Origin of the sequence: Ruminiclostridium hungatei, from assembly GCF_002051585.1 — a bacterium.
Taxonomy (GTDB): Bacteria; Bacillota; Clostridia; order Acetivibrionales; family DSM-1351; genus Ruminiclostridium; species Ruminiclostridium hungatei.
Window position 1 is genome coordinate 57,672 of record NZ_MZGX01000003.1, and the last position, 115,343, is coordinate 173,014.

Sequence of the window (115,343 nt, forward strand, 5' to 3'; positions counted from 1 at the left end):
TTTATCAAAAGTTCATCCGCTGCTGTGGTTTTTCCTGAACCTTGCTCCCCGATAATAGCAACATTTCGCCTTCCTTTTCCTGCAAGGAGTTCAATAATCCTGGCAATCCTGTCTTCAACAAATTTGCTCCGGTATTTTAGCAACTGTGCCTTGGAAGCAAACAACCTTATATTTACTACGTAGTATTTTGAAAGTGGCGGCCTGAGAGCAGTCACTCTGGCCCCGTTCTTCAGCATGGCATTTACCAGAGGATACCCTGCATTTATTTCTTCCTTTGCGGTTGATGTAAGCCTGTTCTCAATTATCTTCCTGTAGCTTTCCTCACTTTTAAATATAAATTTTCTGTTTGGAATATGCCTTTTAATCCCATTATATTGAATCCATATATAATCACTTCTGGTGCAGGCAACTTCATTCAATTTTGGATCAAAGATAAGTTCGTCCAATATTCCATAGCCATATATCTCCTGATATATAATCTGAGCCAGCTTTTGAAGCTTGATATCAAACTCATCCTCCCGGCTTATGGAGTATTTGCCCAAATATGTGCCTATTTCCATATCTACTGGTTTGCACGCCTTTTGTTCAGTCTCACCTGTATATATGTTGTCATAATAGTTTATATGATACTCCCCCAGGAGTTGATCAATATTATCCTGGCTGACCATGTCGGTCTTCTCTATAAGCATAAAATATATGCTATTTATTATGAATTCTCTGGCCTGAGTACTGCCATCAATTGCAAGCTGCTTTTGCGCCTGTCGGATTTCCTCCAGATATCCGGACCTTCCCCGGTGTATCTCTTTTATATTTGGAAGCTCATTTATTCTTAGCTCCTCTTCAATATAATTCATAAGTTCACCCAGGCATATTTTTTGTAATAATATCATATTTGTCTCCTTCCTTTTAATGGTATACATAACAACGACTTTTATAGCTCAGCCAGTATTCTCCTGCCAACCAGAACCTACTTCAGTAACCTGGAAAACCTTTTAATCCTCCCAATGAAACTATTATGAGTATCTTTCTCACAAGTTTCTATTTCAAGAGCGTTCCTAAGATGCCTGGAAATCTTCTCAATTGATTTGTTAAACCCTGTCTCCATCTGTGTATATTTGTATAAGCTTCCCCGGTTGATCATTTCCTGAAGTATTGCACAGTACTCAATGGTAAAGAGTTTGTCCAGTCCCAATCTTCGCCTCAAATCTATAGCTTTTGGGTAAATGTTGCGGTATTGAGATATTAAATTGACCGTTTGCTGATAAGCTGGTGACAAATTTCCCCTGCCCCGCTGTAAAGCCATAATATTTTCAATATCCTGGCAGTAAAGCCTTATGACTATGTCGGCGGTTCCAAGTATAAGCCTGGAAAGCACATTTTCGTTTTCAGAGGCTGCATCAACAAGAATCAAGTCAAATGAATCTTTTAATCTTCCAAATAAGTCAGCATATTGTAAAATGTTTTTTGAAGCATAACTGTTTGTCATCTTATAGCTGCCAAGGAAAAACAGGTCCTCTGAAAATGGTATAATTTCAGGAAAAAACTCATCCGTAATATTTGCTGAAATCCCACAATTTACAAGTTCCTCCAAACCTGTTGCAGAAGCTTCAACATCAAGCATCCGGTATAGTGAACTGCATTTATAATTAAGACAGCAGACCAAAACCCTTAGCTTTCCGTTACCTGCCATATTCCTTGCCAGCATATAAGCAATAATTGATTTTCCTGCTCTCCTGGTGTGAGACCAAACTGCCAGTACCTTACCCATAACATCCCCCATAATATTCACTAATCCTGCTAATCCTGATTTTCGTCGCAATACAGCTCATAAATCAATTTTCCTTCTGTCAAAGATGTATATATTTTTTGTCTTTCCGCTTCTCCCAGGATAAGCTTTAAGTAGGCCGTTCTTGAATTTACGCCAGCTTTCGCATCAATTGGATTTCCGTTTTCGTCCAGAACATCCTCAACCCTTACTTTCTTTAGCGCTGTCTCAACCATCTGACTGGATTCTCTTTTTATACGAATGTCAATGTATGAGCCTCTCTTAATCAAATTTGCAAGCCGTTCTTCAATATTTACCGGAACTGTGATTATTCTTGCGTCACTGCTGTACCAATCGTCCCTTTCTATCAGGTCCGGCTTTCTTAAGTAGTCATTTCTGCCGATAGCCCTTGACACTTTCTTACCTATAACCATATTTGCATCTTTCTCCATGGATTGATTAAAAGCAGAATACTGGATGAGTTTGGTCCTTATGTGTTTAGGCTCGATGACTGTCCCCGGCTGGATATCACTTGCTGCAATAATGGCCGGTATGTATTCCTCCAGATCAAGGGGGTATTTTTTAAAGGTGTATGTCAAAATCAAGGTATCAAGTATCAGAAATATTCCTATACAAATCAGCATTGTTTTTATTATTATTCTTTTTTTCATATCTCCCGGACCCCACTCCTGTAATTTTTTTGAGACCATGCCAGGGCTGTGATTTGGGAGGTTGAATGGTCTTGTCAACAATATGGGCAACTGCCATACCAAACCTGTCTCTGAATTTGCCCCCAAATCTAAGTGGTTCTCCAAAGCCGCTGTACATCCATTTAAGGTATATCCATTGATCATACGGAACCTCAAAAAGGTTTGAAAGAGGAATAAGTTTTCTCAGAAACTCATCAGTACTATTATTTGAAATAGTACACTGCAGAATATCATAGGAACTTAATTCTCCTTTGTAGAATTTGTTGATTATAAATGATGTGCCCGAAGAATAGGTTGAAGCCAGCTCTTTCACTTCAATCCGTTTCCCTAATCCCGCTATGTAATATGGGTTCATATCGCATACCAGGAAAATATGACTTACGATGTGCTCAATCATCTTGAGGATTGACAGATCAGCATCAATTAAAATAAATGAGAATTGATCCTGAAGCTGAGAGAATTGCTTATAGATTATTAAAGGATCAGTATGATCAATAGGATACTCTTTTAGGTCTGATTCACTCTCAGGGTCTAGACTGGTAAAGTTTTTATAGTTTATGTAAAATAATTTTGCATTAAGTTTCACGGGTTTTGATGTCTTAATGTTTTTTTCAATTGCCAGGCATTTGGCCAAAGTACCTGTATAACTTAAATCCACAATGCAAACTGTTGTCTTGCTTGTCGTTGCCAGATACTCCGCAACCGCCGCCGTTATTGTAGAAACACCTGTACCTCTCACTCCTGAAAATGCAAATATTCTTGTCAGATTATTTATCCCTATTTTTGCCCCCGGGGGTCTGCTCACATTGTACAATGCAATTCTCCCAATGTCCTTACGCAACCGGGACACACTGCTGTATCTCATTGAAGGATTCGGTTGAATACATTTATGTAATATCCCAAATAGCTCTGAGGACATACACTCCTTGTATTCAGTATCGCTGTAAAAATCTGCACATTGAAGAGGATGCAGCCCTGTAAGCAATTGTATCAATGTAATTCCAAGAGAATAAATATCAGTACTTACTGCCGATCCTTTTCCCAAATATTGTTCAGGTGCGGCGTAGCCCCTTGTACCAATAAAGCCGGTTTTGGAAGCTTCAGTTCCAATTGCTCTGCTTCCTGTGGCCTTTTCATTGGTTGAATACATGGACACGCCGAAGTCAATAAGCTTAATGCAGCCCTCCTGGGTAAGAATTATATTATGCGGCTTCATATCGCCATAAATAACAGCATCTGGCTTTTGTCCATGCAGATATTCAAGGACACTGCACAACTGCATAGCCCAATCTATAACCGCTTGTTCCTCACATGGCCCATTATGCTCCAATACTTGCAATAAACTTTTTCCATCAATGTAATCTTCAATTATGTATATTTTATTTTCATCTTCGTGGATATCCACAATTCTGGGTAGCGCCGGATGGTTCAAGCGCCTGAGTATGACAGGTTCCAGATAGCCGCTGATAGAGGTGGTTCTGTTTTTATTTATCTCCTTTATAGCCCAGTAATTTTTAAGGGCTATGTTTTCGGCAAGAAACACTTCGGCGCAACCTCCATGTCCCAGGGATTTTATATACCTATATTTTTGAAAAATTATATTGTCCTGCATATAATTCTTCCTCCATGAATAGTAAGAATGTAAACCGGATGAATATCAATGAAATATTTTGTATTTCTATTGTATTCAAAAAAGAATTGAATTTACGGATTTATAAAATAGTGCATTTACAAGCACATAATAAATCAGGTTGGGAAATCAAGATATATTGTAAACCACTGAAAACTTAAAAGAAATTAAAATTCAAGAATTTAATAGATTTGTACCAAGTCAGATTAAGAAACTCATATTTTCTATAAACATAGAATTGTGTGTAAATTATTTCTATTAATGTAAATTATAATTTAAAAAATTCCAGAATGCAACAATTATTTTAAAAAAATTCAAAAATTTTTATATATTGCCAATATGCGTTATGCCCTTAAACTCCTTCAAGATTAAAATCCGGTATATATTGAGTGTCTGCAGATTGCCGCTCCTGTACATAGCCTTCTTCAAGTCCAAGCTTGTAAAGCTGTTCCACTACTCTTTGATATTCCTTTCTGGTAATTGGTCTGTTGATTTCAGGATACTTCTCCGCATCATAAAAGGGTGTGTATTGACTCATTAATGAAACATACACACTTTTGGGAAGACTTTCACTTATCCAATTAAGTACGCTTATACTCTCCTTCGTATGCCCCGGAAGAATCAGGTGCCTTATAACCAGGCCTTTGTGTATAATTCCAGAGTCATCAAGCACAGGGCTTCCGACCTGCCGGTACATCTCAAGAACAGCCTTTTGACTTACGTGAGGATAGTCTTTTGCTTTTGAATATTTCAATGAGGTTTCACAGGTTGAATATTTCATGTCAGGCAAATATATATCTATCAAGCCTTCTATAGCCTTTAATGCTTCAATGCTCTCATAGCCGTTGGAGTTATATACAACAGGAACTGTCAGCTTGCCTTCAGCCTTTAATGCACGCAGTACCCGCGCTATCGCATGCACATAGTGGGACGGATTCACCAGGTTTATATTATGTGCTCCTTTATGAACAAGTTCTTCCACTATTTCCTCAAGCCTTCCTTCGGTTATCTCCCTGCCGAAATTCTTCTGGCTGATACTGAAATTTTGGCAATATACACATTTCAAGTTGCAGCCTGAAAAGAAAATAGTGCCAGACCCCCTTGTACCACTTATGCAGGGCTCTTCCCACATATGCAAAAATGCCCTTGCAACTTTTGGCTGTTCAGTAACGCCACAATATCCTGTTTCAACTTTTCTGTTTTTGTTGCAGTTTCTCGGACAGCTATTACAAAGGTCAGTCATCTTTAATCTCCATAAGAACAAATTACCAGGCAAAGCAATATCCGCTTAATCTAAGGAGTCTGGAGCTCTCGCCTGTCTCACCCTGATATAATGTATTTACATTACCGGTAAATAAAAATATAATAAAACTTGAGTACCCATTAGTCAATAGTAATTTCCGGAGGATTTTACCCGATGCAGCTTAAGACCGTTGCTTTTGCAGAAAGAAAAAGTGTTTTGCCAAAGAACATTTTTCTTGCAATTATATATATATTAGTTTTGATTTGTTTGGCTATCGGTGCTGTTTCCTTTATTGCAGCCTGGAAAATTACTCACCCTGCCAAGCTATCAACACCACAAATTTCATCAAATATTGCGCCTGATTACAGAAATGTAAGCTTTTACTGCAGTGAGTCCAAGGAAAAAATAAACGGCTGGTTTTTTCCCTCTTTAGGTTCTAAGACTACTGTGCTGATGATTCACAGCTACGGAAGGAACAGGCTGCAGTTTGATGAGGATACCTTCAGGCTGATATCCCGCCTGAACAATGAAAAGTTAAATGTACTTACAATTGATTTGCGCGGTTCGGGCAACTCGGCAGGTTCCATATCCACTTTCGGGAAAAATGAAACTACCGATGTCTTAACTGCCATAAAATACCTGAAGCAGCAGGAAACGGAGAATATCATACTGATGGGTTTTTCCACCGGTGCCTCCTCCTGTCTTTCTGCAATTTCAAAGTCCCCCTACCGGGACAGTATACTCGGAGTAATAGCTGACAGCCCTTATGCAAAAGCGGATAACTTTATTGACTTTGCAATCGAAGAGGATAACTGGCTTCCGGCATATCCGTTCAAATATCCCATAGACTTTATTGCTAAAAGGCTTGCAAAGGTCAATGACGAAATGGATATTATTCCGCAAGTGTCTGCAATAGTTCCTACTCCTCTATTGTTGATTGACGGAGCACAGCCCAGGCCCAGTGCCTCCGACAATACCAAACTGCTATACGAAATGTATTTCAGAAAAAGTCCGGTGCCGGTTCATTACTGGAACTCCGGTGCAAAGGAGTACGGACAGAGCTTTACCGCTGACCCTGATAAATATATGGAAACCGTTGTGGAATTTATCAGGGAGTGTGTGGAGGACTTTGAGAAGTAGCTTTCTTGTATTCTCTTTCCCTCGGCATTCATTAAGCTGCTGAAATGTTTTCATATTAGCATAAATTGGATTTATGGCTCTTTTTTTGCATGAACAAAATAACACTCGAATTCCACAAACCAGGGTGTTGTGGAAATGGATTTGAAAGACTTATATCAGCCTTACTGGCAAATCATGAAATATTGAATTGATTATACAGAAGATCTCTTATATACTTGGATTCAGCGGAAATAAATCCCTGAGTTCCAGAAATTGTAACATATTTGTTAAATGAAACATCTGATGCTTCTCTGCTTGAAAACCGGCTATTCAGTATGTGATGCTTCATTTTATCAATTTCACGGCTCCCAATGATATTTTCAATATCATATCCTGCCGCACCCTTTAGTAATTCCCAAATATCCCTTTGCTGCTGCGGATTCATTAAATAGAGTTCATACTCAATATTGAACGATTCCTGATGATAAATGCTTCCCATACCTTTTTCGAGAGCATCTTTATTCTCGGCTAGAAACGGCGTCCAAATTTTGATATTATTTTGCAAATCGGTTATTATATGAGAGCAGTAACCATATATAAAATCTTTTTTTTCACCAAAGTTATTAAGTTTTAAAAAAGTAAGAATATGTGATAGCCATTCCTGATTGTTTGTTATGTTACCCCATTTTTCATCTCCAATGCAGAGATGGCTTTTCTTTTTTAAATCACTATTATAGTTGTCCAAAAAATGAACAGCATCTGGCGCGATTGCTCCCAGCATAAAGTCACACGGCCTATTTATTTCAGGTGTACTTTTTAATATATTATATGCAATATATAAATGTGTCATCGCAAAAGGCATAATGCTTCCCCTTATTAAGTCTGTGACCCGATTAATAATTTTTTACAGTTAATTTATTCTGTCAATATAATTGATAAATTCACTATCAATATCACTGTCACAGTTTTCCAATATATCATTAAGTTGATTGATTGACGAACAGCTAACCAATGCTATGCCATCAATTTCATTACTCGTAATATAACCATTCACTACTGCTGTTGGTGATAAACTGTTCTCTTCACAATATTCTTTAATATAGTTAAGCCTTCTTACATTTACTTCTGTTGCTATTCTATGCTTAAGAAAGTTGTCCAGATTCTCCAGCCCCTCAGCTATTGCTTTTTGGAAAAAACCTTTTGCCTGTGATGTATATGCCATACAAACAAGATTATTTTTCAGTATGTAATCATAAGTGTCTTTATCCATATGCGTAGTAGTGCTGTCATTCCACATTGTCTCTGTGTACGCGGCAATTGACCACCATGTTTGAATTAGTGTCAACGGTCTGTATCCATGCTTATTTGCGTAAAGATTTGCAGAGACGATTCTTTCGGGCGACCAGTTGCATACTCCCAGCCCTCTGACATTTCCCTGTTCACATATAATTTGAAGTGTTTCCATGATTTCGCCCACAGGCCTTTGAGGCTCGTCCCTGTGCAACAGGTAAAAATCTATTGTTTTACTCATGAGTGCATCCTGGCTTTCCTTGAACTCATCCACCAGGTTACTTTTTTCAAGATTGATAATAAAATTTTTCCCTTGATTCCTAACTCCACCTTTTGTAGATATATATACTTTATTTCTGATTTTACGCGACGCAATCCACTTGCCTATGGTTTTCTCGCTAACCCCCCGTCCATTTTCTACCCACTCATAATAATTCCGGGCAGTATCCAGTAGATTACCTCCTCCAGCAATAAACAGGTCAAGCATTTCAAAAGATTTTTCCTCATCTATGCGTGTTCCGAATCTTCCTGTCCCTAATCCTATTTTTGATATATTGACATCATACTTGTTAATATATTTCATCTTGTGCTCCCATAAAAATAGTATTTTTTCCAAAGTATTAACCAATTACTTCTGATACAGTATCCTTCTATTTTCTGGAACTGCATAAAGTATCGTTTCATTAATGTTCATATAACTTCTTAGATATAAAGAATAAAAGGGATATCTCTCTTTAATAAAAATTGGGATTTCCCAAAAATCTCTCTCTGTATGATATATTGCAACCGCTAGAACCGGTCTGCAATTCCTTATTGTAAAATCCGCCCCGGCTAGAACGCGCTGTTCAAAACCCTCCACATCAATTTTAATAAATGTAGGACAAGAAGTAGAAAAAAGACCATCCAGGGTATTGCAATCTACTACTGCTTCTTCATCAGAACATATCACAGAATTTTCATTCCCATAATTTCGTATGCCAACATTATCCGATAAATTACTCAAGGCACAATGTACGATACTTATTCTATCATCGTTATATTTATTTTTCTTTTGTTCTAAAACTTTGATATATTCGGGGTCCGGCTCAATGGCGTAATAATTTGAAAAGCAGAAATCATTATTTTTGAGAAAAATATCCATCACATCACCCTTAAAGGCCCCGCAATCTATAAAAACCTCATTGCCATTCTTACAATAGGTATCATATGCAAAATACTGTTGCTGCAGAGGTAACGCAGGTATGGCAGTATTGATATTATCCGCCAGGCACTCCATTATTCTCAGATATGTTTCTTTTGAAACATTATCTGCCAAGGAGTCATAAACTTTCCCTATATTTTCTGCATTATCCTTTATAAATTGTACATCCGGTGAAATTAAAAGCTTCTGCCTGGAAAATAATTTTTTATTATTTCTCAGATCAGTTATATGTATAACTTTTAAATATCCCAGACCCAAAATATAGTTTTTTATCTCATCATACAGACTCCCTTTTTGAAGCATGCAAACAACAACCAGATATTTGCCGGCATTCTCTAACGCCTCAGGTTGTTGAACCGGCACCCCCATTATAACAGTTCCGTGTTTTAGCTTGTTTTTATCAAAAAAACATACGGGCGCCAAGCCATTATCCTGCATCAGTTCACAAACCATAGCCCCACAATAACCTGCTCCGTAAATTATTACAGGCTCATTAATATTTAAATCATTATAACAGCAATCGTAATAATGCTCTGTTGAATTTCTATTTAATATAGTTCTAAGCTCTTCCATATTATTTCTCCAAAAACGGATACATATCATCAAATTCTGCTGCCTTTAACGAGCCGTCCGGCATAACTCTTGAAGCTATGCGAGGTGCTATGTCATAAAACTCACTGAGGACTACTTCACATATTACAGGTGTATCCTTCTTCATTATCTCTCCAAGCGCAGCTTCAATATCGTCACCTTCATTAATTCTGGCGCTCTCGAGGCCGTATGCTTCAGCAACAGAACAAAAATCCGGCATACATAAGCCGCTGTCCGGGCCTACCCCTAAAAACCTATCGTTCATATAATTATGCTGATTATGCCTAATCAAAACATATCCATTATTTTTAAATATAAACATCTTTATTGGCAATTTATTATATTTTATGGTCGCCAGTTCCTGTATATTCATTTGAGCACTTCCATCGCCGGTTAATACCACGGTATGCTTATTGGTGGTTGCCGCACCTATGGCTCCGGCCCAAAAGCCCATACAAGAGAACCCACCCGATATCAGGTATCTCTGTGTTCCTTTTAGCTTAATTGCCTGTGAAACTATATTGCACACACTTCCTGTATCAGTAAGTATAACTGAATCATCATATAAGTGTTCTGATAACTGTTCGACAAAATAATAAGGATTAAGGGGCTTTTCCTTTCTATATGACTCAAGTACAACCGGGTATTTATCCACCAGCTCCTTGCATTGATTTAACCAACTGATATTCTGGTGGGTTTCTTTATAGCTTGAAAGAATAGCCTCAATAAAAAGCCTGATATCTCCATTTATTTTAATATCAACCGGTACATCTGACTTTGCCAGTTCCAACCTGTCAATATCCACCATTATCTTTTGGGCATTCCCTCCAAAATCTTTTGGATAGTATCCTATTGTGGATACTGACAGCCTGCTGCCCAGGATAATAAGCAAATCACATTGCTGAATTATAAAGTGAGAAGCCCTTGTTCCATAGGCTCCAGGCCTGCCCATAAAATAAGGATTATCAGAATTAATTGCATCAATACCTCCTCTGGAGGTAACAACAGGTATCTGCAAGGTTTTGCTTAACTCATCCAATGCTTCGACGGCATTTGCACTCCTCACTCCATACCCAGCCAGTATCAGAGGCTTTTTTGAAGAAGAAATCATTTGAACAACAGTTTGAACTTGTTCTTCAGATATATCCAGGCATTGGCTGGTTTCATACTTTTTACTTGAGGCTTTTTCAAATGCGCTGTCCGGAATTTGTCTATTTTGAATATCAACAGGTACATCCAACCAAACCGGGCCTTTTCTGCCGCTCATTGCGAGCTCATATGCCCTCTCCATATGCTCAACAATATCCGCTTCGTTCATAACGGCTGCAAAATATTTGGTTATAGATGATACTATAGGCTCCAGGTTCAAGCTTTGAGTGCCATGCTGGCGGATTCCCGTATCAATTTCATATTGCAGCAATTTTGAAGACGCCTGGCCTGATAATATAAAAACCGGTGATGAATCCAAATAAGCCTGTGCAACACCTGTTATGGCATTGGTGGCTCCGGGTCCAATGGTGACTAAACAAACACCCGGTACTTGTCCCAAACGTCCGCACATGTCAGCAGACATTGCTGCGGCCTGTTCATGATGATTACATATGACTTTTAATTTCTCATTCCGCTTCAAGGCATCCGTCAAAAACATGGCGGAGCTTCCTGACACCATAAATACAGTTTCACAGCCTTTTTTTTGTAGAAAATCAAATATATATTCCGAAACATTCATGGACAAAATTCTACCATCCTTATTCTAATATAAATTTTTATAAAGCTATTATTCTCACTAGAGCAATTACCCTATACTATAAATTATAGAGTACGCCTTGTGCTTAATTTTTAACTCTGATCTATATTATAGAGTCGCATATAGTACCGTCTCATACTCACATGAACTATAATGCCTTAAATACAATTTGTACTCCGGCACAAGCCGCTTTATATAATTGGTTATTACCCAGGGGTCTTCTACTTTATGATATACGCAGATAGCAAGTTTGGGCTTATTTTTAACTATCGTTTGTTCTGCACCCTGCAATGCTGATAATTCAGAACCTTCCAGATCCATTTTTATAAAAGTTACCGCATCATTAGTGCATATATCATCTATTCGAACTAAATCACTCGATAATCTTATCATATCTATCCCATGTATATTATTTATTTTTGAGGATGTTCCCATTGGGTAATAATAAATAGTTCTGTTGGAATCGCTGATACCTTTATTATAAACAACTACTTTTTCAGCGATATCCTCTGGTAATTTAGCTATATTATTAATTTGCAGGTTGTAGCTATCTTGATTCATTTCAAATGAAATAACTTTTTTAAATTTGTTGTTTACAAAATTAAAAAAAGCTTTTATAGTATCTCCATCATATGATCCTCCGTCAAGAAAAACCTCATTTTCTGTAACTTTAATAATATCAGTATCAAAGTACTGATTCTGTTCTTCATACTTAGAAAAATCTACGTCTGTTGTGATCCAATGTAACAACCTTGCCAAAAATATTTCTTTTGATAATTCATCTTCAAATAAATTATATGCTTTTATGCATTCATCTCTTATGGATTTTACATCCAATGATTTGATTGCATTTAAAAGTATAAGTTTATATCCCAAATTTTTAAAATATAGAATATTTTCTTTCGATAATTGTGTTTCAATTTCCTTAAATAAGCTAGTAGAAATAAACACAACTGTATCATCTTTATTTTCTTTCAGATATTCAAAAGACTGGCATTTTACACCGAAGTATTCCTGACCCACTTTTTGAGGGTCATTATCACAAAAAAAGTCAATATTAACACCCATTTCATTAAAAATACTGTAAATAAATTTTGATGCTGCTCCAAACGCAAATATACAAACCTTTTTTGTTTTTGCTAACTCTAAAAAACTATCAAGCTCTTCTGTTCTATTAATTGTCTCATACATGTTTAATACTTTTTCGATTGTCATATCTATTTCCCCTTACCAATTATCCGTAATCTGCAAAGTTTTTACCACTGTAAACTAATCAGACATGCACCCTTTATTCTTATGTAATAATAAAATCTATTAATTACCTGCTATCTAGGATTTTTTACTTTTTTTATAAGCTTCATAAATTAACTTTTGAACTCTTAGTGCATCTTTAAAATCAGGCAATATATTTGATTTGTTTCCTGACCATACCTGATTTGCAAAAGTAGTCAGTGCCGCTGTGTGAGCAGATTGAAAATAGCCTAACGAGTCTTTAGCTTTTGAGAAAAATAATGGCTTAGTAATGTCTTCAGCTGCAAAATACGTAACAGAATTACCCGAGTTATAGTCATAATGAACTACCTTGTAGGGATTCTGCATGTATAATTTCAAACTCCCTTTTTCACCGAAAATTTCAACACAATTTCTCTGAGTTTCTTCTGCACTTATTCTTGACACTTCGATATTTCCCCACAGCCCCTTCTCAGTAACAACATTGCAATAAGCATATTCATCTACTTCACTGCGATCAGAAAAATGAATTTTCAGTTCTGCATTTATATCAACTATCATACCATAGGTATCTCTGAATATAAAGTTTGCCAGATCAATCAAATGCGACCCGGAATCTAATAACGCCCCTCCCCCGGATTGAATGGAATTTTTCCAGCCCTCTCTTTTAATATTCAAGTAAGATCCATGATACATTGAAAATTTGAAATTTATCAGATTCCCAATCAGTTCCTCTTCCAGCTTTGTTTTTATAATGTGTACAGCAGGTATGAATCTTAATATAAAAGCAACCCCGTTAGAAACATTGTTTTCCTCAACTGATTCTACCATTTTACGTGCTGTAGCTATGCTGTCCGATAATGGTTTTTCACAATATATTGGCACTTTTCTTTCAGAAAAATACTTTACATACTCAAAGTGGATATCATTAGGTGTACATATGTCAACGAAATCTATATGCTCATTTATAAATAATTCATCTGAATCAGTATAATTCTTGATACCATGTAAATTAATTTGTTGTGCCTTCCTTGTCAGCGCTGCTACAGGCTGAATTATATAATTCAAGTTATTACGTATATTAGCGTCAAAAGCAGCCAGAAGGTGTGTTTTTGAAATCTCTCCCAGTCCCACTATTGCAAACTTTACTTCATTCATTTTTGCTCTCTTCCCTCCGGTATAAAATAATATACGAATGAAATATGATTCATATAGCTTCTTAAATAAACTTTATAACCACTAAACATTGTCTTGACCAACAAAGGTATCTCCCATAAGTCCCAGGTTTTATGATACGCTGCTACTGCCAGTATTGGCTTGTATTTCTTTATCGTTTCAGAACATCCCTTTATTGCTTCCAGCTCAGAGCCTTCAATATTCATCTTTATATAGGTCGCTTTATTTCCGTTAAGTGCATTATCAATATCAATTGTTTTCACCGGTTCCTTGCCCAAACTGCTCATAAAGCTACCGGGACCCTCCAGCTTGTAAAGAGTATCTACACCGGCCCTGTGTTCAACAGCGCATTCGAATAACTCAATTTTATTTCTTGTTTCCTCTGTAAGAGTAGAAACATATTGTGACAGAGCTTTAAAGTTTGTACTGTCAGGCTCAAATGCATAATATCTGCTAAATGCCTTGTTTAAGCTTAAAAAGGTTCTTAATGATATGCCGTTAAATGCTCCACAATCCACAAATGTCTCATTTTGAATCGGTTTGTACAGTTCCGGCTCAAAATACTGATAGTCCTGCTTTAAAGTTGGAATTTCAATACTGTCATCCAGCATTCTGAATTTAACAATCTTGTAGTATGTTTCCTTCGAGAAATCATCAGTTAACATCTCAAATACTTCTTTGAGATTATCCTTTTTTTCTTTCATAAGATAGACATCTGAGCAAGAAGGCAGATTATATTCGTCTCCTAAAAAAAGCTCATAGCAGTTTCTGAAAAATGTATAATCAACAATATTTCTAATACCTAGCTCCTTAAGCCTTTTATGGACTCCTGTATGTCCACCAATCCTCAAAGCCTCGTCAAAGCTTTTACAATACCGTTTTCCATCAGTATTGATTGTTACAATTACCAGAATATTTTCCCCGAATGTTTTAATAATACTTTCAGGTGACAGTACATCAATACCTTCGCATTTCGTACCCCATTTTTTTTGATCTCCGTCAATAAAAGCAGAAGGGGTAATGTCATATTTTCTTAAATAATGCAGAAATGCAATCCCTGCACTTCCTGCTCCATATAATAAAATATTTGAAAAAACACTCAGATTTTTTTTAAGGCTTTCAATACTTACTTTACTTTTATCAAATGCTGTATTAAATTCTTCGAACAAAGCTTCTAGCAATTTACCACCTCTTTTATACTATCTGTGATACTTTGCGGATCAAGTCCATTAAGCTTCAGCAGATATTCCCTGTTTCCGGTGACAGGCGCAAATTCATCTCTTACTGCAAATGCCTTAAATTTTACAGAAGAATTCATAGACTCTTTCAAATATGCTGCTGCTTTTGAACCAAGCCCGCCTACAACGCTGTGCTCTTCAATTGTAAATAAAGCGTTATACTTATCGGCGCATTCGGAAATCGTATCATAATCCAGAGGTTTGATAGTATGCATGCTGTATAGGCTTGCGGATATACCCTCAGCTTCCAGCAAATCACATACTGATAGCGCATCCTTTACCATAGTTCCCGCGGCAAATATTGCTATGTCCTTACCTGACCTTATCTCAACTGCTTTACCTATTTTAAAGTCTATTTTTCTCTTATGAACCACAGGATCAATACTTCTTCCAATCCTTATATACATTGGAACCTTCGTTTGGGATGCGCATATGACTGCTTCTTCCATCTCTGCCGGATCACATGGGCAGATTACCTGTAAATTAGGAATAGCACACATCATCGCAACATCCGACAGTGAATGATGTGTGGGTCCCGCAGGGCCATAAGCAAACCCTCCCCCTACACCTACCATTACAACTGGATTTTCCTGATAACAGACATCAAGAAATATCTGCTCCATAGATCGCATGGTCATAAAACTTACAACATTATATGCAAACGGTTTATACCCCATTGCGGCCAGTCCGGCAGAAAAGGAAATAAAATTCTGCTCTGCAATTCCCACATTTACAAACCTTTCTCCAAACTCCCTCTCAAAGGATTCAAAAACGCTGAAGCCTGTATCACCGATAACCAGCATTATTTTATTATCCTGCCTCGCTAATTTTGTAAGCGTATCTACAAATGTTTTCCTCATGCATTAAGCTCCTCCATAATGATTTTTAGCTGCTCGTCATTAGGAGACTTGAAATGCCACTCCAGGCGATTTTCCATAAAAGATACACCTTTTCCCTTTATCGTGTGCGCAATTATAACAGCAGGTTTGTCAAAATCTGATTCAGAAGCCTTTATCAAAGTATCATATATTTCATCATAATCATGTCCATCAATATCAAATGTTCTGCAGCCAAAAGCCCTGAATTTTTCACCGAGGTCTCCCATATTCATGACCTGTTCATCACTTCCATAGCTTTGAAGCCTGTTCCTGTCCACTATGGTTACTATATTACCCAAGCTAAAGCGGGATGCAAACATGGCACTTTCCCATATAGACCCTTCGTTGCACTCACCATCTCCCAGCAATACATAAACTTTACCGGTATTTTTATTAAGCCGTTTTGCATATGCCATACCCAGACCCACTCCCATCCCATGTCCCAGGGAGCCGGCAGAGGCTTCAATCCCCGGAACTACAAATTTACGGGTGTGCCCGGCGTAATTCTCGCCGTTTGCAGTGTGCAAATCTAGGTGTTCCATTGGAATAATACCTTTCTGTGCTAAAACCGCAAACATTGTAGCTGCAATGTGCCCCTTACTTAAGATAAAAACATCTCTGTTCGGGTCGTTTAAATTATCCTTTGATATATTTAAAATACGGGTATATAATACCGCTAAAATGTCAACACAGGAATAGCCTCCCCCAATATGAGAATCGTTGGTATGGTTAAGTATTTTTGCTGCATTCTCACGGACAGCTTTTGCAAAGTCTTGTGGCTTCATTAAGTCCTCCTATAATAAATCATATATGTAAGAACCTATATTACTGCATAGCACACGGTTTCTATGCCAAGGTCTGAATGATGCCTGATAAATAATTTATAATCAGGAACGTATTTTTTTATTAAAAATGGAATTTCCCATAAGTGATATGGCTCGTGATACACACATATAGCCAATTTAGGCTTATGTACCCTTATAATTTCTTCGGCTCCTTCTAAAGCTTTAATTTCAGCTCCCTCAATATCCATTTTTATAAAAGTTATCGGTTTTTTTGTATGTTCATCTAATCTCACGACCTGTCCAATGTCATCGGCAAATAGATTAATATTAGATGAAGATATATTTGAGCTGTACTTAATCTTTTCAGTTTTATTATAAAGTCCTAAGTTGTATGGGAGTATTTTACTTTTAACTTCGTCGTCCAATTCAGCAATATTATGGCACAATATGTCATAATTATTTTTGTTTAATTCATAGGCTATAACTCCATCAAATCTATAATTTACTTTTTCTAAAAAATATCTGACTGTATCTCCATCATAGGCACCAGCATCCACAAATATTTCATTTTCAGTAAGTGCAACTATTTCTTCTGTAAAATATTGATTATCAGATTTTATATTTTGGTGATTGTTGGTATTATACTCCAAAATTGAAGTAAACCATTTTTTAACGATTTCAACAACAATTTCTTTGGACTTGTCATCTTCCAAAAGCTCCAATAAAGAACACACATTATTCTTAAGCAATTCATTTGTTGTGGTCCCTAGATATAGCCTTGTTTTTAAAATAATATTGGCCATAACGATTGAATAAAAGCTCATTAAATCTAGCTGTTTTTTTATTTCTGAATATCGGCTTCCAGTAATCAATATAAAAACATCTTCCTTGTATAATTTTAACTCATCTAATGAAATGCATTTAATTCCATTGTAAACTTCTTTATCCCACAGACTTTTATTATTGTCACAGAAAAAGTCTATTTTGATATTTATTGATTTAAGATAGTCTGCTAATTCTCTGCCAACTCCACCAGCACCAAAGATACAAATGTATTTAGCCGCTTTCACCTTATTTATAAGCTCATTAATACCCCCTTGAATATTTCCCCAATTATCATCAATAAATTTACGAATTTCTAATTCATAGTCAACCATCTCTATCTTCCTCTCATGTATTTATTAATATAAAAGTCACATACAGCATCTGCGTCTTTTCCTGCATATATTTCCTTATGAAATTCCGCCGTCTGCTGTACGGTGTCTTCCAATGATAATAGCGGAAACCAGCCAAGCATATGCTTAGCTCTTGTACTATCCAGTTTTAAAATATTTGCCTCAGCAAAATGTTTTATTGGTATAGAAACATATGTGGCATTTTCAAAGTAACCTGATAACATTTCAACAATTGCGCCCACCGATATAAATGAAGCCTCATGCGGGCCAAAATTGAAAGGTAAGCAATATTTATTGTCATTATTCAGCTTTTCTCCCAGTAGCAAATAACCATACAACACGTCCAGTATATTCTGCCAGGGCCTGACTGCACTTATATTCCTCAGCTCCGGTTGTTTTTTGCCAAGAAAGCAGTCTATAACATATGGCAATAATCTTTTTGTATTAAAATCTCCTCCACCTATTACATTGCTTGCTCTGGCGGTAGCCAGTCCTATTTCCAGCTTGCTGAGATATGTTTTATAATAGCTTTGAGCAACCAACTCCTGGCAGGCCTTGCTTGTGGAATACGGATCTGCTGCACCGAGAGAATCCTCCTCCCTGTAAACAGTACCATCACCATTGTTTTCATAGCATTTGTCACTGGTTACTACAACTACCGACCGTATTGTATTCGATGCCCTTACACATTCCAGGATATTGGCTAATCCCACAACATTTGTCTGGTAAGTTTTTAGAGGATTGTTAATTGACACATCAACATACGCCTGTGCAGCTAAATGAAAAACTATCTCCGGCTTAATTTGCCTTATATACTCTTTTGTTTTGTCAAAATCAGCTATATCAGTAAAGTATGTTTCTATCCGGGCTTTTGTAAGCCTTTCATATAATGAATTTTCTTCATAACCGATAGAAATGCCAGAAACCTCAGCTCCTAAAGACAGGAGCATTTTTGTTAACCAAGCCCCTTTATATCCTGTATTACCAGTTATTAAAACTTTTTTCCCTTTGTAAAAGTCCATAAGCCACCATCAATCCCATTTTGGAGAGAACACTTCTGTTCTCTGATCAAATGCATGTTTCTTGTTCCAGTTTGCGAAAGAAGATTGGTAGCATGCTTTACATGGATCAAACATTTCGTCTGTATTAACCCTCTTTCTCCACTCCATTATTTCAGAACCATTCCACGCGCTTTCAAAGTCGTTATATTTATCAATATGAAATAATTTTATAGAGTTAGACATACAGGCCCGCACATACCCATCTGAACCCAGGAAGAAATCTCTGTAAGTTGTAAAGCAATCCTTATGAGCTTTATCTCCTGCAACATCACAACCTTTTATATAAGGCAATTTTATGAGAATATTACGTTCTTGTGCTATTTTAGTAGCTTCTTCAAAAACCGATTTTACTTTATCCATCTCGTCAATCAAAATTTCCTTTGCCATCTCCTCCTCAAAAGCTGTTAAGTAAACAACCTTTACTTCCTCTATTCCAATATCGGAAGCCAAACGGACAAGGTCAGGTATCTCATGCAGATTTCTCTTCATTGCGGTAAATACAAAATTAATATAAGGAAAACGTAAATTAGTATCTTTCCTGATTTTAACAATTTGTTTCAAAGAGGATACAATCCGATTAAAATCAGAGCCACTGCGGATTTCTGAATTCGTCTTTTCATTTGCGCCATCTAAGCTAACAGCAAAAACATCAACTTCACAATCAAAAATATGTTTTGTCAACTTGTCAAGTTTCATTCCATTTGTACAAAAGTATATTCTGACTCCCTTGGAATGTAAAAACTCAAGCATCTTAGGGAATTGGGGGTGAATGGTTGGCTCTCCCCACCCCATTAATGTAACCTCTTCTATTTCATCAAAAATGTTCTGGAATTTGCTGAACCATTTTATATCAAAAAAGGAGGGTTTAAATTCAGCGGCATTTCTTCCGCACATTATGCAATTTAAGTTACAACTGCTGGTAAGCTCAAAAACAAGACGTCTTGGTTTTGATTTTAACAGGATAGTACCATTTCTCATCTCCTGCATATTCAGCTCACTGTTTTCCTGTCTTTTCTCCGTAAGTGGTCTGGTAGCTATCAAATTAGTTGTTTTTGCTCTAATAACATTTTCCATGTCACACCTCATATAATATGATTATTTTGTACATATAAAAATAAAGAAATCATATTTTATTATCTCATAAAAACCAGGGCTTAGATTAAATGCAGTTAACTTATCCATATCTTTATTTCCAGTAGACAACGGAACTATTGCTTTAACTGCCAATCCGCAACTTTCAACAAGTTTTTTCATATGATCTATAGTTGTAAAAGAAGTTTTGGGAGAAATCATAACATCTGTCGAGGTATTGTCTACAAAATTAGTCAAATCAAATATATGATGCAGGTTTTTGTAAGAATGGAAGTTCTTTATGCAGAACATAAATGTTCCGCTTTTATTCAGATGATTTTGGGCTATTTTAATATAGTCCACCATATGACAGTCATCTTCAAAAAAATAATTATGGATAATATACTCGTACTCTCTTTTGCTGGTGTCTCTATTAAACTCGCTTAACAAAAAGGCACTGTTAAATAAGGCTTGCATATCCGGCAGATAAGTCCTATTTGATGTAACAGTATCTATACTTATATTTTTGCAGCCTAATTCTTTTAATCTATTTTTTATTGCGAGGGTTCCCTCTCCAAACCTTGGTTCCAGACTTAATATTCTATTATTGCCTTTGCATTCATTTATAAACTGAGGAAAGAGTATAGATTTATCACTTATTGAGACCCACGCATCCACCCCATATTTTTTATAAAATTGTTCTCTCCCTGAATCCATTATTTCAAATTGAGATTCACCTATCGTCGCTGAACCATAGTGGTGGATAAAAACGTCTGAGCAAAGTATTTGTTTATACCCTGCCCTTTTATATCTGACACTTGTGTCATCATCAGAAAACATGTCATAGCAAAAATATGGGGAACTAAAATCATTAAACTTTGTAACTTCATGCTGTCTGATGATACCTACGGTAAGGAAGAGTCTCGCCCTTTCCTCCCACTTTAATTCCGATTTCGAACGATTGTATTCAGATGCAAACTTTTGCATTTCAGCAAGATTGTTTTTTTCATAGGGTACGGGCACAGTTTGGCGATTTGACAGGCTGTTTGTTACGGGCGTTGCCCAAATGACGCTTTCATCAGATGTCATGCAGTCATATAAACTTTTTGTCCACCCTTCAGTCACTATAACGTCGTTGGCTACATAAACTAAAAATCTCCCCTCTGTAAACTCACCTGAAAAGTATATTGCCAAGTTGCCTCCGGCAGAAGACCCAATATTTACAGGATAGTGCACTTTTTTAAAATGAGGTAAACTGTTACACCAATTTGTTGTTTCCTCATCGCTTCCATTATCAATAGTTATAAGCTCGTACGTATAATCCTTTGTATACTTATGGATTGCATCAATGCAATCCTTTGTCATATCCTTCTTACCATAGAATAAAACCACAATGCTTAAATCATATTTATATTCCTTTACTGTATCCTTTTTTGGTTCCCTGGCCATCAGGGATACCATTTCAGCTTCGGTTGCATTGTATTCACCTATTCTTTCATCATTGATACATTGCACCATAAAAAAGTTAAAGCTTTTTCCCCAATTTAAGAATATTGGCCTAAACTCACATTGGAGTTTCATATCAAATTCTTCAAATTTTTCTTCTGCATAGAGATTCTTTAGACGATTCAGAAGAATCGGCATGTTCATTGATATTTCTTTTAACTTGTTCGGATATTTAACAAGAGGAAGCATCTCAAGAATTTGCTGGTGCATGACAACAACTGCACCTTCCAGATCCTCAAGAAATGAACCAACAGACTTTATATCACATGTCATAATATAAGTTAACAACTCATCACAACTTTTAAATAAATCAACAACAAGGGGGATATTGTCATGCAAATATCCATATTCATCATCAGGTGTATAGAAATTCAAATTCATATATTCTTCCTCATTAGTTATTAGTCATAACCGCATACATCTACCATGTCTTCCAGGGCGCTTTCCCTGATTCCCAAAGCTTTTCAAGCTGATGCTTGTCCCTCTGGTTATCCATGCACTGCCAGAATCCTGCATGTTTGAATGCAGATATTTGTCCATCCTTCGCCAGCGTGGATAAGGGGCCCTGCTCAAAGACTGTATTGTCTCCTTCCAAATAATCGAGAACCTTTGGTTCCAAGACAAAGAAGCCTCCATTAATCCAAACATCAAGTGTATTTGGTTTCTCAACGAACTCTAAAACTGTTGCATCCTCATTTATACCCAGTACCCCATATCTTCCTCCGGGCTGCACAGCAGTCACTGTTGCAAGCCTTCCATGGGATTTATGATATGCCAGCAACTCGGAAATATTTACATCTGATACTCCATCACCATAGGTCAGCATAAAAGTATCATTTTGCAGATATTCTTTAACCCTTTTGAGCCTTCCGCCGGTCATGGTATCCAATCCGGTATTAACAAGCGTGACCTTCCATGGTTCGGACATATTTGTATGAACCTGCATATTGTTACCATACCTCATATCAAAAGTAACATCCGCTCCATACAAAAAATAGTTTGCAAAATACTCTTTTATCAGGTTACCCTTATATCCGAGGCAAATAATAAACTCACTGAATCCGTAATGTGAATAATGCTTCATAATATGCCATAATATTGGCTTTTCCCCTATTTCTATCATAGGCTTGGGTTTCAGATGAGATTCTTCACTTATTCTGGTACCATAACCACCCGCAAATATAACTACCTTCATTTTATCAGTCCAATCTATCATATTTGTTATTTATTTTTTCTTATCAAAATAAAACGACTGCTGCGGCAGCTTACTTCCTATATTATATCCGTTATTGACAATCTTCCCCTGTTTTACCTGCCTTATTTCCGAACTTAGTTTATTAAGAATGTCCCTTACTTTATTATTATTTTCGCCTTCAATCTCCTGAATCTGTTTTGTAATATTGTATATAGAGGTAATTACCTGTTTCAGTTGGGCGGTGCCATTTAAGTCCGCCATTTTTACATCTTCCAGGCTGGTGACTCCCAGCAGGGATTTGAGCCTTGTAAAATAAACCTCAAATGCCTGGTCCAATTCATCAATCATATCCATCTGAAGTTGTTTTGCATCAATATTTTTTTGCAGCTCCTCAATATTGTCCTCAACTATAACTGTACCTTGTTTTTCTGTCAAATTAAAAATTTCTCTCAAGCCCTCCAACTTTTTCGCTGAGAGTTCATTAAGTTTTTGTACATATTGCTCTGCTGTCATATTACCTCCTTTTCTCGCATCTGCTATTTAAGGTACACAGAGTATCTTGCAAATATTCTGTCCCGTTTAAAATACCATTACCTAAGCTAAAGCACTTCGCTATCCCTATGCATATGCGAAGTGCCTGTAACTAAAAATACTATTTTGCTATAGTCTCATTTACATTAATGTGCTGCTTGGCCAGCTTCATGGCCTGTGCCCAGGTATCTCTCAGTTCCTTTGCAAATCCCAGTACCTCATCAAGAATATCCTTATCTTTCTTTATATTAGCCTCAACAAGTCTTCTATGCATATAATCGTATATAAGGGCTAAATTGTGTGCAACCTCATATTTCATATTAAGAGTGACTTGAAACTCCCTTATAATATCTTGAGATCTGATTATACTATTATTTGCCTTCTCAAATTTTTTTTCCTCAATAGCGGTTTGAGCCTGCATTATAAATTTTACCAAACCATTGTACAGCATCAGCGTCAATTCCTCAGGTGTTGCTGTATTAATAGAGTTCTGCTTATACTGGTTATATCCATTATTTGATACCATTAGCCATTATCCTCCCGTATGTCTATTCTCTAATTATCTCATCTATTAGCTGTTACCCCCGAATTGCTGAGCTATCCAACTGGATTGAGAATTCATCTTGTTTAAAGCAGTTTCCATGGCCGAAAACTTTGCATACAAAGCATTTTCCTTGTTTGTGAGCTTGGAATTCATCTCTATTACACTCTTATCAAAGGCGGATATTTCTTTGTACAGCAAATTTGTATATTCAGAACGGTCTCCAACTACTCCAGCCTTCTCCAGCAATGAGCCCTTTAATCCGTTTTTATCAAGGCTTGTCCTTACAGCATCCTGAATAGCATCCGATAACCTTTGTGCCAAACCGGATTCCTTGTATCTTTGGCTTAAATCTGCCGAGCTTCCGTTAATTGCATTGTAATAAGTTATATCGGAACTTTTTATAAACAGGTTCATTACTTCCTCGGGCTTATTGGCCAGCGCATCCTTCAGCTTTGTTTCATTGATTACCAGCTTGCCTTTATCCAGATAATCGGAGGATGTTGTAATGCCTATGGAAGAAAGATTTACGCCCACTCCCGCAACAGAATCATATAAGGCCTTCCTGAACTTGGACAATGTGCCCGAAATAATGGAGTCATCCTTTAAGAGACCTGATTTTGCATAAGTCTCCCACTTTTTAATCTGCTCCTCAGACATGGCACTTTTCTGTTCTTCAGTTAATGGCAAATAATCGGTGTACCTCTTTTCACCAATGGTGGAATTTAATTTGCCTATTACTTCATTGTATTTGTCAACAAACCCTTTAATAAAATCATAGGTTTTAGTGGTATCCCCGGCAACCTTTATTACTATAGGGTCTGTTGAAGAAGAATAATCCTTCTTAAGTTCAAATGAAATACCTGCATAGGTAAAGGAATTGCCAGTTCGTACAATTTCCTCCATGCCATTTATTTTTAAACTTGCGTCAGTACCGGCAGATGTTCCAGTAAGCCCCAACACCTCCATAAACTTTCCGGTACTGTCGGCAATATCAACCTTTGCCGTAACTCCTGTGTCTCTGGAAGTTACTTTAAAGCTATTGGTTGTCACATCATACTTCATTGATACATTTACGGAAGTATCTGAATTCACCTTGCTCATGATATCATTCAGCGAGTGGGTGGCAGAATCAAACCTGAAGGCTTTCCCGTTAATGGTAAACTCAATGTCATTAACCGCATCCCCACTGATAACTCCTGTAATATCTCCAATGGGCAATGCCGTATTTAACCCCGGCATAATGTCTGCAAGTTTGGCAGATAAATTTATCTTATTTGACAGATTTGACTTATCCACCTTTAATAAGGTATTGGTTAATTCGTTACGAGAATAGCCCACAGCTACAACCTGTTTATCCGACACCTTTGATATAACTTTTCCATCCTTAACTTCAAAGGTTACACCGGTTGAACTGCCGAATGCATTTTCCACTCCCTTTTGTATGGCGGCTGCCAAATCAGCAGCATCTTCAAAAACGCTTGTAGGATTTCCTAAAGCATCCACCGGAGGAACTGTTATAGTTTTAGTAACCCCATCTATTGTAAATTCAAATTTGTTATTGCCTGCATTCAGTGTAAAGGGAGTGTCCGCTGTGGGAACAGCGCCAAAAAGTACTCCGGCGCCCATATTGGTTGCTGTGCCGATACTGAAAACATCAGTGCTCTTGCTGGTAAATTCCAATTTTCCGGCATTATTTGTTACAGTAACCTTTCCAGCCCCAAAGGCCCCATCTATTTTGTCCTGGATTTCCTGGCGAAGCTGGGAAACTGTAGTAAGACCATCCTTAAGGTTGAGTTCAACCGTCTTGTTATTTAATGTAAATACAAACTGATTATTAAAACTGCTACTACTCATTTGTTGTACGTCGGAATCTGTCAAGGTTCCGGTTGATACAACCTTGCTCACATTTACGCTGCTATAAATCCCTGCAGTTGTGGCAGCCTTGATATCAGTAATTGAATATGTCCCTGCTGTTGCGCCGGCACCGGCATTAATGCCAATATACTCAGACTTTGTTGTATCCACAAAGGTAGAAGAAAAACTGCTGAATGAATTTGCCGACTTTAAATTTTTACTTGATACGGTATCAAAATACTCACTGTAAAAACTCTTAAGGGTAGAAGTTATATCTCTGTACGCATCTGTCTTCCAGACAGAAAGCTCTCTCTTTTGTCTGAGCTTGTCCAGTTTAGCTGTTTCAGCAGCCATCAACTGCCTTATTATAGTATCGGTATCCAGCCCCGACACCATACCCGACATCCTTAATTTACTGTTTAATGCGCTTGCAATATTACTTATAGCCATAAGCCCTACCTTCTTTCATCTACTAAAATACCTGCCATTTCGCACATCTTGGCAACCATGTCGAGAACCTTCTCATTAGGTATTTCCCTGATAAGTTCATTTGTCTGGGAATCAAAAACCTTCACAACTATTTCATTTGTCTTTTCATGTATTGAAAATTCGAATCTTCTATTTCCGCCCGAAATTGCCTTGTTTGCCTTTTGAATGGCTTCAATCACTATTTTCTCGGATACAGGCATGTTCCCGATGTCGAATTCATTCATTTGTGATATGTTTTTTGTGCTTAGTAAAGCCTCAACCTTGTCTGATACCGCCGCAGTTCTGGCTGCACTATCAGAAGCCTGACTTGCACTGCTCTTGATACTTGATTCAAAATTATCTCCACCGTTAACCCGCATAACTGCACCTCCAAATAAAACTCTTATATAAAATATCGGGTTTTTATATATAAGTGTTTAGTCCAATTTATAAAATGATAAATTTTATATTGACAAGCATTACTTCAAATCTTTTAACAGCCTGCTGTCAGGATAATGGCCTATGGCAATCTGTTGTATTTCCTTCTGGATCTCCTTCCTGCCCATTTCCCCCAGAAGCTGTATGGCATTCATAAAAACTGAAAAATTTGTATAGCCCATATCTATGGCCTTCAGCGCAAATTGAACAGCATTTTCGTTCTGGCCCTCCTCCTTCAAGGTACTGACGATATTCTCAAAAGCCTTTTCATCAAGCCTTTTTATATCTCCCACCCTCTCATAGAATTCAAGGGCCAGTTCTCTGAAGTCGTGATTGTTCAGCATATGTCCGATTCCAAGCTCAATACCGGCATCATCACCAATTTTCTCTGACAGCAATTTTTCAAAAAGCTCAAACCATTTATAGCGAATGCTTCTTTCAAGCAGCTTTAAATATAAATCCTTATTGGAGTCGGTATTTACCTTGCACTTTTTTAAGAACAGAAGCATTGATTTGTCATCAAATGCACATGTGATTTTTGAATACACCTCCTGCTCCCGCTTTACAAGGTATAGCAGCCCAAGGTCTATTCTGTCAATAAATCCTTCACCCAGAATCCTGACAATATCCTCCTCAGGAATTCCCATAAGATAATCCCTTGCACTCTCATAGCCGTCTTTAAGCATTTTATACTTTAAGATTATTCCCACCAGAATACCCGGGTTCCCCTTCAATGAACCGATAAAAGCAGCAGCCAATTCCAGTTGAGATATTTCAAGCAAGATTTTTATCAATCTCATACGCTTCTTTTCATCAGCAAGGTTATTATCATTAATAAACTTTAAAAGCTCTTCCTGCGAACAGTACTTTGACAATACTGAAACCAGTTTATAAAAAGCCTCATAGCTTCTGCTGTTTACAGAAAGTACATGAGCATAGTTTTCAACTGCCTGACTTACATTTCCTTCTTTATTATAAATGTCACCCAGAAGCATATATGGATGAAATTCCAGATAATCAATGCTCCTGATAAAATGCTTGTAATTTTCCTTATTTTCTATAAGTTCCTGAAGTTCGGCCTTGGCTTCATACCTTCTGTTCTGTGCCAGGAAAGCGTTTGCTTTAAGGCATTTGAACTCAGGCGCATTATTCCATATAAGCTCTGCATCATAAATAACCTTGAGCGCTTCATTATATCTCTTTAAATCAATCAGGCATAATACCATCTGAACTACGGTCAGTGGAACCCATGCAAACCTGATATCAGCTTTTTGCATATATGCCTTTTGAAAAGCTTCCAAGGCTTTTTCCACCTCCCTGGCCGATAAAAACTCATTTCCCATGTTAAAGTAATCAAAGGCAGCCTGTCCTGCCACATCTGTCTGTTTTTGGATCAATTTTACATTCCTTGAGTTTTTATTTTTTCCCTTTACTACATTATCCATATACCCGGAGTGATAAATTATTAATTCACTCTTATCCGATTTAAATTCTTTATCTTCCCGGATCAATTGCTCATGAATTGTACGCACATATTTTATATTAGGATCATTTCTATAAATCCGCAGGCTCCTGTGCTGAACTATATGTTCACCGCTGTATCCTGCAAAATTATAAATTGTGGTTGAAAAGGCATCAATCGATTCACTGGTTTCGCATAATTGTCCCTTTACTTCTTTCAGGTTATCTCCATCAACATATTCGTCAGCATCAAGGACAAGTATCCATTTGCCGGACGCCTTGCTCTGTGCAAAATTCCTTGCATCCGAAAAGCTGTCGGTCCACTCAAAATCATAGATATGCCCAGTATACTTCGACGCAATATTTACGGTATTATCTGTGGAGCCGGTATCTGCAATAATTATTTCGTCAACTATATCCTTAACCGAGTCCAAGCATCTCTCCAAAACCTGCTCCTCATTTTTTACTATCATGCATAAAGATAATTGAAGCATATCATCATTCCTTTTTATTTTATTTAAAAAAATATCATGCCAGCATCTATAACCGGCATGATATTTGCACATCCATAGTTCTCTGATTTTAAAGCAGGCACTATCTGAGGAGCTGCAGAACTCCCTGAGGCTGCTGATTTGCTTGTGCAAGCATTGACTGTGCAGCCTGTGAAAGGATGTTGTTCTTTGTGAACTCCATCATTTCCTTAGCCATGTCTACGTCACGGATACGTGATTCAGCGGCTGACAGGTTTTCTGATGCAGTGCTCAGGTTGTTTATAGTGTGCTCAAGACGGTTCTGCAATGCACCAAGGTTTGCTCTCTGAGTAGATACGGCAGTAATTGCAACATCCAAGCTTGAAAGTGCAGTACTTACTGTTGCATTTGAAGAGTAATCCAATGCATTTACTGTCAAACCAGCAGCTGACATTGTGCCGATAGTAAAGTTGATAACCTGGTTACTGTTAGCACCAACCTGCAGTGTAGCTGAAAAAGCACCGCCCAATAAGTTAGCTGTGTTGAACTGAGTATCAGTAGAGATACGGTCGATTTCTGACTGCAACTGGCTGATTTCTGTAGCTATCTGAGTACGGTCTTCTGCTGTGTTGGTATCGTTACCAGCCTGAACAGCCAGTTCTCTCATTCTCTGCAGTATGCTGTGAGTTTCGTTCAAAGCACCTTCTGCTGTCTGAATAAGTGATATGCCATCCTGTGAGTTTCTGGTAGCCTGATCCAAACCTCTGATCTGACCTCTCATCTTTTCACTGATTGCCAAACCGGCTGCATCGTCACCTGCACGGTTGATACGAAGACCTGATGACAGCTTTTCCAGTGATTTTGATGTTGCACCGGTGTTGTTTGACAACTGACGGTAAGTGTTAAATGCTGTGATGTTGTGATTAATTCTCATAATAAAAATCCTCCATGATTTTATTTTTTAACAGGAATCCTTTCCTGTATGGTGTGCAGGCTTTGCCATCGACTCAATCCGGCCGGTATAAAGTCTCCGTACTTGTCCTACCTGATTAATATATCGTACTTTTTTTAGAATACTTTAGAGGAAAAATATAAAAATCCTTGAAAATTATTTTAATAGCCTAATCCTTATCCTTAGCTTTAATATCTTTCAATTTTAATATGGACTCCAGCTCGATTTTACTGCTGCCGGCCGCCTTCTTATTTTCCTCCTGGATTTCCAAAAAAAGCTCTTTCCTGTAAACTTGAACAGCCTTGGGCGCATTTATGCCTATCCTTACCTGATCTCCCTGTATTTCAATAATAGTGAGCTCAATATTATCGCCAAGCATGATGCTTTGTCCCTTTTTTCTGGAGAGTACTAACATCTCTACACCTCCGTCTTTTGGAGTTCATCCAAGATATAATGTCTTACAGAGTACTTGTCCGTGTCCAGTACGACCTGCGCTGCCAGCCTTTTATTCCTGTTGATGACTATAGGAGCTTTCAGATTCATACTTATTCTTTTGATATCCTCAGGAACAACAACGATTGCATATACTGCCACCTGAGAGGGCTCTTCAATCTCCAGCAGGCTTACATAATCTTCTTTTAACTCAAAATCATAATCCGTTCTGACAGTAAACGGGTCGATTAATGCAAATGCCAGCTCGGTGTTGTCTATTGATTGTATCCATTTAAAAGGAGATTCCGGATCTTCGCTGTCTATAACAGCAAATCTGTTGGAGTCCTCATAGCCTATAATTCCTTCTTTAAAATCCAATATGTGTTCTTCTATAATATCTATCTCACCAAAGTGCCTAGTGTTAATAACCAAATCCAATACCCCCCATAAAAATTTTATACATATATGTAATTATACCTTTTTTATTATCAATTTTATACATTATATGCTTAAATATGTTTTACACATATGCATCAACATTATTGCCTGTGTATCTTATGTCTATGGACCCATAGGAAGCCATCCTTGACTTTATTACAGCGGGTGTGAACTCAAAGTTGATCTCTCCGGGTATAAAATTGCCGGTGACACCGTTTAACTCTCCTATATTGTTTCTGAATTCTGCTTCCAATTCAACCGTCCCTCCGACCACCTGGAATTCCGGCCGGGATACCGGCATTGTCCCAAAACCGAATTCATGCACTGTTTGCATGTTCCTCCTGGCTATATCAATCATGATATTTGCCTTATTGCCGATTTTGGCCATTGCGTCGCCATCCTGAGCCTTTTTTGCAATAAACTCCATCGCTGCCTGATAGCCTCTTTGAGACCATTCCCTGGACAGATCGGTATTATTTTTCAGCCCTTCCTCTGCAAAGCATGGATATTGGTTTATTAAGACCATGGGCTGCTCGGTGGTAATATTAACTTTTGCCTGCTTTTGGTTCAGTTCAAGCCGGGCATTTCTGGTATTAATGCTTAACCGGCCGGGAATACACTCCATCTCAATCCTTGCAGGAGTAGTCCTGATTTCAAGTCCCATTTTACTCACATCCCTGTACGAAAATAACACAAGATGGGCAGCAGCCCATCTTTAATATTGTTAAGCCCAAATTAAACCGTCATCTTAAAAAATCCACAAGGGTTTGCTGGATAATTCTTGCACCGCCGGCCAGAGAGGCCTGGTATACATTTTCTTCATTCTTCAGATTCATAATGGTCTCAGCTATATCCACATCTTCATTCTTACTCATTAAATCGGTAAAGTTCACAAGATCATTGCTCATTCTGTCCGCAGTGAGGTCAACTCTGTTTTGCCTTGCGCCCACATCAGCTCTCGCCCGGAGAACATTACCCATCTCTCTGTCAAAGTCATCCAGCATATTGCTTGTCTGTGTATATTGTCCTGCATCCATATAGGATATGACTTCATTAAACATCTGTATCATTGAAGATACTGTCCCATTTGCAGCATCTCCGCCATTGTTGAAAATATCTCCTCCGGCGACATTAACATTTATGCTGTCACCAACACCTATTTCGTAGTACAGTCTCTCATCAACGGTATTGACATCTATTGAGAACTGCCCGAAATTCGGACTGTCTTCATCATCATTAATCAGCTTTTGGTCGGTTTTAAAGCCGGAGAAAATGTATCTGCCTGCATAGGAGGAATTTGCCAGGTGGATTGCCTGAACTCTCAGCTGTTTAAGCTCAAGAGCTATCTTCTGGGTTTCCTCGGGAGTATTTGTACTGTTTGAAGCTTGAACCGTCAGCTCCCTTGCTTTCTGCAGAACATCCCCTATTTTCCCAAGGGCGACATCTGTGGTATCCAGCCAGGATTTTGCATCGTTAATATTCTTTTGGTATTGTTCAACCTTTGCCACGTCGGTTCTGAGTTTCAGTGCTCTGGCCGCAACCACGGGATCGTCGGACGGAACCGATATCTTCTTCCCTGAATCAAGCTGGTTCTGATATTTGCTCATTCTTTGGGTATTGTTTCCCAGATTCCTCAGCATGTTTGAAATTATCATATTATTCGTAACTCGCATACATTGTTCCTCCAGCCGTTTTCTCGTAATACAGTATAATTAACTAAAGGCAAGCTGCCTTTGGCTCTGAAGTGAAACCAGCATGTTTATCTAGCCCACTCCCAGCCTGTTTATCAAAGTGTCATAGACCTCCGACATGGTGGTTATCATCTTTGCCGCCGCATTATATGCCTGCTGAAATTTCACCATGTTTGTCATTTCTTCATTGAGTTCAACTCCCGAAACAGACATCCTTCTGTTATCAACCTGCTGCACTATTGTATCCTGACTGCTCTTGAACCGGGTTGCCTGCTGGGAATCAATTCCCAGACCTGCCACCAGGGACTTCATAAAGTCCTCGGGAGCACCCTCATAGAACAAATTCTGGTTTGACCTGATTTCCATTATCTTGTTCAAAACATTTATATTGCCGTTCTCACCAGGCTTGTCGGATGTGGCAACATTATCAATATTGTTCATAACATCACTGCCTACTGTGAAATTCTTTGCCGTAATATTTGAATATTTGCTGACAATATCGTAGTTTACAGTCCCCGGAGGAGTAACCGTGCTTACCCCTTCAATCAGCTTGCTGCTGGATATTGCTTTATTGTTCTCTCCAAACATCGTAAAGAACCTGATTCCGGTAGGAGAGATTCCGGGACCGGTTATATCGGCATCATAGCCATATCCGTCCACATGCCCCGCGTAATCAGTCAAAATACCATTATTGTCGGGAATATATCCTTCATTGAAGGCCATCGCAAAGGTACGTACAAATTCATTCAATTTCATCTGATAATAAGGTATGCCTCTATAAATAGGACTCTTGCTGTTTCCATCCGCACTGAGAGCCCCGTCCTTGCCGTCTCTGACATCCAAAAGCCCTCTTAACTCTCCGCCGGTGATGTTAATGGAATTTCCGTCTTCCCACTTAACTTCATACAGGTTTCCGGCATCCTCTTCATTTAACTTGCTCTGACGCTGCTCAAGACTTAATTTGCTTATATTAAAGTGATCAACAAGTGACTTTCCGCTTACAGTAATCTGAAAATGAATATCTTCAGCACCGTTTGGCAGCTTTCCATAAGAAACCTCTGTAGCCTGAATATTTATCATCTTTGAAAGCTGGTCTACCAGAAGGGTTCTGGAATCTCTCAAGTCATTTGCAGATTGTCCCTGTATTTCAAAGTTGTAAATCTGCTTGTTCAACTGTTGAATCTGAGAGGCCAGAGAATTGATCTGATTGACACTGATTCTCACCATATCGTTAATATCTTCCTGCAGCTTTTCAAAATGAGTGGCGGTGTTATTAAAATAATTTGAAAGAGTAAATCCTTTTTCTCTGACCAGTGCGCGGACTGAAGAGCTTGAAGGATCCTTTGCCAATTCCTGATAGGCATTAAAAAATTCATTCATGATGGTTACAAAGCCACTGGAGGATGGCTCGTTAAACGTACCTTCAATTTCCGACAGCAGTTCAGCCTTTTTGTTCCATTCACCGCCGGCTGTATTTTCACTCCAGAATTTAAAATCCAAATATTCATCTCTTATACGGGCTACAGTTTTAACCTCTGAACCCGTACCTACCATACCGGTGCCATCCAGCACCGACAAGGGCCTCGAGGCACTCTGGACTGTCTGCTGTCTGGAATAGCCGGGAGTTGTGGCATTGGTTATGTTATGGCTTACAGTATCCAGATTTTTTTGTGCCGTATATAGTCCGCTTAATGCTATATTAAAACCAAAAAAGCTTTGTCTCATTATACCCCCACCTGTTCTTTGCAGATTACTTTATCAGTTATCAGCTAATTCTACCTTCCTACCTTGCCCATTGCCATAATTACATTTTCCAGCATGGAATCAATTATGTTAAGCACCCTTGAAGATGCATCATAGGCAAATTTGAATTTCATCATATTAGCCATTTCCTCGTCCATGGACACTCCGGATATGGCCGTTCTCTGCTCATCAGCAGATTGGACCAGGGTTGTCTGGCTCTCGGTTATCCTGTTGGCTTCAGCCCCCCCATTACCTATATCCAGAATTACCGACCTGTAAAACTCATCTATGGTAACATCTCCCGCGCTATCCTCCATCAGATCGGCATCTCTCAGGTTTGCAATCTTTCTGGCAATGGAATTATCACCTTTTGCTGTAGAAGATGAGGCGGTGATATTGTTCAAGCCCTTATCACTCAACAGTTCATCACTCAGCCTGAGATTTCCCATCTGCATGGGATACCTGTCGTCTATAGCTGCAAAGAAGTCCACACCAGGCTTTCCGTCCAGTGTAAACCCGGACTTCTGGAGATAGTTTATTTCTCTTGCTATAGCGTTAACCATGGCATTCAATTTTATTTTTACATCCGATACAATGTTGTTTGAGGGAAGAATGTTCCCCATTGCAGCATTAACTGCCTGTCTCATGTTCATGTTCATGCCGGCAAACACAGACGTATACTCCTCTTCGGTACTGCCCAGGGCAAATACTTCACCGCCGGTAGCGGCAGCGACCTTGCTCCATCCGATTTCTGTGGCATCCTGCCCCTGGTTCATAAAGCTCTTGTTTGTTATTATGGAAGTTTTGACTCCGCAGTCTATGAGCTTCTGAATGTGGCCTGCATCACCGCTGGTGTCAACAAGTGAGCCATCAATACTTTTATTGGTGAATATATATGCAACCTTTGTGGCATCAGCCCTGTAATTATTAATAGAATTTTGTATTTCATCGGCAAAGGTGCCAAAATCAGCATCTGTTCCTGCCGAGCCGTCAAATAAGGCATCAAAGCCGGGATCGCTCAACAAAGCATCTATATTTTCCTGGGTATAGACATTGTCAGGGCCTCCATAGAATTGGGAAACCGAATCCATGTTCACAAACCTGATATTAAAATCCGTACCTGTAATTTTTAAATCACTTACAAACTTGCCGATATATGCCTTTAAATCTGCCAGATAACTTGATTCCGGTCCCTGTGTAGTGTCAATGCCTATTGTAATATCGACCTTTTCCCTGGGGTTTCCGTTTTCGTAGGTTCCTTTAATGCCCGGAACCTCACCACGGGCCTCCATCAAGCCTTTTAATATACCGCTTTTTATATTAACTTCTATGTTGGTGCCTTCCAGCATAGGATAAAAGTAATTTCCGTTTTTAGCATTCGCTTCCACGTACAAATTCCTTGAGGTACCTTTTTGAACAAGATAATAGCCCCCAAGTGTTATATCAACCTGTCCATCCTGCATTTCCAAAGCTTCAGCATTGCATAGCTTAGAAAGCCTGTCCAGCAAGAGGTTCCGCTGATCCCTGAAATCATTGGCACTGTCGCTGTTAATTTCCTGGCTGGCTATTTTATAGTTAAGTGTTGCTATCTGACTGGTTATATTATTCAATTCACCAATCCTGACCTGAATCTCGGAATTAAGGTCATTTTGAAGCTTATCCAACTGCTGGCCTATGTGATTGAAATGGTACACCAGCGCCTGTCCCCTTTGCCGCACAAGTGCCCTTGTAGTGAGGCTCTCAGGATTTTTGGTCAATTCCTGCCAGGAGTCCCAGAATTGATTCATAACCTCCTGGAGACCGCCATCTGCCATAGGGTCATTAAGAATAGACTCCACATCTCCAAAAGCCTTGCCTCTGGTTTCCCAATATCCCAAAGAGGTATTTTCTCTTCTGTAAATATTGTCAAGGAAAGTATGTCGTATCTGCCTGGTCTCCTGGATATCCGCCCCTAAACCATACTGAAACAGTCTCCCGTTCTTACCGTATTCATTTATATATGGACTTGACTCGATCATTAGCTGCTGACGGACATATCCGGTTGTATTGACATTGGATAAATTGTGTCCTGTAACAGCCAGTCCTCTTTCACTGACCATGAGCCCTGACCTGGCAATATCATAACTAGAAAACCCTACAGCCATGTGCTGTCCCCCTAATTCAAAAAATACACTGAAAACATAATTCTATAAAATCCTTTTACAGGCCACTAGAGCTTTACATCAAATAAATTCCGTTTCTTTGAGTCGCCGGAGCTTCCTGAACTGCCGTAATTATTTGACACAGTGTCTATACTTGTCATCATGTTTATTGAAAAATCGATATATTCCAACGAGTTCTTAATAAGCTTTGAATTCAACTCGTTATTATCCTTAAGTGCATTAATGCTGTCAACAATCTTATCCTGACAAACCTTTAACTGTGCTGATTCACCCTCACCCAGCCAGGTTCTGAGCCAGGAAATCGTAACATCTTCAGGCTTTTGACCTGACAATTCGCACAACCTTTCAACTATCTTCTCTCTCTCATCTTCCAGTTTCGAAATCTTCATTACCAGGGATTGCTCAATCTTAACTATATTTTCAAGTTCATTGACCTTTCCTCCGATAATCATTTCCTTCTTATTGTTTGATATCTTGTAGAGTGTTTCATATACATCATTTTCCTGATTCAGTACATTGACTAATTGCCTGACTGCTTCTTCTGCTGCCATCTACGTTACACCCCCCGAACATGTGTGCATTTCATTAGGTCAAAATGTTTATCTTTCGCATTTTCAAGTAATTTAAGTCTTTGGTAGCTGTTCTCTCCCAAATTAAGCTTTTTGATCCAGAATGGATTTCCCAAGCTTTTCTACTATTTCCCTGCCGCTGACATCATATTTTCCAGACCTGTAAACCTCAGAAAACTCCTCAACCTTGTTCTGCCTGAAATCAGGAATATCCTTTAATGCCTTTGACACAGTCTGGTAATCCATTGCGTTGCTGGATATGGATACCACATCCTTCTTGGGTGCTACGGAACCGGTCTTGCTGATTTTCCCCACAGACTTGCTGGAGTCATAGACCTTGGACACATTGTAAATATCACCCGTGATTTTCATCTCTACACCTACTTTCTAAGTTGCACTTATATAACTCAATCTACTATATTTATTATCGTCAATTTATTGAATTAATTTAGTATTCCTTTGCAATTAATAATTGGAAAAGTCAACAGGGCTGATTTCAGATGCTTCTGAGAGCTATTATTTCCCGAAATGCGCATATTTAATGCTGGACGCACCACGCAATAAAAGACGGGAGCAAATGCTCCCGCCTTAACCAATACTTTTTCAGGCCTGTTAAAGATTTTTATTCAGATATCTCATGCCAATTCCCGTTTTTTTAGGCTCGGGTTCCTTATCTGCCTGGGCTATGGTTCCCGATATGTCATTATGGACCTGATTCTGGCATTCACTGCAGAATCGGCCGGTCCTGATAGAGCGTCCGCACCTTTCACATTCAAGCACGATATTTGACCCTTCGGTAATTTCCAAACGGCCCTCCTTCAGAAACATCTTAATTTTTTCAACGCTGACATCACACTCCATAGCCACCTGCGAAAGTGTAGCCCCGGGGTTGTCATACAAGTAATCCTTTATTTTTTTAAAAACCTCTTCGTCTGCATTTTTACAATCCAGGCAAATGGGCGGACCACCAATATAGTTGTACATTCTTCCGCAACGTCTGCAGTTTCTTAAATCCGGCATAACTAATTCCCCCTATAGACTAAAATAAATAACTAAAATATTATATGTAGGTAAAACCTATTAATCAGCTCTTGTTGTTGCAATCACTCCTGCAATTATCCTGGCCGCACCCGCCTGTTTAAGCTCCTTGCTGCATTGATTGACCGTACTCCCGGTTGTTAATATGTCATCTACAAGCAAAATGTTTTTATTGGCTGCCCGACTTGGGCAATTTACTGTAAAAGCACCCTCCAGATTTGAAAATCGTTCAGCCCTGCTTAACAAACTTTGACTTCTGGTTTCCAAAACTTTAATCAATAAGCCGCCTTCCAGCTTCAGACCCAGTTCCCTTGCCACCAACCCGGCCATAAGTTCAGCCTGATTGTAGCCTCTCTGTCTCATCCTGCCCTTATGCATGGGTACAGGTATCACGGCATCTATTTCCCCAGCCTGTACAGTATTGCGTACCTTCAATGCCAGCAGCTTCCCAAATGCCCTGTAGTAGGAAGGCTTATCCTTAAACTTGAATCTTCTTATGGAATTTTTAAGTGCATTGCAGTATTTGCCTACACATATGATTCCGTCACAGTAAGTTTTCATTTCTCCCGGCAGATAAAAAGGCTCGACACAATTGCTGAAATATTCCATATCTCTGGCACATGAGATACATATGTTAATAGGACTTTCCGGAGACAATACCTCGTTACAAATACTGCATCTCGGAGGAAATATATACTCCAGCAGACTTATAAATATCCCTCCTGATTGGTTACGCGCTTCTCTTAGCTTTAACTTCATTGTACATCACTTTACAAAGTTATGCAATATGACATTAATTCCCACATTTCAACTTCATTTTCAGCAAAATTTACCGTCTATATTTTGAGCAAGTCGCACAGCATGGAATTTCGTTCATTTATCTTCACATTGGATACCATAACTTTAACTGCTTTTTTCTGGCCTATTATGCAGGCCATTTTTTTTGCTCTTGTAACAGCAGTATAACCCAGATTCCTGTTGAGCATTATATAATTTCTCATATGGCAGAGTATGATAGCCGCTTCACATTGCGAACCTTGCATCTTGTGTACCGTGAGGCTGTAAGCAAGGTCAATTTCCTCCAGCTCATTCACCTGATAAATTATGATAAATTCATCGTATTGGACAGCTACTCTCTTTTCCGGGGTTGTATCATTGCTTTCATCATCACCATTCCCGCTTACTTCATTGATCTTTGATATTTCAATAATCCGTCCAATATCTCCATTGAACACTCCTGCACTTTCTTCAGCTACATAGCTCCCGGTAAAGGGATCCTTGTGATAATGGGTGGACTCATAGTTGTTGCTCAAATGAATAACCTTATCACCCTCTCTGAAAACACTGTTGCCCCTCTTGATCTCGGCTCTGCCTTGGGCAGAAGGATTTACCAGTTCCTGAATGGCTTTATTCATTTCATAGGTTCCGATTTCCGAAGTTTTTTGCGGGCAAATAACCTGTACGTCGTCAATGGTATAACTGTACCCCGTCATCAGCCTGGTCAGTGCCTCAAGAGTTTTTTTTATGACTCTGTTCTTGTCCTCTTCCTCTATTATGAAAAAATCTTTATTCTCATTTATACTCTCAGGCATTTCGCCGTTTATGATCCTGTTTGCATTGGAGATAATACCCGACCCGTCTGCCTGGCGCTTGATGACATTTAACTTGACAGTTCTTATTATGCCGCTGTTTATCATGTCCTCCAGCACATTGCCCGCACCGACGGACGGAAGCTGCTGTGTATCTCCAATCATCACCACTGTAGTTCCCGGCGAAATGGCGGTAAAAAGTGCATGGGCCAGGTCTATGCTCAGCATTGAGCCCTCATCCACAACTATCAGGTCATAGGGCAGCTCATTGCCCTCCCTGTAAAAAAAGCCTTTATTTTCGTATGAAAATTGAAGCAGCCGGTGTAAGGTCATGGCTTCAAACCCAGTTATCTCGGTAAGCCTTTTTGCCGCCTTCCCTGTGGGCGCTGCCAGCATAAAGCTCATTTCCTCCTGGTTTTCAAAATACCTTTGCAAAACATATATCATACATTCAACGGTTGTAGTCTTGCCGCTTCCTGCCGACCCGGTCAGTATCAGCATATTTGTATCAAAAACTGCCTTTACGGCCTCCTTCTGCATGTCCTCCAGTCCGAATCCACGCATGGCCTCAAACTCCTCAATAAGCCTGTCCACATTACAAAAACGTGCATCCGGCTGGCAGCGGGCAATTTTCTTTATGGCAACAGCCGTCTCATACTCCAGTTTGTACATTTCCTTAGTATAAACAGCCTCGAAGCTTTCTTCCATCTCGGAATAGGTTATATTCACAAGGTTGCCCAGCTTCAGCATTCTGTCATATGCCTCTTCAAGCTCCCTGGTGGTTATGGTATCAGCTTCGTCGCTTAGCGCCTTAGCCGTCATTTCCAGCAGCTTGGACTTAAACAGATAGCAGTGTCCGTCACTTTCCGCCGTTTCCAGAACACTTTTCAAGGCGGATTCCAGCCTGAATATGGAATGGGGGTCTATCCCCAGCTTCCTTGCTATTTCATCACAGCTTTTAAAACCAAAACCCCTGATGTTTGCGAACATATATGGGTTCTGCTCGGCTATAGCAATTGATGTCCCCTTAAAGGAATTGTATATTTTCATAGCCTTGGCAGAAGAAACTCCAAACCTTTGAAAAAATATCATTACATTTTGATACTCCATGTTTTCCATATAGGAATCATGAATTATTCTGGCTTTGTCAGGAGATATCCCCCTTATTTTGGAGAGAGCCAGAGGTTCATTTTTTATAATCTCCAGAGTCCTGCTGCCAAAGCCCTCCACATAGCCTGAGCCCGATTTATATCCGGCAACAATGTTTCTGGCGGTTTTTTCGCCGACTCCCTTAATTATGCCGCAAGACAAGAAAGAAATAATCCCCTCGTCTGTTGCAGGCTCTATAAACTCAACCGTTTCAGCCTTGAGCTGCTTTTCTCCCCTGTAGGCTCCTACAGTTCCTATAACCTTGCTTGGGAGTACTGCACAGTGTTCATTAACCTCATAGTAGCCGGTAACACTTATCTGATCGGAGGCCTCATGCTCAAAGCCGTCCTGATCAATAATCTTCTCAATATCAAAGGTATAGATTTTATACCCGTTATCGGAATTTTCATATATTTTGTAGTCAAATCTTCCGATTATACTAAGCACTGTACCTACAGCATAACTGTCAAACGACCACCGCTGCTGCTGAAACTGTCCAATCGCCATAAATATCTCCTTTTTGAAACACCTTCTCACTATAATAAATAATATCCTATTTTACCCATGCCATCAAGAATTAGCAGGCAACCAGAAAAAAATTCCTCCGTGTATTGTCATCCGGAGGAATTCCAGTATCCTTTATGTAGAACTAACTTTTATTTTTATAGAATATGCAGTCCCTTTCCTCAAAGGAACAGACCTCCAGCAATGGAAACTGGTTTTCAAGCTTTTTTAACAGCTTTAAGGTATCATCTTTAGAATTCATATCAACTGCAATAAAATTGCCGTTTATAGCAATGTTTCTCACAAATTTGCTTTCCATCGCCTCTCTTATCAGTCTTTCAATATTCTGTTCCTGGTCGTTCACCAGTAGAACCAAATTAGCCTTTTCCACAAAGTATTTCTTCCTGTCCATCAATTTAAAAATGTCCAAAAACAGACTGATCAGTCCAAATATGGCCAGAAGTGAAAGTACCGCGTAGTCTATCCCCATAGCTATCACTCCCTAAAATATGTCGTACATTATTTTATGAAGTGTGCTTCACAAGTGTTACAGGGCCCTGCATACTTTTACCTTGGAAACCTTCTTTTCATCCACCTCTTCAACCTTAAATACCAATTCGTTGTATTCTATGGTGGGTTTGTCGCCGCTTACAGGGATTCTCCCTATCTGTCCTATAATAAACCCGCTAAGGGTTTCATATTCATCAACAGGAAGATTTGAACCCAGAATTTCCTGAGCTTCGTCAAGACTTATAGAGCCTCTGATAATAAAGGTGTTATCATCTATTTTCTCTAATTCCTTTTCTTCATCATCATCTTCATCAAATATATTTCCGACTATTTCTTCGATTAAGTCCTCCAGAGTGACAATTCCTGCTGTTCCGCCATACTCGTCAATTATTATGGCCATATGGGTCTTATTCTGCTGAAGCTCTTTGAAGAGCTCATCCGTTCTTTTTGATTCAGGTACAAAATAGGGTTGCCTGATCAGTTGTCCCAGGCTGAAGTTCTTTGTATCGTCATTGGTTACAAATTTGAATACATATTTTGAGTGCATTACTCCCACGATATTATCTATATTATCCTCATAAACCGGTATTCTTGAGTATTTTTCGGTATTTATAAAATCTATGACCTCTTTAAGACCTGCATCTATTGAAAGAGCTGCAATATCCGTTCTGTGTGTCATTATATCGGACACAGTCTTGTTGTTGAATTCAAAGATATTGTTAATCATCTCTTTTTCAGTTTCATGTATTGTACCCTTCTCTTCACCCACATCCACCATCATCCTGATTTCTTCTTCTGTTACCTGCTCCGCTTCGGCATTAGGGTCAACTCCGAACAACCGGACAAAGAAATTTGTGGAAGCAGTCAGCAGCTTGACAAAAGGTGCTGTCAAAACAGAAAGAATATGCAAAGGCTTTGCTACAAACCTTGCAATAGGTTCGGCTTTTGTCATTGCCAGCCTTTTTGGTACAAGTTCTCCAAGCACCAATGTAAAATATGACAAGATTACAGTTATCACCAGCATTGATGCTGTCTTAAGCCATACCTCCGGTACGGGCAGTCCCAATGCGATCAGCAGCCTTACCAGCGGCTCGGCAAACGTCTCCGAAGCGAAGGCACTGGCTAAAAAGCCTGCCAGGGTAATTCCTATCTGTATAGTAGCGAGAAACTTACTTGGCTCGCTTAAGAGTCCGTTTAATATTTTGGCTTTTTTATCCCCATCCTCAGCCAGCAACCTTATTTTGTTATCATTGAGCGATATCAATGCAATCTCTGACGCTGCAAAAAATGCATTCATAATCACAAGTACCAGTAAAACAAATATTTCCGTAAACAATTAATTCATCCTCCATCTGAATAATACTTAAAAGAATTTATAAGCTTATGCTTTCCCTTACAAATAAAAAAAGACACGCCAATCCAAGGCAGGACTGTCAGGGTCTTCCGAAATAGTTTATTGCAAACCTTTTTTTCTTTTTAAGTAATATCCAGCAGAACATCGGATAATTATTGGATGTATCCTCAGGATTATCGTCCATGCTCATTTTCCCCCCTTTGTAACTTATTATTATTCCCTGTATCAATTTATATTATAATCTACTACAAATACCTGCCGGCTGTCAAATGGGACAAATCAACATACTGCCGTATTTTTATGCAAAAAGCAGGTCACAGCTTGAATGAAAGCCCTAAAACATGCTTTTAATATCATTCGCTTGAGGTATGTATGACTTTTGCGCTTATTACTGCTATAAACTTCTTTTATATTATTATATGTTTCACTGTACAGTAATATTTTAGCAGAAAAAAGAAAATACATTCCCCCTGAAGGAAATGTATTTTCTTTTTATCCTTAAGTATTTATTCCGCAATAAACTTTTAACCTGCTATTACAGGCCTGCCTCTTTTTTCAGAAGCTCCGCGACATCTGTTTTTTCCCAGGTGAAGTCATTATCATTTCTGCCAAAATGCCCGTACGCCGCAGTCTTTTTGAATATGGGCCTTCTCAGATCCAGCGTCTTTATTATACCGGCAGGTCTTAAGTCAAAATGCTTGTTTACCAGTTCGGAAATTTTTTCCTCTGGTATCACAGCTGTTCCAAAGGTATCTACCAAAACCGACACCGGCTTTGCGACACCGATTGCATATGCAAGCTGCACCTCACATTTCTTAGCAATGCCTGCTGCAACGATGTTCTTTGCAACATATCTGGCAGCATATGCCGCGGAACGGTCCACCTTGGTGGGGTCTTTGCCGGAGAACGCACCGCCTCCATGTCTTGCATATCCTCCATAGGTATCAACAATAATCTTTCTTCCTGTAAGTCCCGAATCACCCTGTGGACCGCCCACCACGAACCTGCCTGTGGGGTTGATGAAATACCGTGTGTTCTGGTCAAGCAATTCTGCGGGAATTACAGGTTTTATAACAAATTCCATCATGTCTCTTTCTATTATTTCGTGGCTTACGTCAGGACCGTGCTGAGTAGATATGACTACTGTGTCCACCCTCACCGGCTTATCCCCGTCATATTCCACTGTCACCTGGGATTTTCCGTCAGGTCTGAGGTAATCCAGAGTTCCATCTTTTCTGACTTCGCTTAATTTCTTTGAAAGCTTATGAGCCAAAGTAATAGGCATTGGCATCAGCTCAGGTGTTTCATCACACGCAAAGCCAAACATCATGCCCTGGTCTCCCGCTCCTATTGCCTGAATCTGTGCCTCGCTCATTTCACCGGTCTTAGCTTCAAGTGCCTTATCAACTCCCATTGCAATATCTGCAGATTGTTCATCTATAGAAGTCAAAACTGCACAGGTTTCACTGTCAAAACCGTATTTTGCCCTGTCATAGCCTATTTCTCTGATTGTATTTCTGACGACCTTTGGTATATCAACATAACATTTAGTTGAAATTTCACCCATTACAAGCACCATACCTGTAGTTACAGCAGTCTCACACGCAACCCTGGCTTGAGGGTCCTGCTGGAAGATGGCATCAAGGACTGCGTCTGAAATTTGATCGCACATTTTGTCCGGATGTCCCTCGGTTACAGATTCTGATGTAAATAATCTTCTTGTCATAATTAATACCTCCACTTATAATATTTATTCTGCGGCCACTTTTTATCCCCTGTTCCTGCCTGCAAAGGCCAACTTGTATTGATGAACTCCAGACAGGCAATAAAAAAAACCTCTTCCGAGGTTTGTCATTCTTACTAAAACAATGATCCCCCTCATCTTTCAGGTAAAATACCTGTAGGAATTGGCACCATGCACAATCAAATGCTGGTTGCCGGGTTTCATAGGGCCCATACCCTCCACCTCTCTTGATAAGGATAAAAATATTAACTTTGAGTATATTTAACCATATAATTCATTATTCGTCAAGACTTTTTCTATTTTTTACCATTTGCTTTCGTTAAAAATCTTTCGCGATTTACAATAAATCTTTCATGTGTCCCTTCACCTATCTTATCCTTCTCGTCAAAGGCTTCAACACTAAAAACAAGACGTTTCCCATCCACTCCTGTCAGCACAGCCCTGGCAGTAACCGTCATTCCCAACGGGGTTGCTGCTGTATGCCTGACACTAATTACCGTACCCACCGAAGAGCTGTCTGAAGCAAGGTACTCCTTGAGTGCGTTTGTTGCCGCTTTTTCCATAAGCGCTATCATCGAAGGTGTTGCAAAAACCTCCATATCCCCGCTGCCCATTGTCCTGGCTGTATTACTGCTATCCACCAAAGCCGATGCTTCTCCTGTCAATCCTTCTGTTATTTCCATAGTCCTTATCTCCGTTTCCCAGTTCCTTTACAAGCCATATTTATCTGAAATATAAGATATCCGGCCAATCATACCTGATTTATTGAACTTTGATTCTGCTTATATTATAAAACACATATTATAAGAAATATCAAGTATAAATCTGAAAATTCAGTGAGCATTATACACAAACCGAAAAAAAGGCATAGCTGATTTAGGAGGTTTTTAGCCCAATCAACTATGCCGTGAAATATTGCGTGTTTACATTTCAAAGCCCTGATACGACTTCAGCGGTGTTGCAGCATGTGCTCCTTAAAGTCTCAGACTATTTTTCTATCTCCCAACCGGGAAGATACTCTGAGGTATTTGACAGCATCCTTTCAAACAGGTTTCTTGCATCCTTAATGCTGATATTCACCAGGGGATCATTTGCAAAGGCCTTAAAAGCCAAATCCTTATCTTTTGAAAAAGCTGCCCTGATTATTGTTTCCTGATTTACAACATGCCTTATAACCAGGCTGTAGATTTCCTCCGGCAATTGGCCCGCACTGACCGGCCTTATGCTGTTATGGGAGAATACCGCATTGGTTTCCACAACTGCACCCAACGGCAGCCCTTGAATCTGACCCATATTGGGAAGGTTTACATTGGTAACCAGATCTCCCAGGCCAACCAGAGCCTTGATTTGTTTGATTCCTTCTTCGCCGGAATGCTTGAGCTCCATTTGCTCTTCACCGCTGAGAAAACGGCTGCTTTTTTCCATTTTGTCTTTAAGGTCCTTGACTCTCCAACTGACGGGAGTCAATCCGAAGCCCCATTCTTTTGCTACTTCCGGATTCTTGAGATACCAGGGAGGGCAGAATTCTGCAAGATGGCGGTCTCCCGCTGCAGCCACCAGCCCATATCTTCTGAACAGATCAAATTTTACCTTGTTATAGCTGTTGAAATAACTGTTTCGAACCTGATCAGCCTCTGTTTCAATTTGATAGCCCTCTTCGGCATATTTTTCGGTAAATTCCCTGTAAAGCGGCAAAAGATCTTCGCCTTTATAGGTGGCGCTGTTTAACCAGGTGAAATGATTTATGCCTATGACATTTACCTTTATATCCTCTCTGTCAATCCCGGCTATTCCCTTCATATCCTTAAGCATTTCTGCCATAATCTTCTGAGTTGAAAATACTTCGTGACAGCATCCGAAGGCTTTTATCCCGGGGAACACCTGGTACAAAGTTTTTGTACATAGCGTCATCGGATTTGTATAATTTATGACCCAGGCCTCGGGAGAATATGCTTTTATCGCCTCTGCGATTTCTACAAACATGGGAATGGTTCTTAAGGCTCTTACCAACCCTCCGGGCCCCACTGTGTCGCCTACAGACTGGTATATGCCGTATTCCTCCGGCAGGTGAACATCCGAGGCCATTTCCTCGAAAGAGCCCGGCAATATGGATATGATGACGAAATCCGTACCGGTCAGAGCCTCCTTAAGGCTGTCCATAGCCTTGTACTGCCACTTCCCGGATACATCCGGGCGTTCAGAGAGCATATTTCCGATTTTCTCATTTGCCCTGGCAGCCTCCTGATTAATATCGTACAATCTGACTGTACCCGATATTTCCTCATCTACGGCCAGGTCCTTCATAAGATTCCATGCCCAGCCTCTGGAACCGCCGCCAATATACGCAATGTTTAAATTATTCTTATCGTATAACATATTATGTTACCCCTTCCTTATTGCTGTGAATTTATTTGTTGGCCGAGAATTTCATATTTCATTTCCAGCCCTTGATTGTCAGATTTTCCTGCCGCCCTCCAAGTCTGTGCTTCAGGGCATTGAGCCTGAAATACATCTCACGGGGCACTTGATCTTCAAAGAGGAATGGACTTGTTTTCATAAAACCGGGATCCATGAAGTCCCACCAGGTCAAGGCCTTGATTTCTGAACGTGAGGCCGCAATTGTGTAGAACTGTTCCAGCCAGTCGGACTGAACATGCTCATTCCAGGCAGAATGCCAGCCCCCCTTTGTCAAACCGATCTGAGACTGCGGATCAACTGTGCTTATGTCATCCGTCTGACCTCTTGTATTCCCTCCCGGTACACCCATTTCAGTAATGTGTACAGGCTTTCCGAAGCTTGCATATACATTGAGCAGGCGGTAAACCGCCACCATATCTCTGGCCGGAAAATAAAGCTGTATGCCTACCACATCAAAATCTATACCTTTTTCTATTGCACTCCTGAAGAACTTCATAGGAGATACGGGCCGCTCAAAAACTGGCCCGTAACATACAAATTTCCCAGCTACATACTCTGCAAACGGAAGGCACACATTTATGATGGAAGTTGCCTCGGGATCCGCCTCTCTTACTGTCTCACAGCATATTTTGGTGAGCTCCATCAACTGTTCCTGTGTGAAGTTGAAGCAATTTGCCCAGTCATGAGGCTCGTTCATTGAGTCCCACACCTTGATGCGTCCCTTGTACCGTCCCACCGTTTTTTTTACAGTGTCCCTTGCAAAAGCCGAAAGCTCCTCATAGCTTTTTGTGAACATCCATGCAGGATTTGTTTCCTTATGTCCGAACCATAGGGGATGACCTTTTGAAGTTATTCCGTTTGCCTCGCACCAATCCACCAGTTCATCCCTTCTGGAGAAGTCCAGCCGCCCCTCTTCAGGAGCCAACTGGTAGGAGTAAAACGGTATGGTTGCAAAATTGAACAGGCTCTTGAAATACTCAGCATGCCTGTTCTCACCTGCATGCTTGAACAGGTTGCAGCCCAGCAGCAGCTCAGGTCTTGGCTTCGCTGCAAGCTTCACCAGTGCACTTTCGTAGCACAATGCCTCTGCAGCCAGCACGGCATGGGAAAGTGCTTTCAAACGGCAGTAGCCTGCATCCACCTTTTTCTTTGAAAGAGAATAGTACTCCCTGGCGGCATCAAAATGCCCTTTTGCATATGGGCTTGGAATAATGCCTTCTGCAAAGTTTTCAGCTTCCCAAATGTAGGTTTCTACAGCTTCAGCTACAAAATCAAATACTTGACTGCCTGCAAAACCGGACGCCGCATATCCCTCTCCGCGGTTATGGGCCATCACCCATATATTACCGTATAGAGGAAGGTTTACGCGCCCGTGAAGCATGAACGGGGAAGCCTCCACATTGAGCTCCACGGTGCCGTCGGACATTATGGTGCTTTTACGTATATCAGGTTCAAAATACATATCGCTTGCATAAAGCGTATTCAATATGTATTCAGGCATTGAACCACCCTCTGAATCTGTCATTTTTACTTTTACAAGCTTGCCCATATATTTATATCACCTATCCTTTTATAAATTATAGTGTAATCAGTAAAGCTCATTGGAAGAGCCTATATATACTTCAACAAGCCTTCTGCCTCCACGCACCAGCTACCGTCCTGCGGAAACCCGGGCAGGCTTTTCCCTCCGTCCTGTTCCCATCCGGCCGCCATCATGGCGACAGCCAACAGCAAACTGCCGTTTCCGGGGAGATAGAGCGGAAGGTCTTCCCTGTCCGCCTGGGAATTATGCCCATTTAAAGCATAGGTATTTTTAGGTTTATCTGCCAAAAGCAAATCCACGGCAAGGGAGGTCAGACCCAGTCTGGCACAGCACATTGACATCATGGCAAAATCCCATCCCCACATTGAGTCAAAATCCCAGCATTGGAGCACCCTTTCCACGGTATTTTTCATTATATCCCTGTCCACCGACTCCCCGGGAAGTACACCTAAAGCTGCAAGCATTGAAGGGTGGTCATGATTATACGGAGCCTTGGAAAAAGTCTCGGGGCAGTTTTCATGAGCCAGATAGACACCGTCCTTAACCGGCAGTTGAGACAGCTTCTCTGCTGCTTCAAGGTAACGTGGATCTGGTGTTTCACCTAGCCGCTGCTGCCATTGTGCAGCAGTTTTCAAGCCCCAGCGGAAATACTCCAGTTCATAGGCGGGATTCATTACAGCTTCCGGAGCATGAGTTTCCTGGGCCGGTATGAGCGGCGGACCCATTACATACCTGTCATTTTCCTTGTCGTAGTGCAGGAAGGAAACCATAAAATCAGCACTTTCAATTACCAGGCTGACATATCTCTTTAACGTCTCGGTATTGGGATGGGCTCTGTAGCAAAGTTCCGAGAGCATTATGGGATGAGGCTGCTGCCAGACCAGCAAGACACCGATGCTGGATGGTGCATTCAGCCCGCTGGGGTCACTCATCTTTGTCCATCTGGCGCCTGCATAACCCTGTTTCTCAGCATCTTTTCTTGCCTGAGGCAAAATATTCAGATACCATTTCAAGCTTCTTTCCAGAAGCTCCGGCCTTCCCCACAGAACAAACTGGGCTGCATGCCAATAATGCATTTCCAGATGGAATTTCCCGTACCAACTGTTGCAGGTCAGGCCTGTCTCAGCCGGGGGAAGAGTTCCGCTGCACTGGATTGCCGTAAGGTATTGGGAGAGAACTATTCTTCGTTCCAGCTCGGCAGCCCTGCTGTCTGTGGAATTTATAAGCTGAACGGCGGCTCCGTTGTTCCAGAACTTCTCCCAGTGGGCAGCCGAACGGATTTTTGCGGTATAGAAGTCATTAGGAATATTTACGGGCATTTGCGGCGAAAACCCCGCCGAGAAATAAAGCTCCTCACTCCCGTCTGCAGCCGCCAGGGTGAATTGGTGACAGCCGGTCTGCTTAAGTATTGCATTTGGGCTGAACACCATATCAACATAATATATGTCGGAATCCAGTTCCCTCTTGATTATCACTCTATTGGGGTAATACAGAATAATTTCACTCTTATGTGCCTTTTCACGCCCCCAATCCGATGCTTTTTTTTCGGGGCTTCCATATGGAAAATCAAAATTAATTTCAAGCTTTCCTGAAGATACGAGCCTGGACCTTATATGGGCGCTTACCGAGTCCTGCTTCGGATCAGTACAGGTCTCCACCTGAACTGCTTCGTCAAATACGGCAAATTCCGATATCAGCATCCCCTGCCACAAATCCAGTATTTGTTTCACATTCTTTATGTCGGACAGGACTGCGGCCCTGTTATTTTCCACTAAATTCATTCTGATACTGCATAAATTCAAACGGTGAGGATTTTCTCTAAGATTTTTAAACAACTGCTCCTGGCCTTTGTCATCGGCTGCATAGCCCACCATTCTGCCATGGGTTTCATACTGTTTAAGCTTTAAGTCCTGGTAATTTCTGTCTACCGGGAACGAGTGCCACCCCCATTGAGACATTGTACACAGGGGAAAGTATTCATATTCCTTGTGAAAAGTCTGAAGCCCTGTTATATCTGCTGTAAAGGCAAATTCACCATTTCCTATGGTAAACGGAGCTTTTTTGTCCGGTGCTTTCAGTACCGGATTGTTGCGAGTAATTAATGCATACCGGTCAATTACGCTGGAATTTTCTTTTAAATCGGCTTTTTGCATAACGTCCCCTTTACCAAAGTCAATTACTGTATCGTATTTCAGCCCATAGTAATTGACTTTTTTAATAAAACGGATGCGGCTGAATCAGCCGCACCCCTCAACTACATTTATTGATTATAAGTACTTCAAATTATTTAGCTTGTGCATACCATTCATTAACTTCTTTTGTAATCTGGTCTCCACCGAGCTTCTTCCAGTCTGTAACAAATTTGTCGAAAGAGTCGATTGAATCTCCCATAATGATCTTTGTGAATACTTCATCTTCCATAGCATCGAGGGTCGCCTGCTTTTCAACCATGGTAGGAGTTGATGAACCATAGAAGAGGTTTGTCAACAGATTCTGACTGTCAACATACTTACCGATTATGTCCGCACTGGACGGTGTACCGAATATTCTTTCATCACCCCAGAAATTTCTGTCTCCGGCCTTGGATTTCTGGATTTTATCATAGTAACCGAATTCTTCAGCATTCAGTATTGAAGTATCATTTGTTTCCATAGCTTTTATTACATTGTTGTGAGCATTGAGGTTCTTAAGCGCAGGCTCATAAACTACCAGTGAATACTGCCATGTGGCTATACCGCTCTTAGTAACGCCGAATTTTTCGTTTTTAGCCTTGGCCTCGTCTGAAGCATCACGGTTATATCCGCTTGAACCATTTTCAACAAGCTTCATAAGAGCTTCAGGATTTTTGCAGTTCTTGTTAACTGCATAGTATTTTGTAACAGGCATTGATGTAACAGGAGCTGCAGGAGTACCATCAATTGACGGCAACTCTATCGCCTGCCAATCAGCATTAGGCTCGTTGATTGCACAGTCTTTCAGGAATGCACCCGGTGATGACAATCCACCGTAAGTGATACCCACTTTACCGGAGGAAACTGTTTCCATAACCTTTGCTTTATCTTTAACGCCGAATTCCTTATCGATTTGTCCGCTCTTATACATGGTCTGCAACTGCAATAATGCATCTTTTATCTGTGGCTGTATTGAACCGTAAACAGCGCTTCCGGAAGCATCCTTCACCCATCTTCTAGGATAAGAATGATAGCCTGCAAATAAACCTGCTGCTGAAGCATGCTTGTTGTTGACATCCAGGAAGTTTTTAACCAATGCAAGTCCAAAAGTATCGTTTTTGCCGTTTTTATCAGGATCATTCTTTACAAATGCTTCGGACACCTTATACAAATCCTGTAATGTCTTTGGCATTTCAAGTCCGAGATTCTTCAGCCAGTCTGCTCTGATATAAAGTATCTGAAGATTGTCAACTGAAGATGCTGTATGTGGTATTGCCATAAGTTTTCCGCCTATTTTTGCAGAATCAAAGCTTGCTTTGTCCTGCTCCAATATGCTCTTTGTGAAATCAGAAGTATTGTTCTTATATAAGTCTGTCAAATCATAGAGCATGTCATTTTCAGCAAGCTCAATAAGCTGCTTGTTTCTGAGCCACATGATATCCGGCAGATCTCCGGAAGCAACAGAAATATTCAATTTCTGGTCGAACTGTTCTTCTGGTACAGTCCATACATACTTAAGGTTTATACCGAAGTCTTCCTTGTAGGACGTCATATAAACATTATTTTCAATGCTCTCACCTGGTTCGAATTCTATACCGTTATTCAAAAATCTCCAAGCTGTCAGGTCAATTTCAGGGGTATACTTAGCTAAAAGATCGGTTGGTTTTTGGTCAGCCGGGGTTGTTGATGAAGCAGTGGAAGAACCTGACGCTGTAGCTTCACTTGACTTACTGTCACTGCCGCATGCAGCCATCGAAACTGTGATCATTGCCGCTAATGCTAGAGCTGCTAGTCGGGTTAAAGAAAATTTTTTCATAAGTTCCCTCCGATATTATTTGTTTAATGAGGCCTCAATTTAATTATATGGCTCTGCAGTTGTTCAAACAATATTCATATTTTTACTTTCAATTCATATCTTTACTTTGATTTTGTAAACCACACCATAAAATTATCTGAAAACTAAATATTTAAGATAGTCAAAGTCAGCTCTGCCTCCGGCACCCAGGGTATTATAGCTGAAGAGTCCCATCCTCGCTCCCTTCCAAAAGCCTTCCTTCAGGATGCAATTTCCGCCCAACTGGTAGAAATCACATCCATTTAAGCTGAAATAGAATTCTGTTTCACCTGATAAATCTATTACTGATTTAAACCAAACCTCCCCCGGTTTAAGGCAGGGTCCGTGATAGCTGGTGCCTCCCGTCACAACCTGTATGTGGCACCGCTCCCCCTGGTATACAGCTCCTATCCAGTTTTCTTCCCTGCCTCCAAGGAAACACAGCCCGGCTCTCTGCCCAGGCTCCATCAATCCGGTGTCCAGCTTAACCGTTACCACCCCAAAGTTTCCCATAAGCTTTTGCGTAATTGTATTTCTGGCATTGAAGATATTTTCTGCCTGCATCGCCGTCAAGGACAAATATCCGGGCCTTTGAGCCAATGACCAATTATCTGCAGCAGGATTGTGATTCCACTGCCATTGGCAGCCCAGCAGGGGAGAATCGAATTCATCGGATGCCTGCGGCAATGTCACCGGATAGGTTTTCCCCACATCAGGCTTCCTGTATATTCCCACAGGCTCTCCGTCAATTCCCATTACAGGCCAATCCTCTACCCAATTGACAGGCTGAAGATGGCATACCCTGCCCAGTGCTCCCACACTCTGAAAATGCATGAACCAGGTTTCTCCTGATTCCAGCTCCACCAGTCCGCCTTGATGAGGACCGTTAACATTGGTTTTACCTGTCTGAAGCACCACTCTTCTCTCGTAGGGTCCATAGATGCTCCTGGACCTTAAAACCGCCTGCCAGCCCTTTTCAACACCTCCCTCGGGGATAACCAGGTAGTAATAACCGTTTCTTTTGTATATTTTGGTGCCCTCGGCAATTTTTCCTATATATACGATAGCTCCCTCGTCAAGCAACTGCTTGCCGTCGGCGCTCATTTTGTGGATAATTATAGGACCTGCTCCCACTGTACTGTGTCCAAGATATGCATTGCCGTCATCATCCCAGAAAGGGCAGGGGTCTTCCCAGCCCGCCACTCTTCTTACCTCGTGGAGCGGTGTCCATGGACCTTCCGGCTGCTCTGCGCTGCTCATGTACAACCCCTCATCCGGAGTGCAGAAGTATACATAAAATCTGCCGGCATGGTATCTTATGGCCGGTGCCCAGCTCCCCTTTGCATAAGCTTCCATTTCGTCATACCGGCTGTGAATTTTCAGTTCATTATATACCTGCCCCACGATTGTCCAGTTTACCAAATCCCTGGAGTGGAGCACAGGTATGCCCATAAAGTGAAAATCCGAACAAACCATATAAAAGTCACTGCCTACTCGAATTACATCGGGGTCGGAATAATCAGCATTGAGCACAGGATTTTTATATAACCCGTCACCGATGTCTCCCCAGACATTGGTGTGGAATTCTTCTGTTTTTTTGAGATATTCCTCGGATAAAGCCATATAGTGCCTCCCTGTCTGCCAGACTCACAGCAGATCAAATAGTCATAATAATTTCTATTAAAAAAGTTTACCCTTTAACACTGCCCATTACAAGTCCCTTCATGAAGTATTTCTGAAGGAAAGGATATACGGCCAGCACCGGGACGGCAGCCAGGAATACCTGTGCCGCGTTAAAGGTCCTGTTGGATACATTTCTCATTGTCGCAAGCTCATCGCTGGCACTCATCATGGTGTCAGAATTTATTATTATCGAACGCAGGTAACTCTGCAGCGGCCATTTGCTTGTTGAATTCATATATATGAGTCCATCAAACCATCCGTTCCAGTGGCCTACCAGTACAAACAGCGACAAGGTGGCTATGGATGGCAGTGAAAGCGGCAGTACAATTTTAAAAAGTGTCCTCCAGTAATCACAGCCGTCTATATATGCCGCTTCCTCTATTTCCTTCGGAAGCCCTCTGAAGAAGTTCATTAAAAGAATGACATTGAATACAGGCACAGCGTTAGGTATTATCAGTGCCCAGATGGAGTCAATCAGTCCTGTATACCTTACAACCATATAGGTTGGAATCAATCCGCCTCCGAAAAGCATTGTGACAATGAAGAACCATGCATATATATTACGCGCGGAAAACTCTGATTTTTCCTTTGCCAGCGGGTATGCTATAAATACTGTCAAAACCATATTTATAATATAACCCAGGCCTATCCTTTTAATTGATACCAGGAATGCTGTCAAGAACTCCTGCTTCTTTAGAGCATACACATATGAATCCAGGGTAAACTCTACAGGCCAAAGATTTACATAACCTGCAGCGGCTGCAGATTTTGAACTGAAAGAGACTGCCAGAACATTTATCAGCGGCAAAAGACATGCAAAAGCCGCCAGACTAAGAAATAAATAATTTAATATAGTAAATGTTCTAGAGCCTATTGTTGAATAATTTTTCATTTATACCATCCTCCCTAGAATATTCTATATCCGGCATACTTATTCGCCAGCTTGTTGGAAACTAATATCAGTACCAGAGAAATTACCGACTTAAAGAGTCCTACTGCGGTTGCCACGCTGTATTGCGCCTCAACAAGACCTATCCTGTATACGAGAGTATCCAGAATATCTCCTGTACTGTAAACCTGTGGACTATAAAGATTAATTACCTGATCAAAGCCTGCATTCAATATATTTCCAAGGGACAAAACCGTCATAAGCGTCACTATGGGAAGTATTCCCGGAAGGGTAACATGCAGTGTCTGTTTCCAGCGCCCCGCGCCATCCACGTAGGCAGCCTCATACAGAGCCATGTCAATACTGGTGAGCGCCGCAAGATACACGATGGTATCATAGCCGAAGTTTTTCCATACGTTTGTTATTACCATTGTAAAAGGAAACCACTTGGAATCCCCGAGGAAAAATATGGGATCAATGCCGACCAAGCCAAGCATCTTATTTATAATACCGCTGGAGGGTGAAAGAACGTCAACAAGTATTCCTCCCAGTATGACCCATGAAAGAAAGTGCGGAAAGTATATAATGGTCTGTAAAGTTCTCTTGTATTTTTCCCTGCGCATTTCATTAAGCAGCAGCGCAAACACTACCGGAACTACAAGACCTACAATTATTTTCATAATTGATATAAATACTGTATTGTATATTACAGTTTTAATGTTAGGCAAATTGAGCATATATTCAAAATTATCGAAGCCCACCCATTTAGATTTAAAAAACCCCTTGGCTGGAACAAACTTTTGAAATGCCATAACTATTCCAAACATGGGAATATAATGGTAGATAAGTGTTAAGATGACCCCTGGTATAACCATGATATGCAGAGGTAGTTGCCTCAGCTTTTTTCCGCTGATCATAATTGCCTCCTCCTTTAATTTAGCACAGTAGTGAGATTAAAATTAAGTATAGTACTTACAATTAAATTATAAGGGTGGCAACATAACTGAACAATATTCATATCTTTACATTCAAATCATCTCTTTACTTGATAAGCTTTGAGTCTCTGTACTCCTGGGGAGTCATGGATGTAATCTTTTTAAAGAACCGCGCAAAGTTGGTTGCGCTCAGGTATCCCACCGCTTCAGAAATCTCGTGGATTTTGTAGTCGGGATTCTCCAGCAGCTTTTTTGCCTTTTTTATGCGGCACTCGCTTATATAGTCCGAAAGATTCTTTCCTGTGACCTGCTTAAACAGGCGTGAAAGATAGGAGGGGTTAAAATACACTATTTCTGCAAGCCGAACCAGGGAGACTTCATCCTGCAGGTGCAGGTGTTCATTTATATGCTTCTGAACAATTCCGATTACATCCTGGGCCCTTTTTTCTTCTTCGCTGTCCTTAATTTCAAACAGTATTTCTCCAAGCTGTTTGAGATATTCCACTGCATATTTCCAGGACTCATGGTATTCCAGGTTCATAAGCTTGTACATACTGATTTTAAAAGCAATCTTTTCCGTAAGATTCCATTTGTTTATATGGGACAGTATTACAAGGGCTATGGAATAATACTGCTCCACAGCAACTATATCATGCATGCTTTGGATTGCCGCCAGTTTTTCAGACAGTGTCATAAGGCATGAGAGGAAATCCTCCTTGGTACCGTTTTCAAGGATTTCTGCCAGGTCCACGGCCCTGTTGCGTACAGAGTTATCTTTTACTATCCTCGAATGGTTCTGGAGATCCCTTTCAAGCAGGCTGGTATCTGAAAGAAGCAGTCCCTCCCCTTTTCCTATCCTGTAATTCAGAAGCATCTTCAGAGTAAAGTACCGGTCCTGAATTCCCCGCCAACTCACAGGAGTATCATCCAGAACAAAAGAAATGGATTTGCCCGTGCTGTTTGCGAAGGATTCCTGCATCAGCTCGGCAATTCCTTTAATGAAAGTAAGCATGTCGTTCCAATCCTCTTCCCCCGCACGTCTTTTCTCGCCTGTAACCGGCTGCAGGAACCATACTATAGTGGAGTTATCATGATTGAAGCATACAAACTTCGTTTTTACTGAGATATATTGTTCTGCTATCAGCCTGATGCTTATGAACCATTCTGTTCTGACGGAATATGGAATTCCCTTGGGAATATCATCAATCCTTCCAGCCATCATAACAACCGGCTCCTTCATGGACAGAGGGATTTCAAGTTCATCAAACTGCTGCTGCTTTATTTCAGACATACTGATCTCTTCATTGAGTATCCCCCTCAGAAATATGGTCTGAAGGAGATTCTTGGTAGTCCCAAGCTGTTCCTGGGCCTGCTTTACAAGGGCCGTACTTTTTAAATTTTCCTCTATCTTCAAGGCTGTTTTGGTAACTGTATCTATTATTTTTCCATAGCCTTCAGTCTTGAGGATATAGCTTACCCCTTCACTTTGAATGGCAGTATAGACATACTCGAATTCACTGTGCCCGGTGAGGAATATTACCTTGCATTCGGGCCACTTGCTGTGGATTGTTTCCAATAGCTGGATTCCGGTCATACCAGGCATACAGATATCGGTCAGAACAATATCAATTCTTGTCCTGTTCAACAGGTTCAACGCTTCCTGTCCGGAATACGCCTTATAGATATCAAGCTCTACTTCCCTGATACTACTCAGCACCTCACAGAGACCATCGGCAATTATTGCTTCGTCATCTACTATAAGCAGTCTAAACATTTTGTTCCTCCTTCTCCTGCATGATCGTGATGGTAACCCTCAGTCCCCCTGCTTCCCCTTTTTCAAGAGACAAACCGCTTAGCGGGCCAAACTTCAGTTTAAGCCTTTGATGTATATTTTGCAAGCCAGTTACCTCAGCACTTTCAGAATTGTCATCCAGGGATTTTCTCATGGTTTCCAATATGTGCTGGTCCAGATTGCTTCCATTGTCTTCAACTACTATTCTGTACTCATTCTCCAGCTTATCGAAACTGATTATAAGCAGCCCCTTCCCATTGGACATGGTCAACCCGTGCTCGAAGGCATTTTCAATAACCGGCTGCAGTATAAGCCGGGGAACAATCAATGGCTTAAAGCTGTCCGGAAGAGGATCGAACCTGACTTTAATCTGGTTTGAAAAGCGCATGGCCTGTATCTCCGAATATACCCTTGCATGATTGATCTCCTTCTCGATTGTAACTTCATCCGCAGCATTTCTTGTAATAAACTGAAAATATTGGCCCAACTGCTCGGTAAATATCTCCAGGTTTTCGTAATCACCTACCCTGGCCATGGTGTTCAATATGAAAAAGCTGTTATATAAAAAATGCGGCCGGATCTGAGATTGAAGCTGCTTCATCTCCGATTTCTGAACAAGTATCTTCTGCTTGTAAACCTGGTCAACCAGATTTTTCAGATTGTCCACCATGGAGTTAAACCTGTGGTAGATATATCGGAATTCATCATTGTGCCTGTGATCTATATTTATGTCAAAATCACCCTTTTCAACCTTTTTGAAGGAGGACGCCAGCTTGCCGATGGGCTTGTGTATAAACTGATACATGTAAATGGAATACAGCACGATTATAACCACAGCAGAAACTGTCAGCAGCAAAAACCATTTGCTGTACTTTTCAAGATCATGAAATACGGAATCCTCAGGCAGATATTTGCTGAGAGTGGAATTAAAGACACTTGAGGTTATCGATACCGCCAGATACCTGGTATTGTTCACGTGCACCACCTGCGCACCATTATCCATGGAGGCTATCTGATTGTAAACATTCTGGTTCAAGTCGGTATTATTTGCGGCAATAATCGATTTGTTCTTTTTGTTGACAAACATGACACCTTCTTTGGGGTTTTGCGTCATTGACTGCAATGCCTCCACAACTTTGTCCTTGGATATTTCAATAACTATTATAAAAAGTTTTTCCTTCCTTACCGCATATGAAAAGGGATACGAAACTGTCATATACTTTATTACATTTTCATCCATAGCGGCATCAGGCTGAGAGTCCAGATTTTTGATCCTGTCATACTGCGCCCTGTCAAATTCAGATACTGATGTAGCGGAGATAGTTCTTTCCAGAGCAGGCACCATGACATAAATATCCCCAATATACTTGCTGCTGTTTTTGACTGCATACAGCCGCTGCTGTACGCGGAGCATCCTTTCCATCTGCTGGATGCTGTCCAGGGATTCCGGAACCGCCGCCAGGCGGTTCAGATCCTTGTCATTGACCAGTTCAATCTCAAGGGTTCTTACCCTGTTAATGTCATTTTCAAGGCTGTCTCTATAAAAGGAAAGCTGGGAAACAATAGAATTGGATATTTCTTTTCTCAGAGTACTGATACCCAGGTCATATATAACTATACTCAGTATATATATGGGCATCAGAATTAAAATAAATGATATGATCAATCTCTTCAACACCGATTTGCGCCACAATTCTTTTTTCATTTCAGCCTCCATACAAACAGGTTTTCCGGCTCCGTACGATTGAGTCCATATTTCTTTTTTGATATTTCCCAATTATAATCTAAAAGGAAACATCTTTCAACAGGATTAATATGTATCCGGAATTGAGGTCTCACCGCCATTTACAGTCTTAGCAGCAGACAATCACAGATGGAAAAAATTAAGGGTTTGCTCACAGTGAGCAAACCCTTTTGCTGTTAAGAATTAATTAGCCTTCCAATTGAGGTGTGGTTGTTGCTCCTTCCAGCACTGCACCGTCGAATATTGCTTCAAATTCCGCACCTTCAACCTTTTCCTTGTCTAAAAGTATTTCCGCCAGCCTGTTAAGCTTATCTATATTTTCACTCAAAAGTTTCAGCGTTCTTTCATATGCATTGTCGATGATACTTTTAACTTCATTATCAATTATTGCAGCGATTTCATCGCTGTAATCTCTTGAGTGGGCCAAATCCCTGCCTATAAATACTTCGTCGTTTTCGTTGCCGAAAATCATATTCCCAAGCTTTTCACTCATACCATACTTGGTAACCATGTTCTTGGCAATTTGATTAACCTTCTTCAAATCACTGGAAGCACCTGTGCTGACTTCATTAAGTATGATCTGTTCAGCCGCTCTTCCTCCAAGTGCAATGATGATTTCTTCTATCAACTGGGACTTGGTGTGGTAGCTCTTGTCCTCCTGTGGTCTGCTGGCCGTATAACCTCCTGCCATACCCGCCGGAATAATTGAAACCCTGTCAACCTTCTGGCTTGTGGATACAAGCTTGATAGCTATGGCATGGCCTGCCTCATGGAATGCCGTAACCTTCTTATCTTTCTCGCTCATAACACGGCTCTTCTTTTCAGGCCCCATCATTACCTTGAAGGCAGCTTCCTTGATTTCTTCATTCCCTATCTTTTTCTTGTTGGCCCTTGCAGTAAGCAAAGCCGCTTCATTAAGAAGATTCTCCAAATCGGCACCCGTAAAGCCCGGTGTTATTCTGGCCAAATCGTCCAGCTTCACATCCTCTGAAAAAGGTTTGCCTCTGGAATGCACTCTTAAAATCTGTTCCCTGCCTTTTATATCAGGAAGCCCTACAACTACTCTTCTGTCAAATCTTCCCGGCCTCAGCAGGGCAGGGTCCAATATGTCCGGTCTGTTGGTGGCTGCAAGGATAATAACTCCTTCATTAATACCAAAGCCGTCCATTTCTACCAGCAACTGATTAAGAGTTTGTTCCCTTTCATCATGTCCGCCGCCCAGGCCGGCTCCTCTGTGCCTTCCAACAGCATCTATTTCATCGATAAACACTATACATGGAGCATTTTTCTTAGCCTGCTCAAAGAGGTCACGAACACGGGACGCACCAACACCCACGAACATTTCTACAAAGTCCGAACCGCTTATACTGAAGAAGGGTACTCCGGCTTCACCTGATACGGCCTTAGCCAGCAAAGTCTTACCTGTACCTGGAGGTCCCACCAGAAGAACACCTTTTGGTATTCTGGCTCCCAGCTCCACAAATTTCTTCGGCGCTTTAAGGAATTCAACAATTTCAGCAAGCTCTTCCTTTTCTTCGTCAGCCCCGGCCACATTTTCAAAGGTAACCTTCTTTTTGTCGTCAACTGTCATCTTGGCACGGCTCTTACCGAAGGACATCACTCTGTTGCCTCCTCCGCCGCCCTGAGACTGCTGGATAAAGAAAAACCAAATTAAAATAAGTATAATTACAAATCCGATTGTGGGTAAAATGGAGACCCACCAGGGTGCCTGCGGCGGAGTTGTAACATTGAATTTATCTATAATTTTGCTTTCATAAGCATTTGTAAATCTATCTGATGCAGATGTAACATCCGGAGGAACTGTAACTACATACTTTGTAGCTTTGCTCTTTTCATCCAGAGGTTTTCTGAGTTCTACGGTAGCTGTGTCGGTTTGCAGCCCGATACTTTTTACATTGCCAACCTCCATCTGAGTTAATAATTGGCCGTATTCCATTTTTGGCGGATTATCAGATGCAGTATAAAAAGTGATTATTACTAAAATTATTATAAAAATAATAATATAAAAACTGATACCCTTAAAATATTTCAAATATCTCCCTCCTTATGCTTACCAAGGTACCAAATCCAGTCCATAGGCCGATTCAACACACCCCACCTACGTTCTACCATTTATAAATTTAATACCAATCTGTTGATTCGTTCAAACAAGAAACTAAAGTTTATTTGATTTTTCCTGCCTTTGTACAGTATATATTATATTAGCATATACAATTATAAAACACAACAAACTCAATTGTCTGCCACTTTTTTAATTATTTCTGGTAAATTTCCTTTTTGAGAATGCATACCTCCGGGATATTCCTGTACTTTCCGGCATAATCAAGACCATAGCCTATAACGAATTCATCCGGGATTTCTATCCCCTTGTATTTAACCTGGACTTCTGCCTTTCTCCTGGACGGCTTGTCCAAGGCTGCGCAGATTTCCACACTGAGAGGTCCTCTGGTTTTAAGAAGTTCTACAAGATGGTTCAATGTAAGGCCGGTGTCTATAATATCCTCAACAATTAATACATGCTTCCCGGATATATTTATATCCACATCCTTGATGATTTTTACCACTCCTGAGGATTTGGATGAGTCTCCATAGCTGGAAACAGATATAAAATCCAAATCAACCGGTATGCTGATTTTTCTTGCCAAATCTGCAAGGAATATAAATCCGCCCTTTAAAACCCCGATTATGACCAATTCCTCTCCTTCATAGTCCCTTGAAATGCGGCTGCCCAGTTCTTCAACCTGCCTGTCCAGCTCCGCTTTCGTTATCAGTACGCGCTCAACTACGTCGTCCATGTGCCACTTATCCCCCTTGTTAAGTTTTAACCTGAATCATCTCTTATTTGACCCATTCCGGCATTTGTGCCGCCCCAGGAAAATTTCTCTATAAGCCCGTTATTCAAATTTCATATAAGTAATCATTAATACAGATTTAGTATTATCAGTTACTTTATAATTATCACTTGTTTTATTTCCTATAATCCAAATAATCTCCTTATTTATGGAAATTAGTGGGAAGCTGTCCCTTTGTTCTCTAGGAATTTTTATGTCGATAAAGTATTCTTTCAATTTCTTCGTTCCATTTGCCCGCAAAGGCTTGAAAATATCACCATCCCGCCTGTTTCTTACCACTAATTGAAAATTCTTGTCCGCACAGAGTCTATTTTCTATTTTGTCATAATCAAAAAACTCTGTGTCAGAGTCCTGTTTCTTACTTAAAAACTTCCTGCATTGCTCAATTGAATCAAAATGATGTATTTCTGCTTTAATTTTGCAGCCTGTACCGCTTATTTCAATCTCACAGGGAGGGCTCAGCAGGAACTCAAACCTTTCAATTTCATGATCAGTATGTTTTTGTATAGCTATGGTACTATAGGATTTGACCGCCATATAGCCAAACGGCAGATCAAGCCTTGAACCTGTCCGTCCGCCCGCAATCAGTTGGAGAAGCTTGTCAATGTGGATGTATTCCAGTCCGGTTGTTCTTTGGCTGGCCTCGGAAAAAGCAAGCCTCAGCACCCGGCTGCAAACGGCACGATGAAGCTGGGACAAACTCTCCAGATCCAATTCTACAAAATCGCATCTTTTCTCAACTACAGCTCTTTTATAGTATAATTCAGAATTATATCGTAAATAATCTTCATCTGCTACAAGAATTTTTGATAAACGCAGCAAATTATCTGTAATGTCGGCCCCTGCCGCAGCATTTATTTCCGGAAGTACCTTTAATCTGATTCTGTTTCTGAAAAAATCAGTATGAAGATTTGAACTGTCTGTGATTGCTTCAAGGCCCCGGCCGTCAACATATCCTTCAATGCTGCCTCTCTCGGCATCCAGCAGCGGCCTTATGATATTGTCCCTTTTATACTCTATGCCTTTAAGTCCTTCAGGGCCTGTACCCCGGAAAAGTCTCATAAGCAAGGTTTCTGCCTGATCATTTTTCGAGTGGGCTACAGCAATTTTGTGGGCGGACTTTTCCTCAAGTACCCTGTTAAAGATCTCATATCTTGCGTTTCTTCCCGCCTCCTCCAGAGATATTTTCTCCAGGAGGGCTTTATTTGCAATATCAATCCTCTCCACGACGGCTTCCAGTCCCATTTTGCCGCAGAGATCCTTCACAAAGCTTTCATCCCGCATTGCCTCTTCACCCCGGAGCATGTGATTTACATGGACGGGATAAAGCTTCAGCGAGTATTCTTCCGCTATTGAATACAGAATATGGAGAAGGCATACTGAGTCATACCCCCCGGATATTCCCACCACGATACCATCTCCATAATTAATCAGCCTATTTTTTTTAATTGTATCCAGAACCTGTTGTTTCAGCATTATAAATCCTCTTGTTAAGGAAAATCTGAATAAAAATCATATGACCATTATTTTTATTGCCTGAATTTCTCAAGATTTGCAAACTTTGTGTACTGCCCCAGCCACACCAGCTCAACCGTTCCGGTGGAACCGCTTCTGTGCTTGGCCAGAATAACCTCTGCTATGTTTTTCTTCTCGGTATCGGGGTTATAGTAGTCATCACGGTACAAAAACATAACAATGTCGGCATCCTGCTCAATTGCTCCTGATTCCCTCAAGTCACTGAGTATAGGTCTGTGGTCTGTTCTGGTTTCAGCGGCACGGCTCAACTGAGACAGGCATATGACAGGAATATTTATTTCCTTTGCCAGGATTTTAAGAGAGCGGGAAATTTCCGATATCTCCTGCTGCCTGTTCTCGCCTCTGGACTTGCTCCCCTGCATCAACTGCAGGTAATCAATAACCACCAGTCCCAGATTATGTTCAAGCTTAAGCCTTCTGCATTTAGCCCTTATTTCGGTAATCGAAATGCCCGGCGTATCGTCTATGAATATGGGTGCCTCCGACAGCGGTCCCAGGGCTCTGGCCACTTTCTGCCAGTCGTTGTCCTCGAGCTGACCCGTCTTCATTTTGTTGCTGTCCACCATAGCCTCGCTGCAGAGCATTCTGTTGACCAACTGCTCCTTTGACATTTCCAGGCTGAATATTGCAACCGGTATGCCACTATGAACCGCGGCATTCTGGGCCAGGTTCAGGGCAAAGGCCGTCTTTCCCATGGCAGGCCTTGCAGCGACCAGGACAAGATCCGAGTTGTGCAGTCCCGAGGTTTTAAAATCCAGGTCTGAAAAACCGGTGGGAATACCGGTAATATGACCTTTGTTATTATATAACTCTTCAAGCTTGTTGAAGGTGTCTACAAGTACATCTTTTATTGGTACAAAACCCTGGGAGCTTCTCTTTTGAAGAATATCAAAAATATTCTGTTCCGCTTTGTCCAAAATAAAGGACACCTCTTCAGAGGCACTGAAACCCAGCTCCACAATGTCGGAAGATGCCCTTATGAGCTTTCTCAGCAAAGATTTTTCTTCAACTATTTTTGCGTAGTGCTTTACATTTGAAGTAGTGGGCACCTCTGTGGCTATATTTGTCAGGTATTCCAGCCCGCCCACCAGCTCAAGCTTGCCATGAAGCTTCAGCCTCTCGGAGACGGTGATCAAATCTATAGGCTGGGCTCTATCAAAAAGTTCAATGATTACATCATAAATTTCCTTGTGGTCTGGTCTGTAGAAATCCTCCGGTTTAAGAACTTCCATGACAACCGGAATTACTTCCTTGTCAATCAGCATGGAGCCAATAACCGACTGCTCGGCTTCTATGCTTTGAGGAGGAATTCTCCCAAGAGTTCCTAACTCCATATCTCTTCCCCATTCTAATAACAGTAATTATTACCCCTGATTCCCTGGTCGCTTCTTTACAAGCTTTCTATTTTAACAGTAAACTTTGAACTGATTTCCGGATAAAGCTTGACCTCTGCCTCAAAAGTCCCTATAGCTTTTATAGCTTCAGGCATTACAAGCTTTTTCCTGTCAATATCCAGCTTGTGCTGGGTTTTCAGGGTTTCTGCCACATCCTTGCTGGTAATGGAGCCAAAAAGCTTGCCGTTTTCACCGGCTTTGACCTTTATGGTTACTGTGATGTTCTTTATCTTATTGGCAAGCTCCCTGGCCTGGGCTATTTCCTTTTCCTTCTTATGGGCCTCTGCTTCCTTTTTTGTCTTCATTATATTCATATTTGCAGCGGTAGCTTCAACAGCAAGTCCCTTGGGAAACAAAAAATTCCTGGCGTATCCGTCACTGGCCTCAACCATCTGCTCCTTCTTACCCAAACCCTTAACATCTTCTTTTAATATAACCTTCATATTAACCTCCCGCGCCGTGCTATGGCTTAAGCCGCACAGCGGCTCCGTATTTGTATTTATTCCTTGTTCAGACTGTCGATATATTCAAATATAGCGGTTTTCAGGCTTTCCTTGGCCTCCTGGATCGATACGTTCTCAATCTGCGCTCCCGCCACGGTCAAATGCCCGCCCCCGCCCAGCTTTTCAAGAATCATCTGAACATTTATTTCACCCAGGGACCTTCCGCTGATAATTACCTCACCCTCATGATAACTGAGCACGAAGGCGGCAACAAGACCTGACAGGCTCAAAAGCTGATCTGCGGCCTGGGCCGCAATCAACTGGGCGTTTTTTATATTTGTGGGACAAGTGGATATTGCAATATTATCATACACTACTTCAGCATCTTTTACTATATTTGATATTGCTATATAGGTTTTCAGATCATTCTGGAACAACTGTTTAACCGAAACAGTGTCCACTCCCTGTCTTCTCAGATAAGAAGCTGCTTCAAAGGTTCTGACGCCTGTTTTGAATATAAAGTTTTTGGTATCCACCACTATCCCTGCATACAGGGCTTCTGTCTCTATGCTGGTCAGCCTGATCTTTTCCTCAAGATACTGCAGCAGCTCGGTCACAAGCTCGCAGGTGGAGGACGCATAGGTCTCCTGATAGGATAGTACTGCATCCTGTATAAAATCGGCTCCGCGCCGGTGATGATCTATTATGACAATCTGGTCTGTCATGCGAAGCAGTTCCGGTGTTTCTGTAAAGCTGGGCCTGTGGGTATCCACCACTATAAGCAGTGTCTTTTTGGTGATAATGTCCAGCGCCTCGTTCCTGCCCACAAAAACATTGCTGTATTCAGGCTCCTTTGCAAGCTTGTTTAAAACCGAATCAATATTTGCATTGGAATGGTTCAAGACAATATTCACCCGCTTATCACGGCTCTTTACTATCCTGTATATGCCTAAAGCCGCACCCAGACTGTCGATATCCGCATTTTCATGCCCCATTATAAGCACCGAAGGTGCCTGGTCTATCAACCCCCTGAGTGCATAGGCTATAACTCTGGCCTTTACCCTTGTCCGCTTTTCCAGCTCCCTGTTCCGGCCTCCGAAAAATCTGAAGTTGTCGCCGTCCTTTATAACCACATGGTCTCCGCCCCTGCCAAGTGCTATATCTATACCTGCATAGGCATTTTGAAGATTTTCCACTATGGTGGGTGCATTGATGCCCATACCTATACTCAGCGTTACAGGAATTTTATTCCCTAGATTTATCTCCTTGACGGTTTCAAGTATTTCAAACTTCTTCTCTTCCAGCTCCTTTAAATACTTAAAGGCATGAATACACAAATACTTGTCCCTTTCAAACTTCTTCAGGATACCTCCCGTATGGCTTATCCAACTGGTGATTTTCTTTTCAATCTCAGCCATCATCTGAGGCCTTTTCGAATCTTCCAGGCTCTGCATCAGATCATCATAGTTATCAACAACAATGACGCCCACCGTGTTTTTGTTGTCCTCAAACCGCTGCCTTTCATTTATCAGGTCGGTATTGTCAACAAAGTAAAGCATTATTATAACGCTTTCCTTATCGTTATTGTCATCTACCTTCACAAGATTTCCCAGCACTGAATAATACCTGCTGCTGATGGTCACATCCTTTGAGATATTGATGCTGTCCCCTTCTGTAAGCTGAGGCCGTATTTCAGTAACAAGATTTGCCACAGTCCTCTGCAGAAAATTGTCATCTTCAAAAATGCCCTTAAAGGAGGAATTATACCAGACAGTGGTGCCGTCCAGCTCCGCAAGCACCAGCGGCATTGGAAAGTTAAGCAGAGTATCCTTCGTTGCACAGTCAATGTTAAAGGTCAGTGTCTCTATGTATTTTGTTATTTCTCTATTCCTTATGTGGTTTGATTTGTAGTTGTATATAACAAGAAAAATAAACAGGACAAACCCCGGAATAGCCACTAATGGATTTAATATTGTAATTATCACAATCAAGAATAAAATTACCAAAAGATAGAAACCGGCTTTTGGTATAAAAATGCGTGATAGTTTTTTGTTATCCATCTAAAATCTCCTCTTGCAGAACACTTCCTAGGCCCCTTGCCTCTTGCTTCTGGCACCGTTCAAATGCTTTGACAGCTCAGAGAGGTCACCATAATATTTTTCAACATCATGGTTCTCAACAAGACCCAGCCTGATCTTATTTTCGATTTTTGTTTCAATCGCTCTATAATTAATTCCAAATCGTTTTCCCAGCAGGTAACAGATTAAAATAATGTTGGCCAGTGTGTCTGACAGCGTATCGGATACCTCTTCGCGGACTCCGTTCACCAGAGCCTTGAATAAATTGGCAACATCCGTCAGAAGCTCGCTTTTCAGCCAATCAATAATTTTAACATTCCTGGTAATATCCAGTTGATTTTCAAATAAAGCCATTTTAACCTCCCATAGCATGCGGCACCGGTACAATTAGTGATTCGTTCCTAAATTATACCACTTTTGAGGTTATTTGACTTCATTTCCCAACTAAAACCCACAGGCTGAACAGAAATTTTAGTCTGCCAGCTTGTTATATTTTACCCGTAAACGCGGGATAAGAACCAATAAATTTGTAAAATGAAGTTTTTCTCTTTACCATGGTCAATGCATCAAATACATCCTGATTATTGATATGACCGTCTATATCAATAAAAAATATATACTGCCCCAGGGCATTTTTCGAAGGCCTTGACTCAATTCTTGACATATTTATATCCCACAGACTGAAAATGTCCAATATCCTGTAAAGGCTTCCCGGCCTGTTATCGGTTGAAAACACTATGGAGGTCTTGTCAAACCCCGTAGGGGCGCTTATGGACTTGGATACAATAACAAATCTTGTGTGATTGTTTTCCACATCCTGGACATTTCTCTCCAGCACCTCGAGACCATATATTTTTGCAGCAATATTGGAGGTGACAGCAGCACAGGTACCATCGCCGTCAACCACCCTCTGCGCCGCTTTTGACGTACTGTTTTCCTCAAGCTGCACCGCTTCGGGAAATCTGGCATTCAGGAAGTTTCTGCACTGCCCCAGCGGCTGTGGATGTGACATGATTACGCTGATATTTTCCGCCTGTGTTCCCGGCTTTACCACAAGGTTCAGATTTACAGGTATTATAAACTCATCAACTATAAACAAATCCTCTTCCTTCGCCAGCACGTCCAGCGTCACATTAATGGCACCCTCAAGAGAATTTTCAATAGGTACGATTGCCTCATCCACCTGGTCGTTCTTAAGAGCAGATAAAACATCATTAATTGATGAATATTCCTTTAAATCATATGATTTATTGTGTTCAGCCTTATACGCCTCGACAGCCTCATGAGAGAAGGTCCCCTTCGGCCCTAAAAAACCAATGCTTTTATCCATCTACCTAAAATATCCATCCTTTATTTTAACAATATTATATAAAAATCTAATCCGACAATAATATATAATATCATTCTTTGCCTATTTTTCCAACAAGAATGTTGGTTATTGCTTTTTAACATTATTTCTGTCAAAATAAAAAAAGAACAGGTGTTTGAACTTACTGCTTACATGCTGCATAGCGGCGGAACGGAGATGTATATGAGTTTTGGAGGTATTACGGGAGATGCGCTTCGCTTTCTCTTTGAAAATAGAATGAACAACAGCAAGGATTGGTATGACAGCCACAAGGCCGACTATAAAAAATATGTATATAATCCCTTTGCAGAGCTGATAACCGAGCTTGCCCCTACTATGCTTGAAATCGACAGCCAGCTTATTACTCTTCCCTCAAAGCTTATTTCAAGAGTCAGGCGGGATACCCGGTTTACAAAGGATAAGACCCTTTACAGAGACAATGTATGGCTGGTTTTTCTCAGAGATAAATCCCTTATGTCCACAGCCCCCTGTTTCTGGTTTGGAATAGACCAGAAGGGTTCCAGCTATGGAATAGGCTATTACGGTGCTGAACCGTCTTCCATGGCAAATATGCGCGAAATGATAGTAAACGGGCATCCGGCCTTTCTTATGGCCCAGAAGTATTACGAAGCCCAGAATACGTTTATTATTGGAGGAGATTCGTACAAGAGGAGCAAATATCCTGAGCAGCCTGAGAACATCAGAACCTGGCTGGACAGAAAAAACATTTATTTCGAGGCTGTACAAAACAATTTTGAGCTGGCTTTTTCAAAGGAGCTTCCCCAGGTATTAAAGAAGGGTTTTAAGGAATTGAAGCCCATATATGACTTTTTGTGTGTTGTGGAGTCAAGAATTTAGACAGATATGATGTTAAAAAACCCGTCCGGCTGAAAATCCGGACGGGTTTTTTACTATAAATTATATTTTCCCATATTTATTACATAAGCCAATTAAGCTAGCAGGCTTTTCTATATTATTCCGCAGTATATGGAAGCAAAGCAATGTGTCTTGCTCTCTTCACGGCAACTGTCAACTGACGCTGGTGCTTGGCACAGTTTCCTGATATTCTTCTGGGAAGAATCTTACCTCTTTCAGAAACGTACTTTCTAAGCTTGGAAACATCTTTATAATCTATATCGGTAGCCTTGTCAACACAGAATGCGCAAACTTTCTTCTTTGCTCTTCTCATTCTCATGCCGCCTTTGCCTTCGCCCTTATCATAATCAGCTCTATCGTTTCTTCTGTTATCTCTCTTTGGTCCTGGCATTTGAAAATCCTCCTTTCATGTACCATGTCTATGGTACTGATTATAATTTATGAATCGTTCGTTGAATTTTTACATTAAGACCACCTTAAGCTTACGCTTAAAATGGGAGCTCATCGTCCTCATCCATTGGATAAAAACCATCCCCTGATGATGCAGGATTTTCGGTATAAGTTCTGGGTGCCGGACTTCCGCCTCCCGCCTCTCCGCTTCTCTTGCTGTCGGCAAAATAGGTTTCATCAGCTACCACTTCCGTAACGTAATGGCGCTTTCCCTCATTGTCATCCCAGGTTCTGGTCTGAAGCCTTCCAACAATAGCCACCTGCATTCCCTTTGTGAAATACTTTCCACAAAACTCAGCAGTCTTGTTCCATGCTACGATATTTATGAAATCAGCCTGAGGCTGACCTTCCTTTGCAGTAGCACGTCTGTTTACAGCAATGGAAAAGCTTGCAACTGCCGTGTTATTTCCACTTGTGTATCTCAGATCAGGATCCTTGGTAAGTCTTCCCATTAATACTACCTTGTTCATACTAACCTTCCCTTCACGTGTAGCGTGCTAATGCACTGAGCACGTAGACAATAGCATATATATGATACTTTTTCCCTTGTGAAGTCAAAATGTATCACTTAAGCCATTCTTCATTATTAGTCCTTAGCTATTATTATATACTTAAGGATTCCTTCAGTGATTTTGTAAACTCTTTCCAATTCAGCCGGAAAACTTGGCTCAGATGAGAAATTAGCAAGCACATAATAACCTTCGTTCTTGTCATCTATTTCATAAGCAAGCTTTCTTTTACCCCACTCATCAATAGTTTCAAGCTGAGCTGAAGTTTCGAGAATATTCTTAAATTTTTCAACTAGGGCCTTTGTGGATTCTTCTCCAACCTCTGAATTGACTATAAAGATAGTTTCATACTTTTTTAACATTACCGGTCACCTCCCCTCGGACTTTACGGCTCTGTATCAAGAGTACAGAGCAAGGATGTAAATATTTATTTGTACGGAAAAACCTTTTCCACATACAATGTTGTATTTTAACACATTTATTTAAAATAGGCAATATTTTTTTACCATATTATTTTTCTTTACAAAATTACTTAAATATCCCGGAGGAGGTATTAATATGCCGCCAAATATTTGAAGCCTGTGTAAACGCCGGGATACAGTTCCCTTTCCGGCTATCTGCACAGGCTTTATGGCAGCAAATGATTTGCAGCTTATTTACTGCAGGTTTTCTTAAACAATGCTATTGTTTCTTTCATTTTTGGTATATCATCGTGCAGTTTAAGTACGGTACTGCCTACAAAAACTCCATCTGCTCCCGCATCTCTTGCCATCTGAATGTCTTCCGGAGTGTAAATGCCCACACCGCAGTATATCTCTCTGTCGATTCCCTGTGCTTTCAGGTGATCTATGCAGTGCTTCAAAGTGGGATACGCAGGATTGATATTGTTTGTGGTGGGCTTTGCCTGCATGTATACAAAACCGTTTGACAGGCTGGCAGCCCGGACCTCCTTTTCGTCCATATGGAACTGCACATAGCAGGATATTTTTATACCGTTTTCAACAAGCCTGCTCTTTACTTCCTCATTATGGCTTCCAACATAGATAAGGTCCTTCATATTATTATCCGTGCAGAATTTCACAAACCGCTCCAGTCCTATTTCCAGGATGGTGTTCTCATATGAGAGAAGTATGAACTTTGCTCCGGGATGGGTATTTTTAATTTTTACAATGCCCTCCATGTACCTGCTGTAGTCATTGCAGGCCTCAAGCGCCTCCTTCATACGGTTGGCTATATACTCACCCTCAAGATAAGGGTCGGAAGAAGGAAAATCAACCTCTATAATATCGCAGCCTGCCTGAATATAATTTTCAGCCATTTCAACGCTTGACTCTATTGTTGGATATCCATTGGATAAATAGCATATCAGTTTCACAGTAACCTCCAAAAGCTGTATTTACACTTCCTGTGCTCTATATATTTTCTTAAATAATATCTGCATTTGACCCAGGTCAGGTATAACGGGATTTGTTTTTGTACATCCGTCCTTCAAGGCCATTTCTGCCATGGCTCCAAGCATTTCCATATATTTTGTTTCGTCCGGAACCAGCTCTGAGATATTTGAAGGAATACCTATAAACTTGTTCAGGTCGGTAACCACCTTTATAAGATCAACGGCACCCAGCTCCCTTGCCAGCTCTGAATATGCAGCTTTTGCTGTGTTATCCTCCAGATTGAAGGTCATGACATATGGAAGTATTATTGCATCCGCCAGCCCGTGGGATATGCCGAAATAGCTGCCCAGTGTGTGAGCCATGGAATGTACAATACCAAGAGATACATTTGTGAATGCAAGTCCTGCGGTCATGGAAGCATTCAGTATAATCTCCCGGTACTCCATATGGGTTCCGTCGGAATATGCCTTGGGGAGATTAAGTATTATATCCCTCGCCGCATTCCTTGCCAATATATTGCTCAGGTAGTTGGCCCTCTTTGACACAAGTGCTTCCAAAGCATGGGTCAGTGCATCCATACCTGTTTCTGCCGTAATTTTTGCAGGCATTGTAGCAGTTGCTTCAGGATCGCAGATAGCGATATCCGGCATCATTTCCATATTGCCTATGCCATATTTTATATGCGTATCATCGTCTGTAATGACCACAGAGCGGCTTACCTCGCTGGCTGTTCCGCTGGTTGACGGTATGCAGACCAATATGGCCTTATTTCTCAGCTTTGGGACAGGATTCGGAGGAACGATATCCTTTAAGGTTTTCAATCGGGGATGCTCGTAATACACCCACATGGCCTTTGCTGCATCCATTGCAGAACCGCCCCCCAAACCGATTATTATATCCGGCTGTTCCCGCCTCATGGCCTCTGCACCCCTATAAACCGTGCTGAACATTGGATCGGGCTCAACTCCTTCAAAAACAGAGCTGTCTATTCCCGCTTCTTTTAAATAATCCATGGTTTTCTGCAAAATTCCGCTCTTTTTCATACTTGAGCCACCGGTGACAATAAAAGCCTTCTTTCCTTTAAGGCTCTTCAGGTGCTCAAGCGCCCCCCTTCCGAACATCAACTCGCTTCCCGCAAGTTTCATCGGCCTCATCATACATATCAGTCCTTTTTCTAGTTATATTTTTAGTAAGCTTTCATCAAATCGGTATCAGACCCCTGGACCTCCTATGAGTTCAAGGCCTCAATAAGCCGGGTGCAAAGCTCCGGCGAGACAGGATTTTCTATAATCCCGCCTTCTTTCAGACTGGAACCCACTATGGCACCGTCTGCAATTTGTAGCTGTTCCTTTATATTGGAGGTTTTGACACCGCTTCCGGCAATGATGGGAAGCTTTGTTATCTTTTTTACCCTCTTTATAATGTCAATGGGAGTTTCAACTCCTATATGAGTTCCGGTTACAATGATTGCATCAGCACCGCAGGCCTCGGCGGCCTTTGCGGAATCCTCTATCGTCACGTGGGGGAGCAGCATATGTGTGTGCTTGACCTGGATGTCCGCCAGAATTTTTACATTTTCCGCCTGGAGATTTTTCCGGAACTTCATAGCAGCACGGGCACACGGTGAAATGATGCCTCCAAAGAATTCAACGGTATCCACAAATACAGGTATTCTCACAAACCCGGCATCCACAGCCTTGGCGATGGAAAATGCCGTTGCATAATCATTCATTGCCGCATCTATTCCCACCGGTATGGTTACATTCTGGGCTACAATAGCACTGATGGCGGCCAGTGCACAGGACTGCTCAATATCCAGATTTATGCCAAAGGTTCCGTCACCCATATTTTCAATTATTATGGCGTCCATTCCCGACTTTTCCAGTGTTATGGCATCCCTTACAGCCTGCTCCGTCACCTTTTTCATATCGCCGCAGAAATTTGGTGTTCCGGGCAGTGCAAGGCAATGTACCATCCCTATTACAAGACTTTTATCCTTAAAATTTAACTCCTTCATTTCCCTGCCACCTCTCTGTCATAAATTACAAGCCCGTCAAGAGCTATCCTGCATAAATCCTCTTCCGACTTTGTGCGGGCATCCCCCTTCAGAAAATCCTTCAGATTTTCAAGAACAGTAGTCATTGTGACAATACAGCCCTTTATGCCCATGAGGTTTGCCAATACCAGCATACAGCTTGACTCCATATCCACCGCTGAAATATTGTATTTTTTAAGAGCCTCAAAGGTTTGACCAATATCCCTGTTCATCTTTTCAGACAAACGTGAATCACGCATCTGGCTGTAAAACCCGTCCATGGTGCAGGTAATTCCGTTCACATATTCCCTGCCGTTTTCCAGTGTGCTTTTATTCATGCAGTTAATCAGGCCTATATCTGCAACCGCCGGAAAGGACTCCGGCACGTATGTTTTACTGGTGGCTTCCTCCCTCATTGCCCCTGTGGGGATAATAAGCTTTCCCAGCAGGTCGTCCTTCAAACCCATGGTGGTGCCCATACGCACAGCTACCTCCATGCCGCACTGGTACATTTCCTCCATGGCAATGGCGGCCGAGGGAGCACCTATCCCTGTGGAGGTAACGGTTATCCTGACCCCTTTATACCAGCCGGTATAAGTGTTGAATTCCCTGGCAAAGGCTATATGCCTTACATCCTCCAGTTGCTTTGCCACGGTTTCCACCCTCCAGGGATCTCCTGAAAACAGCACATATTTAGCTATATCTTTTTCCTCTGTTTTTGAATATAAAGTCTGCATTTTACTCTTCTCCCTTGATAAACTGATTAAAACGCCTGAGAAATTCCTCTTCACCGGGGGCATTGGTAGTACATCCCGCCTTTTCTATGATAAAAGAAGACAGAACACTGCCCAGGCTGCAGCAATCTTTGACTTCCATCCCTTTAAGATAGCCGTACAAAAAGCCGGACATAAAAGCATCCCCCGAGCCGGTGGTGTCCACCACCCTGCCGAATTCCGCTGCAGCTATGCTGCCTGAGTTTATACCGTCCCTTGTCTTGTGGTAGTAAACGCTCCCTTTTTTACCCAGGGTTGTAACAATTATTTCTGCATTTGCCTTTTCAAAGAGTCCGGTAATATCCTTCAGCCCGAAAATCCTTTCTATCTCTCCCCGTTCAGACTCATTGCAGAATATAATCCTGCTGTACGTCAGAACTTCCTTGAAAAATTCCTCGGGGAATGCATCATAATCGCACTTCATACCAAAGACAAGCGGTACATTGTGGGCTCTGCATTGCCCGTAAAACTCCAGGTTGTCTTCATACGAACCCACCGTCATAATCCCCAGCCCAGCTTCCCGGAAGAATTCCGGGTTCATTTCTCCGGCATACTTTTTGTCCATTGCGCCGGTATAGAAAATGGTAACATGGTTGTTTTCCGGGTCTGCTATAAGGTAGCAGTTGGAAGTGGTTTCTCCGGGAACAATCTCCACCGCTTCCATGCATACTCCAGCATTTTTCAGGTAGTCATAAAAACCTGTTTCCATATAATCATCCCCGCCCACTCTGATGAGCGGCAGCGCCTTCATATTTAATTTCGCCATAAGATAGGCAATATTTGTGGAACAGCCTCCGTATTGAATCCTGGCATTGTCACTGTTTACAACAAGCGACGTATATCCGTATCTCAGCGGAGTAGAAGTTCTGATTATCCTGTCCAGACTGACATAGCCATTCACCAAAACATCATATTTCATCAGTCAAGCTCCCCCTTTTCCAGATAGTCAAACAGCTCCCGTGAAGTCACAACCTTTCCCAGATACTTTTTAATATCCGACAGATGAACCTGGTTTACGGTTTCATCGTTGGTGGCTACGCAGTCCGACACCACTATTGGGATGTAATCCAGATTATAGGCATCGGTGACGGTGGCACGTATGCAGCAGTTTGTTTTTGTACCTGTAATTATCAGGTTTTTGATGCCGTTTTCTCTTAAAACCATATCCAGGTCGGTTCCTACAAAACCGCTGTAGCGTCTTTTTTTAATTACATAATCCCTTGCAGCATCTACTTCCAGCATAGGATCAACCGCATCTCCTCCCGTACCTTCAATACAGTTGGGACGCATATTTGCAAGATTTTTATCATATTTATCTTTTCTGTAGCTGTGCTGGAGGAAAATTATCAGGACACCGTGCTTCCTGCATTCCTCCAATACATGCTTGATTCTGGGCAGGATTTCACGATTCTGAGGGTAGAATACCAGTCCTTCCGGATCTGTAAAATCCTTTACCATGTCTACAATGACCAGCGCTGTATTATTCAAGCTTAAACCCCCTTATTTTTGTACGGCGGGCCTCAAGAGCCGAAACCGCAAACAGTACGACCACAATCATCAGGTAAGGCACTACTTCAAACAGGCCTGAAACAGGTCCGGCAAATAAGGCAAGGTTTATGGCCAGAGACTTTGCAAGTCCGAATATGATTGCGTATACGCTTGACTTTACCGGCTTAGCCCCTCCGCAGTATATGGCAGCTATGGCAATAAACCCTCTTCCGGCTGTCATATTATTTGTAAACAATGCCATTCTTTCAACTGCAAGGTTGGCTCCGGCCAGGGCACAGAGGGCTGCTCCTATGAGCACCGCCGCATATTTGATATAAGTTCCGTTTATTCCGACAGATTTTGCGGCTTCCTCGTTTTCACCCACTACTCTGACGTAAACACCGAATTTTGTTTTATACATTATTATTGATACAACAATTATGAGTATGAAGCTCAGATAGGTGATAGCGGTATGTCCGCTCAGGAGGCTGCCCAATACAGGTATATCCCTGATAATCGGAATATTGATTTTCAAACCTGTTACATTAATGATTGAACTGACATTGATATTGGCCATCTGCAAGTGCTTGAGCATAAAGGAGCTTAACGCCAGTACGAATATGTTTATTCCGAATCCGGTAATTATAAAGTTGCTCTTTAGGCTTATGCCGAAGAAGGAAAATATCAATCCCAGTATCAAGGTACAGAAAACACTTAATAAAATACCTATCCACAAATTTCCCGTAAGCATTACAAACAGTGTGCTGCTGAAGGCTCCCATGAGCATCATTCCCTCCAGCCCTATATTAAGCACATTTGCCTTATGTGCAAACAGCCCGCCTAGCACAGCCAGTATGAGCGGGGCACTGTGATAGATCATGTCGTATAAGATATTACTCAATAGGTTCATATTCGTTTACCTCTGTCATTTAAAGTTATAAAGCCTTGCGTCCTTTGCTTCCGGCCTTTTTCCAGATGGCTTTAAGCCTGTCGGCCAGATTGAAATTTCTGTTCAAAAATTTTACGGAAAGCAAAAGTATCAGCATGCCCTGTATAACTCCTACAATATCCTTAGGCACATTGGTAAATACACTGATGTAATCGCTCCCTGTCTTCAAGGCTGAATAAAATATGGCTGCAATAAGAATTCCCACCGGATTGTGGCTTCCCAGAAGCGCAATCAGCATACCATCCCACCCGAGCCCTGGACTGCCTGAAAAATCAAGGGTGAACCTGAATTTTTCACTCATCAGGAAGCCTGCCCCGGCAAGCCCGCTGATTGCTCCGCTGATCAGCATTATAGTCATTATCTTCCTGCTCACCTTCATTCCCGTAGCTTCGGAAAACTCCGGATTCTTACCTATTGCCGTCACTTCATATCCCAGCTTTGAATATTTGAATACAACATACATAAGCCCGAAGACAATCAGTGCTATAAAGAAAAATGCAGTCAGATCGGAATTGAATAGCTTTTTAAACATGGCACTGTCGGCAATCGGATAGGTGGATACATAGCCTGAACCGGGGTCCTTAAACACCCCCTGTGACAAAAATTTTACTATTTCTACAACCACATAGTTAAGCATAAGGGTTACAACCATTTCATTGACATTAAAATACGCCTTAAGAACAGCAGGGATAAGGGCAAACAGCATTCCCACCACCATTCCCGTCAATACGCACAATCCGATGTGAAGGACAGGGGGGAGTCCCTTTACTGTAAAACCCACTACTCCGGCAAAAAAGGCTCCCAGAACCGCCTGACCCTCCACGCCCATGTTGAAAATATTTGCTTTAAAGGTTATAGCTATCGCAAGGCCGGTCAATATTAAAGGTGCTGCAAAATGCAGGGTTTTCAGCAACCCGCCCCCACTGAGCAGTGATTTTTGGATCATTATCGCATAGGTTGTAAAAGGATTTTCACCTATTGCAGCTATTACTATTCCTCCCAGAAAAAGAGCACCTATTACCGGAAATAAAACATTATATATGCTTCTTAGAATTGTGTCGCGTTTTTTCATAATTATGTCCATGCCATCAATTTTGCATAACGTCGTGAAAGAAACGGCATGGACCCGGCACCCCCTTTGGTATTTCCCCATTTCTTTCAGCCTTCCGCCTTACTCTGCCGGAAGCCCTGCCATCATAAGCCCCAGCCGTTCACTGCCGGCATTTTTCCCGGGAAGCTCTCCGACAATTTTGCCCTTGTACATTACAATAATCCTGTCACTCAGGTTCATTATTTCACTGAGTTCGCTTGACACCAGTAAAATGGCTTTACCTGCAGCTCTAAGCTCAAGGATTTTTCTATGGATAAATTCTATCGATCCTATATCCACTCCCCGTGTGGGCTGGCTTACCAGCAGGAGTTTGGGATCAGAGTCAAATTCCCTGGCTACTATTATTTTCTGTGCATTGCCTCCCGAAAGCTGAGAAACATTACCATTCCTTTCCGCTATTCGTATATCATATTTTTCTATAAGCCTGTCGCCCTGCTTTTCGATTTCCTTCTTCATCAGAAGACCATTTTTGCAAAGGCAGGGATTATTATGATAGCCCGCTATCAGATTGTCCGATATGGTCATATCCTTGCAAAGACCCTGGGCATACCTGTCTTCTGGAACTATTCCCACACCTGAGGCACGCAATTCTCCCGGCCACCAGTTGGTTATATCCTGGTTATGGAGGCTTACACTGCCTCCGGTAGACTCCATCAGCCCTGAGAGAACCCTCACCAGCTCGCTTTGTCCATTGCCCTCAACACCTGCGACTCCAAGTATTTCTCCTTCTTTTATGTCAAACGATATATCATCAAGAACTTTCTTTCCGAAATTATTAACCGTACTTAGGTTTTTTACTGAGTATACCACCTTACTTCGGCTGGTATCCCTATCCTCCTTGTTGACATTGAGAATAACCTCACGCCCGACCATAAGCCTGGCCAGTTCGGCGGCATCGGTGTCCTTCGTGTTTCTTGTCCCTACAACCCTGCCGCGTTTTATAACAACAACCTTGTCACTGACCTCCATTACTTCCCTTAGCTTATGAGTAATCAGTATTATTGTCTTACCCTGATTTTTAAGCTCTTTGAAGCTTGCAAGGAGCTCATCCACCTCCTGGGGAGTCAAAACCGCCGTAGGTTCGTCAAATATCAGTATATCCACATTCCGGTAAAGCATTTTCAGTATTTCAACTCTTTGCTTCGCACCTATGGAAATGCTATCTACTATGTCCTCTGAATTAAGTTCAAATTTATAATCATCAATAAGCTTCTGTACGGTTTTACGCTCCAGGCTGCGGTCAATTATCGGGCTTTTGAAGCCTGCCTTCCCAAATATTCCAAAATTCTTTTTTAATTCAGCACCAAGAAGTATATTTTCAAATACGGTAAGGCTGGGCACCAGCTTGAAATGCTGGTGCACCATACCCAATCCGCAGTTTATTGCATCTAACGAAGAATTAAAGGAAACCTCTTTACCCTGTACTTTCAGTTCTCCGCCGGTGGGACGCTGAAGTCCAAAGAACATGTTCATGAGAGTTGTCTTTCCGGCTCCGTTTTCACCTACTATTGCGGTAATTTCACCCTGCTCAATAGAAATATTTATATCTTCGTTAGCAACAAAGTCGCCATATTTTTTTGTCAAATTAACAGCTTCTATTGCGTACATATTTACCGCCTTCTTAAACAAAAATATTTAACAGCAATCAGCTTCCGCAGGTTTTTAAGCCTTAGTCATTGGGCATATTCAGGTTTGCAAGAAGTGATTTGTCAAAGGCTTCTCCGGCCTGGGCATCTGTTACCTTGATTTCTCCGCCGCCTATCTTATCTGCTATTGTCTTGATTTCTGTCCTGATTTCATTCCACTTGGCCTTGCCTTCAGGCTTGATTTTGGATTCTATTACACTGAGGTCGGTGATTCCTGTGGCTCCCGATGCCAGATTATAGCTCAGCACCTTGCCGTTTACCTTGTCCATGGTTTTTTCCTTAAAATTCTTTGCGATTTCATATACAGGTACTTCCGTATTCTTCAAAACACTTGTGAGTATATAGCCCGGCTGATTGCTGTCCTTGTTTGCATCCACTTCTATGGCAAGCTTTTTGACTTCTTTTGCCTTGGCGGTTACACCGTCGCCTACGGCACCCGCTACCGCATATACAATGTTTGCGCCGTCAGAATAATATGTGTTTGCTTTTGTGGCACCTGCTGCCGAGTCGCTGAAGCCCGCATTGTAGTCACTGTAGAAGGTGTATTTGACACCCAGTTCTTTTGCAACATAGTTGATTCCTTCAGCATAGCCATAGCCAAATACAGTTATACCGTTTGACTTGGTTCCTCCAAGGAAACCGACCTTTCTTCCAGCATCTCCTGCCGTCAGTGCATAGTCCGAAGTATTAAACAGTTCAGAGGCATTTTCATTGACAAGTGCACTCAATGCTCCGGCTATAAAAGAAGCTTCATGGACATCAAACATTACAGAAACAACATTTTTGTGCTTAACGGTTCCGTCCTCGTTCACATTCGGATTATCATTGAATATGACAAAGGTTGTATCCGGATACTGTTCCGCAATAGGCTTATTTCCTCCCACTCCCTTGATAAGTGCATCAAAGTTGTATTCCAGGCTGAAAATCAGCTTATAGCCTGCTCCGGCCAGTTGCGTCAAGCTTCCAGGGACATCCGAGGTCTCCACCACCTTATAATTGATGCCCAATTCGTTTTTCACCTTTTCCAGTCCGGCAACCGCCGATTGATTATATCCCTTGTCGTTGGGTCCCGCTGCGGAAGTAATAAGTGCAATTCCCAAGTCGTTGGTTTTGGCGGAACAGCCTGCAAAAAGCATGGAGGCTAAAATCGCCATTACAATTACTAAAGACAGCTTTTTTGCAAATTTCATTTTTCCCATGTCAAACACTCCTCTGATACTGTTTTGTTTGTGAATTTAATATTTGATTAAAACATAAGTCTTAGCCGCGACATTAAGACTTCTTTTTTATAAAGAGCCACTTCTCAGGCTATTTTGGGGTGCAAAAAACCAAGCCGTGGCAAATTATACTTTTTTCACCTGGCATTTCTGTTGATTCAGAATTTATATAATGCTAATAACTACTTGTGAACCTGATTAATGTAAAATTTGAATTTTCCGGATCTATAAAAGCTTTTAAAAGTTTCTATAGGGATTTCCCGTCCATTTATCATACCGTAGGTTATAGCCCTGAACAGAAGAACAGGGTCTCCTTCCTTTATCCGGAGCTCTCTGGCAACCTCATCCACAGCCAGCACTGCTTCAATGGATCTTGTTGCTTTTGTAATCCTGGTATTGTATTTGCTCTCAAGAATATTGTAAATGGAAGCCACTCCGAAATCGTAGGTTTCTATCAGAGGATACGTCTTGCAGGGCAAATATGTTGTAGTAAGGTTTATTGGTTCATTATCCGCATAATAAACCCTTTTTACCTTGAATACCTTTTCTCCGTTTGAAAGCTGGAGCTTTTTTATCCTGGTCCGGTCCGCTTCAATAACTTCTGCCGCCAGCAGGCGCTTTGAGGGAGTCATGCCAAGTCTGACAATATCCTGTGTACAACTGGTAATGGATATGAGATCCTGGTCAAGCGTGTCCTTTTTTACAAAGGTTCCTTTTCCCTGAATTCTGTAGAGATACCCCTCGTTAACAAGATCATCAATAGCCTTTTTCGCAGTAATCCTGCTGATTCCAAAGCTTCCCATCAGCTCTCTCTCACTGGGGATCATGCCGTCCGGACCTATCTCTTCATTGTTTATCATTTCCACTATCCTCTGTTTGACCAGATAGTATTTTGGTATCATTCCTACCATTGCTTTCCTCCTTGAGCAATATAACATGTTATTATATTGTTATGTTGATATGTCCACTTAAATATTATATCAATATTCGACAAAAGTCAACGAGTTATTAACATATTTTTTTGTTTAAATCTTATAAAATACTCGCAATCCCTTCCACCTGATTTCCTGAATCCAAATAAATATTGACTTTATACTCATAAGTTGGTAAAATCTTAACAAGATATTGATAATGATTATCATTATCAAATGCATTTGATTTTGTAAACCAGGAGACACACCTAGGTATATATATTGAAGTTTTCAGATTATTTACAGCCCGGAGGCCCCAGCGCCTCACCAAGCCGGCTCAGCCCGGCCGGGAATGCAGTATGTACGATCGCCCACGATCAGAAAGGAGCTATAATATGAGTATAGTTTTAGTAGGAGGCCATGACAGGATGCAGGAGGAGTACAAGGAGATATGTTCTCGCAGGGGGCACAGGGTAAAAGTCTACACCCAAATGCCTGCCAGATTTGACAAACTTATCGGAACTCCCGACAGCATCGTTCTTTTTACATCTACCGTATCACACAAAATGATGCTGACTGCACTCAAGGAGGCAAAAAAGAAAAATATCAATGTTGTGAGAAGCCACAGCAGCAGCGCCTCCTCCCTGCTGGAACTTTTGAAATCAATGGAGAATGATACGGGTTACGCCTGTCCCTCATAGGGGAATACAAATATGCAGGAGGTTGCTTATGAAAAATATAGCGGTTATTTATTGGAGCGGAACTGGAAATACCCAGCAGATGGCACTGGCAGTTGCCGAAGGTGCGAAGGGTCAGGATATTTCCGTAGACGTGAAGGAGGTTGGCAGCGCCACCCTTAAGGATATTGAAGATTCCGATGCCGTCGCTCTGGGCTGCCCGTCCATGGGTTGTGAAGTGTTGGAGGAATCGGAGATGGAACCCTTTGTGCAGGCAATGGAAGGCCTGGATCTGAAGGGCAAGCCCGTGGTATTGTTTGGCTCATTTGACTGGGGAGACGGGCAGTGGATGGCGGACTGGGAAGAGCGAATGACTTCTCTTGGGGTAAAGCTTGCCGATGTGGGTCTTAAGGTACATAACACTCCTGACGAGGCCGGCCTGGAACTTTGCAGGGAACTTGGCAGAAAACTTGCCCTGGCATAGCCGCCTACAGGGTATTAACCGGCCTCACCAGTTTTGTAAATCATTAACCGGGAAGTGATGAAAATGGAGATAAAGCAGAACCAAATATTAAACTTTATAAATATAGTCAATGAACTCCCTGATGAAGCTTATCTGCTATCCATGGTAGCTTACGGAACGGCTCCTGTCATAAGGGAGGAGAAGCCCTCTTCCCTTATGACCTTTACAACGGCCGGAAGAAACCTGTATGAGCTTTGGAACAAGTTCGGCCTTGACGTTTGCAGGAATCTCGCCCTGGAATACACCCAGCTCCGAGACACCAAAGGCAGTGTAAGAGTGCTGTTTTTCAAGAGAAACTTATTGGACGACTGCCTTAACAAGAGGGATTGCCGGGATTTCCTGAACAGGATGGGCTATGCCTCAAAAATCACACTGGAACAATGCATATTAAAGCTCAAAGAACGGTTTGAGCACATATGTCCTCATGAAATAGGCATATTTTTGGGCATACCCGTGGAAGACGTTACAGGATTTATTTATCACAAAGGGGAAAACAGCTTGCTTTGCAGCTACTGGAAGGTTTATCACAACCCTGAAAATGCATTGCAACTGTTTAAGAACTTTGATAAGGCGAGACAGGATATTCGTGACCTAATTTCAAGCAACAACTTTAATTTCACAGATTGTGCTTAAAATTCAAGAATTCGTTGTCTCTGGTTTACGGAGGACAAAATAGGTGGGAAACTTTTTAAGGCATCTTTTTGAAAAGGAAAGGCTTCACGATGTAATTGAGTGTCTTACTACTGCCATGGATGCAAAGGACAAATATACAAGCGGGCATTCCAACAGGGTGGCGGATATGACCTATGATATAGCTAAGGAGTTGGGCCTTAAGGGCCATAGGCTTGAGACCATTCATCTGGCCGCACATTTGCATGACATCGGCAAGATAGGCATCTCTGAAAAAGTGCTTAACAAACCGGGGAAATTATCGCCGGCGGAATGGGAAGAAATAAAAAGGCATCCTGAAATAGGCTTTAATATTTTACATAAATCCCAGCACATGAAGGAAATATCCGAAATCGTACTGTATCACCATGAACGCTGGGACGGGAAAGGCTATCCCGGAGGTCTTAAGGAGAATCAGATTCCGCCTGGGTCCCGGATAATCGCAGTGGCAGATTCCATTGACGCAATGACTTTTGACAGGCCCTACCGCAGCGCTATGAGTTGGGCAGATTGCAAAAGGGAAATAATGAAGAACAGCGGAGTTCAGTTTGATCCCGAGGTAGTTAAGGCAATGTGGTCGGTTTGCGGTAAGTGGGTTTTTACAAATCAAGGTCCTCCGGCTTCAAATACCGAAAAAAATATTACAAATCTCTAAAAGAGCAGAAGATTACTGGGTTATTAGTATTAATAACAGTAAATTTTCTGCTTTTGATTTTTAGCCGGGAAATGATTTTCCAAAACAAATAATAATAAGTTTAATAAATTTACCAGGTTGTATTTAGTGAAATTTACTAAATTAGCACTATTTTAAGGTTGTATTATTTGTGTTTATTTGATAATCTTATATCGTAAATTTCTTTATTAAGATTAACAACAGTCACCTTATATGTAAGTCACTATATGTGCGCTGCACTTGCAGCTAACCAGAGGTTATAATGAACAAGAAGAAAAAGTTTGTTGTCTTATTTATTTCCTTACTCTTCGTTCTAGCTATTTTTTCGGTAATTATGCTAATAAACCCCTTTAAAGAGGACATGGGCCCACTTGATGAAAAATTTGCCCAAAGCGTTGAAAAGCCTGATTACCATTTTGCAGTCATAGCACCCAGTTCATACGACCCCTTTTGGAATGATGTGAAAAAGGGAGCTTTCAAAGCTGCCAAGGAATTTAACGTAGCAGTGGAATTCAACAGTCCCAGGTTCACCAATCCTGAGGAAGAGCTGCAATACCTGAATATAGCAGTGGCATCAAACGTAGATGGAATTGCCACCCATGTCCCTGATGAAAACATGTTCACACCGGTTATTAACAATTCCGTCAAAAGCAATATCCCCGTGGTCACCATAGAAAGCGATGCGAAGAATAGTGGGAGGCTTGCCTATATAGGAAACAACAATTATGAAGTTGGTTCTGTGGGCGGAAAGATGGTGGCAGAGGCTACCGGCGGAAACGCAAAGGTTGCCATAATACTCAACGGCTACAATCCCGAGGCCAGTGATGTGTCACAAAACCTTCGAGTGACAGGTTTCAAGGACGCCGTAAAGCAGTATAAGGGCAGGGTTGATGTTGCCGCCATCCGTATTTCAGGTATGGGTATTTTCAGTGCCGGAGAAATAGCAAATGAACTGATAATCAACAACCCCCAGATAAACACCATTTTTTGTACAAACCCAAGGGATACCCTGGGAGTAATCCAAAAAATTGTTGACCTGAACAAGGTTGGCCAGATCAAGGTAATCGGCTATGGAAGCTATTCTGAAATTTTAAGGTATATAGAGAAAAATGTCATCTATGGAAGTGTGGTCAGCAATCCCCAGGAGATGGGCTATAAAGCTGTAAAAGCCCTGGTGGAGCTGAAAACTACCCGAAGGACACCTGCATATGTCGGCACTCAGGTTTATGCCGTAACAAAAGACAATGTGGATACACTCTCTGCTGAGGAAACAGGTAAATAGGCTTAATACTATTTAATTAAGGATAGATATATGATAAAATTTGTCGGTAGATTGCTCAGAAAAAACAGAATACGTAAAAAGCTGATTCTTTATTTTATGATAACTACCATTCTTATGGCTGCAGCAAGTTTTTATACCTATTACAATGCAAAAATGCTTATGAATCAGATGGACTCACTTTTTGTCAGTAATATATCCCTGAATGAACTTCAGGGTACTGTTACAGATGTCCAACAGTACCTGGAAAGCTATTTGGACACAAGCCATTCCGACAGTTTCAGAGGATTGGCAGGGTCCAAGAACAAACTGCAGCAGTTGTCTCAAAGGCTGTCCCAGGAAGCGGACTACAGCCCTAACGGATTACTTCAGAGAGACATTACAAACATGATAAAAAATTATCTGGAGATTACAGATAATGCTGTCCTGGCTAAACGTGCCCGTGATATAAACAGGTATACCTCCTATTATAATGATGCCAACAGGGTTTACGGCTATATTGACATGTATATCAGCAAGCTTAACAATGAACTTCTGAAGGAAAATACCCAGAGGTATCACGTAGTTGCAGGCAGGATAGACCTTGTCCAGATGATAAACATTGCCATCATTCTGGGAGTCATCCTGTTTAACCTCGTATTTATAATACTTATTACCTATAAAACAACTAAACCGATTATAAAGCTGTCCCAGGCAGCAAACGAAATATCCAGAGGCAATTTCGATGTACCTCAGGTAGAATTTGATACGGATGATGAAATAAGCGTCATGGCCAGCGCTTTTAATACCATGGCCTCAAGTATCAAGGATCATATAGGCGCTATTGAAGAGAGGGCCCTTCTGCAAAACAAGCTGAAGGAGCAGGAGCTGCAGAACCTTATTATGAAGACCCATTTGAAGGACGCAGAGCTTCAGGCACTTCAATCGCAAATCAACCCTCACTTTATATTCAACACCCTCAATACGGGTGCGCAAATTGCCATGATGGAAGGTGCAGATAAGACCTGTTATTTCATAGAAAATGTAGCCAACCTCTTCAGATACAACCTTAAAAAGCTGGACAGGGCAGTGTCGCTGAGAGAAGAAATAGACAACATCAGCACCTATATCTATATATTGAAAACCCGGTTTACCGACAGGATTCAATTTATTGAAGATATCCCGCCCGACATGCCGGATATAGAAATGCCCTGCATGATACTGCAGCCAATTGTGGAAAATGCTTTTATTCACGGTATCGGCAATACGGAGGCAGGAGGCATCATAGCTCTTTCGGCAAAGAGCCATAAAACCTGTGTGGAGGTAACGGTATCCGACAATGGTGCGGGAATGGTCCAGGAAAAGATAGACAAACTGCTTGGAAAAGGGCAAACGGAAGTCCAGAGCCAGGACCAGACCGGCGGTGTGGAAGCAAAAAAAGGGCATACCACAGGAATCGGTATGGGAAATGTAATCAGCAGGCTCAATTTATTTTACGGTCAGGACAATATAGTCAGTATTGACAGCGCACCCGGAATGGGAACCTCTGTCCGCTTGAGAATTCCGGTAGGCGTAAAGGAGGAGGCACATGTATAAGTTATTGATTGCCGATGATGAACAGATTGTAATAGATTCTCTCTCGTTTATAGTAAATAAAAGCTTCTCCGGCGTATTCCAGATAGAGTCTGCCCGTTCGGGCAGAGAAGCCATAGAAAAGGCCGAACGCTTTATACCGGATATTATATTCATGGATATAAACATGCCGGGAATAAACGGTATTGAGGCTATCCGGGAGCTGCGGGGAAAACTGCGGGATTGTGTTTTTGTCATTCTTACTGCCTTTGACCAGTTCGACTTTGCAAAGGATGCCCTGAAGCTGGGTGTCTCAGAATACCTGCTGAAACCGGTCAACAGGGAAAAAATCATCTCTACCCTTCAAAAAAGTATTGATGATATTGAAAAGGAGCGAAGCAAGAGAAAAAAAGAGCTGGATATGAAGGAAAAAATGGAGAATATCCTTCCCATTTTGGAAAACGGCTTTATTTATTCCCTGCTTTTTTTAGACGACAACTCAAAGGAACTGGAGAACTACCGCAATATCTTTGAGATAGAGGAAAACGGCGGGTACATCATGACCATTGAATTTGCACAATCCAACGACTGCGGGCATATGGTAAACAGAATAGGCCTCAGCATAAAAAGTCAATCCTTCTATCCTTACCTTCGGGATATAATGAAGGGCAGGTGCAGGTGTTTCATGGGCCCTGCGATTTTAAACAGGATTATCGTATATATACCTGCGCAAACCGAGGTTGAAGAGTATTCAAGAAGACTGGAGGCAGTGAGCATTGCAGAATATGTCTATAATCAGATTTCCCAGAAGGTGGATGCTGATTTTTATATTGGCATAGGCCGCTGCTACGACAGCTTTGACAATATATGCCCCTCCTATGAAGAATCTCTGCGTGCCATTCACTTCATGAACGGAACCGGAATTCTCCATATTTCGGACATACCTACTGAAAAAGAGCTTCCGGCCGAAAAGTATCCCATGTCAAAGGAAAAGCTGCTATTGGAAAAAGCTGCTCTGGGAAACAGGGATGAGTGTATACAGGCCTTTAGTCATATATTCGAATGGCTGACAATAGAATACTATGGGTCGGTTAATAAAATCAGGGCCAAGCTTATGGAAATTATGATTCTTTTGCACCGGCTGGCCTATGACTATAATATCTCTCAAAATCCTGACAGTATTGACCTGATATCGGAACTTCAGAAGCTGGATACCCTCACCGAATTAAAACATTGGTGCCTAGAAAGAATAGATTTTATAACCAACGGCATTTCCGAAGCCAGGGAAAAGAAGACCAATTCTCTGATTGTAAAGGCCGTTGAATATATTAAGGAAAACTACAGAGGAGAGCTCACCCTCGAAGAGGTATCCAGAGAAGTGAATATAAGCCCTCACTATTTCAGCAAGCTCTTTAAGGATGAAATGGGAGAAAACTTTATTGACTATCTTACCAATCTGAGAATCGGAAAAGCTAAGGACATCATGAAGAACAGTCTTATGAGCGTAAAAGAAATATGCTATGAAATCGGTTATGGCGACCCTAATTATTTCAGCAGAATATTCAAAAAGGCGGTTGGAGTAACACCAACCGAATACAGGGACAGTCTTCTATACATGAGCAAGGATGGTGTTTCTTAAATGAAAAAAGTTCGGTTAAAGGTCTTGATGTTAGGATCAGTATTAATTTTGGCAATGCTTTTCTCTCCCGGCTGTTCCACCGGCCCGGAGAAAAACAGCCCTGCCGGTAAAAACGGTAAAATTACAATCGGCTTCTCGCTGGCAACCTTGCAGGAGGAACGCTGGCAGCGTGACATGGACATACTTGTGGCCAAAGCAAAGGCCAAGGGCGCAGATGTTATTGTCCAGAACTCCAACAACAATATAGACGATCAGATCAAGCAGGTTAAATACCTGCTTGACCAAAACATTGATATACTTCTGATCGTACCTCAGGACGCCGAGAAATCTGCCGAAGCCGTAGATCTTGCCAAAAAGAAGGGTATCAAGGTCATCTGTTATGACCGCCTTATCAAGAATGCAAATACAGACTTCTATGTCTCCTTTGACAATACCAAGATCGGGGAGTACATGGCTTCGATGATGGTATCAAAAGTGCCTATGGGAAACTACATCATAGTCAACGGGGCCAAGACCGACTATAACAGTTACATGTACAATCAGGGCTATAAAAACATTCTGGATAAATATATCTATGATAAATCCATAAAAATAGTAGATGAAATATGGGCTAACGACTGGCGGCCGGAAGATTCGTTCAAATGTGTGGAAAAGGCCCTTCAAGGCGGTAAAAAAATCGATGCCATCCTGGCAGCCAATGACAGCCTAGCCGGTGCTGCCATAGAAGCTCTTTCAGAGCAGCAGTTGGCCGGAAAGGTCTCTGTGGCAGGCCATGATGCAGATATTTCAGGCTGCCAGCGTGTGGCGGAGGGAACGCAGCTAATGACCGTCTACAAGCCTATTGACCAGCTCGCGGAAAAAGCGGTGGATGTTGCTCTCGGATTGCTCAAAAACAATTATTATGCAAGCAATACATATATCAGCGACGGTGAAAACGATATCCCCTACGCAAAGGTTGAGCCTATCGTGGTAACAAAGGACAACCTTGTGGACACAGTGATAAATGACGGATTTCACAGGCTTGAAGATGTGTATTTGAATGTCCCCAGGGATCAATGGCCTGTGAAATAAGCCGGTCAGCTATAAATAAATACTTGTGCCTTCAGTAAAAGACTATGCCTGTTCATTACATGCATGGTCTTTTTTATTCCATGTATTTTTACGCATCTGCCTTCCTTCGGCTCCGGGCTTACTTATTTTAATATTAAAATAATGCTAGGCATTGTTGTCATAAAAAAAATCATAGCAATTATGGTAAGACCTTAGTAATTCTCTCTAGCGACTTGAGTCCCCTGATGATATATCCTGTTAATGTACCGCAACGAAGCTGGTAACAGCCCTGTTGCATAAGAAAATATTACATTTCGGGAGGATTGTATATGAAAAAATCAGTACGTATAGCTGCTATGGCTTTAGCAGGTATTATGTCGATCTCGCTATTTGCAGGCTGCGGCGCTAACAATTCATCAGGTAGTTCAGCAAGTAACAGTTCAACCGCAACATCTTCTCCAGCAAAAGACAAGAAAATAAAGATCGGTCTTTCTCTTCCAACACAGCAGGAGGAAAGATGGGTCAGAGACAAAGCTACTATGGAAGAAGCTGCAAAGAAAGCAGGAGTTGAGATTGCTGTTCAGGTTGCAAACATGGATGCTGCAAAGCAGGATTCACAGGTTGAAAATCTGATTTCTCAAGGCATTGACGTATTAATCCTTGCTCCGCATGATGCCAAGGCAGCAGCCTCCACAGTTGACAAAGCTCACAAGGCAGGCATCAAGGTTATTGCTTACGACAGACTTGTAATGGGTACTGATGTGGATGTTTATCTTTCCTTCGACAACGTGAAGGTTGGAGAACTCCAGGGAAAATGGTTAACCGAACACCTGGATAAGGGTAACATAGTATGGCTGGCAGGTTCTCCTACAGATAATAATGCAACTCTCTTCAAGCAGGGCGCTGCCAAATACCTGCAGCCCAAGATAGACAGCGGAGACTATAAAGTTGTTATGGAACAGCCCGTTGTTGACTGGAAACCGGATAACGCACTCAAATTAATGGAAAATGCTTTAACTGCCAACAACAATAATGTTCAGGGCGTACTTGCTCCCAATGACGGTACAGCCGGCGGATGTATTCAGGCTTTAGCGGCTCAGGGCCTGGCAGGAAAGGTGCCCATAACCGGTCAGGACTCTGAATTGTCTGCTGCAAAGAGAATAGTTGAAGGTACTCAGGGTATGACTGTATTCAAGGATACCAGAAAGCTCGGTGAAGCAGCAATAGACGCAGCAATTAAAATGGCCAAGGGTGAAGATCCCGGAGCCGATCAGAAGGTAAACAATGAAAAAATGGATGTTCCTTCAATTCTTTTGGCTGCCGAAGCCGTTGATAAAACCAATATAGACAAGATACTTATCGACAGCGGCTACCTGAAGAAGGAAGATGTTTACTCCAAATAATATAAAAAGTTACTGAAAACTTTATGGGGGAATGGCAGACATGTTGTTCCCCCATAAAGAATTTATTGCATTATGACTCACATCCAAGTGCACTCAGGCGTACTTGACACTAGAAATAAGGATGCCCCTACTGGAGGTTATTATGAGCGAGTATATATTAGAAATGAAGAACATCACCAAAGAGTTTCCGGGGGTTAAAGCACTGGACAATGTCACCTTCAATGTAAAAAAGGGTGAAATCCATGCCCTGTGCGGAGAAAACGGAGCCGGAAAATCAACTCTTATGAAGGTTCTCAGCGGAGTATATCCCGCCGGCACTTACACAGGTGAAATTATACTAAAAGGAAGTACACAAAGCTATTCGGGTATAAAAGACAGCGAGAAGGCAGGCGTAGCTATTATTTATCAGGAACTTGCACTTGTAAAGCAGATGAGTGTGTGTGAAAACATATTTCTGGGTAATGAAAAAGTTAAAAAAAGCGGATTGATAGATTGGGACAAATCCTATGCGGAAACACAGAAAGTGCTCAAGGAAGTAAGGCTTAACATAAACCCCAACACAAAGGTTGTAAATCTGGGAATAGGTCAGCAGCAACTGGTGGAAATAGCAAAAGCAATCGCAAAAAAAGCCGAAGTTCTTATCCTGGATGAACCTTCTGCTGCACTTACAGAGTCAGAAACGGAAAATCTGTTACAAATACTCAAGGAGTTGAAAGCCAAGGGTGTAACATGTATATATATTTCTCACAAGCTGAACGAAGTATTTGAAATTGCTGATAACATCACAATACTGCGGGACGGCAAAACCATCGGTACTGAGCCTGCCTGTGAGATGACCGAAAACAAGGTTATTTCAAAAATGGTGGGACGTGAGCTTACTCAGCGTTTCCCCCGAAAAGAGCACACTCCGGGTGAAGTGGTCCTGGAGATAAAAAATTGGAATGTTCAAAATCCTGACCTTCCTGAACTGAAAGTAATCCACAATGCAAATTTTGCAGTCCGCAAAGGTGAAATCCTCGGAATTGCGGGATTAATGGGTGCAGGAAGAACCGAGCTGGTCATGAGCATTTTTGGTGCCTACGGTGCCAATGTAAGCGGTGAAATCTACCTGGAAGGCAAGAAAGTATCCATAAAAAATCCCAAGCAGGCTATTGCTTCCGGGATAAGCTATGTGTCCGAAGACAGAAAGCGCTATGGTCTGGTACTTGGAATGGACATTAAAAACAATGTGACCCTTTCCAGCCTTGAATCCATCTCAAGGCTTTCCCTCATAAACGGAAATGAAGCCATAAAAGCTACAAATCAGTATGTCAGGGATTTGAGAGTCAAGACCCCCAGTATCGAGCAAAAAGTCACAAACTTAAGCGGCGGTAACCAGCAAAAAGTGGTTCTTGCCAAATGGCTTATGACAAAACCCAAGATATTGATTATGGATGAGCCCACAAGAGGTATAGATGTAGGTGCCAAATTCGAAATATACAACATAATGAACAAATTGATAGACGAAGGTGTGTGTATCGTTATGATATCCTCCGAATTGCCCGAAATACTGGGAATGAGCGACAGAATCCTGGTTATGCACGAAGGCCGTCTCACCAGAGAGTTTAATTGGGAAGAGGCTACGCAGGAAAATATTTTAACATATGCAACCGGAGGAATGTAGCATCAAAGTGTCTTTATATTACTATATACATCGCCTGCAGCGGCGAGACGGAGGTTATTATGGGAAATGCAGAATTAAACGCCATTGCTAAAGATAATCAAACTGCATTAAAAGATTCTAAGTCTATTAAAAAAATACTATTGGGAACCCTTAAGGGGAATATGCGCCAATACACCATGATATTGGCTTTGCTGGTAATCTGGGCCTTCTTCACCATTGTCACCGACGGGATATTCATATCTTCCAGAAACCTGTCCAACTTGTTTTTGCAGTGTGCCGCAACGGCAATAGCTGCCTGTGGTATGGTTCTGGTCATGGTTGCAGGACACATTGACCTTTCTGTAGGCTCCTTCGTGGGACTCACAGGCGCGGTAGCCGCTCAGTTGATGGTAAAAGGCGGCTTCGGTACTATTGAGACAATTGCCATAACACTTGCCATCGGTTTATTGCTGGGCCTTTTCCAGGGTTTTTGGATATCCTATGGTAAAGTACCTGCTTTTATTGTAACCCTTGCGGGATTTCTCGCCTTCAGAGGGGGCGTCATTGCAATAACAGGCGGAAACTCCATCGCCCCCATGAACGATTCCTTCAAAATAATTGGACAGGGCTACCTGCCCAAGATAAATGCAAACCTTCCCTTCAATGATACAAGCGCTTTGGTTGGAGTCGCCTTTATAATCTGCTATCTGGTATTTGAGCTTGTAAAGAGACATTCAAGAATAAAGTACGGCTTTGAGGTTCTGCCCGTTCCGCTTCTGATAGCAAAAATGGTGCTGTTCTCCACGATAATCGCACTTGGAATCGGTATTATGGCCAGCTACATGGGTATCCCCTATGCCATTCTTCTCCTCATCGCAATCATAGTCATATTTACGGTTATAGCTGAGAAAACCACCTTCGGCAGACATGTGTATGCCATAGGCGGCAACAAGGAAGCTGCAAGATTGTCCGGTATCAATATCAACAGGGTTAACCTGGGTATCTTTGTATTGATGGGACTTCTTTCAACCATAGCAGGTATCGTTTATACTGCAAGATTGAATGCGGCAACAGGCTCAGCGGGAACCAACATGGAAATGGACGCCATTGCTTCTGCAGTTATCGGCGGAACAAGTACCCTGGGCGGAGCCGGAACCATCGCAGGCTGTATAATAGGAGCTCTGGTCATGGGCAGTCTTGATAACGGAATGAGCCTTATGAATGCCGACGTTGCTGCTCAATACGTGGTTAAGGGCTTGATCCTGCTTCTGGCAGTCTGGTTCGACATAAAATTCAGCAAGAGGGCATAATCTTCATATTTTGAATATATGAATTTTCAGGCTGGTCAAAACTGTATTTTTTATTACAATTTATATTTGCACGGGTACGAATTACAGATGGAATACTTGGTCGAACTGCTTATTGAATTCCATTCCTGTACTGTGTACCCGTGCTCTGTTTTTATGGCCTGGGGCTGCTTTAGCTGATCTGTTCAAAAGCAGCTCCTTATTTTATTGTTGTTTATTGAGAGAAAATAATATAGTATGGTAAATATAGGTTTAAAACAAATTTTTCAGCCGAGGTGGTTAAATGAAAGTCCAGCCTAAGGATATTGCCGGCAGTATAGTAACAGGTGATTGCAAAGACCCTCATGTTTTTCTCGGCATGCATGTTGTCAGCAGCAGAGGCCGGAAAAAAGACCTGGCCGTGAGAGCTTACCATCCCAATGCCAGACTTGTAGAGGTTCTGGACATTGCGGATAATACCTTTCATCCCATGGCTGCCAAATATCAGCCAGGTATTTATGAGGCAATTTTTCCTTCAAGAAAGGAACTTTTTGAATATAAGCTGAGAATAACGGACCAGTCGGGCAACAGCTATATAACTCATGATCCCTACAGCTTTTGGCCTGTTATTTCGGAATACGACATATTCCTCCATAGCCAGGGAAACCATCACAAAATATATGAAAAGCTTGGCGCCCATGTAATGACTATAAACAATGTAACAGGCACACTGTTTTCCGTTTGGGCACCCTGTGCCGAAAGGGTCAGTGTGGTGGGGAATTTCAACCAGTGGGATGGCCGGAGACATCAAATGCGGCAACTGGGTGCTTCCGGAATATGGGAGCTCTTTATTCCCCTTGTTGCTGCCGGAGACCTTTACAAATTTGAAATAAAGACCCCAGGCGGGCAGCTTGCCGAGAAGGCCGACCCCTATGCCTATTACGCGGAGAAGCGACCTGCCAGGGCATCCATAGTGCACTCCCTTGATTTGTATGAATGGAACGACAGGGATTGGCTTGAGAAAAGAGCTGCTACAGACGTCTTTACTGCACCTGTATCAATATATGAACTGCATCTCGGAACCTGGTCCACCCTGCCCCAACCGGATCAAGACGGGGATTTGTATCTCAATTACAGAACTATTGCCGACAGGTTGGTGCCCTATATTAAACACATGGGTTATACACATATAGAACTTCTGCCTGTAACCGAACACCCCTACGACGGTTCCTGGGGGTATCAGGTCACGGGATATTTTGCAGTGACCAGCAGATATGGAACTCCCGAAGATTTTATGTATCTTGTGGATTTATGCCATCAGAACGGAATCGGAGTAATACTTGACTGGGTACCGGCGCACTTTCCCAGAGATACCCACGGTTTGGCCCGTTTTGACGGCACTGCGCTGTATGAGCATACCGACCCGCGGCAGGGAGAACATCCTGAATGGGGAACCTTGATATTCAACCACGGCAGAAATGAAGTCAGGAATTTTCTCATATCCAATGCAGTATTCTGGTTTGAGAAATATCACATTGACGGGCTGCGGGTGGATGCGGTAGCTTCCATGATATATCTGGACTATGCCAAAAAACCGGGAGAATGGATTCCAAACAAATATGGCGGAAATATGAATCTGGAGGCTGTGGATTTCCTGAAGCAATTGAATACCACGGTTTTTGGCTACTTCAAGGGTATAATGATGATTGCGGAGGAATCAGCCTCATGGCCTATGATTACAAAGCCGCCCTATGAGGGCGGACTGGGCTTTACCTTCAAGTGGAACATGGGCTGGATGAATGATTTTCTCAAATATGTCAGCATGGACCCCATATATAGAAAATATCATCACAATCTCATAACCTTTTCACTTATGTATGCTTTCAGCGAAAACTTTGTCCTTGTGCTCTCGCATGACGAGGTGGTACACGGAAAATGCTCCATGCTGAATAAAATGCCGGGTGATTACTGGCAGAAATTTGCAGGCCTGAGAGTGACCTATGGCTACACCTACGGACATCCCGGCAAAAAATTGCTTTTTATGGGCAGTGAATTCGGACAGTTTATTGAATGGGACGACAAAAAAGGTCTGGACTGGCATCTTCTGGACTATGAAATGCATAAAAAAATGCAGACCTTCGTCCGGGATCTTAACAGCCTGTATAACAGCCATCCGGCATTATATCAGGTGGATTTCAGTTATGACGGCTTTGAATGGATAGACTGCAACGACAATGACCACAGTGTTGTAGCTTTTTTAAGAAAAGGCCGGAATTACCGTGATATGCTTGTTTTCATCTGCAACTTTACACCTGCGGTTAATGATAACTACTGTATCGGAGCCCCCTATGAGCTTGAATATGAGCTGATTTTAAACAGTAATTCTGAAAAATACGGAGGCTATGAACCCGATTGCCAGGGAGTCCTATACAAGACAGAGCCCGAGCCGTTACACGGCAGACCCTTCAGTCTAAGGCTCACATTGCCCCCGCTCAGTGTGCTGGTTTTCAAGCCCCTTTTTGAAGCTGAGGAGACTTCTGCTGTCACTGCTTCACCTGATGAATAACGTATTTCTGACGGTTCGCTGCCCATTTGATTCCGGCAGCGAACCAGCCCGGAAGTATTCCTATTTTCCCCTTGCTGCTTCCAGCTCCTGTAGGCAGCCTATCAGGTATTGGTTGTCCTGTTCCAGTTTCACGGCAACCCTTATATATTTTTCGTCAAGACCTGCGTAATTATTGCAGGAACGTGCCAGTATACCGTATTTTAAAAGCTCTTTGTGGAGATTTCTGTTTTCAGTCTTAAAAAGTATATAATTGGCGGCCGAGTCAAAGACCTTATAGCCCAGCTTGTCCAATTCCTGTAAAAGATACTCTCTGTTCCGCCTGACAAGCTTTTTTGTCCTGCTTATGTAAGCATGTTCATCCAGAGCAGCAACTCCGCATATCTGCGCCACCGCAGACACCCCCCAGGGCTGCCCTGATATTTTTAGCCGCTCCAGCAATTCTTTGCAGGAGCACAGGGCATAACCAAGCCGGATTCCGGCCATTGCATATATTTTTGTAAAAGCCTTCAGAACTATTACATTTTCAAAAGATTCCAGACAATCCGACACACTGTACTTATGCGGGTCATCCAGAAAATCCATGAAACACTCATCCACCACCAGTGTGCAATTATTATCCCTGCACCTGCCGGCAAGTTCCAGCACTGTTTCCTTTTCGGTAAGCTTGCCTGTGGGATTATTGGGATTGCAAAGAAAAACAAGCCTTATGTCCGGAGTCAAGGCTTTCAGTATGTCCCTGCCCACAAGGAAATTCCTGGCTTCTGACAGATAATGGTATTTTATCCCGCCTCCCTCCAGCCTGACAGCCTCCTCATATTCGGAAAAAGAGGGAGCTGTAACCAGGGTGTTACCCGGCTTGAGGGCCCCTGCAATTCTGTATATTATATCGGCCGCTCCATTTCCGCAAATGATGTAGTCTTGGGGTACGTTTTCGTGCAGGGCTATTTTTTCCGCAAGTTCTCTGCAAACAGGGTCGGGATAGTTGCTGAACTGCCCGATATTTTCGAAAATGGCTTTTTTCACTCCCTCCGGCAGTCCAAGGGGGTTTATATTGGCTGAAAAGTCAATCAGCCTTCTGTTGTGACCTATGTCATATTTGCTGTATATATCTCCGCCATGAACCGTTCTCACCATCATGCCTCCCGTTGTGTCTGCCTGCTGCGCTTGCCTGCTGTGCCTGCTTCCCGCTCATACTGTCAAACGTACCCTGCAATGAAGTACCATATAAACCCTTTTCTAGAATGATATAATTATCAGCCTTGAGGCACACAAGACCATTAACGCTATCACAGCAGTTGTGTACATGAGCCTTGCGGCAGCCGGTATATCCTCTATTTGAATATTTCTTATGCCATCCCCGATGTACGGCTTTTTTACAAGCCTTCCAAAATAATAGGCATCTCCTGCCAACTGCACATTCAGGGCACCTGCACACACAGCCTCTGTCCTTGCGCTGTTGGGACTGGAATGGTTCCGTTTGTCCCTCCGGTAAATCCTTACGGCATTTTTCCAGTCCAGCCGGCATATAAAGCTTGCCATTATCATGGCGTAAGCCGAAAGGACAGCAGGAATGAAGTTAAGAATGTCGTCCAGCCGGGCCGCAAATTTGCCGAAATACAAATATTTTTCATTCTTGTATCCAATCATTGAGTCCAGGGTATTTACCGCCTTATACAGAAAGCCTGCCGGGGCCCCTCCTATAATCATGAATATCAGAGGAGCTATGACTCCATCCGTTGTATTTTCTGCTACGGTTTCCACAGCGGCCTTTGTAATACCTTCTTCGGTGAGATCTTTAGTATCACGCCCCACTATCCACGACAGGTATTTCCTGGCATTGGTCAAATCCCCGTTTCTCAGAGGGGTATATACCTTCATGCTTTCTGTTTTTAACGACTTTGCAGCCAGTATCTGATAACAGAATATTGATGAAATTGAAAGCTCAAGGACTTTATTTATGTTTTCTGCGGCAGCCAGTATAAAAAAGGGCCCCGCAAAGGCTATGCCTGTCATGATTATACTCAGTATCATACCTCCCGCAAATTCCCCTGTGGGGTTTTTGGGCAGCAGCCTTCTTAACAGTCCTTCACCTTTTGCTATCCCCCAGCCCATCAGCCTTACCGGATGTGGCAGCCATAGCGGATCTCCCAAAATTAAATCCAATATAAAGCCAATAACTACTGATATTAATATATCCATTAAAAGTACTCCTGCCTGCCGCGTCAGGCCATGTACAAAAGTGCATTTACAATGGCGGCGGCAACATTGCTGCCTCCCTTCCTGCCCTTTGCAACAATAAACGGTATATCCAGCTTCATAATCATGTCTTTTGACTCGGTTACATTGACAAAGCCTACCGGAACCCCGATTATAAGCCCCGGTGAAATACAGCCTTGCTTTATGAGCCTCTCCAGCTCCAGCAAGGCAGTCGGTGCATTGCCGACAGCAAATATGACAGGCTCTTTGATTAAAGACGCTTTCCTCATTGATACCGCAGCCCTGGTAATCCCTTCTTCCGCAGCCTTTTCCGCCACGTCTGCATCTGCCATGAAACAGTGTATTTCACAGCCCTGTTTTTTCAGTGCCGCTTTGTTAATCCCCGCCATAGCCATCTGCGTATCGGTGACAATGCAGGCTCCGCCTCTGATACAGGTTAATGCACGGGTTATTGCATCCTCTGAAAAACAAAGGTTATCAGCATAATCAAAATCCGCAGTCGTGTGTATGACCCTCTTTATGACCGGTTCCTGCAGCTTGTCAAAAGGTCTGCCCCCAAGCTCCCGGCCAATTATTTCAAAGCTCTTTGCTTCAATATCGCTAGGTTTCATTATATGCATATAAATTGTGTACCCTTCCGGCTCAATTGTATAATTTATCAGATACATGTACAATCCTGAGCCGGGAGTAGCACATGTCTTCATAACCATTAAATATTTATTCCTTCTTCAATAATCCTATAAATAAATTCCATATCCAATGACTGCCGCAAGGCATCTGCAAGGAGGTCATACTGCCTTTCCTTGTATTCCTTGAGCTTAAAGGCTGTATCTTTGTAATAGTGAAGCCCCTTTCTGTTCATAAGGGCTTGAGCTATCTCAAAAAGCACCTCTTCACTGTCGAAAATCCCATGTACATATGTCCCATAAATATTGCCGCTGCACATTCCATCGGATTTTTCCGGACAATTGCCCCCCTTAAGGGTTGAAAGGCTTGTTTCTCCCGATACCCCTTCGCTGTTATGAATCAAAGTATTCCGGTTCCTAATGGGCAGGGTCTGACCCATATGTATTTCATAGCCTTCGAAGCTTTTACCGCTCAGTCCTTTAAATATACCTCCCACATCTGAGAAGGTTCCGTTCACCCTGGTTCTGGTCTTTTCCTTTTCAAATACGGTTTCAGCTTTAAGCAGGCCCATTCCCCGGATATGCCCTCCCTGTTCCACACAGAAAGGGTCTGATATGACCTCACACAGCATTTGATAGCCTCCGCAGATACCGATTACAGGTTTGTCCTGGGCTGCATGCTTCAGAATCCCCGCCTCAAGACCATTTTCTCTCATCCACTTAAGATCGGCTATTGTATTCTTGCTTCCCGGAATTATTATAAGATCCGGAGCGCCCAGTTCTCCCACACGCTCCACATATCTGATGCCTGCACCTTCAATGTGCTCCAGTACATTGAAATCAGTAAAATTTGCAATCCTGGGAAGGTGGATTACTGCAATATCTATCAGCACGGCAGCCCTTCTCCTTTTAAATCTGTCGCTGAGGCTGTCCTCATCCTCCAAATCCACAGACAGGTATGGGACTACTCCGGCCACAGGAATATGTATAAGCTCCTCCAGCATGTGAAGTCCAGGCTTGAGAATCTCCACATCCCCTCTGAACTTGTTTATTATGGTACCTTTTATGTATTTCCTTTCAACTTCATCCAGAAGCATGACCGTCCCAAACAGGGAAGCAAACACCCCTCCCCTGTCAATATCCCCTGCAAGCAGCACCGGAGCTTTTACCATCTGAGCCAGTCCCATATTCACAATATCCATCTGTTTCAGATTTATCTCGGCGGGACTCCCTGCCCCTTCTATTACAATTATATCATTTTCTTCCGAAAGACTTTCATATGCGTTCAGAATCTCCGGTATCAGCGCCTGCTTGTATTTAAAATATTCTGAGGCTGTCAGGTTTCCTATGGGACTGCCTCCCACTATAACCTGGGAGCCTTTGTCACTGGTAGGCTTCAGTAAGATAGGATTCATTCTTATATCAGGAGCCTTTTTGGCCGCTTCTGCCTGTACCACCTGTGCCCTGCCCATCTCATGGCCATCGGCGGTTATGAAGGAATTCAGTGCCATATTTTGAGACTTAAAGGGAGCCACACTATAGCCGTCCTGTGCGAATATGCGGCACAGACCGGCTGCCAGCAAGCTTTTCCCCGCATTTGACATGGTTCCCTGAATCATTAATGACTTTGCCATATGAATATTCCCTGTATACCTTTCTCTCAAAAGTTATTCCAGCCTTTATACCGTCTGGAATCCCTTACTATTTGTCTTCCCTGGTTTTTTTAAACTCACTGCATTTTTGCAGAAAGCTTTCTGCAAAACCGGTATTACCATAGAAATGCATATGGGGGTATCCCGCAGCCATGGTTTCGTCTGCAAAAATGCACTCCCATTTTCTCTTTCCGTCAGGCTTCATTGCTTCAAAATCTCCTCCGTTTTTGTCACTGTCACTGTAGTGGAATTCATGGGCATTTATGCGCTCACCCTTCCTGCACAGCAGGTTGTCAGCTTTTGCTGTAAGAGTAATATACCCAAATCTGGACAGCTTGTTCTGCATGAAGCTGTTACCCCTTAAAACTCCCGCCATGGTAAATGAGTTCTTTTGAGCATCAGTGATAGTCTCCTGCAGGTACATGAATCCCCCGCATTCCGCATAGACAGGCATTCCCCCTTCAACCGCCGCTTTTATTCCGGAAAGCACGCCTGCGTTTTTACTCAATTCACCCGCAAACAGTTCAGGATACCCGCCCCCTAAAATCAGTCCGTGGACATTTTCCGGTATGCGGCGGTCTGAAAGAGGTGAGAAGTATACCAGCTCCGCTCCCAGCCGCTCCAACAGCTCAAGGCTGTCCCTGTAGTAAAAGCAGAACGCCCTGTCCCTTGCAACCGCTATACGCAAGTCAAACCTTCCATGTACCTCAACAGGTTCATAGCATATCTCCTCTGCTGATTCTGCCAACTCCAGCAGCCCTTCCATATCCACGTACTTCAGGGTATTGTGAGCCAGCAGCGTCAGCTTCTGCTGCATATCCTCTATTTCCGCCGCAGTTATAAGGCCGAGATGCCGGCTCCCGATAGCCGCAGCTTTTAACTCAGGGAGGAAGCCATACACCCTGAGCCCCGTTTTGTCTTCTATCATGGACCTGTACATTTCATAAAGCCCGGGAGCTACAGAGTTGATAATTACTCCCTTTATATTATTGTCCGGGATAAAATCCCTGAAGCCCTTGATTATAGCAGCAACTGACAGTGCCATTCCCTTGGGGTTGACTACCAGTACAACCGGTGCTCCTGTGAGCTTTGCAGCAGAATACGTGGAATAGCCTCCCTCACTGCCCAGACCGTCATAAAACCCCATTACGCCTTCAATAACAGCTATATCAGCTTTCTCTGAATTCTTTGCATACAGATACTTCAGATTATTTTCTCCGCACAGAAAGGCATCAAGATTCCCTGAGCCTGTGCCGATTATCTCGGAATGAAACATGGGGTCTATATAATCGGGACCGCACTTGAAGGCGGCTGTTTCTTTCCCTCTTTCATGCAGAGCCTTCAAAATGCCGCAGGTAACTGTTGTTTTGCCGCAGCCGCTTCCGGTTCCGGCTATGACAAGGCCCTTTATTCTGCGTTTTTCCATGCTTCCCTCCCCGTATGGCTTGAAGTAGGCTCCATAGCCGCAGCCGGTTTCACAGCCCGGCCTGTTTATGGCCTCTGCCTGAAATAATGTATACCGGATTATTTGCACTCATCATGTGATAATTGCCCGTTTTTCTTGCTACCGCTGAATTTATGCATACAATTTCAGTATTGAGCTTGTTTCTCTCAAAGGAATTGACACAGGAATTGAGTCCTTCCAGCGTAACTGTATTTGCAACAATTCCTATATCCGGATTTATCCGTCTGAGACTTTCAATTATTTGTTCCATGTTTCCGCCGCTTCCCCCTATAAATGCCTTGGTGGGACATGGAAGTCCTGAAAACGCATGCGGTGCTGTTCCTGGCACTATGGTTACATTATAGGCTCCCAGCCTTTTGCGGTTTTTATTTAAAAGTTCCAAAGCGGCAGCATTTTTCTCTATGGCAAAAACACGTCCCTCACAGGCCTTTCTTGCCATTTCTATAGCTACCGAGCCGGTTCCTGCACCCACGTCATATACAATGTCTCCCGGCTCAACAGCCAGCTTGGCTAACGCAACGGCACGTATTTCCTCCTTTGTCATGGGAACCTCTCCCCTCAGAAAATCCCTGTCATAGAGTGGAAAATAACACTTTACATAGTCCGTATTTTCCAGCAGCAGTACTGAAAGGTCGGCATATGTTCCTTCAGCCAGTTCCCTTACGCTGCCGGCAACAATGCGTTCATTTTCCATTGACAGGTTTTCTCCCACAACAGCATTTATGTGGAGCATTCCGGCCTCTGCCAGTTCCCTGCAAACGCCGTCCGCCTTATTGGCCCCTCCCGTGAGAACAAATACCCTGTGGTTGTAGGCTGCTGCTCCCAATATGGAGCCCTCCCTGCCATGAAGGCTTGCAATCTTTATATTTTCATAACTTATACCGGCCCTTGCACAAAAATATTGCAGACTGCTTATGCCGCAGATTACCTCTGTCTCAATAACCTTTTCCAGGCTCTTCAAGAGGCTTGCCGTTATGCTGAAGAAACCGGTATCTCCTGATACAAGAAGACCCAGGACAGCCTCCTCAGAAGCGGCTATGGCCGCCGGAATATCTGATATGGGACATTCAGCAATAGTCCCTGCCATGTCCGGAAGCAAGGTCACATACCTGCCTGCTGTACTATATACCTTTTCACAGCTTTCCAACACCTGCAGCGCCCTCTGGGTCAAAAATCCCCGGTCTCCCGGACCTGCACCTATTATATAAAGCTTCCTGCTCATAATGCCTCTCTGATCCGGTCAGCCAGAACTCCCGCCAGTCTCGGGTCTGCTCCCAGGGTACTGCCCATGGAAATTCTTATATCCGGATGCTTTATCCGGTATTCATCTATTTCCGACGGGATATCCTCTCTGATATGCACTCCTGAAAAAAGAAAATAGGGTATTACGATTATTTCCCCGGCTCCTCTTTCAACCAGCTTATCCAGGCCTTTTTCCAGATTCACTTCACAGAATTCCATGTATGCCGTCTCAATCACTACCTCCGGAAGCTGGGTCTTTGTCATTTCAGTCACCCTTTCAAGAGTCTCCAAAGTGGTTTTTTCACGACTCCCGTGTGCCAATATAAGTATAGCCTTCATATTAACCTCCATATATTCATTACATTTTTTATTGGTTAAAGGACTCACCCTTCAGCCTGAGAAGCAACTCTCTTTTCAGTTCTTCAACGGTGAGTCCGTCGGAATCCCCGGGTCTTGCAATGAGGATGACCGTAGCTCCGGCAGCCCGGGCAGCAGATATTTTTTCTTCATAGCCTCCTGCCTTTCCGGTGTCCTTGGTTACCATATATTTTGCATTCACATGCCTTAATGTAGCAAGGTTCATTTCATGGCTGAAAGGCCCTTGCATGCATATGAGATTCTTTCCTTTGAAGCCCAGCGCCGTGCATTTTTCTAAAACCTCAGGAGCAGGCAGTACTCTGACATACAGCCTTTTATCAAAATCCCTGACAGCGGTGAATTTCTCCAATTCCTTACTGCCGGTTGTCACCAGGATATTCCCCTCTGCTGTGTCCAGCATTTCGGCCGCTTCGCAGACGGAATTCACCGCTATTACTTCCCCGATGTCTGTGGATGGCCGCAGCAGTCTTATATATTCCATGTCCAGGTTCCGGCAGGCTGCCCTTATATTTTCAGAAACAATTGCCGCATATGGATGTGTGGCATCAATTACAAAGGAGTAGTCTCCGGCCGCCTCCTCCATCTGCGGACGGGTCATCCTGCCCACCCTGACTTCTATCTGCCCGCGGTGAGGCATTACCATCCTGCCATATTCGGTGGCTACGCAGACGGTAACAACTGCCCCGTTTGCAGACAGGAATTCTGAAATTTCCCTGCCCTCCGTTGTTCCGGCGAAAACCAGTACCTTCACTGCCATGTCTGTATCTTCCCCCATTCAAACCTTCAGGTGCTCAGCGCCCCTGAAACATATATCTGACCGGCTTTGCTATTCAACATCCTTATACCCTCTGGCAGTTACAAGCTTGTTGCCCATAACCCTGGTATTCCTGTTTCCCACTATTACGGTAGTAAACATGTCTACCTGCTCCTTGGCCAGTTCCCTCAGTGTAAGTATTTTACCGGTCTGCCCCTGGCGTCCTATATTTCTCACATACCCGCAGGGTGTGTCTCCGCTTGCTTCCTTCATGATGATTTCGCAGGCTTTTTTGAGATAATCTCCCCGCTTTTTACTTGAGGGATTATAGATACAAATGGCAAAGCCCGCCTGCGCGGCAAGTCTCAGCCTTTTTTCGATATCCTCCCAGGGAGTCAGCAGATCGCTGAGGGATATCACGGCAAAGTCGTGGGTCAGGGGGGCACCCAGCACCGCTGCCGCCGATGTAGCTGCGGTTATTCCGGGAATGACCTCCACCTGTATATGGTTGTATCCCACCGCCTCCAGTATTTCAAATACAAGTCCCGCCATTCCATAAACGCCGGCGTCTCCGCTGGAAACCACCGCAACCGTCCTTCCGGCAGCAGCAGCCTCCACCGCGTATTTACACCGTTCCACTTCCTTTCTCATGGGGGTTGTAAAGGTTTCTTTCTCCCCTATCAAAGGTTTTATCAAATCAATATACACCTGATAGCCTACAATCAATTCACTGCGGCTTAGTGCCTCCAGGGCTTTTTCCGTAAGCTGCGAAGCTTCTCCGGGCCCCGTACCTATAATATATAATTTCACGCTGACCTCCCAAACGTCCACATGACTGTTTTAGTATTTCTCCGCTTTTTACGGTGCAGTGGGGCATTCTGCAAAGCTTTTCCACTTTAAGTACCTGAGCAGATGCTCCTGGATTATTTGCCTTATTTGTTCTATTTCTCCCAGATTAAATATTTCATAGTCCTTACAGAAATCATCCAGGTTAAAGCATTTTACCCCTTCAAAATTCTCCACTTCAGGCTGTATATCCCTTGGAAGAGCCAAATCCACAAAATATTCCGGCTTTTTTCCCATACCCTCCAGCATGTCACAGGTAATGGTATAGTGGGGACTCAGTGTGGCACTTATAACAATATCCGACTCTGAAAGCTGCCGGGCTCTCCGGTCATATTCCACAGTCCCGCAGCCAAAGGGTACCAGGGTATCTCCGTATTTGTGCTTCCGCAAGGTCACCGTCACACGGGCTCCGCGTTCAAGCAGCTCCCTGCAGCACATACGTCCTGTCTCACCGTTGCCTATCACCAGGACTCTTTTTCCCTCCAGCCTGCACCTCTCCGAAAGGTAATTCACCGCACTTTCCGCAGCAGACCCGGGAACAGCCTTTACCCTGACCTGGGTCTTGGCCCTTTTGGCAGCAGTTACTGCCAGTCTGAAAACTGTTTCCAGAACTGCATCCGCAGCCTTTTCCTCTCTCGAAGTCTGAATGGCCTGACTGACCTGCGTTATTATCTGATCCTCGCACAAAACCATGGAATGCAGACCGCATGCCACTTCCATAAGGTGAAGAACCGCAGCGTCATCCTCCTCCATATTAAATGGGAATTGTTCCATTTCGTCCATGCAGCCGGAATACCTGCACAATATGTTTGCAGGCTTTACCTGCGGGTCACCTGCGGTTATATAAAGCTCTGTACGGTTGCAGGTGGTGAGCAGCACGGCTCCCGAAATCCTTGTATCCTGTACAAGCTCCCTGAGAAGCTCCCTTTTTCTTTCTTCTGTAAAACTGAACCTTTCGCGCACCTCTATGGCTGAGGTTTTATGATCCAAATATGCCAGTAGTATTTTCAAATCTGCATCTCCATTCATTTATTGCTATTGCAGCAGTTATTCCCCTGTGACTGCACTTTCCGGTTATAAGGCTTCCATTCCCCGCCTTTACTGCCGCACGTTCACATACATTGTCAACGCCTGTAGTCTTTTCTACAAAATCAGATTTTGTAAAGCAGCCTGGCACCTGTGAGAGCTCCTGTGGGGAAAAGGTGCAAAAGGGTACTTTAAAATATTTGGAAAGCTGCAGCAGAGCCTTTTCCCGGGCCTTTAGATCAATGGAGGCAACGGCACACAACTGGAAGGGCTGTATGCCCTGCCTGTCCAGAAGGCTATTTACGAAATCCAGCATATCTTCATAGGGGGTGTCCTTCCTGCAGCCGATTCCCAGCACATACTGCCTGGGTATAAGGTGCAGGGTATGAGTAAAGCATTGCTTGTACCTTGCGGAAATGCATATGCCTGCCGCGGGCTTATCCGATTCACACAGGAAAGCCGGAACATGTCCCTCAACAGGAAATTCCGAATATAGGCCTATGACTTCCTCCCTCAACACAGCCGCCGATATGTGCCTGATATTCTCCACGTTGGCTATATGGCAGCCTATGTCTTGTGCCCACACGTCAACAGCAAATTTCCCGCCTATATCCGTAGCAGTGGTTATTACGGGCTCCGCAGACAGGATTTTGGCCATGCGTACTGCCAGCCTGTTGGCACCGCCCAGGTGTCCTGACAGAATAGGTATGACATACTTCCCCTTTTCATCAATGACCAGAACCGGCGGGTCACAGTCTTTTGACCTGATGTTGGGGGCAATTGCCCTTACGGCTATACCGGCCGCGCCGATAAACACCATTGCCTCGCCGTTTTCAAAGGCTCTTTTAGTGTATGTCCCTATTGTCTCCGTCAAAAGCTTTAGTTCCGGTACGGCATATTTGCAGCAGCCCTCAGCTTCAAAGCCCAGGAGGTTAAGCTCCCGCTGCAGCCTCCGGCACAATATTCCGCCTGCTTGGGTAAATGAAATGAGTTTTACTTTCATATCACTCCGCACCCTCTCTGAATTCGTGGCTGAAGGAGGGATCATAAAGCTTTGACCTGTCATATTCGCCGCCCAGAAAATCTCCTACCAGTATAAGTGCAGTTTTTCTTATGCCATTTTCCCTTGCGGCGGCAGCAAGCTCTCCAACTCTGGTATGCACGATTTTTTCATCCTCCCAGGTTGCCTTATATACTATGGCAGCAGGAGTATCCGTTTTATATCCGCCGGCCATAAGTTCCTCACACAGCCTGTCCAGCATGGATGAACTCAGGAAAACGGCCATTGATGCCTGATGAACCGCAAGCTTTGATATTGCCTCTCTTTCAGGCACCGGTGTACGTCCTTCCATTCTGGTCAGTATCACGGTCTGGCTTACCTGGGGCAGCGTGAATTCGGCTTTGAGCGCCGCTGCAGCTCCACAAAAGGAGCTCACTCCCGGAACCACAGAATACTCTATCCCCTTTTCCGCCAGCAAATCCATTTGTTCCCGGATTGCTCCATATATGCTGGGATCTCCCGTGTGCAGTCTGACAATGCTCAGACCTTCGGCAACCCCCGCTTCCATGACCTCTATAACCTGTTCCAGTGTCATATTTGCGCTGTTGTAAATCCTGCAGCCCTGTTTCGTATACTTGAGATGCTCCGCATTTACCAGGGATCCGGCATATATTAATATGTCGGCCTTTTCAAGTAAGTTTCTGCCCCTGACAGTTATCAGATCGGCCGCTCCGGGCCCTGCCCCTACAAATGTCACCATAAGTTCATCCCTCTATTGTTAATTATTCCTTGATAATAATCGTTGAAAAATAGCTTGAAGCCTCCGATACTTCATCAAGGCTTTTATAAATTTTTTCATCGTCCATGCTGCAGCACTCCACCATTTGAGCCTTATGGTAAAGCTTCATTTCCTTAAGCTGTTCCTTGATCCTGCCAATACTCCGTCCGCTTTTCATAAGTACCTTTGTCCCTTTAAGCGCCATAAGCTCATGGGTAAAGTCATAGGACGCAGGTATTATGTGCAAGGCTTCGTCCCTGTCGCAGAGAGCTATGTTCAGCGCCCCGGCTGTTGCACAGAAAGAGGGAATGCCGGGTATTATTTCAGTTCTGTAGCCCTTGCCGGAAATGATTTTATTGATATACATATATGTAGAGTAAATAGTGGGATCACCCAGAGTTATAAAGGCCACCCTCCTGCCTTTGTCCAGCTCTTTTTCCAGCAAGCCGCAGCTTGTCCTGTGCGCTTTTTCAACCACGTCCAGGTCTCTGCTCATTGGCATGGGGCAAAACAGCAGCTCTTTATTTTCTATATACGACCTGACTATATTCAGTGCGGTTTTCTCACCGCTGGTATCAGGTATGGCTATGACATCCGCAGCCTGAAGAGTTTCCACGGCCTGCAAAGTCAGCATTTTGGGATTTCCGGGTCCTATTCCCACTCCATATAATATTCCATTCATTGTATACTCCTCCCTATGCCGGCGGCATCTCCGCCTCCCTCAGCATTTGCACCAGCCTGGCCGCTCCCGGCGTCTGGCAGCAGGCCTCCCTGCCTGTAAACATGATTGCTTCCACTCTGGATTTTCCTGAAGCTCTCAGGTTCAAATGGTATTCCAGTTTTGACATAAGGCTGCCGTATACCTTTTCCGCCAGTCCGGCCTCCTTCAGCAATCCGTCTATCTCCTCGGTAGTTGCCGCTTCCATAATATTACCCGCCAGTTCTGCGGATGCACCTGACAGTGCCGCATGTGCCGCAAATATTTCACACCTGCAGTCTGCAGTCCTGGAATGAGTGTTCATTATACCCCCTGCTATTTTGCACAGCTTTCCCGCGTGTCCTATGAGCAGTATGTTGGAAATGTTCCGGTAAACGGCATAGTCTATGGTTTCCCCAATAAAATTGGAGCATTTGATGCCTTTTTCCGTATCCAGGCCCAATTGACGAATGGTAAAATCCCTGCCGTAGTTGCCCGGAGTTACCAGCAGAACCTGTGTGCCGGCTGCTTCCTCCACCCTGCTGTCAATCTCCAGATGAATGGTATCTATAAGTGCTTTCTCACTCATTGGTTCAACAATACCGCTGGTGCCTAATATGGATATTCCGCCTGTTATACCAAGGCGGGGATTAAAGGTTTTCCTGCCGATTTCCTCACCGTTTTCCGCCGATATGAGAACAGAAAACCCGCCTTCATAGCGGTACTTTTGTGCAGTTTCAAGCAAGGCTTCACATATCATTTTTCTGGGCACAGGATTAATGGCTGCTTCACCTACGGCACAGGCAAGGCCTTTTCTGGTAACCCGCCCCACACCTTTTCCGCCTTCCAGCGCTATTCCGCCGTCAGTCTTTTGGACTTTTGCAAATATTCTTATTCCATGTGTAATATCCGGATCATCACCGGCATCTTTTGTTACGGCGCAACTGACCCATTCCTGCTGCAGTACTACTGCTTCAACCTGCAAAGACAGACTGCTGCCTGACGGAGTATTCACAGCAACCTCAGCAACAGGGCTGCCCGACAAAAGCATTTCGGCGCATGCCTTTGCCGCACCGGCTGCACAGCTTCCGGTAGTATAACCGCACTTGAGTTTTCTGCCATCTTTTAAAATATAACTGTTCATAATCGGACCTTGCCTTTACCCTCAACTCCTGCCGGGTTGTGATGTAATAATATTTTCAAAAAAAATAAAACCTCTATGTTCTTAAGAAAAAGGTTTTATTTGTAAAAAGAAAAACATCAGCATAAATGCACGGCAGCTTCTCTTTTTGACAAACTACACACTTCATACTCTGTGAAGTCATAGCACTCTGCATATTGGCGTATGCAGACAATACCGGCAGGTCTTCCGACTTAGACATCATTGTTGGCTCTCACCTTCCCAAGCTATATTGCTCAGTGGTTCTCAGGTTTAAATATTTTTGCTGTAAACCTTCCGAGACCTTCTCCGTCATCACGGCAGCAGGACTGTTGGGGATTTTCACCCAGATTCCCTCTTAGTGCTTAATCTCTTAAGCAACCGACACTCAAATTATTAAATTTTCATAAACAAATTATATCTTAATGAAATCTATAAAGTCAAATAGTTGAAAATTTTTACTTTGCTACCTCCACTAATTCTTTGGACATGCTTTCAATACTTTCTACAGATGAATCCAGTTCCTGCATTGAAGCCACAAGCTCCTCACTGGCCATTGCAATCTGCTCCAGGTCATTAAGGGTACCTGTATTTATATCCTTGACCTCTGTAACCATGTGGACTACCTTATGGCTGTATTCCACCACATCCCTTGTATCATTGCTGACTGTGGCAAGCTTTTCATTCATCAGATTGTTTGCATCTGCCACGCGTATAAATGAGTTTCTGGCGGCATCAATAGTTGAAAGGCCGTTATCCACCCTGTCTGTTCCTGTATCCATTGCTTTTACCGCATTTTCGGTGTCTTCCATTATCTCTTTGATAAGTGTGGCAATATCTTTGGCGGCCTTCTGTGAGCCTTCTGCCAGATTTCTTATCTCCTGGGCCACCACAGCAAAGCCCCTGCCCTGTTCCCCCGCTCTTGCAGATTCTATGGAAGCATTCAGTGCCAGCAGGTTTGTCTGCTCCGATATATCGGTAATCACTTCAACAAATTTTGAAATTTCACCTGACCTGGTTTCCAACTTTGCTATGGTTTCCTTGCTCTGTCTTGTAGCTGTTGCTATGGCATTCATTTCTTCCACCGCAGCCTTCATTACCCTGACACTGTCTTCGGACAGCTCCCGGATTTGTTCAGACAGTTGGGACAGTTGCAAGCCTTCCTCAGATATCTTGTTTATCCCGGAAGCCATATTAGTTACAGCAGCAGTTGCCTCCTCCATGTTTCTTATTGACATTTTGGAGCCTTCTGCAATTCTGGAGGTCTTATCTGCAATAGATTCATTTGCCTTGGTGGTACTTTCAGTCATCAGAGAAAGGCTGCTTACCGATTGAGCCAGCTCTGTGGAAACATCTGTGGTTTTCTGCGTCACCTTCACCATCTTATCAAGCATTTCCTGCTGCTCTTCGGCACCCATTATATTGCTCAGCATCCGGTGCGTCCTCGTTGACAATACAATAAATATGACGGACAATATTACAAGCTGTATGGTTCTCGGGGCCATTCCATAAACAATGGTACTGTAAATATCCTCAAGATTGTGATCCGGAATACCTCCCAGGGGAATGGTGAGAAGCTGTGAAACATTAAGGACTATTATTGAACCAACTGCTGTAAACCAGCTAAGCCTTCTGGAAAAAAACAAACTTGCAACCGCCAGGGGAAAGGCGTACATTACCACTGTATGATAGCTTAACAGGGCGCTTAATATTCCTACCATCAATATAGCAGATGAAACTGTCACATATTTTACCCAGCCCTCCTGTTTTTTGAACCCCCTGACTATGATGAAGGGGATTGTAAGAAGGAATACTGCAAGCGCCATTGCAACTGTCATTATTGATTTATTGGCTATAAAAATTCCCACCGCATTGAGTATGTAAACCATAATTGCAAAAATATTAGTGTATATCATCACTGTAGCAGCGAATTTATTTGCTTCGACTTCATTTTTGATAAGTATTGAATTTTTTCCCATAGCGTTACTCCCATCCTCCGAATAATTTGGTGTCTTGTACTTGAGTACTTGACTATCAGTTTAATTATACGGTAAAAATCGCAAAACTTCCCTCTTTTTTAGAAATTATCTCTAAAACAGACTTTATTCTCTCCTTTAACTCGGAAACATGGGATATAACACCTACCAGCCGGCCTGTCTTTTGTATGTCTATAAGGCACTGGACGGCACTGTCCAGAGATTCCGGGTCAAGAGAGCCAAACCCTTCATCAATAAACAGGGTGTCAAGGCTGATGCCTCCCGAATAGGCCTGTACAACATCTGCAAGCCCCAGCGCCAGTGCCAGGGAGGCTTTAAAGCCCTCTCCCCCTGACAGGGTTTTCACATGCCTGGACTTTCCTGTGTAATTGTCGTAAACCTCAAGTTCGAGCCCTTGCTGCGCCCTTCCCTTTCCTTTTTCCTCTTTTCTTCTCAGATAGTACCTTGAGCCTGTCATTTTCTCCAAACGCAGGTTGGCCGCCGTGATTATTTCATCAAAGTATGCAGCCAGGACATACCTTTCAAAGGTCAGCCTCTGGGCGTTCTCCCCCCTGGCTATTTTTGAAAGCTCTCCTATGGTATTATATTTCAGTTCGAGCTGCTGCAGCCTGTCAGCAATTTTTTCAAGCTGCAGGAGGGTCTTTGTATTATTTGTATACCTTGAAAAAACTATATTCTGCTGTTCCTGCAGCCTGCCCTGCTCTTCAAGCTGCCTGCCGTATTCCTGCTCAAGTCCGGCCACATCCTCCAGGCCCATATTCCCTGTCTCCTCTTCAAGTCGGGCCAGCATATCCTTCAGGGAATTAAGCTTCTGATAATACGCCTTGATATCCTCCTGCAAATAGTCTATTTCCTGCTGGGTTTTTTTCATGGACGCAAAATGGGAATAATCCGCAAACCCTGCAGCTTTAAGTCTTTCCTGGAGTTGTTCCTCCAGATACACCTTTTCCTCTTCACTTTCCTTCAAGGAGGTGCTTATTACCGCAAGCTGCTTTTCAGCATGGTTCAAAGACAGACCTGACTCTTCCAGGACGCGTTCGGCATTTTTTAAGGCTTTTTCCATATCTGCAATGCAGAGCCTTATATCCACGGAAGCCGCATTCAGCTTTGCCTCAGAGCGAAGTTCCGGAGGAACCTCCTTTTCAATGCTGCCGGCCTCAGCTTGTGCACGGGTCTGCTCTTCATCTGCCGCCGCCCTTTTTTCTCCCAGCACCTTAAGCTGCTCCTCAAGCCTTTTAATATTTTCTTCTGTTTCCTTACAGGCTTTTTCCAGTGCTTCCTTTTTCCCCACAAACTCCACCGTTTCCTTATGTGAGGCTATCAGAGCCACTGTCACGGCCTTAAGCGCAATACCTTTTTTATTTATTTCCTCCCGTATTTCCTGAAACAAACCCGAAAGTTGTACTTTTCCCTTATTTCCCGGCCTTACGGCATCCTGCTCCGAAGCATTCTCCTCCCGGACCGCGGCTTCATGGACAAAGGCTGGCAGAGTACCGGCTTCCAACGCCAGCAGCCTGTTTCGTATCTCCACTTTTCTGCTTTCCAGATTTCCATTGAGCTCCGACAGCGCCTTCAGCTTTTCGCTTCTCTCTTCATTTAAAGCTGCAAATTGCCTTTTTATTTTTTTCAGCTCTTCCTCATCTGTTATATTCTCAGGTAGCTGTGCAGGCCCGGGATGGGCTGTTGAACCGCATACAGGGCATGGATGGCCTTTTTTAAGGGTTTTGGCCATCAGTCCGGCCTGTGCACGCAAATAGTTGTCCTCTTCCTTTTCAAGCCGGCTTCTGAACGTGACAAATTCATGATCGAAGCTTTCAAAGTCCTGCTTTTTGCTATTGTAACCGCTGTCCTGTTGAAAATAGGCTTCAATCAGCTTTTTAATGCCATCCAGTTCTGTCAAAAGCTTTTTATTGTAGGCTATTTCTTTTTCCAGGCGGACATCTTCAGCCTCGGCGGCATACAGCTTTCTCAGAATACCTTCCTGTTCCCGGAAGCTTGTCTTTTCATATTTCAGCCTGTCCTCCGCCTGTTCAAGCTGCTGCTTTGCGCTGCTGCTTTTTATTTTTGCAGCCTCCAGAGCTCCGATGCACCTGTCGTACTGTATCACCTTTGGAAGCATGCTATTTATCAATGCCAATTGGGTTTCATACTTTTTTCTGTCCGGCTCTTTTTCCTTTTGAGACGACAAGGCCAGCTTTACAGCTTCAAACTCCCGGCTTTTTTCCCGGGCCGTCTGTCCGGCCTGTTCCAACTGGG

101 protein-coding genes and 2 riboswitches (2 of these 103 cut by a window edge) are annotated in these 115,343 nt (G+C 42.2%); of the genes, 14 read left to right on the top strand and 87 right to left on the bottom strand.

The genetic code is table 11. The features are described from left to right. From CLHUN_RS02805 to CLHUN_RS02825, 5 genes are all read right to left on the bottom strand, one after another. A protein-coding gene (locus tag CLHUN_RS02805) for an ATPase, T2SS/T4P/T4SS family (protein WP_080063204.1) crosses the window boundary here: on the bottom strand, nucleotides 1-890 show its 5' portion. 625 nt of this gene lie to the left of the window's left edge; only the first 890 of its 1,515 coding nucleotides appear in the window; its start codon is at nucleotides 888-890; its stop codon lies off the left edge, out of view. 77 nt (nucleotides 891-967) lie between these two features. Beyond that, nucleotides 968-1,768: a P-loop NTPase family protein gene (locus CLHUN_RS02810; protein WP_080063050.1), complete on the bottom strand. Its 801-nt coding sequence runs from the start codon at nucleotides 1,766-1,768 to the stop codon at nucleotides 968-970. A 29-nt stretch (nucleotides 1,769-1,797) separates the two neighbouring features. Beyond that, nucleotides 1,798-2,436, bottom strand: a complete 639-nt coding sequence (locus CLHUN_RS02815; protein ID WP_080063051.1) for an SAF domain-containing protein — start codon at nucleotides 2,434-2,436, stop codon at nucleotides 1,798-1,800. Continuing rightward, complete coding sequence (locus CLHUN_RS02820) at nucleotides 2,375-4,087, bottom strand: serine/threonine-protein kinase (RefSeq protein WP_080063052.1); 1,713 nt, start codon at nucleotides 4,085-4,087, stop codon at nucleotides 2,375-2,377. Before CLHUN_RS02820 ends, CLHUN_RS02815 begins: the two co-directional genes overlap by 62 nt. A 370-nt stretch (nucleotides 4,088-4,457) precedes the next feature. Further along, nucleotides 4,458-5,348 (bottom strand): radical SAM protein, encoded by an 891-nt coding sequence (locus CLHUN_RS02825; RefSeq protein WP_080063053.1) that lies wholly within the window; start codon nucleotides 5,346-5,348, stop codon nucleotides 4,458-4,460. A gap of 174 nt (nucleotides 5,349-5,522) precedes the next feature. On the opposite strand from CLHUN_RS02825, the gene CLHUN_RS02830 reads away from it, so the two are divergent. Continuing rightward, a complete protein-coding gene (locus CLHUN_RS02830; protein WP_080063054.1) occupies nucleotides 5,523-6,488 on the top strand; it encodes an alpha/beta hydrolase in 966 nt (321 codons plus the stop codon). A 172-nt stretch (nucleotides 6,489-6,660) separates the two neighbouring features. On the opposite strand, the gene CLHUN_RS02835 is transcribed toward CLHUN_RS02830, so the two are convergent. The 52 genes from CLHUN_RS02835 to pheA form a co-directional block, all read right to left on the bottom strand. Next, on the bottom strand, nucleotides 6,661-7,329 hold the full coding sequence (locus CLHUN_RS02835; RefSeq protein ID WP_080063055.1) for a zinc dependent phospholipase C family protein: 669 nt from the start codon (nucleotides 7,327-7,329) through the stop codon (nucleotides 6,661-6,663). 48 nt (nucleotides 7,330-7,377) lie between these two features. Next, nucleotides 7,378-8,340, bottom strand: a complete 963-nt coding sequence (locus tag CLHUN_RS02840; protein ID WP_080063056.1) for an aldo/keto reductase — start codon at nucleotides 8,338-8,340, stop codon at nucleotides 7,378-7,380. A 45-nt stretch (nucleotides 8,341-8,385) separates the two neighbouring features. Further along, a complete protein-coding gene (locus tag CLHUN_RS02845; RefSeq protein ID WP_242656423.1) occupies nucleotides 8,386-9,531 on the bottom strand; it encodes an FkbM family methyltransferase in 1,146 nt (381 codons plus the stop codon). A 1-nt stretch (nucleotide 9,532) separates the two neighbouring features. After that, a complete protein-coding gene (locus CLHUN_RS02850) occupies nucleotides 9,533-11,278 on the bottom strand; it encodes a thiamine pyrophosphate-binding protein (RefSeq protein WP_080063206.1) in 1,746 nt (581 codons plus the stop codon). Between the two features lie 126 nt (nucleotides 11,279-11,404). After that, a complete protein-coding gene (locus tag CLHUN_RS02855) occupies nucleotides 11,405-12,511 on the bottom strand; it encodes an FkbM family methyltransferase (RefSeq protein WP_080063057.1) in 1,107 nt (368 codons plus the stop codon). A gap of 114 nt (nucleotides 12,512-12,625) precedes the next feature. Next, nucleotides 12,626-13,684 (bottom strand): Gfo/Idh/MocA family protein, encoded by a 1,059-nt coding sequence (locus CLHUN_RS02860; RefSeq protein ID WP_080063058.1) that lies wholly within the window; start codon nucleotides 13,682-13,684, stop codon nucleotides 12,626-12,628. Continuing rightward, nucleotides 13,681-14,883, bottom strand: coding sequence for an FkbM family methyltransferase (locus tag CLHUN_RS02865; RefSeq protein WP_080063059.1), 1,203 nt, complete (start codon nucleotides 14,881-14,883; stop codon nucleotides 13,681-13,683). The genes CLHUN_RS02860 and CLHUN_RS02865 overlap by 4 nt, the downstream gene beginning before the upstream one ends. Beyond that, nucleotides 14,877-15,800, bottom strand: a complete 924-nt coding sequence (locus tag CLHUN_RS02870) for a transketolase family protein (protein WP_080063060.1) — start codon at nucleotides 15,798-15,800, stop codon at nucleotides 14,877-14,879. Before CLHUN_RS02870 ends, CLHUN_RS02865 begins: the two co-directional genes overlap by 7 nt. Next, complete coding sequence (locus tag CLHUN_RS02875; RefSeq protein ID WP_080063061.1) at nucleotides 15,797-16,603, bottom strand: transketolase; 807 nt, start codon at nucleotides 16,601-16,603, stop codon at nucleotides 15,797-15,799. Before CLHUN_RS02875 ends, CLHUN_RS02870 begins: the two co-directional genes overlap by 4 nt. 35 nt (nucleotides 16,604-16,638) lie before the next feature. Next, nucleotides 16,639-17,760 carry an FkbM family methyltransferase gene (locus tag CLHUN_RS02880; protein WP_080063062.1) on the bottom strand — a complete coding sequence of 374 codons (1,122 nt, stop codon included), beginning with the start codon at nucleotides 17,758-17,760 and terminating at the stop codon, nucleotides 16,639-16,641. Nucleotides 17,761-17,762: 2 nt separating this feature from the next. Continuing rightward, a complete protein-coding gene (gene rfbG, locus CLHUN_RS02885; protein ID WP_080063063.1) occupies nucleotides 17,763-18,800 on the bottom strand; it encodes a CDP-glucose 4,6-dehydratase in 1,038 nt (345 codons plus the stop codon). Nucleotides 18,801-18,809: 9 nt separating this feature from the next. Continuing rightward, nucleotides 18,810-19,913: a radical SAM protein gene (locus CLHUN_RS02890; protein WP_080063064.1), complete on the bottom strand. Its 1,104-nt coding sequence runs from the start codon at nucleotides 19,911-19,913 to the stop codon at nucleotides 18,810-18,812. A gap of 21 nt (nucleotides 19,914-19,934) precedes the next feature. Continuing rightward, nucleotides 19,935-21,797: a glycosyltransferase family 2 protein gene (locus CLHUN_RS02895; RefSeq protein ID WP_080063065.1), complete on the bottom strand. Its 1,863-nt coding sequence runs from the start codon at nucleotides 21,795-21,797 to the stop codon at nucleotides 19,935-19,937. A 40-nt stretch (nucleotides 21,798-21,837) separates the two neighbouring features. Next, on the bottom strand, nucleotides 21,838-22,611 hold the full coding sequence (rfbF, locus tag CLHUN_RS02900) for a glucose-1-phosphate cytidylyltransferase (protein ID WP_080063207.1): 774 nt from the start codon (nucleotides 22,609-22,611) through the stop codon (nucleotides 21,838-21,840). A gap of 30 nt (nucleotides 22,612-22,641) precedes the next feature. Then, nucleotides 22,642-23,124: a flagellar export chaperone FlgN gene (gene flgN, locus CLHUN_RS02905; protein ID WP_080063066.1), complete on the bottom strand. Its 483-nt coding sequence runs from the start codon at nucleotides 23,122-23,124 to the stop codon at nucleotides 22,642-22,644. Between the two features lie 139 nt (nucleotides 23,125-23,263). After that, nucleotides 23,264-23,668 (bottom strand): flagellar export chaperone FliS, encoded by a 405-nt coding sequence (gene fliS / locus CLHUN_RS02910; RefSeq protein ID WP_080063067.1) that lies wholly within the window; start codon nucleotides 23,666-23,668, stop codon nucleotides 23,264-23,266. 45 nt (nucleotides 23,669-23,713) lie between these two features. Continuing rightward, entirely contained in the window at nucleotides 23,714-25,990 is a 2,277-nt protein-coding gene (gene fliD, locus CLHUN_RS02915) for a flagellar filament capping protein FliD (RefSeq protein WP_080063068.1), read from the bottom strand. A gap of 5 nt (nucleotides 25,991-25,995) precedes the next feature. Continuing rightward, entirely contained in the window at nucleotides 25,996-26,388 is a 393-nt protein-coding gene (locus tag CLHUN_RS02920) for a flagellar protein FlaG (RefSeq protein WP_080063069.1), read from the bottom strand. Between the two features lie 99 nt (nucleotides 26,389-26,487). After that, the gene (locus CLHUN_RS02925) at nucleotides 26,488-28,473 is read right to left on the bottom strand and encodes a glycosyltransferase (protein WP_080063070.1); all 1,986 of its coding nucleotides are present in this window, start codon (nucleotides 28,471-28,473) and stop codon (nucleotides 26,488-26,490) included. Nucleotides 28,474-28,501: 28 nt separating this feature from the next. Next, entirely contained in the window at nucleotides 28,502-29,311 is an 810-nt protein-coding gene (locus tag CLHUN_RS02930) for a flagellin N-terminal helical domain-containing protein (RefSeq protein WP_080063071.1), read from the bottom strand. A gap of 187 nt (nucleotides 29,312-29,498) precedes the next feature. After that, the gene (gene csrA, locus CLHUN_RS02935) at nucleotides 29,499-29,744 is read right to left on the bottom strand and encodes a carbon storage regulator CsrA (RefSeq protein WP_080063072.1); all 246 of its coding nucleotides are present in this window, start codon (nucleotides 29,742-29,744) and stop codon (nucleotides 29,499-29,501) included. Between the two features lie 2 nt (nucleotides 29,745-29,746). Then, the gene (gene fliW, locus CLHUN_RS02940; RefSeq protein WP_080063073.1) at nucleotides 29,747-30,193 is read right to left on the bottom strand and encodes a flagellar assembly protein FliW; all 447 of its coding nucleotides are present in this window, start codon (nucleotides 30,191-30,193) and stop codon (nucleotides 29,747-29,749) included. 88 nt (nucleotides 30,194-30,281) lie between these two features. After that, complete coding sequence (locus CLHUN_RS02945) at nucleotides 30,282-30,863, bottom strand: DUF6470 family protein (RefSeq protein ID WP_080063074.1); 582 nt, start codon at nucleotides 30,861-30,863, stop codon at nucleotides 30,282-30,284. A gap of 79 nt (nucleotides 30,864-30,942) precedes the next feature. Continuing rightward, on the bottom strand, nucleotides 30,943-31,872 hold the full coding sequence (flgL, locus tag CLHUN_RS02950) for a flagellar hook-associated protein FlgL (protein ID WP_080063075.1): 930 nt from the start codon (nucleotides 31,870-31,872) through the stop codon (nucleotides 30,943-30,945). Nucleotides 31,873-31,962: 90 nt separating this feature from the next. Further along, entirely contained in the window at nucleotides 31,963-33,615 is a 1,653-nt protein-coding gene (gene flgK / locus CLHUN_RS02955; protein WP_080063076.1) for a flagellar hook-associated protein FlgK, read from the bottom strand. 50 nt (nucleotides 33,616-33,665) lie between these two features. Further along, nucleotides 33,666-35,777, bottom strand: coding sequence for a flagellar hook-associated protein FlgK (gene flgK, locus CLHUN_RS02960; RefSeq protein WP_080063077.1), 2,112 nt, complete (start codon nucleotides 35,775-35,777; stop codon nucleotides 33,666-33,668). Nucleotides 35,778-35,842: 65 nt separating this feature from the next. Continuing rightward, nucleotides 35,843-36,346: a flagellar protein FlgN gene (locus CLHUN_RS02965; RefSeq protein ID WP_080063078.1), complete on the bottom strand. Its 504-nt coding sequence runs from the start codon at nucleotides 36,344-36,346 to the stop codon at nucleotides 35,843-35,845. Between the two features lie 102 nt (nucleotides 36,347-36,448). Beyond that, a complete protein-coding gene (locus tag CLHUN_RS02970) occupies nucleotides 36,449-36,736 on the bottom strand; it encodes a flagellar biosynthesis anti-sigma factor FlgM (protein WP_080063079.1) in 288 nt (95 codons plus the stop codon). A 240-nt stretch (nucleotides 36,737-36,976) separates the two neighbouring features. After that, nucleotides 36,977-37,384, bottom strand: a complete 408-nt coding sequence (locus CLHUN_RS02975; RefSeq protein ID WP_080063080.1) for a MerR family transcriptional regulator — start codon at nucleotides 37,382-37,384, stop codon at nucleotides 36,977-36,979. Between the two features lie 60 nt (nucleotides 37,385-37,444). After that, a complete protein-coding gene (locus CLHUN_RS02980) occupies nucleotides 37,445-38,161 on the bottom strand; it encodes a ComF family protein (protein ID WP_165755643.1) in 717 nt (238 codons plus the stop codon). Nucleotides 38,162-38,238: 77 nt separating this feature from the next. Continuing rightward, nucleotides 38,239-40,647, bottom strand: a complete 2,409-nt coding sequence (gene recD2, locus CLHUN_RS02985; protein WP_080063081.1) for an SF1B family DNA helicase RecD2 — start codon at nucleotides 40,645-40,647, stop codon at nucleotides 38,239-38,241. A 142-nt stretch (nucleotides 40,648-40,789) separates the two neighbouring features. Continuing rightward, nucleotides 40,790-41,134 carry a hypothetical protein gene (locus CLHUN_RS02990; RefSeq protein WP_080063082.1) on the bottom strand — a complete coding sequence of 115 codons (345 nt, stop codon included), beginning with the start codon at nucleotides 41,132-41,134 and terminating at the stop codon, nucleotides 40,790-40,792. A gap of 57 nt (nucleotides 41,135-41,191) precedes the next feature. Further along, complete coding sequence (locus CLHUN_RS02995; protein ID WP_080063083.1) at nucleotides 41,192-42,490, bottom strand: hemolysin family protein; 1,299 nt, start codon at nucleotides 42,488-42,490, stop codon at nucleotides 41,192-41,194. 553 nt (nucleotides 42,491-43,043) lie between these two features. Next, the gene (gene metK, locus CLHUN_RS03000; protein WP_080063084.1) at nucleotides 43,044-44,234 is read right to left on the bottom strand and encodes a methionine adenosyltransferase; all 1,191 of its coding nucleotides are present in this window, start codon (nucleotides 44,232-44,234) and stop codon (nucleotides 43,044-43,046) included. Between the two features lie 149 nt (nucleotides 44,235-44,383). Continuing rightward, nucleotides 44,384-44,489, bottom strand: a riboswitch (SAM riboswitch). A 59-nt stretch (nucleotides 44,490-44,548) separates the two neighbouring features. Continuing rightward, nucleotides 44,549-44,935, bottom strand: coding sequence for a thioesterase family protein (locus tag CLHUN_RS03005; RefSeq protein WP_080063085.1), 387 nt, complete (start codon nucleotides 44,933-44,935; stop codon nucleotides 44,549-44,551). A gap of 304 nt (nucleotides 44,936-45,239) precedes the next feature. After that, a complete protein-coding gene (locus CLHUN_RS03010; protein ID WP_080063086.1) occupies nucleotides 45,240-46,628 on the bottom strand; it encodes a family 4 glycosyl hydrolase in 1,389 nt (462 codons plus the stop codon). A gap of 58 nt (nucleotides 46,629-46,686) precedes the next feature. Further along, entirely contained in the window at nucleotides 46,687-48,219 is a 1,533-nt protein-coding gene (locus CLHUN_RS03015; protein WP_080063087.1) for an endo-1,4-beta-xylanase, read from the bottom strand. A gap of 62 nt (nucleotides 48,220-48,281) precedes the next feature. After that, a complete protein-coding gene (locus tag CLHUN_RS03020) occupies nucleotides 48,282-50,366 on the bottom strand; it encodes a glycosyl hydrolase family 95 catalytic domain-containing protein (protein WP_080063088.1) in 2,085 nt (694 codons plus the stop codon). A 130-nt stretch (nucleotides 50,367-50,496) separates the two neighbouring features. Continuing rightward, nucleotides 50,497-52,200 (bottom strand): extracellular solute-binding protein, encoded by a 1,704-nt coding sequence (locus tag CLHUN_RS03025; RefSeq protein ID WP_080063089.1) that lies wholly within the window; start codon nucleotides 52,198-52,200, stop codon nucleotides 50,497-50,499. Between the two features lie 132 nt (nucleotides 52,201-52,332). After that, the gene (locus tag CLHUN_RS03030) at nucleotides 52,333-53,841 is read right to left on the bottom strand and encodes a glycoside hydrolase family 43 protein (RefSeq protein ID WP_080063090.1); all 1,509 of its coding nucleotides are present in this window, start codon (nucleotides 53,839-53,841) and stop codon (nucleotides 52,333-52,335) included. A gap of 67 nt (nucleotides 53,842-53,908) precedes the next feature. Next, the gene (locus CLHUN_RS03035) at nucleotides 53,909-54,793 is read right to left on the bottom strand and encodes a carbohydrate ABC transporter permease (protein WP_080063091.1); all 885 of its coding nucleotides are present in this window, start codon (nucleotides 54,791-54,793) and stop codon (nucleotides 53,909-53,911) included. 14 nt (nucleotides 54,794-54,807) lie between these two features. Continuing rightward, entirely contained in the window at nucleotides 54,808-55,707 is a 900-nt protein-coding gene (locus CLHUN_RS03040; RefSeq protein ID WP_080063092.1) for an ABC transporter permease, read from the bottom strand. Between the two features lie 124 nt (nucleotides 55,708-55,831). Beyond that, the gene (locus CLHUN_RS03045) at nucleotides 55,832-57,499 is read right to left on the bottom strand and encodes a response regulator transcription factor (RefSeq protein WP_080063093.1); all 1,668 of its coding nucleotides are present in this window, start codon (nucleotides 57,497-57,499) and stop codon (nucleotides 55,832-55,834) included. Beyond that, on the bottom strand, nucleotides 57,492-59,222 hold the full coding sequence (locus CLHUN_RS03050; RefSeq protein ID WP_165755644.1) for a sensor histidine kinase: 1,731 nt from the start codon (nucleotides 59,220-59,222) through the stop codon (nucleotides 57,492-57,494). The genes CLHUN_RS03045 and CLHUN_RS03050 overlap by 8 nt, the downstream gene beginning before the upstream one ends. Nucleotides 59,223-59,448: 226 nt before the next feature. Then, entirely contained in the window at nucleotides 59,449-61,314 is a 1,866-nt protein-coding gene (ftsH, locus tag CLHUN_RS03055; RefSeq protein ID WP_080063095.1) for an ATP-dependent zinc metalloprotease FtsH, read from the bottom strand. A gap of 223 nt (nucleotides 61,315-61,537) precedes the next feature. Beyond that, entirely contained in the window at nucleotides 61,538-62,077 is a 540-nt protein-coding gene (gene hpt, locus CLHUN_RS03060) for a hypoxanthine phosphoribosyltransferase (RefSeq protein ID WP_080063096.1), read from the bottom strand. 99 nt (nucleotides 62,078-62,176) lie between these two features. Next, a complete protein-coding gene (tilS, locus tag CLHUN_RS03065) occupies nucleotides 62,177-63,610 on the bottom strand; it encodes a tRNA lysidine(34) synthetase TilS (protein WP_080063097.1) in 1,434 nt (477 codons plus the stop codon). 53 nt (nucleotides 63,611-63,663) lie between these two features. Continuing rightward, nucleotides 63,664-65,004: a replicative DNA helicase gene (gene dnaB / locus CLHUN_RS03070; protein WP_080063098.1), complete on the bottom strand. Its 1,341-nt coding sequence runs from the start codon at nucleotides 65,002-65,004 to the stop codon at nucleotides 63,664-63,666. A 56-nt stretch (nucleotides 65,005-65,060) separates the two neighbouring features. Then, nucleotides 65,061-65,507 carry a 50S ribosomal protein L9 gene (rplI, locus tag CLHUN_RS03075; protein ID WP_080063099.1) on the bottom strand — a complete coding sequence of 149 codons (447 nt, stop codon included), beginning with the start codon at nucleotides 65,505-65,507 and terminating at the stop codon, nucleotides 65,061-65,063. A 56-nt stretch (nucleotides 65,508-65,563) separates the two neighbouring features. After that, a complete protein-coding gene (locus tag CLHUN_RS03080) occupies nucleotides 65,564-67,567 on the bottom strand; it encodes a DHH family phosphoesterase (RefSeq protein ID WP_080063100.1) in 2,004 nt (667 codons plus the stop codon). A gap of 27 nt (nucleotides 67,568-67,594) precedes the next feature. Continuing rightward, nucleotides 67,595-67,939 (bottom strand): MazG-like family protein, encoded by a 345-nt coding sequence (locus CLHUN_RS03085; RefSeq protein ID WP_080063101.1) that lies wholly within the window; start codon nucleotides 67,937-67,939, stop codon nucleotides 67,595-67,597. A gap of 133 nt (nucleotides 67,940-68,072) precedes the next feature. Next, nucleotides 68,073-68,915, bottom strand: coding sequence for a prephenate dehydratase (gene pheA, locus CLHUN_RS03090; RefSeq protein ID WP_080063102.1), 843 nt, complete (start codon nucleotides 68,913-68,915; stop codon nucleotides 68,073-68,075). A gap of 201 nt (nucleotides 68,916-69,116) precedes the next feature. On the opposite strand from pheA, the gene CLHUN_RS03095 reads away from it, so the two are divergent. Further along, complete coding sequence (locus CLHUN_RS03095; RefSeq protein ID WP_080063209.1) at nucleotides 69,117-69,791, top strand: DUF2461 domain-containing protein; 675 nt, start codon at nucleotides 69,117-69,119, stop codon at nucleotides 69,789-69,791. A gap of 115 nt (nucleotides 69,792-69,906) precedes the next feature. Here CLHUN_RS03095 and rpsR read toward each other — a convergent pair whose 3' ends face one another. The 14 genes from rpsR to CLHUN_RS03165 form a co-directional block, all read right to left on the bottom strand. Further along, on the bottom strand, nucleotides 69,907-70,200 hold the full coding sequence (gene rpsR, locus CLHUN_RS03100; RefSeq protein ID WP_080063103.1) for a 30S ribosomal protein S18: 294 nt from the start codon (nucleotides 70,198-70,200) through the stop codon (nucleotides 69,907-69,909). Nucleotides 70,201-70,297: 97 nt separating this feature from the next. Continuing rightward, a complete protein-coding gene (locus CLHUN_RS03105; RefSeq protein WP_080063104.1) occupies nucleotides 70,298-70,729 on the bottom strand; it encodes a single-stranded DNA-binding protein in 432 nt (143 codons plus the stop codon). Nucleotides 70,730-70,845: 116 nt separating this feature from the next. After that, entirely contained in the window at nucleotides 70,846-71,130 is a 285-nt protein-coding gene (gene rpsF / locus CLHUN_RS03110) for a 30S ribosomal protein S6 (RefSeq protein WP_080063105.1), read from the bottom strand. A gap of 290 nt (nucleotides 71,131-71,420) precedes the next feature. Beyond that, a complete protein-coding gene (trpA, locus tag CLHUN_RS03115; RefSeq protein WP_080063106.1) occupies nucleotides 71,421-72,143 on the bottom strand; it encodes a tryptophan synthase subunit alpha in 723 nt (240 codons plus the stop codon). A gap of 21 nt (nucleotides 72,144-72,164) precedes the next feature. Continuing rightward, a complete protein-coding gene (locus tag CLHUN_RS03120) occupies nucleotides 72,165-73,319 on the bottom strand; it encodes an iron-containing alcohol dehydrogenase (RefSeq protein WP_080063107.1) in 1,155 nt (384 codons plus the stop codon). Between the two features lie 71 nt (nucleotides 73,320-73,390). Beyond that, nucleotides 73,391-74,179, bottom strand: coding sequence for a BtpA/SgcQ family protein (locus tag CLHUN_RS03125; protein WP_080063108.1), 789 nt, complete (start codon nucleotides 74,177-74,179; stop codon nucleotides 73,391-73,393). Further along, complete coding sequence (locus CLHUN_RS03130) at nucleotides 74,176-74,934, bottom strand: nucleoside phosphorylase (RefSeq protein WP_080063109.1); 759 nt, start codon at nucleotides 74,932-74,934, stop codon at nucleotides 74,176-74,178. Before CLHUN_RS03130 ends, CLHUN_RS03125 begins: the two co-directional genes overlap by 4 nt. A 1-nt stretch (nucleotide 74,935) precedes the next feature. Beyond that, nucleotides 74,936-75,889 carry a carbohydrate kinase family protein gene (locus CLHUN_RS03135; RefSeq protein WP_080063110.1) on the bottom strand — a complete coding sequence of 318 codons (954 nt, stop codon included), beginning with the start codon at nucleotides 75,887-75,889 and terminating at the stop codon, nucleotides 74,936-74,938. Further along, nucleotides 75,889-76,458 carry a cysteine hydrolase family protein gene (locus CLHUN_RS03140; protein WP_080063111.1) on the bottom strand — a complete coding sequence of 190 codons (570 nt, stop codon included), beginning with the start codon at nucleotides 76,456-76,458 and terminating at the stop codon, nucleotides 75,889-75,891. The genes CLHUN_RS03135 and CLHUN_RS03140 overlap by 1 nt, the downstream gene beginning before the upstream one ends. After that, nucleotides 76,451-77,368, bottom strand: coding sequence for an ABC transporter permease (locus tag CLHUN_RS03145; protein ID WP_080063112.1), 918 nt, complete (start codon nucleotides 77,366-77,368; stop codon nucleotides 76,451-76,453). Before CLHUN_RS03145 ends, CLHUN_RS03140 begins: the two co-directional genes overlap by 8 nt. A 25-nt stretch (nucleotides 77,369-77,393) precedes the next feature. Then, on the bottom strand, nucleotides 77,394-78,479 hold the full coding sequence (locus CLHUN_RS03150) for an ABC transporter permease (RefSeq protein WP_080063210.1): 1,086 nt from the start codon (nucleotides 78,477-78,479) through the stop codon (nucleotides 77,394-77,396). A gap of 99 nt (nucleotides 78,480-78,578) precedes the next feature. Then, nucleotides 78,579-80,126 (bottom strand): ABC transporter ATP-binding protein, encoded by a 1,548-nt coding sequence (locus CLHUN_RS03155; protein ID WP_080063113.1) that lies wholly within the window; start codon nucleotides 80,124-80,126, stop codon nucleotides 78,579-78,581. Between the two features lie 61 nt (nucleotides 80,127-80,187). After that, nucleotides 80,188-81,363 carry a BMP family lipoprotein gene (locus tag CLHUN_RS03160; protein WP_207559131.1) on the bottom strand — a complete coding sequence of 392 codons (1,176 nt, stop codon included), beginning with the start codon at nucleotides 81,361-81,363 and terminating at the stop codon, nucleotides 80,188-80,190. A gap of 200 nt (nucleotides 81,364-81,563) precedes the next feature. Next, nucleotides 81,564-82,292: a GntR family transcriptional regulator gene (locus tag CLHUN_RS03165; protein WP_080063114.1), complete on the bottom strand. Its 729-nt coding sequence runs from the start codon at nucleotides 82,290-82,292 to the stop codon at nucleotides 81,564-81,566. A 395-nt stretch (nucleotides 82,293-82,687) separates the two neighbouring features. Here CLHUN_RS03165 and CLHUN_RS03170 point away from each other — a divergent pair, with 395 nt between their 5' ends. The 12 genes from CLHUN_RS03170 (at nucleotide 82,688) to glgB (ending at nucleotide 97,250) form a co-directional block, all read left to right on the top strand. After that, a complete protein-coding gene (locus tag CLHUN_RS03170; RefSeq protein WP_080063115.1) occupies nucleotides 82,688-82,993 on the top strand; it encodes a DUF2325 domain-containing protein in 306 nt (101 codons plus the stop codon). Nucleotides 82,994-83,021: 28 nt separating this feature from the next. Next, nucleotides 83,022-83,453: a flavodoxin gene (locus CLHUN_RS03175; protein ID WP_080063116.1), complete on the top strand. Its 432-nt coding sequence runs from the start codon at nucleotides 83,022-83,024 to the stop codon at nucleotides 83,451-83,453. A 63-nt stretch (nucleotides 83,454-83,516) separates the two neighbouring features. Beyond that, nucleotides 83,517-84,125 carry a DUF3793 family protein gene (locus tag CLHUN_RS03180; protein WP_080063117.1) on the top strand — a complete coding sequence of 203 codons (609 nt, stop codon included), beginning with the start codon at nucleotides 83,517-83,519 and terminating at the stop codon, nucleotides 84,123-84,125. Nucleotides 84,126-84,240: 115 nt separating this feature from the next. Beyond that, entirely contained in the window at nucleotides 84,241-84,816 is a 576-nt protein-coding gene (locus CLHUN_RS03185) for an HD-GYP domain-containing protein (RefSeq protein ID WP_080063212.1), read from the top strand. Nucleotides 84,817-85,096: 280 nt separating this feature from the next. Then, complete coding sequence (locus CLHUN_RS03190) at nucleotides 85,097-86,116, top strand: substrate-binding domain-containing protein (RefSeq protein ID WP_080063118.1); 1,020 nt, start codon at nucleotides 85,097-85,099, stop codon at nucleotides 86,114-86,116. A 30-nt stretch (nucleotides 86,117-86,146) separates the two neighbouring features. Next, nucleotides 86,147-87,688 carry a sensor histidine kinase gene (locus CLHUN_RS03195; protein ID WP_080063119.1) on the top strand — a complete coding sequence of 514 codons (1,542 nt, stop codon included), beginning with the start codon at nucleotides 86,147-86,149 and terminating at the stop codon, nucleotides 87,686-87,688. After that, nucleotides 87,681-89,303, top strand: a complete 1,623-nt coding sequence (locus CLHUN_RS03200; RefSeq protein WP_080063120.1) for a response regulator — start codon at nucleotides 87,681-87,683, stop codon at nucleotides 89,301-89,303. The genes CLHUN_RS03195 and CLHUN_RS03200 overlap by 8 nt, the downstream gene beginning before the upstream one ends. Continuing rightward, nucleotides 89,304-90,374, top strand: a complete 1,071-nt coding sequence (locus CLHUN_RS03205) for a sugar ABC transporter substrate-binding protein (RefSeq protein ID WP_080063121.1) — start codon at nucleotides 89,304-89,306, stop codon at nucleotides 90,372-90,374. 308 nt (nucleotides 90,375-90,682) lie between these two features. Further along, nucleotides 90,683-91,756, top strand: coding sequence for a sugar ABC transporter substrate-binding protein (locus CLHUN_RS03210; RefSeq protein ID WP_080063122.1), 1,074 nt, complete (start codon nucleotides 90,683-90,685; stop codon nucleotides 91,754-91,756). Between the two features lie 142 nt (nucleotides 91,757-91,898). After that, complete coding sequence (locus CLHUN_RS03215) at nucleotides 91,899-93,419, top strand: xylose ABC transporter ATP-binding protein (protein ID WP_080063123.1); 1,521 nt, start codon at nucleotides 91,899-91,901, stop codon at nucleotides 93,417-93,419. A 59-nt stretch (nucleotides 93,420-93,478) separates the two neighbouring features. Beyond that, nucleotides 93,479-94,708, top strand: coding sequence for a sugar ABC transporter permease (locus CLHUN_RS03220; RefSeq protein ID WP_080063124.1), 1,230 nt, complete (start codon nucleotides 93,479-93,481; stop codon nucleotides 94,706-94,708). 280 nt (nucleotides 94,709-94,988) lie between these two features. Further along, nucleotides 94,989-97,250, top strand: a complete 2,262-nt coding sequence (gene glgB / locus CLHUN_RS03225; RefSeq protein WP_080063125.1) for a 1,4-alpha-glucan branching protein GlgB — start codon at nucleotides 94,989-94,991, stop codon at nucleotides 97,248-97,250. Between the two features lie 60 nt (nucleotides 97,251-97,310). Here the strand turns inward: glgB and cobD are convergent, their stop codons facing one another. From cobD to CLHUN_RS03305, 16 genes are all read right to left on the bottom strand, one after another. Next, complete coding sequence (gene cobD / locus CLHUN_RS03230; RefSeq protein WP_242656424.1) at nucleotides 97,311-98,387, bottom strand: threonine-phosphate decarboxylase CobD; 1,077 nt, start codon at nucleotides 98,385-98,387, stop codon at nucleotides 97,311-97,313. A 99-nt stretch (nucleotides 98,388-98,486) separates the two neighbouring features. Continuing rightward, the gene (cbiB, locus tag CLHUN_RS03235; RefSeq protein ID WP_080063127.1) at nucleotides 98,487-99,449 is read right to left on the bottom strand and encodes an adenosylcobinamide-phosphate synthase CbiB; all 963 of its coding nucleotides are present in this window, start codon (nucleotides 99,447-99,449) and stop codon (nucleotides 98,487-98,489) included. 23 nt (nucleotides 99,450-99,472) lie between these two features. Then, nucleotides 99,473-100,087 (bottom strand): precorrin-8X methylmutase, encoded by a 615-nt coding sequence (locus tag CLHUN_RS03240; RefSeq protein ID WP_080063213.1) that lies wholly within the window; start codon nucleotides 100,085-100,087, stop codon nucleotides 99,473-99,475. Nucleotides 100,088-100,176: 89 nt separating this feature from the next. After that, nucleotides 100,177-101,727 carry a cobyric acid synthase gene (locus CLHUN_RS03245; protein ID WP_080063214.1) on the bottom strand — a complete coding sequence of 517 codons (1,551 nt, stop codon included), beginning with the start codon at nucleotides 101,725-101,727 and terminating at the stop codon, nucleotides 100,177-100,179. 67 nt (nucleotides 101,728-101,794) lie between these two features. Further along, nucleotides 101,795-103,171, bottom strand: a complete 1,377-nt coding sequence (locus tag CLHUN_RS03250; RefSeq protein WP_080063128.1) for a cobyrinic acid a,c-diamide synthase CobB — start codon at nucleotides 103,169-103,171, stop codon at nucleotides 101,795-101,797. A gap of 49 nt (nucleotides 103,172-103,220) precedes the next feature. Continuing rightward, nucleotides 103,221-104,432: a precorrin-6y C5,15-methyltransferase (decarboxylating) subunit CbiE gene (gene cbiE, locus CLHUN_RS03255; RefSeq protein WP_080063129.1), complete on the bottom strand. Its 1,212-nt coding sequence runs from the start codon at nucleotides 104,430-104,432 to the stop codon at nucleotides 103,221-103,223. Then, nucleotides 104,429-104,791, bottom strand: a complete 363-nt coding sequence (locus tag CLHUN_RS03260) for a sirohydrochlorin chelatase (RefSeq protein WP_080063130.1) — start codon at nucleotides 104,789-104,791, stop codon at nucleotides 104,429-104,431. Before CLHUN_RS03260 ends, cbiE begins: the two co-directional genes overlap by 4 nt. 28 nt (nucleotides 104,792-104,819) lie before the next feature. After that, a complete protein-coding gene (gene cobK / locus CLHUN_RS03265) occupies nucleotides 104,820-105,605 on the bottom strand; it encodes a precorrin-6A reductase (protein ID WP_242656425.1) in 786 nt (261 codons plus the stop codon). Between the two features lie 51 nt (nucleotides 105,606-105,656). Further along, on the bottom strand, nucleotides 105,657-106,394 hold the full coding sequence (gene cobJ, locus CLHUN_RS03270; protein ID WP_080063131.1) for a precorrin-3B C(17)-methyltransferase: 738 nt from the start codon (nucleotides 106,392-106,394) through the stop codon (nucleotides 105,657-105,659). 48 nt (nucleotides 106,395-106,442) lie between these two features. Continuing rightward, complete coding sequence (hemA, locus tag CLHUN_RS03275; RefSeq protein ID WP_080063132.1) at nucleotides 106,443-107,441, bottom strand: glutamyl-tRNA reductase; 999 nt, start codon at nucleotides 107,439-107,441, stop codon at nucleotides 106,443-106,445. Beyond that, nucleotides 107,410-108,459 (bottom strand): cobalt-precorrin 5A hydrolase, encoded by a 1,050-nt coding sequence (locus CLHUN_RS03280; RefSeq protein WP_080063133.1) that lies wholly within the window; start codon nucleotides 108,457-108,459, stop codon nucleotides 107,410-107,412. The genes hemA and CLHUN_RS03280 overlap by 32 nt, the downstream gene beginning before the upstream one ends. 1 nt (nucleotide 108,460) lies before the next feature. Continuing rightward, on the bottom strand, nucleotides 108,461-109,216 hold the full coding sequence (gene cobM / locus CLHUN_RS03285; RefSeq protein WP_080063134.1) for a precorrin-4 C(11)-methyltransferase: 756 nt from the start codon (nucleotides 109,214-109,216) through the stop codon (nucleotides 108,461-108,463). A gap of 22 nt (nucleotides 109,217-109,238) precedes the next feature. Further along, nucleotides 109,239-109,916, bottom strand: coding sequence for a precorrin-2 C(20)-methyltransferase (gene cobI / locus CLHUN_RS03290; RefSeq protein WP_080063135.1), 678 nt, complete (start codon nucleotides 109,914-109,916; stop codon nucleotides 109,239-109,241). Nucleotides 109,917-109,929: 13 nt separating this feature from the next. Beyond that, nucleotides 109,930-111,075, bottom strand: coding sequence for a cobalt-precorrin-5B (C(1))-methyltransferase CbiD (gene cbiD, locus CLHUN_RS03295; protein ID WP_080063136.1), 1,146 nt, complete (start codon nucleotides 111,073-111,075; stop codon nucleotides 109,930-109,932). A 198-nt stretch (nucleotides 111,076-111,273) separates the two neighbouring features. Continuing rightward, nucleotides 111,274-111,491: riboswitch (cobalamin riboswitch) on the bottom strand. 57 nt (nucleotides 111,492-111,548) lie between these two features. Further along, nucleotides 111,549-113,069 carry a methyl-accepting chemotaxis protein gene (locus CLHUN_RS03300; protein WP_080063137.1) on the bottom strand — a complete coding sequence of 507 codons (1,521 nt, stop codon included), beginning with the start codon at nucleotides 113,067-113,069 and terminating at the stop codon, nucleotides 111,549-111,551. 64 nt (nucleotides 113,070-113,133) lie between these two features. Next, a protein-coding gene (locus CLHUN_RS03305) for an AAA family ATPase (RefSeq protein ID WP_080063138.1) crosses the window boundary here: on the bottom strand, nucleotides 113,134-115,343 show its 3' portion. Its footprint extends 1,003 nt past the window's final position; the window shows 2,210 of its 3,213 coding nt (coding positions 1,004-3,213); its start codon lies beyond the right edge, outside the window; its stop codon occupies nucleotides 113,134-113,136.

Excerpts from the sequence above, each read along its gene's own strand:
- csrA (WP_080063072.1), bottom strand. The coding sequence starts at position 29,744 with ATGTTAGTACTCTCCAGAAAAAAGGGACAAAGCATCATGCTTGGCGAT.
- flgL (WP_080063075.1), bottom strand. The coding sequence starts at position 31,872 with ATGCGAGTTACGAATAATATGATAATTTCAAACATGCTGAGGAATCTG.
- CLHUN_RS02810 (WP_080063050.1), bottom strand. The coding sequence starts at position 1,768 with ATGGGTAAGGTACTGGCAGTTTGGTCTCACACCAGGAGAGCAGGAAAA.
- CLHUN_RS03190 (WP_080063118.1), top strand. The coding sequence starts at position 85,097 with ATGAACAAGAAGAAAAAGTTTGTTGTCTTATTTATTTCCTTACTCTTC.
- CLHUN_RS03220 (WP_080063124.1), top strand. The coding sequence starts at position 93,479 with ATGGGAAATGCAGAATTAAACGCCATTGCTAAAGATAATCAAACTGCA.
- tilS (WP_080063097.1), bottom strand. The coding sequence starts at position 63,610 with ATGCTGAAACAACAGGTTCTGGATACAATTAAAAAAAATAGGCTGATT.
- CLHUN_RS03010 (WP_080063086.1), bottom strand. The coding sequence starts at position 46,628 with ATGTTATACGATAAGAATAATTTAAACATTGCGTATATTGGCGGCGGT.
- CLHUN_RS02835 (WP_080063055.1), bottom strand. The coding sequence starts at position 7,329 with ATGCCTTTTGCGATGACACATTTATATATTGCATATAATATATTAAAA.
- CLHUN_RS03145 (WP_080063112.1), bottom strand. The coding sequence starts at position 77,368 with ATGAACCTATTGAGTAATATCTTATACGACATGATCTATCACAGTGCC.
- CLHUN_RS02850 (WP_080063206.1), bottom strand. The coding sequence starts at position 11,278 with ATGAATGTTTCGGAATATATATTTGATTTTCTACAAAAAAAAGGCTGT.
- rpsF (WP_080063105.1), bottom strand. The coding sequence starts at position 71,130 with ATGTTAAAAAAGTATGAAACTATCTTTATAGTCAATTCAGAGGTTGGA.
- CLHUN_RS03240 (WP_080063213.1), bottom strand. The coding sequence starts at position 100,087 with ATGCATATAATGAAACCTAGCGATATTGAAGCAAAGAGCTTTGAAATA.
- CLHUN_RS02870 (WP_080063060.1), bottom strand. The coding sequence starts at position 15,800 with ATGAGGAAAACATTTGTAGATACGCTTACAAAATTAGCGAGGCAGGAT.
- cbiE (WP_080063129.1), bottom strand. The coding sequence starts at position 104,432 with ATGAGCAGGAAGCTTTATATAATAGGTGCAGGTCCGGGAGACCGGGGA.
- CLHUN_RS03040 (WP_080063092.1), bottom strand. The coding sequence starts at position 55,707 with ATGATCAGCGGAAAAAAGCTGAGGCAACTACCTCTGCATATCATGGTT.
- CLHUN_RS02925 (WP_080063070.1), bottom strand. The coding sequence starts at position 28,473 with ATGTGCAAATATCATGCCGGTTATAGATGCTGGCATGATATTTTTTTA.
- CLHUN_RS03165 (WP_080063114.1), bottom strand. The coding sequence starts at position 82,292 with ATGGTAGGAATGATACCAAAATACTATCTGGTCAAACAGAGGATAGTG.
- CLHUN_RS03105 (WP_080063104.1), bottom strand. The coding sequence starts at position 70,729 with ATGAACAAGGTAGTATTAATGGGAAGACTTACCAAGGATCCTGATCTG.
- CLHUN_RS02875 (WP_080063061.1), bottom strand. The coding sequence starts at position 16,603 with ATGAAGCCACAAGACTTTGCAAAAGCTGTCCGTGAGAATGCAGCAAAA.
- fliD (WP_080063068.1), bottom strand. The coding sequence starts at position 25,990 with ATGGCTATAAGTAATATTGCAAGCGCATTAAACAGTAAATTAAGGATG.
- flgK (WP_080063076.1), bottom strand. The coding sequence starts at position 33,615 with ATGAGACAAAGCTTTTTTGGTTTTAATATAGCATTAAGCGGACTATAT.
- CLHUN_RS03210 (WP_080063122.1), top strand. The coding sequence starts at position 90,683 with ATGAAAAAATCAGTACGTATAGCTGCTATGGCTTTAGCAGGTATTATG.
- CLHUN_RS03050 (WP_165755644.1), bottom strand. The coding sequence starts at position 59,222 with ATGAAAAAAGAATTGTGGCGCAAATCGGTGTTGAAGAGATTGATCATA.
- flgK (WP_080063077.1), bottom strand. The coding sequence starts at position 35,777 with ATGGCTGTAGGGTTTTCTAGTTATGATATTGCCAGGTCAGGGCTCATG.
- CLHUN_RS03175 (WP_080063116.1), top strand. The coding sequence starts at position 83,022 with ATGAAAAATATAGCGGTTATTTATTGGAGCGGAACTGGAAATACCCAG.
- rplI (WP_080063099.1), bottom strand. The coding sequence starts at position 65,507 with ATGAAGGTTATATTAAAAGAAGATGTTAAGGGTTTGGGTAAGAAGGAG.
- CLHUN_RS03150 (WP_080063210.1), bottom strand. The coding sequence starts at position 78,479 with ATGAAAAAACGCGACACAATTCTAAGAAGCATATATAATGTTTTATTT.
- CLHUN_RS03250 (WP_080063128.1), bottom strand. The coding sequence starts at position 103,171 with ATGGAAAAACGCAGAATAAAGGGCCTTGTCATAGCCGGAACCGGAAGC.
- CLHUN_RS02820 (WP_080063052.1), bottom strand. The coding sequence starts at position 4,087 with ATGCAGGACAATATAATTTTTCAAAAATATAGGTATATAAAATCCCTG.
- CLHUN_RS02825 (WP_080063053.1), bottom strand. The coding sequence starts at position 5,348 with ATGACTGACCTTTGTAATAGCTGTCCGAGAAACTGCAACAAAAACAGA.
- CLHUN_RS02980 (WP_165755643.1), bottom strand. The coding sequence starts at position 38,161 with ATGAAGTTAAAGCTAAGAGAAGCGCGTAACCAATCAGGAGGGATATTT.
- rfbF (WP_080063207.1), bottom strand. The coding sequence starts at position 22,611 with ATGAAGGTAGTTATATTTGCGGGTGGTTATGGTACCAGAATAAGTGAA.
- fliS (WP_080063067.1), bottom strand. The coding sequence starts at position 23,668 with ATGGTATCAAATAATGGATATAACCAGTATAAGCAGAACTCTATTAAT.
- CLHUN_RS03030 (WP_080063090.1), bottom strand. The coding sequence starts at position 53,841 with ATGGCTTTATCCGAGGAATATCTCAAAAAAACAGAAGAATTCCACACC.
- CLHUN_RS03245 (WP_080063214.1), bottom strand. The coding sequence starts at position 101,727 with ATGGCAAAGTCATTAATGATTCAGGGAACCATGTCAAATGCGGGGAAA.
- CLHUN_RS03020 (WP_080063088.1), bottom strand. The coding sequence starts at position 50,366 with ATGCAAAAAGCCGATTTAAAAGAAAATTCCAGCGTAATTGACCGGTAT.
- pheA (WP_080063102.1), bottom strand. The coding sequence starts at position 68,915 with ATGGATAAAAGCATTGGTTTTTTAGGGCCGAAGGGGACCTTCTCTCAT.
- CLHUN_RS03035 (WP_080063091.1), bottom strand. The coding sequence starts at position 54,793 with ATGAAAAATTATTCAACAATAGGCTCTAGAACATTTACTATATTAAAT.
- CLHUN_RS02830 (WP_080063054.1), top strand. The coding sequence starts at position 5,523 with ATGCAGCTTAAGACCGTTGCTTTTGCAGAAAGAAAAAGTGTTTTGCCA.
- CLHUN_RS03170 (WP_080063115.1), top strand. The coding sequence starts at position 82,688 with ATGAGTATAGTTTTAGTAGGAGGCCATGACAGGATGCAGGAGGAGTAC.
- hpt (WP_080063096.1), bottom strand. The coding sequence starts at position 62,077 with ATGGACGACGTAGTTGAGCGCGTACTGATAACGAAAGCGGAGCTGGAC.
- cbiB (WP_080063127.1), bottom strand. The coding sequence starts at position 99,449 with ATGGATATATTAATATCAGTAGTTATTGGCTTTATATTGGATTTAATT.
- CLHUN_RS03300 (WP_080063137.1), bottom strand. The coding sequence starts at position 113,069 with ATGGGAAAAAATTCAATACTTATCAAAAATGAAGTCGAAGCAAATAAA.
- CLHUN_RS02815 (WP_080063051.1), bottom strand. The coding sequence starts at position 2,436 with ATGAAAAAAAGAATAATAATAAAAACAATGCTGATTTGTATAGGAATA.
- CLHUN_RS02975 (WP_080063080.1), bottom strand. The coding sequence starts at position 37,384 with ATGCCGGATTTAAGAAACTGCAGACGTTGCGGAAGAATGTACAACTAT.
- CLHUN_RS03215 (WP_080063123.1), top strand. The coding sequence starts at position 91,899 with ATGAGCGAGTATATATTAGAAATGAAGAACATCACCAAAGAGTTTCCG.
- CLHUN_RS03045 (WP_080063093.1), bottom strand. The coding sequence starts at position 57,499 with ATGTTTAGACTGCTTATAGTAGATGACGAAGCAATAATTGCCGATGGT.
- rfbG (WP_080063063.1), bottom strand. The coding sequence starts at position 18,800 with ATGGACTTTTACAAAGGGAAAAAAGTTTTAATAACTGGTAATACAGGA.
- rpsR (WP_080063103.1), bottom strand. The coding sequence starts at position 70,200 with ATGCCAGGACCAAAGAGAGATAACAGAAGAAACGATAGAGCTGATTAT.
- CLHUN_RS03130 (WP_080063109.1), bottom strand. The coding sequence starts at position 74,934 with ATGCAGACTTTATATTCAAAAACAGAGGAAAAAGATATAGCTAAATAT.
- CLHUN_RS03080 (WP_080063100.1), bottom strand. The coding sequence starts at position 67,567 with ATGGATAACAAAAAACTATCACGCATTTTTATACCAAAAGCCGGTTTC.
- recD2 (WP_080063081.1), bottom strand. The coding sequence starts at position 40,647 with ATGGCGATTGGACAGTTTCAGCAGCAGCGGTGGTCGTTTGACAGTTAT.
- CLHUN_RS03280 (WP_080063133.1), bottom strand. The coding sequence starts at position 108,459 with ATGAAAGTAAAACTCATTTCATTTACCCAAGCAGGCGGAATATTGTGC.
- cobI (WP_080063135.1), bottom strand. The coding sequence starts at position 109,916 with ATGAATGGAATATTATATGGAGTGGGAATAGGACCCGGAAATCCCAAA.
- dnaB (WP_080063098.1), bottom strand. The coding sequence starts at position 65,004 with ATGGAGTTAGGAACTCTTGGGAGAATTCCTCCTCAAAGCATAGAAGCC.
- CLHUN_RS03195 (WP_080063119.1), top strand. The coding sequence starts at position 86,147 with ATGATAAAATTTGTCGGTAGATTGCTCAGAAAAAACAGAATACGTAAA.
- CLHUN_RS03125 (WP_080063108.1), bottom strand. The coding sequence starts at position 74,179 with ATGAAGGAGTTAAATTTTAAGGATAAAAGTCTTGTAATAGGGATGGTA.
- glgB (WP_080063125.1), top strand. The coding sequence starts at position 94,989 with ATGAAAGTCCAGCCTAAGGATATTGCCGGCAGTATAGTAACAGGTGAT.
- CLHUN_RS03160 (WP_207559131.1), bottom strand. The coding sequence starts at position 81,363 with ATGGGAAAAATGAAATTTGCAAAAAAGCTGTCTTTAGTAATTGTAATG.
- cbiD (WP_080063136.1), bottom strand. The coding sequence starts at position 111,075 with ATGAACAGTTATATTTTAAAAGATGGCAGAAAACTCAAGTGCGGTTAT.
- CLHUN_RS03025 (WP_080063089.1), bottom strand. The coding sequence starts at position 52,200 with ATGAAAAAATTTTCTTTAACCCGACTAGCAGCTCTAGCATTAGCGGCA.
- CLHUN_RS02845 (WP_242656423.1), bottom strand. The coding sequence starts at position 9,531 with ATGGAAGAGCTTAGAACTATATTAAATAGAAATTCAACAGAGCATTAT.
- CLHUN_RS02965 (WP_080063078.1), bottom strand. The coding sequence starts at position 36,346 with ATGGCAGCAGAAGAAGCAGTCAGGCAATTAGTCAATGTACTGAATCAG.
- CLHUN_RS03155 (WP_080063113.1), bottom strand. The coding sequence starts at position 80,126 with ATGTACGCAATAGAAGCTGTTAATTTGACAAAAAAATATGGCGACTTT.
- CLHUN_RS02945 (WP_080063074.1), bottom strand. The coding sequence starts at position 30,863 with ATGGGACTTGAAATCAGGACTACTCCTGCAAGGATTGAGATGGAGTGT.
- flgN (WP_080063066.1), bottom strand. The coding sequence starts at position 23,124 with ATGACAGCAGAGCAATATGTACAAAAACTTAATGAACTCTCAGCGAAA.
- CLHUN_RS03135 (WP_080063110.1), bottom strand. The coding sequence starts at position 75,889 with ATGAAATATGATGTTTTGGTGAATGGCTATGTCAGTCTGGACAGGATA.
- CLHUN_RS02890 (WP_080063064.1), bottom strand. The coding sequence starts at position 19,913 with ATGGAAAATGTTATTAGAGCAAAAACAACTAATTTGATAGCTACCAGA.
- CLHUN_RS02880 (WP_080063062.1), bottom strand. The coding sequence starts at position 17,760 with ATGGTTGACTATGAATTAGAAATTCGTAAATTTATTGATGATAATTGG.
- cobK (WP_242656425.1), bottom strand. The coding sequence starts at position 105,605 with ATGGGGGAAGATACAGACATGGCAGTGAAGGTACTGGTTTTCGCCGGA.
- CLHUN_RS03180 (WP_080063117.1), top strand. The coding sequence starts at position 83,517 with ATGGAGATAAAGCAGAACCAAATATTAAACTTTATAAATATAGTCAAT.
- CLHUN_RS02895 (WP_080063065.1), bottom strand. The coding sequence starts at position 21,797 with ATGAATTTGAATTTCTATACACCTGATGATGAATATGGATATTTGCAT.
- CLHUN_RS03185 (WP_080063212.1), top strand. The coding sequence starts at position 84,241 with ATGGATGCAAAGGACAAATATACAAGCGGGCATTCCAACAGGGTGGCG.
- CLHUN_RS03095 (WP_080063209.1), top strand. The coding sequence starts at position 69,117 with ATGAGTTTTGGAGGTATTACGGGAGATGCGCTTCGCTTTCTCTTTGAA.
- CLHUN_RS03015 (WP_080063087.1), bottom strand. The coding sequence starts at position 48,219 with ATGGGCAAGCTTGTAAAAGTAAAAATGACAGATTCAGAGGGTGGTTCA.
- CLHUN_RS02990 (WP_080063082.1), bottom strand. The coding sequence starts at position 41,134 with ATGGGGATAGACTACGCGGTACTTTCACTTCTGGCCATATTTGGACTG.
- cobD (WP_242656424.1), bottom strand. The coding sequence starts at position 98,387 with ATGATGGTGAGAACGGTTCATGGCGGAGATATATACAGCAAATATGAC.
- CLHUN_RS03200 (WP_080063120.1), top strand. The coding sequence starts at position 87,681 with ATGTATAAGTTATTGATTGCCGATGATGAACAGATTGTAATAGATTCT.
- metK (WP_080063084.1), bottom strand. The coding sequence starts at position 44,234 with ATGACAAGAAGATTATTTACATCAGAATCTGTAACCGAGGGACATCCG.
- CLHUN_RS02930 (WP_080063071.1), bottom strand. The coding sequence starts at position 29,311 with ATGAGAATTAATCACAACATCACAGCATTTAACACTTACCGTCAGTTG.
- CLHUN_RS02860 (WP_080063058.1), bottom strand. The coding sequence starts at position 13,684 with ATGAATGAAGTAAAGTTTGCAATAGTGGGACTGGGAGAGATTTCAAAA.
- CLHUN_RS02855 (WP_080063057.1), bottom strand. The coding sequence starts at position 12,511 with ATGACAATCGAAAAAGTATTAAACATGTATGAGACAATTAATAGAACA.
- CLHUN_RS03205 (WP_080063121.1), top strand. The coding sequence starts at position 89,304 with ATGAAAAAAGTTCGGTTAAAGGTCTTGATGTTAGGATCAGTATTAATT.
- CLHUN_RS02920 (WP_080063069.1), bottom strand. The coding sequence starts at position 26,388 with ATGCGGGTTAACGGTGGAGATAATTTTGAATCAAGTATCAAGAGCAGT.
- CLHUN_RS03085 (WP_080063101.1), bottom strand. The coding sequence starts at position 67,939 with ATGGCTTTATTTGAAAATCAACTGGATATTACCAGGAATGTTAAAATT.
- CLHUN_RS03120 (WP_080063107.1), bottom strand. The coding sequence starts at position 73,319 with ATGATGAGGCCGATGAAACTTGCGGGAAGCGAGTTGATGTTCGGAAGG.
- CLHUN_RS02970 (WP_080063079.1), bottom strand. The coding sequence starts at position 36,736 with ATGAAAATCACGGGTGATATTTACAATGTGTCCAAGGTCTATGACTCC.
- cobM (WP_080063134.1), bottom strand. The coding sequence starts at position 109,216 with ATGGTGACATTTGTAGGGGCAGGGCCCGGAGCGGCCGATCTGATAACT.
- CLHUN_RS02840 (WP_080063056.1), bottom strand. The coding sequence starts at position 8,340 with ATGAAATATATTAACAAGTATGATGTCAATATATCAAAAATAGGATTA.
- CLHUN_RS03005 (WP_080063085.1), bottom strand. The coding sequence starts at position 44,935 with ATGGAAATAACAGAAGGATTGACAGGAGAAGCATCGGCTTTGGTGGAT.
- CLHUN_RS03260 (WP_080063130.1), bottom strand. The coding sequence starts at position 104,791 with ATGAAGGCTATACTTATATTGGCACACGGGAGTCGTGAAAAAACCACT.